This window comes from Methylobacterium sp. Leaf99 (genome assembly GCF_001422375.1).
Classification (GTDB): Bacteria; Pseudomonadota; Alphaproteobacteria; order Rhizobiales; family Beijerinckiaceae; genus Methylobacterium.
Map to the genome: position 1 here is coordinate 1 of NZ_LMMU01000011.1, position 112313 is coordinate 112313.

At 70.8% G+C, this 112313-nt stretch carries 104 protein-coding genes, 2 tRNA genes and 3 pseudogenes (1 of these 109 running past the window's edge); 29 read left to right on the forward strand and 80 right to left on the reverse strand.

Translation table 11 applies throughout. From position 1 onward, the window contains the following. Window positions 1-76: 76 nt before the first annotated feature. The 5 genes and pseudogenes from ASF28_RS22685 to ASF28_RS19075 form a co-directional block, all read right to left on the reverse strand. Entirely contained in the window at window positions 77-169 is a 93-nt protein-coding gene (locus tag ASF28_RS22685; RefSeq protein ID WP_082515272.1) for a hypothetical protein, read from the reverse strand. An 80-nt stretch (window positions 170-249) separates the two neighbouring features. Beyond that, a pseudogene (gene tuf / locus ASF28_RS19065) lies at window positions 250-1275 on the reverse strand (elongation factor Tu); the annotation flags it as partial. Between the two features lie 61 nt (window positions 1276-1336). Continuing rightward, window positions 1337-1690 (reverse strand): annotated as a pseudogene (locus ASF28_RS22030) (GTP-binding protein); the annotation flags it as partial. Window positions 1691-1850: 160 nt separating this feature from the next. Continuing rightward, window positions 1851-2312, reverse strand: a complete 462-nt coding sequence (locus ASF28_RS19070) for a tellurite resistance TerB family protein (protein ID WP_056096487.1) — start codon at window positions 2310-2312, stop codon at window positions 1851-1853. Between the two features lie 100 nt (window positions 2313-2412). Continuing rightward, entirely contained in the window at window positions 2413-2856 is a 444-nt protein-coding gene (locus ASF28_RS19075) for a DMT family transporter (RefSeq protein ID WP_056096489.1), read from the reverse strand. Between the two features lie 77 nt (window positions 2857-2933). Between ASF28_RS19075 and ASF28_RS19080 the strand changes: the two genes are divergently transcribed. Next, a complete protein-coding gene (locus ASF28_RS19080) occupies window positions 2934-3527 on the forward strand; it encodes a biliverdin-producing heme oxygenase (RefSeq protein WP_056096491.1) in 594 nt (197 codons plus the stop codon). On the opposite strand, the gene ASF28_RS19085 is transcribed toward ASF28_RS19080, so the two are convergent. The 6 genes from ASF28_RS19085 to ASF28_RS19105 all read right to left on the reverse strand — a co-directional run bounded on the left by ASF28_RS19085 (window position 3524) and on the right by ASF28_RS19105 (window position 10854). Further along, the gene (locus tag ASF28_RS19085) at window positions 3524-6082 is read right to left on the reverse strand and encodes an HWE histidine kinase domain-containing protein (RefSeq protein ID WP_056096765.1); all 2559 of its coding nucleotides are present in this window, start codon (window positions 6080-6082) and stop codon (window positions 3524-3526) included. The genes ASF28_RS19080 and ASF28_RS19085 overlap by 4 nt on opposite strands. A 389-nt stretch (window positions 6083-6471) precedes the next feature. After that, complete coding sequence (locus tag ASF28_RS22690) at window positions 6472-6636, reverse strand: hypothetical protein (protein WP_157085655.1); 165 nt, start codon at window positions 6634-6636, stop codon at window positions 6472-6474. Between the two features lie 171 nt (window positions 6637-6807). After that, window positions 6808-7005 carry a hypothetical protein gene (locus tag ASF28_RS19090; protein ID WP_056096494.1) on the reverse strand — a complete coding sequence of 66 codons (198 nt, stop codon included), beginning with the start codon at window positions 7003-7005 and terminating at the stop codon, window positions 6808-6810. Between the two features lie 110 nt (window positions 7006-7115). Continuing rightward, entirely contained in the window at window positions 7116-8414 is a 1299-nt protein-coding gene (gene oxlT / locus ASF28_RS19095; RefSeq protein ID WP_056096497.1) for an oxalate/formate MFS antiporter, read from the reverse strand. Between the two features lie 383 nt (window positions 8415-8797). Beyond that, a complete protein-coding gene (locus ASF28_RS19100; RefSeq protein WP_056096768.1) occupies window positions 8798-9532 on the reverse strand; it encodes a glucose 1-dehydrogenase in 735 nt (244 codons plus the stop codon). Between the two features lie 83 nt (window positions 9533-9615). Beyond that, entirely contained in the window at window positions 9616-10854 is a 1239-nt protein-coding gene (locus ASF28_RS19105; RefSeq protein WP_082476674.1) for an MFS transporter, read from the reverse strand. A 127-nt stretch (window positions 10855-10981) separates the two neighbouring features. Here ASF28_RS19105 and ASF28_RS19110 point away from each other — a divergent pair, with 127 nt between their 5' ends. After that, the gene (locus ASF28_RS19110; protein ID WP_056096500.1) at window positions 10982-11881 is read left to right on the forward strand and encodes a LysR substrate-binding domain-containing protein; all 900 of its coding nucleotides are present in this window, start codon (window positions 10982-10984) and stop codon (window positions 11879-11881) included. Window positions 11882-11929: 48 nt separating this feature from the next. Here the strand turns inward: ASF28_RS19110 and ASF28_RS19115 are convergent, their stop codons facing one another. The 13 genes from ASF28_RS19115 to ASF28_RS19180 form a co-directional block, all read right to left on the reverse strand. Continuing rightward, the gene (locus tag ASF28_RS19115) at window positions 11930-12730 is read right to left on the reverse strand and encodes an energy transducer TonB family protein (RefSeq protein WP_056096505.1); all 801 of its coding nucleotides are present in this window, start codon (window positions 12728-12730) and stop codon (window positions 11930-11932) included. Next, window positions 12727-13221: a TonB system transport protein ExbD gene (gene exbD / locus ASF28_RS19120; RefSeq protein ID WP_056096507.1), complete on the reverse strand. Its 495-nt coding sequence runs from the start codon at window positions 13219-13221 to the stop codon at window positions 12727-12729. The genes ASF28_RS19115 and exbD overlap by 4 nt, the downstream gene beginning before the upstream one ends. A 3-nt stretch (window positions 13222-13224) precedes the next feature. After that, window positions 13225-14211: a tonB-system energizer ExbB gene (exbB, locus tag ASF28_RS19125; protein ID WP_157085656.1), complete on the reverse strand. Its 987-nt coding sequence runs from the start codon at window positions 14209-14211 to the stop codon at window positions 13225-13227. Then, entirely contained in the window at window positions 14208-14891 is a 684-nt protein-coding gene (locus ASF28_RS19130; protein WP_056096510.1) for a Fe2+-dependent dioxygenase, read from the reverse strand. Before ASF28_RS19130 ends, exbB begins: the two co-directional genes overlap by 4 nt. Before the next feature lie 3 nt (window positions 14892-14894). Continuing rightward, window positions 14895-17333, reverse strand: coding sequence for a TonB-dependent receptor (locus tag ASF28_RS19135; RefSeq protein WP_056096512.1), 2439 nt, complete (start codon window positions 17331-17333; stop codon window positions 14895-14897). A 382-nt stretch (window positions 17334-17715) separates the two neighbouring features. Further along, window positions 17716-17955, reverse strand: coding sequence for a hypothetical protein (locus ASF28_RS19140; protein ID WP_056096774.1), 240 nt, complete (start codon window positions 17953-17955; stop codon window positions 17716-17718). A 273-nt stretch (window positions 17956-18228) separates the two neighbouring features. Further along, on the reverse strand, window positions 18229-19452 hold the full coding sequence (locus ASF28_RS19145; RefSeq protein ID WP_056096514.1) for an FAD-dependent monooxygenase: 1224 nt from the start codon (window positions 19450-19452) through the stop codon (window positions 18229-18231). Window positions 19453-19996: 544 nt separating this feature from the next. After that, window positions 19997-20818 carry an oxidoreductase gene (locus tag ASF28_RS19150; RefSeq protein WP_056096517.1) on the reverse strand — a complete coding sequence of 274 codons (822 nt, stop codon included), beginning with the start codon at window positions 20816-20818 and terminating at the stop codon, window positions 19997-19999. 259 nt (window positions 20819-21077) lie between these two features. Beyond that, window positions 21078-22484, reverse strand: a complete 1407-nt coding sequence (locus ASF28_RS19155; protein ID WP_056096778.1) for an MATE family efflux transporter — start codon at window positions 22482-22484, stop codon at window positions 21078-21080. 53 nt (window positions 22485-22537) lie between these two features. Then, window positions 22538-22762 carry a hypothetical protein gene (locus tag ASF28_RS19160; protein ID WP_056096520.1) on the reverse strand — a complete coding sequence of 75 codons (225 nt, stop codon included), beginning with the start codon at window positions 22760-22762 and terminating at the stop codon, window positions 22538-22540. 618 nt (window positions 22763-23380) lie between these two features. Next, window positions 23381-23923 (reverse strand): TetR family transcriptional regulator, encoded by a 543-nt coding sequence (locus tag ASF28_RS19170; protein WP_056096524.1) that lies wholly within the window; start codon window positions 23921-23923, stop codon window positions 23381-23383. Between the two features lie 216 nt (window positions 23924-24139). Continuing rightward, the gene (locus ASF28_RS19175; protein ID WP_056096527.1) at window positions 24140-27247 is read right to left on the reverse strand and encodes an efflux RND transporter permease subunit; all 3108 of its coding nucleotides are present in this window, start codon (window positions 27245-27247) and stop codon (window positions 24140-24142) included. Then, window positions 27244-28329: an efflux RND transporter periplasmic adaptor subunit gene (locus ASF28_RS19180; RefSeq protein ID WP_056096530.1), complete on the reverse strand. Its 1086-nt coding sequence runs from the start codon at window positions 28327-28329 to the stop codon at window positions 27244-27246. The genes ASF28_RS19175 and ASF28_RS19180 overlap by 4 nt, the downstream gene beginning before the upstream one ends. A 652-nt stretch (window positions 28330-28981) precedes the next feature. On the opposite strand from ASF28_RS19180, the gene ASF28_RS19185 reads away from it, so the two are divergent. The 3 genes and pseudogenes from ASF28_RS19185 to ASF28_RS19195 form a co-directional block, all read left to right on the forward strand. Continuing rightward, entirely contained in the window at window positions 28982-29989 is a 1008-nt protein-coding gene (locus ASF28_RS19185) for an ABC transporter substrate-binding protein (RefSeq protein ID WP_082476675.1), read from the forward strand. 5 nt (window positions 29990-29994) lie between these two features. Further along, window positions 29995-31035 (forward strand): LLM class flavin-dependent oxidoreductase, encoded by a 1041-nt coding sequence (locus ASF28_RS19190; protein ID WP_056096533.1) that lies wholly within the window; start codon window positions 29995-29997, stop codon window positions 31033-31035. 98 nt (window positions 31036-31133) lie between these two features. Continuing rightward, window positions 31134-31499, forward strand: a pseudogene (locus ASF28_RS19195) (c-type cytochrome); the annotation flags it as partial. Window positions 31500-31512: 13 nt separating this feature from the next. On the opposite strand, the gene ASF28_RS19200 reads toward ASF28_RS19195, so the two are convergent. From ASF28_RS19200 to ASF28_RS19210, 3 genes are all read right to left on the reverse strand, one after another. Next, entirely contained in the window at window positions 31513-33192 is a 1680-nt protein-coding gene (locus ASF28_RS19200) for an FAD-dependent oxidoreductase (RefSeq protein ID WP_056096535.1), read from the reverse strand. Between the two features lie 30 nt (window positions 33193-33222). Continuing rightward, window positions 33223-34206: a helix-turn-helix domain-containing protein gene (locus tag ASF28_RS19205; RefSeq protein ID WP_056096538.1), complete on the reverse strand. Its 984-nt coding sequence runs from the start codon at window positions 34204-34206 to the stop codon at window positions 33223-33225. A 155-nt stretch (window positions 34207-34361) separates the two neighbouring features. Further along, complete coding sequence (locus tag ASF28_RS19210) at window positions 34362-35258, reverse strand: AraC family transcriptional regulator (RefSeq protein ID WP_056096541.1); 897 nt, start codon at window positions 35256-35258, stop codon at window positions 34362-34364. Window positions 35259-35362: 104 nt separating this feature from the next. On the opposite strand from ASF28_RS19210, the gene ASF28_RS19215 reads away from it, so the two are divergent. The 10 genes from ASF28_RS19215 to ASF28_RS19255 all read left to right on the forward strand — a co-directional run bounded on the left by ASF28_RS19215 (window position 35363) and on the right by ASF28_RS19255 (window position 44637). Then, window positions 35363-36847, forward strand: a complete 1485-nt coding sequence (locus tag ASF28_RS19215; protein ID WP_056096543.1) for a sensor histidine kinase — start codon at window positions 35363-35365, stop codon at window positions 36845-36847. Next, on the forward strand, window positions 36840-37229 hold the full coding sequence (locus ASF28_RS19220; protein ID WP_056096546.1) for a response regulator transcription factor: 390 nt from the start codon (window positions 36840-36842) through the stop codon (window positions 37227-37229). Before ASF28_RS19215 ends, ASF28_RS19220 begins: the two co-directional genes overlap by 8 nt. Window positions 37230-37309: 80 nt before the next feature. Continuing rightward, window positions 37310-37936, forward strand: a complete 627-nt coding sequence (locus tag ASF28_RS19225) for a response regulator transcription factor (protein ID WP_056096550.1) — start codon at window positions 37310-37312, stop codon at window positions 37934-37936. A 187-nt stretch (window positions 37937-38123) separates the two neighbouring features. After that, window positions 38124-38960, forward strand: coding sequence for an alpha/beta fold hydrolase (locus ASF28_RS19230; protein WP_056096554.1), 837 nt, complete (start codon window positions 38124-38126; stop codon window positions 38958-38960). A gap of 93 nt (window positions 38961-39053) precedes the next feature. Further along, window positions 39054-39992 (forward strand): pirin family protein, encoded by a 939-nt coding sequence (locus ASF28_RS19235; RefSeq protein ID WP_056096557.1) that lies wholly within the window; start codon window positions 39054-39056, stop codon window positions 39990-39992. Between the two features lie 48 nt (window positions 39993-40040). After that, entirely contained in the window at window positions 40041-41831 is a 1791-nt protein-coding gene (locus ASF28_RS19240; protein WP_056096559.1) for a monovalent cation:proton antiporter-2 (CPA2) family protein, read from the forward strand. A 263-nt stretch (window positions 41832-42094) separates the two neighbouring features. Beyond that, complete coding sequence (locus ASF28_RS19245; protein ID WP_056096563.1) at window positions 42095-42592, forward strand: Hsp20 family protein; 498 nt, start codon at window positions 42095-42097, stop codon at window positions 42590-42592. An 86-nt stretch (window positions 42593-42678) separates the two neighbouring features. Beyond that, window positions 42679-43179 carry a hypothetical protein gene (locus tag ASF28_RS19250; protein ID WP_443189754.1) on the forward strand — a complete coding sequence of 167 codons (501 nt, stop codon included), beginning with the start codon at window positions 42679-42681 and terminating at the stop codon, window positions 43177-43179. 867 nt (window positions 43180-44046) lie between these two features. Then, window positions 44047-44253 (forward strand): hypothetical protein, encoded by a 207-nt coding sequence (locus tag ASF28_RS22695; RefSeq protein ID WP_157085657.1) that lies wholly within the window; start codon window positions 44047-44049, stop codon window positions 44251-44253. Between the two features lie 162 nt (window positions 44254-44415). Continuing rightward, on the forward strand, window positions 44416-44637 hold the full coding sequence (locus ASF28_RS19255) for a hypothetical protein (RefSeq protein WP_056096566.1): 222 nt from the start codon (window positions 44416-44418) through the stop codon (window positions 44635-44637). A 216-nt stretch (window positions 44638-44853) separates the two neighbouring features. On the opposite strand, the gene ASF28_RS22035 is transcribed toward ASF28_RS19255, so the two are convergent. After that, window positions 44854-45444, reverse strand: coding sequence for a PAS domain-containing protein (locus ASF28_RS22035; protein WP_082476678.1), 591 nt, complete (start codon window positions 45442-45444; stop codon window positions 44854-44856). 321 nt (window positions 45445-45765) lie between these two features. On the opposite strand from ASF28_RS22035, the gene ASF28_RS22700 reads away from it, so the two are divergent. Then, window positions 45766-46041, forward strand: a complete 276-nt coding sequence (locus ASF28_RS22700; RefSeq protein ID WP_147709707.1) for a PilZ domain-containing protein — start codon at window positions 45766-45768, stop codon at window positions 46039-46041. Window positions 46042-46057: 16 nt separating this feature from the next. Continuing rightward, window positions 46058-46402 carry a hypothetical protein gene (locus ASF28_RS22705; protein WP_157085658.1) on the forward strand — a complete coding sequence of 115 codons (345 nt, stop codon included), beginning with the start codon at window positions 46058-46060 and terminating at the stop codon, window positions 46400-46402. A gap of 149 nt (window positions 46403-46551) precedes the next feature. On the opposite strand, the gene ASF28_RS19260 is transcribed toward ASF28_RS22705, so the two are convergent. Then, complete coding sequence (locus ASF28_RS19260) at window positions 46552-47208, reverse strand: SOS response-associated peptidase (RefSeq protein WP_056096569.1); 657 nt, start codon at window positions 47206-47208, stop codon at window positions 46552-46554. A 71-nt stretch (window positions 47209-47279) separates the two neighbouring features. Here ASF28_RS19260 and ASF28_RS19265 point away from each other — a divergent pair, with 71 nt between their 5' ends. Beyond that, the gene (locus ASF28_RS19265) at window positions 47280-48158 is read left to right on the forward strand and encodes an SDR family oxidoreductase (protein WP_056096571.1); all 879 of its coding nucleotides are present in this window, start codon (window positions 47280-47282) and stop codon (window positions 48156-48158) included. A gap of 283 nt (window positions 48159-48441) precedes the next feature. Here the strand turns inward: ASF28_RS19265 and ASF28_RS19270 are convergent. From ASF28_RS19270 to ASF28_RS19320, 11 genes are all read right to left on the reverse strand, one after another. Further along, window positions 48442-48515, reverse strand: a tRNA-Gly gene (locus ASF28_RS19270). A gap of 77 nt (window positions 48516-48592) precedes the next feature. Next, window positions 48593-48676, reverse strand: a tRNA-Tyr gene (locus ASF28_RS19275). Window positions 48677-48757: 81 nt separating this feature from the next. Then, entirely contained in the window at window positions 48758-50440 is a 1683-nt protein-coding gene (recJ, locus tag ASF28_RS19280) for a single-stranded-DNA-specific exonuclease RecJ (protein ID WP_244475091.1), read from the reverse strand. Window positions 50441-50664: 224 nt separating this feature from the next. Next, window positions 50665-52065 (reverse strand): NAD(P)(+) transhydrogenase (Re/Si-specific) subunit beta, encoded by a 1401-nt coding sequence (locus ASF28_RS19285; RefSeq protein ID WP_056096578.1) that lies wholly within the window; start codon window positions 52063-52065, stop codon window positions 50665-50667. 4 nt (window positions 52066-52069) lie between these two features. After that, window positions 52070-52519, reverse strand: coding sequence for a proton-translocating transhydrogenase family protein (locus ASF28_RS19290; RefSeq protein WP_056096581.1), 450 nt, complete (start codon window positions 52517-52519; stop codon window positions 52070-52072). 17 nt (window positions 52520-52536) lie between these two features. Next, complete coding sequence (locus tag ASF28_RS19295) at window positions 52537-53676, reverse strand: Re/Si-specific NAD(P)(+) transhydrogenase subunit alpha (protein WP_056096584.1); 1140 nt, start codon at window positions 53674-53676, stop codon at window positions 52537-52539. A 93-nt stretch (window positions 53677-53769) separates the two neighbouring features. Next, window positions 53770-54063: an aa3-type cytochrome c oxidase subunit IV gene (locus ASF28_RS19300; RefSeq protein WP_056096587.1), complete on the reverse strand. Its 294-nt coding sequence runs from the start codon at window positions 54061-54063 to the stop codon at window positions 53770-53772. A gap of 145 nt (window positions 54064-54208) precedes the next feature. Next, window positions 54209-55573: an ABC1 kinase family protein gene (locus tag ASF28_RS19305; protein ID WP_056096589.1), complete on the reverse strand. Its 1365-nt coding sequence runs from the start codon at window positions 55571-55573 to the stop codon at window positions 54209-54211. Window positions 55574-55685: 112 nt separating this feature from the next. Continuing rightward, window positions 55686-56072: a type II toxin-antitoxin system death-on-curing family toxin gene (locus tag ASF28_RS19310; protein ID WP_056096591.1), complete on the reverse strand. Its 387-nt coding sequence runs from the start codon at window positions 56070-56072 to the stop codon at window positions 55686-55688. Beyond that, complete coding sequence (locus ASF28_RS19315; RefSeq protein ID WP_056096593.1) at window positions 56069-56293, reverse strand: AbrB/MazE/SpoVT family DNA-binding domain-containing protein; 225 nt, start codon at window positions 56291-56293, stop codon at window positions 56069-56071. Before ASF28_RS19315 ends, ASF28_RS19310 begins: the two co-directional genes overlap by 4 nt. Window positions 56294-56353: 60 nt before the next feature. Then, entirely contained in the window at window positions 56354-58228 is a 1875-nt protein-coding gene (locus ASF28_RS19320) for a M3 family oligoendopeptidase (RefSeq protein ID WP_056096596.1), read from the reverse strand. 281 nt (window positions 58229-58509) lie between these two features. Between ASF28_RS19320 and ASF28_RS19325 the strand changes: the two genes are divergently transcribed. The 3 genes from ASF28_RS19325 to ASF28_RS19335 all read left to right on the forward strand — a co-directional run bounded on the left by ASF28_RS19325 (window position 58510) and on the right by ASF28_RS19335 (window position 63895). After that, a complete protein-coding gene (locus tag ASF28_RS19325) occupies window positions 58510-60000 on the forward strand; it encodes a sigma-54-dependent transcriptional regulator (RefSeq protein WP_056096599.1) in 1491 nt (496 codons plus the stop codon). Window positions 60001-60148: 148 nt separating this feature from the next. Beyond that, window positions 60149-62194: a L,D-transpeptidase family protein gene (locus tag ASF28_RS19330; RefSeq protein WP_056096601.1), complete on the forward strand. Its 2046-nt coding sequence runs from the start codon at window positions 60149-60151 to the stop codon at window positions 62192-62194. Between the two features lie 216 nt (window positions 62195-62410). Further along, entirely contained in the window at window positions 62411-63895 is a 1485-nt protein-coding gene (locus tag ASF28_RS19335) for a DUF882 domain-containing protein (protein ID WP_443189755.1), read from the forward strand. An 85-nt stretch (window positions 63896-63980) separates the two neighbouring features. Here the strand turns inward: ASF28_RS19335 and ASF28_RS19340 are convergent, their stop codons facing one another. Together ASF28_RS19340 and ASF28_RS19345 are read right to left on the reverse strand one after the other, a co-directional pair. Then, window positions 63981-64247 carry a DUF2312 domain-containing protein gene (locus ASF28_RS19340; RefSeq protein ID WP_056096607.1) on the reverse strand — a complete coding sequence of 89 codons (267 nt, stop codon included), beginning with the start codon at window positions 64245-64247 and terminating at the stop codon, window positions 63981-63983. A 167-nt stretch (window positions 64248-64414) separates the two neighbouring features. Beyond that, window positions 64415-64738, reverse strand: coding sequence for a DUF1244 domain-containing protein (locus tag ASF28_RS19345; protein ID WP_056096786.1), 324 nt, complete (start codon window positions 64736-64738; stop codon window positions 64415-64417). 239 nt (window positions 64739-64977) lie between these two features. On the opposite strand from ASF28_RS19345, the gene ASF28_RS19350 reads away from it, so the two are divergent. Further along, window positions 64978-65247, forward strand: coding sequence for a hypothetical protein (locus tag ASF28_RS19350; protein WP_056096609.1), 270 nt, complete (start codon window positions 64978-64980; stop codon window positions 65245-65247). Between the two features lie 70 nt (window positions 65248-65317). On the opposite strand, the gene ASF28_RS19355 is transcribed toward ASF28_RS19350, so the two are convergent. After that, window positions 65318-66055: an N-formylglutamate amidohydrolase gene (locus ASF28_RS19355; RefSeq protein ID WP_056096612.1), complete on the reverse strand. Its 738-nt coding sequence runs from the start codon at window positions 66053-66055 to the stop codon at window positions 65318-65320. Between the two features lie 219 nt (window positions 66056-66274). Between ASF28_RS19355 and ASF28_RS19360 the strand changes: the two genes are divergently transcribed. Further along, window positions 66275-67579, forward strand: coding sequence for a glycerate kinase type-2 family protein (locus ASF28_RS19360; protein WP_056096615.1), 1305 nt, complete (start codon window positions 66275-66277; stop codon window positions 67577-67579). Between the two features lie 82 nt (window positions 67580-67661). Beyond that, on the forward strand, window positions 67662-68045 hold the full coding sequence (locus ASF28_RS19365; RefSeq protein ID WP_147709692.1) for a DUF1036 domain-containing protein: 384 nt from the start codon (window positions 67662-67664) through the stop codon (window positions 68043-68045). 53 nt (window positions 68046-68098) lie between these two features. Here the strand turns inward: ASF28_RS19365 and ASF28_RS19370 are convergent, their stop codons facing one another. Next, entirely contained in the window at window positions 68099-70351 is a 2253-nt protein-coding gene (locus tag ASF28_RS19370) for a molybdopterin cofactor-binding domain-containing protein (protein ID WP_443189756.1), read from the reverse strand. Window positions 70352-70368: 17 nt separating this feature from the next. Next, window positions 70369-70884, reverse strand: coding sequence for a (2Fe-2S)-binding protein (locus ASF28_RS19375; protein WP_056096619.1), 516 nt, complete (start codon window positions 70882-70884; stop codon window positions 70369-70371). A 269-nt stretch (window positions 70885-71153) separates the two neighbouring features. Here ASF28_RS19375 and pyk point away from each other — a divergent pair, with 269 nt between their 5' ends. Further along, window positions 71154-72590, forward strand: a complete 1437-nt coding sequence (gene pyk / locus ASF28_RS19380) for a pyruvate kinase (protein ID WP_056096622.1) — start codon at window positions 71154-71156, stop codon at window positions 72588-72590. A 107-nt stretch (window positions 72591-72697) separates the two neighbouring features. Here the strand turns inward: pyk and ASF28_RS19385 are convergent, their stop codons facing one another. The 15 genes from ASF28_RS19385 to ASF28_RS23050 form a co-directional block, all read right to left on the reverse strand. Then, window positions 72698-73696 carry an alpha/beta fold hydrolase gene (locus tag ASF28_RS19385; protein WP_056096624.1) on the reverse strand — a complete coding sequence of 333 codons (999 nt, stop codon included), beginning with the start codon at window positions 73694-73696 and terminating at the stop codon, window positions 72698-72700. A gap of 5 nt (window positions 73697-73701) precedes the next feature. Beyond that, on the reverse strand, window positions 73702-74316 hold the full coding sequence (locus tag ASF28_RS19390; RefSeq protein WP_157085659.1) for a tetratricopeptide repeat protein: 615 nt from the start codon (window positions 74314-74316) through the stop codon (window positions 73702-73704). A gap of 78 nt (window positions 74317-74394) precedes the next feature. Further along, complete coding sequence (gene ykgO, locus ASF28_RS19395) at window positions 74395-74520, reverse strand: type B 50S ribosomal protein L36 (RefSeq protein WP_055886195.1); 126 nt, start codon at window positions 74518-74520, stop codon at window positions 74395-74397. A gap of 315 nt (window positions 74521-74835) precedes the next feature. Continuing rightward, entirely contained in the window at window positions 74836-75993 is a 1158-nt protein-coding gene (gene pufC, locus ASF28_RS19400) for a photosynthetic reaction center cytochrome PufC (RefSeq protein ID WP_056096627.1), read from the reverse strand. Then, a complete protein-coding gene (pufM, locus tag ASF28_RS19405; protein ID WP_056096630.1) occupies window positions 75990-76970 on the reverse strand; it encodes a photosynthetic reaction center subunit M in 981 nt (326 codons plus the stop codon). Before pufM ends, pufC begins: the two co-directional genes overlap by 4 nt. A gap of 15 nt (window positions 76971-76985) precedes the next feature. After that, complete coding sequence (gene pufL, locus ASF28_RS19410; protein WP_056096633.1) at window positions 76986-77810, reverse strand: photosynthetic reaction center subunit L; 825 nt, start codon at window positions 77808-77810, stop codon at window positions 76986-76988. A 128-nt stretch (window positions 77811-77938) separates the two neighbouring features. Further along, the gene (gene pufA / locus ASF28_RS19415) at window positions 77939-78127 is read right to left on the reverse strand and encodes a light-harvesting antenna LH1, alpha subunit (RefSeq protein WP_056096635.1); all 189 of its coding nucleotides are present in this window, start codon (window positions 78125-78127) and stop codon (window positions 77939-77941) included. Window positions 78128-78139: 12 nt separating this feature from the next. Next, window positions 78140-78361: a light-harvesting antenna LH1, beta subunit gene (gene pufB / locus ASF28_RS19420; protein WP_056096638.1), complete on the reverse strand. Its 222-nt coding sequence runs from the start codon at window positions 78359-78361 to the stop codon at window positions 78140-78142. Window positions 78362-78523: 162 nt separating this feature from the next. Beyond that, window positions 78524-78739, reverse strand: a complete 216-nt coding sequence (locus ASF28_RS19425) for a hypothetical protein (RefSeq protein ID WP_056096641.1) — start codon at window positions 78737-78739, stop codon at window positions 78524-78526. Between the two features lie 103 nt (window positions 78740-78842). Further along, window positions 78843-80309 carry a chlorophyllide a reductase subunit Z gene (bchZ, locus tag ASF28_RS19430; protein ID WP_056096643.1) on the reverse strand — a complete coding sequence of 489 codons (1467 nt, stop codon included), beginning with the start codon at window positions 80307-80309 and terminating at the stop codon, window positions 78843-78845. Further along, a complete protein-coding gene (bchY, locus tag ASF28_RS19435; RefSeq protein ID WP_056096645.1) occupies window positions 80309-81883 on the reverse strand; it encodes a chlorophyllide a reductase subunit Y in 1575 nt (524 codons plus the stop codon). The genes bchZ and bchY overlap by 1 nt, the downstream gene beginning before the upstream one ends. A gap of 6 nt (window positions 81884-81889) precedes the next feature. Then, window positions 81890-82891, reverse strand: coding sequence for a chlorophyllide a reductase iron protein subunit X (locus ASF28_RS19440; protein ID WP_056096650.1), 1002 nt, complete (start codon window positions 82889-82891; stop codon window positions 81890-81892). Next, complete coding sequence (gene bchC, locus ASF28_RS19445; protein ID WP_056096652.1) at window positions 82888-83820, reverse strand: chlorophyll synthesis pathway protein BchC; 933 nt, start codon at window positions 83818-83820, stop codon at window positions 82888-82890. The genes ASF28_RS19440 and bchC overlap by 4 nt, the downstream gene beginning before the upstream one ends. Before the next feature lie 82 nt (window positions 83821-83902). Continuing rightward, entirely contained in the window at window positions 83903-85099 is a 1197-nt protein-coding gene (locus tag ASF28_RS19450; protein ID WP_082476680.1) for a methyltransferase, read from the reverse strand. 16 nt (window positions 85100-85115) lie between these two features. Beyond that, window positions 85116-85985 (reverse strand): polyprenyl synthetase family protein, encoded by an 870-nt coding sequence (locus tag ASF28_RS23050; RefSeq protein ID WP_056096655.1) that lies wholly within the window; start codon window positions 85983-85985, stop codon window positions 85116-85118. 111 nt (window positions 85986-86096) lie between these two features. On the opposite strand from ASF28_RS23050, the gene crtD reads away from it, so the two are divergent. Then, window positions 86097-87620 carry a 1-hydroxycarotenoid 3,4-desaturase CrtD gene (gene crtD / locus ASF28_RS23055; protein WP_056096657.1) on the forward strand — a complete coding sequence of 508 codons (1524 nt, stop codon included), beginning with the start codon at window positions 86097-86099 and terminating at the stop codon, window positions 87618-87620. Next, window positions 87617-88477: a carotenoid 1,2-hydratase gene (locus tag ASF28_RS19465; protein ID WP_056096795.1), complete on the forward strand. Its 861-nt coding sequence runs from the start codon at window positions 87617-87619 to the stop codon at window positions 88475-88477. Before crtD ends, ASF28_RS19465 begins: the two co-directional genes overlap by 4 nt. 36 nt (window positions 88478-88513) lie before the next feature. On the opposite strand, the gene ASF28_RS23060 is transcribed toward ASF28_RS19465, so the two are convergent. The 20 genes from ASF28_RS23060 to bchF all read right to left on the reverse strand — a co-directional run bounded on the left by ASF28_RS23060 (window position 88514) and on the right by bchF (window position 110830). Next, window positions 88514-88666 carry a hypothetical protein gene (locus tag ASF28_RS23060; RefSeq protein ID WP_200912703.1) on the reverse strand — a complete coding sequence of 51 codons (153 nt, stop codon included), beginning with the start codon at window positions 88664-88666 and terminating at the stop codon, window positions 88514-88516. Beyond that, window positions 88663-89808 (reverse strand): phytoene/squalene synthase family protein, encoded by a 1146-nt coding sequence (locus tag ASF28_RS19470; protein ID WP_056096660.1) that lies wholly within the window; start codon window positions 89806-89808, stop codon window positions 88663-88665. The genes ASF28_RS23060 and ASF28_RS19470 overlap by 4 nt, the downstream gene beginning before the upstream one ends. Continuing rightward, window positions 89789-91315: a phytoene desaturase gene (locus ASF28_RS19475; protein ID WP_056096663.1), complete on the reverse strand. Its 1527-nt coding sequence runs from the start codon at window positions 91313-91315 to the stop codon at window positions 89789-89791. Before ASF28_RS19475 ends, ASF28_RS19470 begins: the two co-directional genes overlap by 20 nt. A gap of 44 nt (window positions 91316-91359) precedes the next feature. Continuing rightward, a complete protein-coding gene (gene bchO / locus ASF28_RS19480; protein WP_056096666.1) occupies window positions 91360-92256 on the reverse strand; it encodes an alpha/beta fold hydrolase BchO in 897 nt (298 codons plus the stop codon). Window positions 92257-92266: 10 nt separating this feature from the next. Then, on the reverse strand, window positions 92267-93964 hold the full coding sequence (locus ASF28_RS19485) for a magnesium chelatase subunit D (RefSeq protein WP_056096669.1): 1698 nt from the start codon (window positions 93962-93964) through the stop codon (window positions 92267-92269). After that, window positions 93961-94935 carry a magnesium chelatase ATPase subunit I gene (gene bchI / locus ASF28_RS19490; protein ID WP_056096798.1) on the reverse strand — a complete coding sequence of 325 codons (975 nt, stop codon included), beginning with the start codon at window positions 94933-94935 and terminating at the stop codon, window positions 93961-93963. The genes ASF28_RS19485 and bchI overlap by 4 nt, the downstream gene beginning before the upstream one ends. A gap of 252 nt (window positions 94936-95187) precedes the next feature. After that, a complete protein-coding gene (gene hemA, locus ASF28_RS19495) occupies window positions 95188-96405 on the reverse strand; it encodes a 5-aminolevulinate synthase (protein WP_056096671.1) in 1218 nt (405 codons plus the stop codon). 46 nt (window positions 96406-96451) lie between these two features. Further along, window positions 96452-97324: a putative photosynthetic complex assembly protein PuhE gene (gene puhE / locus ASF28_RS19500; RefSeq protein WP_082476681.1), complete on the reverse strand. Its 873-nt coding sequence runs from the start codon at window positions 97322-97324 to the stop codon at window positions 96452-96454. A 4-nt stretch (window positions 97325-97328) separates the two neighbouring features. Then, window positions 97329-98366, reverse strand: coding sequence for a magnesium-protoporphyrin IX monomethyl ester (oxidative) cyclase (acsF, locus tag ASF28_RS19505; RefSeq protein ID WP_056096800.1), 1038 nt, complete (start codon window positions 98364-98366; stop codon window positions 97329-97331). 41 nt (window positions 98367-98407) lie between these two features. Continuing rightward, window positions 98408-98710 carry a hypothetical protein gene (locus ASF28_RS19510; RefSeq protein WP_056096674.1) on the reverse strand — a complete coding sequence of 101 codons (303 nt, stop codon included), beginning with the start codon at window positions 98708-98710 and terminating at the stop codon, window positions 98408-98410. Further along, on the reverse strand, window positions 98707-99171 hold the full coding sequence (gene puhC / locus ASF28_RS19515) for a photosynthetic complex assembly protein PuhC (protein ID WP_056096677.1): 465 nt from the start codon (window positions 99169-99171) through the stop codon (window positions 98707-98709). Before puhC ends, ASF28_RS19510 begins: the two co-directional genes overlap by 4 nt. Before the next feature lie 11 nt (window positions 99172-99182). Beyond that, a complete protein-coding gene (puhB, locus tag ASF28_RS19520) occupies window positions 99183-99860 on the reverse strand; it encodes a photosynthetic complex putative assembly protein PuhB (RefSeq protein ID WP_056096682.1) in 678 nt (225 codons plus the stop codon). Further along, window positions 99857-100633 (reverse strand): photosynthetic reaction center subunit H, encoded by a 777-nt coding sequence (gene puhA / locus ASF28_RS19525; protein WP_056096685.1) that lies wholly within the window; start codon window positions 100631-100633, stop codon window positions 99857-99859. Before puhA ends, puhB begins: the two co-directional genes overlap by 4 nt. 17 nt (window positions 100634-100650) lie before the next feature. Continuing rightward, window positions 100651-102081 carry an MFS transporter gene (locus tag ASF28_RS19530; protein WP_157085660.1) on the reverse strand — a complete coding sequence of 477 codons (1431 nt, stop codon included), beginning with the start codon at window positions 102079-102081 and terminating at the stop codon, window positions 100651-100653. Then, window positions 102078-102800: a magnesium protoporphyrin IX methyltransferase gene (bchM, locus tag ASF28_RS19535; RefSeq protein WP_056096688.1), complete on the reverse strand. Its 723-nt coding sequence runs from the start codon at window positions 102798-102800 to the stop codon at window positions 102078-102080. The genes ASF28_RS19530 and bchM overlap by 4 nt, the downstream gene beginning before the upstream one ends. 11 nt (window positions 102801-102811) lie before the next feature. Beyond that, entirely contained in the window at window positions 102812-103723 is a 912-nt protein-coding gene (gene bchL, locus ASF28_RS19540) for a ferredoxin:protochlorophyllide reductase (ATP-dependent) iron-sulfur ATP-binding protein (protein WP_056096691.1), read from the reverse strand. Further along, window positions 103720-107502 carry a magnesium chelatase subunit H gene (locus ASF28_RS19545; protein WP_056096692.1) on the reverse strand — a complete coding sequence of 1261 codons (3783 nt, stop codon included), beginning with the start codon at window positions 107500-107502 and terminating at the stop codon, window positions 103720-103722. The genes bchL and ASF28_RS19545 overlap by 4 nt, the downstream gene beginning before the upstream one ends. Next, the gene (gene bchB / locus ASF28_RS19550; protein WP_056096695.1) at window positions 107477-109039 is read right to left on the reverse strand and encodes a ferredoxin:protochlorophyllide reductase (ATP-dependent) subunit B; all 1563 of its coding nucleotides are present in this window, start codon (window positions 109037-109039) and stop codon (window positions 107477-107479) included. Before bchB ends, ASF28_RS19545 begins: the two co-directional genes overlap by 26 nt. A gap of 4 nt (window positions 109040-109043) precedes the next feature. Further along, window positions 109044-110327: a ferredoxin:protochlorophyllide reductase (ATP-dependent) subunit N gene (locus ASF28_RS19555; RefSeq protein WP_056096698.1), complete on the reverse strand. Its 1284-nt coding sequence runs from the start codon at window positions 110325-110327 to the stop codon at window positions 109044-109046. After that, the gene (gene bchF, locus ASF28_RS19560; protein ID WP_056096701.1) at window positions 110324-110830 is read right to left on the reverse strand and encodes a 2-vinyl bacteriochlorophyllide hydratase; all 507 of its coding nucleotides are present in this window, start codon (window positions 110828-110830) and stop codon (window positions 110324-110326) included. Before bchF ends, ASF28_RS19555 begins: the two co-directional genes overlap by 4 nt. Window positions 110831-110950: 120 nt before the next feature. Here bchF and ASF28_RS19565 point away from each other — a divergent pair, with 120 nt between their 5' ends. Continuing rightward, on the forward strand, window positions 110951-112024 hold the full coding sequence (locus tag ASF28_RS19565; protein WP_244475088.1) for a cobalamin B12-binding domain-containing protein: 1074 nt from the start codon (window positions 110951-110953) through the stop codon (window positions 112022-112024). A 35-nt stretch (window positions 112025-112059) separates the two neighbouring features. Further along, on the forward strand, window positions 112060-112313 hold the 5' portion of the coding sequence (gene ppsR, locus ASF28_RS19570) for a transcriptional regulator PpsR (protein ID WP_082476683.1). 1201 nt of this gene lie beyond the right edge of the window; the window shows 254 of its 1455 coding nt (coding positions 1-254); its start codon is at window positions 112060-112062; the stop codon falls past the right edge of the window.

Consider the following 112313-nt stretch of genomic DNA (forward strand, 5'->3'; position numbering starts at 1 on the left):
TGGCGGGACGAGGATGGGGCGGGCGCGAGGCCCCGCCCCTCTGTCGTTCCCTGCAGACGTGACCGTTGACGGAAGACTACTCGTTGATGGCGGCGACGACGCCGGCGCCGACGGTGCGTCCGCCTTCACGGATGGCGAAGCGCAGCTTCTCTTCCATGGCGACGGGCACGATGTGGCGGGACGAGGATGGGGCGGGCGCGAGGACCCGCCCCTCTGTCGTTCCCTGCAGACGTGACCGTTGACGGAAGACTACTCGTTGATGGCGGCGACGACGCCGGCGCCGACGGTGCGTCCGCCTTCACGGATGGCGAAGCGCAGCTTCTCTTCCATGGCGACGGGCACGATGAGGGTGACGTCCATGGTCACGCTGTCGCCCGGCATCACCATCTCGGTGCCCTCGGGGAGGACGCACACGCCGGTCACGTCCGTGGTGCGGAAGTAGAAYTGCGGGCGGTAGTTGGTGAAGAACGGGGTGTGGCGGCCGCCCTCTTCCTTGGTGAGGATGTAGGCYTCGGCCTTGAACTTGGTGTGGGGCTTGACCGAGCCGGGCTTGCACACGACCTGGCCGCGCTCGACGTCCTCGCGCTTGGTGCCGCGCAGGAGCACGCCGACGTTGTCGCCGGCCTGGCCCTGGTCGAGGAGCTTGCGGAACATCTCGACGCCCGTGACCGTGGTGGTCTGGGTGTCGCGGATGCCGACGATCTCCACGGTCTCGCCGACCTTGACRATGCCGCGCTCGACGCGACCCGTCACCACCGTGCCGCGGCCCGAGATCGAGAACACGTCCTCGATGGGCATCAGGAACGGCTTGTCGATGGGACGCTCCGGCTGCGGGATGTAGTCGTCGACGGTCTTCATCAGGGCGATGACGGCGTCGTGGCCGACCTTGGCATCGCCGTTGTCGAGGGCGACCTTGGCCGAGCCCTTGGTGATCGGGATGTCGTCGCCGGGGAAGTCGTACTTGGAGAGGAGCTCGCGCACCTCCATCTCGACGAGCTCCAGGAGCTCCTCGTCGTCGACGAGGTCGACCTTGTTGAGGAACACCACCAGGGCCGGCACGCCGACCTGGCGGGCGAGCAGGATGTGCTCGCGGGTCTGCGGCATCGGGCCGTCGGCGGCCGACACCACCAGGATCGCGCCATCCATCTGGGCGGCACCCGTGATCATGTTCTTCACGTAGTCGGCGTGGCCGGGGCAGTCGACGTGGGCGTAGTGGCGGTTGGCGGTCTCGTACTCGACGTGGGCCGTCGAGATGGTGATGCCGCGGGCCTTCTCCGACCTTGTTGAGGAACACCACCAGGGCCGGCACGCCGACCTGGCGGGCGAGCAGGATGTGCTCGCGGGTCTGCGGCATCGGGCCGTCGGCGGCCGACACAACCAGGATCGCGCCGTCCATCTGGGCGGCGCCCGTGATCATGTTCTTCACGTAGTCGGCGTGGCCGGGGCAGTCGACGTGGGCGTAGTGGCGGTTGGCGGTCTCGTACTCGACGTGGGCCGTCGAGATGGTGATGCCGCGGGCCTTCTCYTCCGGCGCCTTGTCGATCTGGTCGTAGGCCGTGAACGTCGCCCCGCCCGTCTCGGCCAGGACCTTCGTGATCGCCGCCGTMAGCGACGTCTTGCCGTGGTCCACGTGACCGATCGTGCCGATGTTGCAGTGCGGCTTCGTACGAGCGAATTTCTCTTTGGCCATCGTTTCTTTCCTGCGGCAAGCTCACACGAGCGGGCGCCCGGTCAGTCGCTCGAAAACCGTCGAGCCGGGCGAAAGACGCGGCCCGCTTAGAGGCTTGCCGTCCTTTGATCAAGGGCTTTGTGGTCGGGGGCTTTGCCGACCACCGGCCTCCGGTGCCGTCTCAGGCGAGGGGGCGCCTGACCGGGGAGGCCTCGAGCAGGGCCGCCCTGTCGACGCCGAGGGCCTCGGCGATCTCGTCCAGGGCCGTGGCTTCGAGGGCCGAGATGCCGTCGTGGTCGGCGACATCGGCGGCGATGAGGAAGGCGGCGTTCCGCGCGGTCCCGTCGCGCCCGCGGATGCCGGCGACGCGGCGCAGGTTCTCCGCCCGCCCGGCCCGGGTCCGCGCCCGGGCGATGCCGTCGTAGAGTTCGGTCTCCAGCATCAGGCGGTCGTAGCCCTTCTCCAGGATCGGATTGGCCTGGATGCCGGCCAGCGCCGTGTCGAATTCCTCGCTCGCCACCTCGCCGTCGGCGACGATGACGTTGGCGGCGGCCGAGACCATGGCCTCCATCAGGGCCGTGTCGCCCGCATAGGCGGTCACGGTCTGGCTGAAGCGGGCGACGATGTCCTGGAAGATGTTCATGGGCGGGGGTCACCGGGCGGCTTCATCGAGCGGTTCGGCAGAACGATGCCGGGGACCTCGCCGTTCCGCGCCGGGAAGGCAAGGGGCGGCGGACCGGTTTTCAGAACAGCGCCACCAGGGTGACGCCCGCGACCATGAGAAGCCCCCCGGCGATCCGCCACGGGCTCGCCGCATGGACGGTGAACCCGATCCAGCCGAAATGATCGAGGACGATGGAGGTCGCGACCCCGGCGGTGACGAGGATCGCCAGGAACGGCGCGGCCCCGATCTGTTGCGCGGCGAAGAACTGCGACAGGACGACGAGGGCGCCGAGGCAGCCGCCGAACCAGGCCCAGGCCGGCACCTGGGCGGCCTCGGCGAGGCTCGGCAGGCTGAGGCGGCCGGAGACGAGGCCGACCAGCAGCAGGGTGGTGCCGGTGCCCAGCGCCACCGCGAGCCCGGCGGCGAAGGGCTGGCCGAGGCTCTTGGCGAGGGTGGCGTTGGTGCCGCCCTGGACGGCGTTGGCAATGCCGGCCACAAGCGCGAGACCATAGAGATACCACATCGGGATCACGACTCGGTTCGGACGGTCACCTCCGGACGGGAGCAACCCCCGAGAACATAGGGCAGCGACGGCCGGACATGATCGACGAAACGGGACGCGACGACGCGGCGGGCGCTCAGGCGGTCGATCAGGATCTGCGCGGCCTCCTGCGGCGGTCGACGGCGGACGCCCACCACCGCCTCGATTCGGGCTGGGCCGGTCACGACCTCAAGGACCGCGACGCCTACGGCGCCTTCCTCGTCGCCATGGCGGCGGCCCTGGTGCCCCTGGAAGCGGATCTCGCCCTGGCTGAGCCGGGGGCGCTGCCCCCCGACTGGCCGGCCCGCCGGCGCGGCGCGGCGCTCCTGGCCGACCTCGCGGCCCTGGGCCATCCCGGGCCGCCGGCGCCGGCGACGCCGCGCCCGCCGACCCGGCCGGAGGCGGCGGGACTGCTCTACGTCCTCGAGGGCTCGCGCCTGGGCGGACAGCTGCTCCTGCGCCAGGCCCTGGCGAGTTCCGACGCGGCGGTCCGGGACAACACCCGCTTCCTCCGGCACGGCGAGGGCCAGCGCCTGTGGTCGAGCTTTGCCGCCTGGCTCGCGGAGCGGCCCGCCGGGCACGCGGACGGCGCCGTCACCGGAGCGCTCCGGGCGTTCGCCCTGTTCGAGACGGCCCAGGGGGCACGGCCCTAGGGCCCCCCGTTCCCCGCCAGCACCCGCCGCAGGATGTCGGCGGTGTAGGGCTTCTTGATCATCGGCACGGCGCCGAGTTCGGGGGGAATCCGGAAGCTGTCGCCGTAGCCGCTGGCGAAGACGAACGGGATCTCCAGGGCCGCGAGGCGCCGGGCCACGGCGAGGCTCGTCTCGGACCCGAGGTTGACGTCGAGGAGGGCGAAGGCGGGCGGGCAGAGGTCGATGAGGCGCAGGGCCTCGTGGACCGAGCCCGCCATGTCGACGGACTTCGCCCCCAGGAGGGTGAGGATCTCCTCGGCCTCCAGGGCGATGATCATGTTGTCCTCGACCACGAGGGCCGGGCCGGACAGGCGCAGGGCCTCGGGCGCGGCCGCCCCGGCGCGCCGGGCGGTGGCGGCGGCGCGGGTCGGCGCGGCCTGGACGAAGGCCGCCGGGATGACGAAGCGCCCGGTGACGCCGGTCAGGGCATAGCGGATCTCGGCCTCGCCCTGCAGCTCGTAGGGGATCGAGCGCTCGATGAGGGTGGTGCCGAAGCCCCGCCGCGTCGGCGCGCGCACGGGCGGCCCGCCGGTCTCGCACCACTCCAGCACGAGGCGGCCACCGGCATCGCGGCTCCAGGCGACGGCCACCGCGCCGCCGCTGTCCGACAGGGCGCCGTACTTGGCCGAATTGGTCATGAGCTCGTGGACCACGAGGGCCAGGGTCGAGAACGCCTGCGGCTCGAGGAGCACGTCGGTGCCGTCGAGGCGGACCCGGTCGGCGCGGGCGCCGAGATAGGCCGCCGCCTCCAGGCCGATGAGGTCGCGCAGGGAGCCCGGCCCCCAGTTCGTCGTGGTGATCTGGTCGTGGGCGCGGGCCAGGGCCTGGACCCGGTCGCCGAGGACCCGCGCGAAATCCTCGATGCTCCCCGTCCCCGACCGGCTCTGGGCGACGATGCCGCGGATGAGGTTGAGGATGTTGCGCACGCGGTGGTTCAGCTCGGCGATGAGCAGTTCCTGGCGCTCCTGCGCGGTCTTGCGCTCCTTCTCGGCGGAATCCGTCAGCCGCAGGATCACCTCCAGCAGGGTGATGCGCAGGGCCTCGGCGATGCGCAGCTCCGCGCCGCTCCACGGGGCCGACTGGCCGTGCACCACCTCGCGCCACGCCTCGAAGCTCTTTCGCGGGGTGAGGCGCACGCCGTTGGGGCCGGGATTGGCCGGCTTCTCGGGATTGCCGGCCCAGGTGACCGTGCGGGCGATCTCGGTGCGGAAGAACACGAGGTAGTCGCGCGGGGCCCGCGAGATCGGCACGGCGAGCAGCCCCGCCGCCCGCTCGGTGAAGTCCCGGCCGGGGGCGTGGACCCTGCCGATCTCGTTCGTCGCGAAGGCGCGGCTCGTGGCCGTGCGGTTGAGGAAGCGCACGAGGCCGGTGAACTCCTCCCGTGTCGGGGTCGCGTCCCGCAGGGTGATCTCGCCGTTCACCCACACGCCGATGCCGTCGCAGGGGATGATGCCGGCGATGTCGTCGAGGAAGGCGGTGATGTTCTCGAGGCTCGTGCCCCCCGAGGCCAGGGCGCCCATGAGGCGGTCGTGCAGGGCGCGCGACTGGGCCTCGTAGGCCACCTCCGCCTCGCGCTCGCGGCTCTCCAGGATCAGGGAGAACATCTGGCCGAACAGCTCCGCCCCGGTCCGCCGCTCCAGGGAGATGTGGCGCGGCGACGAATGGTGGCAGGCGAACAGGCCCCACAGCTTGCCGCCGCGCAGGATCGAGACGGAGAGGGAGGCCGCGACCCCCATGTTGCGCAGGTATTCGAGGTGGATCGGCGAGACCGTGCGCAGGGTGCTCATGGACAGGTCGAGGAGCCCGCCCTCCGGGTCGCGCACCGGCAGCACCGGGATGGCGGGGGCATCGACGTCGGCGATGATGCGCAGCCAGTTGCGCTCGTAGAGGGCGCGGGCCTGCTGGGGGATGTCGGAGGCCGGATAGTGCAGGCCGAGATACGGATCGAGGCCCGAGCGCACGGATTCGGCCACCACCACGCCGGACCCGTCGGGGTCGAAGCGGTAGACCATGGTCCGGTCGAAGCCCGTGAGCGCCCGCATCTGCCGCACGGCCTCGCGGCAGAACGCCTCGAAGCCCTGGCTCTGCTGCAGGCGCCCGACCATGCCGCGCACGAGGTTGCCGGCGTTGAGGTGCTCGGACGTGCTCGGCTCGGCCTCCATGACGATGGTCGAGCCCGACTGGTGGAGGGCGACGTCGAAGGCCGGGCCGTCCGTCTGCAGGGCGATCCCGAAGATGCGGTCGATGGCGTTGGGACCGCGCAGGGATTGCAGCTGGCCCCGGATGAGGTGGATCGCCTCGCCGTCGAAGATGTCGGTCAGGGGCAGGCCCAGGAGGTCCTCGGCGGGCCGGCCGAGCCACTGCGCCGCATTCTGCGAGACGCGGACGATGAGCCAGTCGACGGAGACGGCGACGAGGAACCCGAACGGCTGCACCGCCCCCAGGACATGGATGGGTTCACGGTCGCAGGACGACAGATCGACGGAGGGGACCGCCGTTCGCTCGAGGGATTTCATCGCGACCATGAATGACCGAACCGTACCGTCGGCGGACTCCGCCGTCCCCGGTTCAACGCCGGAGACCGAAGGAAGGCTGCGCGGGACGGCAGGGGCGGTGGAGCGGAGGCGGCGGATCGCCCCCTCGGGAGCCCGTCCCATGCCGGTCGGTCGTGTCGCGTGCAAGGGGGCCGGCTGGTGGAAGAGTGCGGGGACGCCCCGGCTCGCGGCCCGGATCGCAGCCGGTGCGCGGAGGTCGGTCCGCCGCGCCGGCAGGCACGGTCCCGGGCGCCTTCGGCCTCGGCCGGTTCGGGCTCGCCGGGTCCGCGGGCCTCCCCCGGACCGGGAAAGCCGCCGCGGTCGAGCCGGGCGGGCCGTGATGTTCCGGGTGCGGGCGTCCGGGCGGTCGATCAGGCCGCGCGGCGGTAGGACGCCTGCGCGTTGTCGTTGATGGCCACGAACATGCCGGCGGCGGTGCCGGATGCGGGGGCATTCGACGCGGGGCGATCGGTGAGGAGGGCCAGGGCCGGACCGACGGCGACGGCGGCAAGACCGAGGAGGAACAGGGCGAGCATGGCGAAGATCCGTCTGGCGGTTGCGAGGACATCAATATCGCAGTGCACAACGGCCCCTGGTATATCAAATACCGCAAGGCGGTCATGCCGCCGATGCGCGGCTCCGGTGCCGGGATTGTCCGTCGCCGCGATCCGGATGCCCCGGTGAGGTGCGTCGCGGCCGTCCGGCGCCTACCGGTGCGCCGGGTCGGCGAAGACCGCGAGGAACGGAAACACCTGATGCCCGCCGGCCAGGAGGATCGCCGAGAAGGTCAGGCCCAGGGCGGTGATGTACAGGATCGTGAAGAGGTCGGTGCCGTGTCCGGGGGTGCTCAGGAAGATCATCGCGAACGGGATGCTCACGAGGGCCAGCAACACGGAGGCGTGCATCGCGCCATCTCCCGGAACCAGAGGCGTGGCCGGTCGCCGCTTCACGGTCGAGGCCCGCGCCGGACGCGTGTGGGTGACTCGCCCCGCGGTGGGGCGGGGCGAGTCGGCGATCAGGCGTGGGCGAGGGCGCCCGCCGGGACGGCCGAGCCGTTGGCGCTGTGGTGGCGCTTGAGCATCGGCCGCAGGACGGCCAGGGCCAGGAAGGCCGCGACGAGGTCCATGATCGCCACCGTGTACAGCACCGTGGCCCAGGTTCCCGTCGCCTGCATCAGCAGGTTGCCCAGGGGCACGAACAGGGCGGCGAAGCCCTTGGCGCAGTAGAGCACGCCGTAGATCTTGCCGATGTGCTTGGAGCCGAAGGTGTCGGCGGCGGTGGCGCTGAACAGCGAGTAGACTTCGCCCCAGGCCAGGAACACGATGCCCGAGAGGATCACGAAGGCCCACGGGTTGGTGCCGAAGTAGCCCAGGGCGACGATGCCGATGCCCTCCATGGAGAAGGCGATGAACATCGTCTTCTCGCGGCCGATCCGGTCGGAGATGTAGCCGAACAGGGGACGCGAGATGCCGTTCATGATGCGGTCGAGCATCAGGGCGAACGGCAGGGCCGCCATGGCGAAGAAGTACAGGTTGACCTGGAATTCCTTCACCCCGAGGTCCTGCGCGATGACGCCGAGCTGGGCCACGGCCATCAGGCCGCCGGTCACCGTGCAGGTGAACATCAGGAGCATCACGTAGAAGACCGGCGTGCGCAGGGCCTCGCGCAGGGTGTAGTCGCGCCGGCTCTGCAGCACCTTGGTCGAGAAGGTGACCTCGTCCTTGACCGGGGCGCGCAGGCCGATGGCCGCCAGCATGATGATGGCGCCCTGGATCAGGCCGAACACGAAGAAGGCCTGGGCGTAGCTGCCCTGGGAGATCATGTTGGCGATGGGAATGATCGTCAGGGCCGAGCCCGCGCCGTAGCCGCCCGCCGTCAGGCCGACGGCGAGGCCGCGCTTGTCAGGAAACCACTTCAGGGCGTTGTTGATGCAGGTGGCGTAGACGCAGCCGACGCCGATCCCGCCCGCCACGGAGCCGAGATAGAAGCCCGAGAGCGAGGTGGCGTAGGAGTTGATCACCCAGGCGAGGCCGGTCATCAGACCGCCGAACATCACCACCCGGCTCGGGCCGTACTTGTCGATGAAGTACCCCTCGATGGGGGTGAGCCAGGTCTGCACCACGACGAAGATCGTGAAGGCGACCTGGATCGCCGCCCGGTCCCAGCCGAAGGTTTTCTGGATCTCCGGGACGAACAGGGTCCAGGCGTACTGGATGTTCGCCGCCGCGACCATGCAGGCGACGCCGAGCACGAGTTGCAGCCAGCGATTGGTGGAGGGTCTTGCCGCAACGGGGGCGACGGCGGGGGTGGCCATGAGCGATCTCCCTTGTCCTGGTTCGGACACCTGACGGTTTGTCGGCCGGGCGTTTCCCGCCTTCTCGGTCACGGCGAATCAACTTGCAGATCCGACAGCGCGCCTATTGGAATGCAGTATTTGGCATACCAACGGGCCTGACAAGCAGAATAACGCTGTTTTCGCGGCTTTCCGGACTGAATGCACGCCCGAACCGCAATCTGCTTCGAAATGGTGTGCACTATCGAGCCGGAGGGAGCCGCGCTTCGCCCGACCGCAGCGATCGTTTCGCGCGAGGCGGCCCCGGATCGGATGGGGCCCATGGCGACGACGGAAGCCGCGGACGATGCCGGCCCGGACGCATCACGCGAGGGGAAGCCGTCGCGCTCAGCAAGCCGTCGCACTCACTTGCCGCCCGTGACGTCGAGGAAGGTGCCGGTGACGAAGGAGGCTTCCGGGCCGGCGAGCCAGAGGATCGCCTGCGCGACCTCCTCGGGCGCGCCACCGCGTCCCATCGGGATGCTGTCCTTCACGCGATCGACGCGCCCGGGTTCGCCGCCGCTGGCGTGCATCTCGGTGTGGATGTGGCCGGGCCGCACGCAGTTCACCCGGATGCCCTCGCGCGCGACCTCCTTGGCGAGGCCGGTCGTCATGGTCTCGACCGCCCCCTTCGAGGACGCGTAATCGACGTACTCGTTCGGACTGCCGAGGCGGGCGGAGGCCGAGGAGACGTTGACCACCGCGCCCCCACGCCCGCCATGGCGATGCGACATGCGCCTCACGGCCTGCTGCGCGCAGAGGATCGGGCCGATCGCATTCACCGCGAAGATGCGGCGCACGCGTTCGTGGTCCAGGTCTTCGAGACGGGATTGTCGTGCGATCATGGCCGCGTTGTTGACGAGGACATCGAGCCGGCCAAACCGACGGTCGACGCGTTCGAACATCCGTGAGACCTCGACGGGATCGGCGCTGTCGGCCCGTACGGCAATCGCGCCTCGGCCGTCCGCCTCGATCGCGGTGACCAGTTCCCGGGCCGCCGCCTCGTTCGACAGGTAGCTGACGGCGACGTCGTAGCCGCGCCGCGCCGCCAGACGCGCGGTCGCCGCGCCGATGCCACGACTGCCGCCGGTGATCAGCATCACGGGCGCACTGCGTCCGGCGTCGGGCGCGGCCGGGGCATCCGGCCGGTCGCCATCCGGGGCATCGGGGTTTCGGACGGAGGTCATGGTTTCCTCGCGAGGTGCGGCGACAGGACGAGCATGATCGGGACGACGGCGAAGGCCGTGGCCGCGGCCGCGACGGCGGCCCAGCGCGGTCCGACGGCATCGCCGAGCGGGCCGTAGAGCAGGGGCGTCGCGACCGCGCTGCCTCCGAGCGTCCAGGTGTAGAAGACCGCGAAGGCGCGCTCGACGCGACCGTGCGGCGCGAGTTCCGGCACGGTGCCGTAGAGCACGGAGGACGTTCCGTTCAGCATCAGGCCAAGGAGGGGCAGCACCGCGAGGGTTGGGGCGAGCGGGAGCGCGATGACCAGCAGGATCGCGGCCGCCGTCCCCGCCTCGGAGAGGATCACGCAGCGCGTCACCCCGAAGCGGTCCCCGAGACGGCCGAAGATCGCCTTGCCCAGCGCCCCGCCGACGGCCGCGAGGCCGAACGCGACGCCCACCGTCGCGAGGGCCGCCCCCTTCTCCCGCAGCAGGAACGGCAGGTAGACGAGAAAGGCCGGGCGCGCGGCATTGTCGAGCATGCCGACGGCCACGAGGAGCCCGAAGCCGGTCCGGTCCGTCGAGTTGCCGCCGGGCACGGCCGCTTGCGGGCGCGCCGGCGCTTCCTCGCGCGGGACGGGCTCGCGGGGCAGCAGGGTGGCGACCCCGAAGGCGACGGCGACCCCGAGGCCGGCGGCGAGCCAGAGCACGAGGCGCCAGTCGGCGTGGGTGAGGAGAAGCCCGGCGAGCGCGGGCAGCGCCGCCTTTCCGAGATCGCCGGCGAAGTTGTAGGTGCCGAGCGGCCCCCTCGCCCCCGTCCCATAGGTCCGGGCGATCACCGCCGAGGCGAGGGGATGCTGGGTGCTGCTGCCCGCGCCGGAGAGCGCCAGGGCGACGCAGAGGCCGGCGAGACCGCCCGAGCCGCCGGCCAGGGCATAGCCGCCGGCACTGAGCAGCGTGCCGAGAACCAGAACCAAGCGCGCCCCGAGCGTCCGGGCCAGGGCCGTGGCGGGCATCTGCAGGCCGGCCAGCGCCCCGACATAGAGCGAGCGCACCAGGGCGAGGGCGACGTAGCCGAGGCCGAACTCCGCCTGCCAGACCGGCAGCAGCACGTAGATCAGGTCGGTGTAGCCGTCGTGCAGGGCGTGGTTGACGCCGATCGTCACGAGGGTGCGCGTCCGCCGAGGCGCGCGGATGTCGCCCGCCCCATCCGTCGCGTCCGTGGCCCGCCCGTCCGGTTCCGCGATGGTCGTTCGCATCGATCACCCTTCCACGGCCGCCGGCCGCCCACGCCGTGACGGCTACACACGTGAGCCTTCGGCGATGAGGGGCGTTCAACTCACGCTACCCGTGCGCTAGACTCACGGATGCGAGCCCGGAGGTCCGATGCGCCGTCTTCCACCCCTCCATGCGCTGCGCGTCTTTGAGGTCGCCGCCCGGGCCGGCAGCCACGTCGCCGCGGCGGCCGAACTCGGGCTGACCCACGGGGCCGTCAGCCGTCAGGTCGCCGTGCTGGAGGCGTGGTTCGGCCAGCGCCTGTTCGTGCGGGTCGGGCGCAGCGTCGTCCCGACGCCCGCGGCCCGGGCCTTCGCGGAAGCGGTGAGCCTCACCTTCGACAGGCTCGACGCGGCGGCCGAGATCTGCGGCCGGCCCCTCGCGCCGCGGACCCTGCGGGTGAGCACGCCCACGACCTTCGCCATGCGCTGGCTGATCCCGCGCCTGGACGGCTTCCACGCGGCCCGGCCGGAGGCCGAGGTGGTCGTCACGACGACCACGACCCTGCACAACGCCCTGCGCGGCGGCTTCGACCTCGCCGTACGGCGCGAGCCGCGCCTCGGAACGGGGGCGCACCATCCCTGGGGCGCCTACCGTGCGGTCCCCTTCCTGCGGGAGGCCAACACGCTGGTGGCGAGCCCATCCCTGCTCGCGGCCCGCCCCCTGTGCACCCCGCACGACCTCGAAGGCGCCACCCTGCTGACGAGCGAGACGCGCCCGGGCGACTGGACCGACTGGCTCGCCGCCGCCGGTCTCCCCCCGGACACGGGCAGCCGCCGGACGTTCGACCATTACTTCGTCGCGCTGCAGGCGACGGCGGACGGGCTCGGCTACGGCCTCGGGCCCCTGCCCGTCCTGTCCGGCGACCTGGCGACCGGACGGCTCGTCGCCCCGTTCCCGGAGATCGTCGTCCCGCGCCCCGGCTACGTGGCCCTCGTCCCGAACGACGCGGACAAGACATCGACCCTCGCGGCATTCGTGGACTGGCTCATGGCCGAAGGTGCACGGTGAGACCGAACGCGCAGGCGCAACGCGACTTTCGCGCTTGGCATCCCGCCTTCATCGGCGCGGCTTGGTTCGGAACACCACCGGCACCGTGAAGGTCAGGCCCTCGTCCGCCACGAGGGGCGGCGGAACCGGGACGGGGTCCGACCGACGCATCATGGTGAGCGCGGCCTGGTCGAGGGCCGGGTCGCCGGACCCCTTGAGCAGGACGGCGCTGACGACCCGTCCGGTTCGGTCGAGGACGAAGGTCAGGGTCGTCTCGCCGGTGGGATGCGTGGCGCCCGGCGGGTAGCGCTTGTGCCGGTCGAGATGGGCCAGGAGCTGCTTCTGCCAGGTGGTGCGGATGCGGCGCGCGCTCTCGCCGGTGCCGAGCACCGGGGCGACCGAGCGCTCCGCCTCTTTCATCACCTCGGAACTCGGCGCGGCGGCGGCCTCCGACGCCACGGATTCGAGGGATGCGGTGGCTTCCACCGCCTTCACTTTGACCTCCTCCTGCTCGGGCTTGCGCACGGAATCGGGGGCGACGACGCGGTCCGGGTCCTCGGTCTCCGTCGGCACCGCCTTCGGCAATTCCGTCGGATCGTCCACGGCCTTCTGCTGGACCACGGCGGGGGACGCCGCCGCATCCTCGGCCTCCGGCCCGGGGGGAAGATCGGTGGCCTCGCGGCGCGGGGCGGTCATCTCCAGGCCGATCTCGAGGGCATTCGCGCCGAGATCGGCGGACTCGTCCTCCCGGAACTGGCCGACCGCGAAGGCGACGCCGCCCGCGTGCAGGGCGAGCACGACGGCCACCGCGCCGAGCCAGACCAAGCGGTTGGCCGGCCTATCGTGCGGGGCGAGGTCTGGACCGCTCAAGGCTTCGCCCCGGCCGCCGGCCGTGGCCCCTCGGAGGCCGGTACGCCCTCCAGGGCCACCAGGGCGACCTTGAGGTAGCCGCCCGCGCGCAGCACCTCCAGCACGTCCATCATCTCGCCGTAGGGAACGGCCCGGTCGGCGCGCAGGAAGATGCGCCGCTCCTTGGAGAGACCGGCCTGGGAGGGGCTGGCCTGGGCGGGATCGGCCTGCGCGTCGAGGGTGCGCACGAGATCGACCCGCTTCACCGGCTCCTCGCCGATGGCCACGGCGAGGTCGGCCTTGATCGTCACGTAGGTCGGCTTGTCCGGCTTCTTCTGCGGTGTCGCCGTGGACGACGGCAGGTCGATGGGCAGATCCACGGTGGAGAGGGGGGCGGCCACCATGAAGATGATCAGGAGCACGAGGATCACGTCGATGAACGGCGTCACGTTGATCTCGTGCGCCTCGCCGAACTCGTCCTCGTCCTCGTCGTTGCCGAGCGCGATGCCCATGGCTCAACCCGCCGCGCGGAGCGGGGCGCCGTGGCGCGCCGGATCACCCGACCGCTCGCCGGCCGGGCGCTCGAGGTCGCGCGACAGCATCCGCAGGGCGGCCCCCGCGCCACGCTGGACGAGGTCGCCGTAGCCGCGCGTGGCCCGCGCGAAGTGGTTGTAGATGATGACCGCGGGAATCGCCGCCACGAGGCCGATGGCGGTCGCCAGGAGGGCCTCGGCGATGCCGGGCGCCACCACGGCGAGGTTGGTGGTCTGCGCCTTCGAGATGCCGATGAAGCTGTTCATGATCCCCCAGACGGTGCCGAACAGCCCGACGAAGGGCGAGATCGAGCCGATGGTGGCGAGCGCCCCCATGCCGCGCCGGGCCGAGCGCCCTTCCGCCTTGACGATCTCGGAGATGCGCGAGGCCGCACGCTCCTTGATGCCGTCCCGGTGCGCGTCCCGGTTCCCCTGCGACAGGCGAACCTCGTCGAGGCAGGCTGCGATGAACCGTTCGACCACGGAGCGGCGTCCGCTCAAGTCCCGCATCGCCTCCGCCAGGGTCCCGGCGCCGGCGATGCGGGCCAGCGCCCGGGACAGGCCGGCCCGGGCGAGGCCGAGTTCGACGGTCTTGGCGAGGAGGATCGTCCAGGTGAGCACGGAGGCGGCGGCCAGGCCGACCATGATCGCCTTCACCAGGATGTCGGCGTTGAGGAACATCGACCACGGCGAGAGGTCGTGCGTCACCGGCGCGGTGGTCTGGATCGCCGGCGCGGTGGTCTGGATAGCCGGCGCGGCCTCGGCCAGGGCCACCGGCCGTGCCGCCGGGGCCGCCGGGACCGCCGGGGCCGGGCTCGGTGCGGTCTGGACCACGGGCGCCACGGCCGGGCCCGGCTGTTGGGCATCCGCGAGCTGAGGCACCACGGCGACCAGCAGGGCGAGGCCCAGCGCCCGGCCGGGGCGGCCTCGCATGAGGGACGTGACGGACAGGGACTGCTTCACGATCATACCTCGGCCCAGGTCCGGATCAGGTTGTGGTAGATGCCCGTCAGCTTGACGATCTCGGCGTGGTCCCGGCCGAGGTCCGGCACCAGGGCCTGGATCGCGGTGTCGAGGTCGTAGATCAGGCTGCGGGCCTCGCCGCTGCGGATCATGCTCTGCAGCCAGAAGAACGAGGCCACCCGCGTGCCCCGCGTGACGGGGGTGACCATGTGGAGGCTGGAGGCCGGATAGAGCACGAGGTGCCCGGCCGGCAGCTTCACCTCCTGCGAGCCGTACTGGCCCTCCACGATGAGCTCGCCGCCGTCGTATTCCTCCGGTTCGGCGAGGAACAGCGTCACCGAGAGGTCGGTGCGGATGCGCAGGCCCGTCGCCGGGTCGCCCCGCACGGCGTTGTCCACGTGAATGCCGAAATGGTGGCCGGCGCCGTACCGGTTGAACAGCGGCGGGAAGATCTGCAGCGGGATCGCGGCCGAGACGAACAGCGGGTTGCCGAGCAGCGTCGAGACGATGCGCGCCCCGAGGCGGCGCGCGAGTTCGCCGTTGGGCGGCAGCTGCTCGTTGCGCTTGACCAGGGCGGACTGGGCGCCGGCCGTCGAGCGGCCGTCCTCCCATGCCGCGGCGTCCATGAGGCCGCGGATCTCCGCGACCTCCGCCTTGTCGAGAACGTCCGGGAGACAGATCAGCATCGCTCAGAACTTCGTCGAGGCGATGAGCGAGACCGTGCGCCCGGGGGCCACGAACACGAACGGTGCGGCGCTGCGGTAGAACGCGTCGTAGTACAGCCGGTCGAACACGTTGGCGACGTAGAGCTTCATCGTCAGGGTCTCGCTGACCTTCGCCTCCAGGAAGGCGTCGAAGCGCCAGTAGGACGGCAGGACGTTGGCATTGGCCGCCAGCGTGCCGCCGTAGATCCGGGAGTTGTTGATCGCCTGACCGCCGATCTCGAGGTACGGGGTCAGCTTGTACTTCGTCAGCAGGCTGAACGAGCGGTTGGCGATGTTGGCGATGCGGGCCCCGACCTGGGACGGGACGGCGGACTTCGTCACCTTGGTGTCCATGAGGACGTAGCCGGCAAAGACACTCCAGTCGTCGGTGATCTTGCCGGCGATCCCGAGGTCGATGCCCTCGACCTGATAGGCGGCGCCCGCCACGATGTTGGCCCCCACGACCTCGCGGGCGTTGTCCTTGGTGGTGCGGAACAGGGCCGCCGTCGCCAGGAGGTGGCGGTCGAACAGTTCGGCCTTGGTGCCGACTTCCGTCGAGGTGTTGAGCTCGGGTCCGAAGATCTGGTTCGTGGTCGCCGTCGGGCTCAGGCCGCCATAGGCCGCACCCGAGGCGTCGAGTTCCGCCCCGACGGGGTTCGACGAGGTGGCGTAGGCGCCGTAGAGGCTCCAGAACGGCAGCGGCTTCACCGTCAGGCCGCCATTGTAGTTCAGGAGCCCGGAATGGGCCTGGACCGAACCGCCCCGGTTCGACGAGGTGATGCTGTAATCGTCGAACCGCACGCCGCCGTTGAGGATCACGAGATCCTCGTAGTTCGCCGTCTCGATGAGGTAGCCGGCCTTGGTATCGACGGGGATCGTGGTCGGGTTTCCGAGGCGGGTCGGCCGGCTGGAGAACGGCAGGAGGTTGGGCGGATACAGGATGTTGACGCCCGAGAGCCGGCCGGTGGTCGCCGCCGAGCCGCCGAACAGCTCGGATTGCAGGCCCGTATAGGCATCGAAGCTGACCACCTCGCGGCTGAACTCGGCGCCCGCCACGGCCGTGTGCCGGATCGGGCCGGTGTCGAAGCGGAGTGTCGCGTCCGAGACGTTGGCGACGACGTCGGCGGTCTGGTAGCGGCTCTGCGGATTGAGGTTGACGGTGGTGCCGAACAGGTTGCCGGAGTTCGGGATCACCGGCCCCTCGGGCAGGGTGCCGACGTAATCGAGCACCGAATGCGCGGCCCGGAAGCGGTTGCTGAGGGTGATGTCCTCCGTCGGGCTCCATTCGGCCGTCAGCGTGCCGGTGTCCTGCTGGGTGCGCTGGAAGTCGCGGTTGACGAACCCGTAATACGTGTTGCGCGGGACGATGGTCTCGGTGAACGGGCGCCGGTTCAGCACGTTGAACGGCACGCCGAAATCGGGCAGCCCGTTCAGGTCGGTGTGGAAGTAGTTCGCCGTGAACTTGAGGGTATCGGTGGGCTTCAGCGTCATGGCCACGGCCGCACCGGCGCGATCGTCGAACACGTAGTTGCGGCCGGCGACGTTGGCTTCCTGGAACAGGCCGTTGACGCGGATGGCGAAGGCCGGGCTGATCACCTGGTTGACGTCGACGGTGACGCGCTTGGTGTTGTCGCTGCCGATTTGGCCGTCGGTCTTGTAGAAGTCCTGGAACCCGGCCTGCTTGGTGACGATGTTGACCGCGCCGCCCGCGGTGCCGCGACCGGCGAAGGACGAGGCCGGCCCGCGCAGGATCTCGACCTGCTCGGTGAAGAAGTTCTCTCGGATGCTCACCGACGGATCGCGGATGCCGTCGACGAAGACGTCGTTGCGCGCATCGAAGCCGCGGATGAAGAACCGGTCGCCGAAGGCGTTGCCGCCCTCGCCCGTGCCGAGGGTGACGCCGGCGGTGCTGCGGGCGATCTCGCGAAAACTCGTGGCGTTCTTGTCGGCCAGGATCTCCTTCGTCAGCACCGTCACGGTCTTCGGCGTGTTGAGCAGCGGCTCGGTGAACCGGTTCGAGGCCAGGCGATCGGCCTTGTAGGGGGCGGCCGGATCTCCGTACGGATTCCCGTCCGCCGCCCGGGCGAAGGTCGGCAGGCCGGTGCCCGCGGCGCTGGCGGCGGCGGGGGCGGCGACGGGCGGGGCGGCGACCCGGCGGGTGCGCACCACCTGGCGCAGGGCGGTGCGAGCCCGGACCTGGGCGACGCTGGGCCTGGGCGCCGGAGGGCGGGGCCGGGCGACCGGTGCATCGACGGTCACGGCCGGGAGAGCCGAGGCCGGAGCCCCTTGAGCCTGGGCGCCCCCGATCGAGCCGGCGGCAATGACACAGGCCAGCGTGACAGTCTTGGCCTGATCCTGACCGACCCCCGACTCCCGGAGCGCTAGATTACGGAGGGATCGAGGGGCTTTGACCTGCGCATGCATCGTCTAGTTCCTGATGCGGAGCTCAAGTCGATGAACTCTGAACGCACCTGGACCCCCAAGCATCCGCGCACCTGCCCGGTCAACGACTATATCTTAGAACCATAATAAGATAATGAAAGTCGAATTCAGCTTGGTGCAACTTGGGCGGGCGCTCCAGATCGGAGCACGAATTTACTCGAATAAGAACAATCCTAAAGATAGCGGAAAACAATGCGCCTGTTGGACCTTAGCGGTTGTGTGGACGTGCCGACGCGGCAGAGCCCGGTCGCTCGGGGAGCCCGCGGGAGGATCGTTGCGCAAATACATCAATCCCCAATGAACCCGGTATGCAGGGGATTAGATCGGCGTTTCCGACGTGCGCGCTCCCTCGACTGACCCAGGCTCAATCGCCGCTCGGCGGCTTCAGCAGGGAGAACAATTCGTCCACCGTGCTGAGGGCGGTGGCACGGACGTCGGCGGCATCGCCTCCCCCCGCAATCCGGACGCCCGCCACCACGGCACGCACCTCGTCGCGGAATCCCGTGAGGAAGCCGACCGGATCACGCTTGTCGCTCGCGACCTGGGCGATCAGGCCGGTGATCAGAATTTGAAGGGCGATCACGCGCCCGTTCAACTCATCCATTGCGATCTTCTTCCCGTTCATCAGGTCTCGATCAGGGTGCCATTACCTGATCCGACAAAGAGCAGCCAACTGCCGAATTGACAGGTTTCGGAGAGAACCGAGATCGCTCCGCCCGCTGATGTGAAAGCGGAATTCTCATGCGTGGACGGTTCGAGACCGATCGGACGGCAATGTCCGCGCATCCGGATTTGTCCTCGCAAGCCGACCGGCGGTCGACGGGACGAACCGGCCTCCAGCTGCGCAGCTCCCCACGGGTTGGACTGAGTCAGACGGTCAGGGGCTGTCGCCCCTATCCTGTCGAGCGACGGCAGGCGCTGGGTACCCGGAGAGGTCCGGCTCCTTGGATCGGCCGGTGGAGAACCGGGAGGCCAGACGGCGGATGCCGGGCCGGCTCGCGATCCGAAGCACGCCGTGGAGGACACCGATACCCAGCCGGCTCCGCGGGTTCATGATCTTCGGCGCAATCTTCGGTACACCCTGCCCATCCTCGACCATCGGACGCATGGCACGCTCGTAGGCAGCGAAGGCCGGGGCGACGTCGTCGTGTCGCGCCAGTTCGGCCGCCAGGACGTAGGCGCCCGTGATGGCCAGCGTCGTGCCGATGCCCGCCAGCGGCGTGGCGCACCAGGCTGCGTCACCGGTCACCGCGACACGCCCGCCGGACCATCGCGTCATCCTCACTTGGCGAAGGGCGTCGAAATAGAAGTCCGTGGTGGTTTCCATGCCGGCGAGGACCCGGTCCGCCTGCCAACCGGCATCGGCGAAGCGCTCCCGCAGGAATCGCTTCTGCCGGACCGCATCCCAGTCCTGCTCGCCGCCGGGGGGCTGCCGTAGGGACAGCATCGCGCGGGTCGTGCCGTGCCTGTCGGGACGCAGGGAGATGCTGCGTCCGCCCGGTGCATTGAACCACCGCCACATCCGGTCGTCGTCGGAGGTCCGGGGGATGGTGAAGTACGCGATGGTCAGATCCATCCAACGCGGATCGTTCGCGCCGGGGAACACCAGCTCGCGGGTCGTCGAGCCCACGCCCTCGGCGATGAGGACGGCATCGTAGCGTTCGACCGTGCCGCCCGCGAAGGTCACCGTCGCGGCGTCGGCCGCCTCGTCGATCCGGATGACATGATCGCCGAAACGGTAGATCGCGTGCTCCCGGGCCGGATCGTAGAGGAGCCGCGCCAGGTCGCCTCTGAGGATCTCCATCTCCGCGGTCGGACCGTCGCCGAGGCTGGCATCCATGGCGAACCGCGCGACCGCCCGGCCGCGCCCGTCGACCCAGGCAGTGCCCTCTTCGCCGGTGCCCTGGTCGAGCGCCGCGCGTTCCAGACCCATGCGGCGCAGCACCTCGCGCCCGACCCCGCGGACGTCGATGTTCTGTCCTCCGTCTCGGAAACCGGATGCGCGCTCGACGACGGTGACGTCGAAGCCGTGGCGTCCAAGCCACCAGGCCAGGGTGTTGCCGGCCACGCTGGCGCCGGTGATCAGGATACGACGGCTCATTGAGAGGGGCTCCGGGCTATGCGACACGCTGGGTCCGGGTGTCCTCGGTCCGGGTGTCCTGGGTCCGGGTGTCCTGGGTCCGGGTGTCCTGGGTCCGGGTCTCATTGTCCCACCGATGCCCGATTCACCGCCCGTGAACGGATGCGGGCTAGATCCGCGATCAAATGCTGCTTTCGAGGAGCGGGACTCCGTGGATCCCCTGCCCTGCGAGCGTTCGGCTGTAGCCCGAAGCGAAGACCACCGGCATGGCGGTGGCAGATCTCCCGCGCCCTGTCGATGCCGTTCATCCCCCCATCCGACGATGCCGGCGACGGCCCTGCGTTGGAACGGCCCCGTGCAGGCGTCGTGCCCTTGGTCGAGGACCCGCCCGCCGGACGGACGCTTCGTTTGACGAACCCGAGGACATCCCATGATCGTCGAACCGGAATCGCACGCCCCGGCCGCCCTGCGCGCGGGCACCGCCCTCCCGTCGGCCGCGCCCGCCTGGGCTCGGCGAACGCCATCGACCGCGCTCCGTCCGCCGCCCGGGGCCGTAGGGTGATCCTCAGGAGAGCCGGGGAAGGCCCATCTGCTTTCGGAAGCTCTTGTCGAAGGCCTTGGCCGGCACGAAACGCCGCAGCAGGCTGACCTGCCGCGCCACCGGTCCGGCGGCGTAGCGGCGCCTGGGGGTCGCCGCGGTCGCGGCCGTCACCACGACCTTCGCCACGACCTCGGGGGTGTCGGCGGTCGTCATGACCTCGCGCAGGAACCGGTCCCGCCCGGCGCGCTCGGTTTCGTAGATGCCCAACGGCGTGTCGGACCGGACCAGGTTCCGGTCGAAGGCCGTGCGGGTGAAGGCGGGTTCGACGAGCACCACCCGGATGCCCTGGCCGCGGATCTCGTGATCCAGCGACTCGGAGTAGCCTTCGACCGCATGCTTGCTCGCGCCGTACAGCGCCATGTAGGGCGCGGGGATCAGCCCCTGAACCGAGCTGATGTTGATGATGCGACCGCCCTTCTGCGACCGCATGATCGGCAGGACGGCGCGGATCGTGCGGACGACGCCGAACAGGTTGACGTCGAACATCGCCTGGGCCTGCTCGACCGAGGATTCCTCGGCGGCGCCGCTGATGCCGAAGCCGGCGTTGTTGACCAGCAGGTCGATGCGCCCCGCCTCGCCGAACACCGTCTCGATCATCCCGGCGACCGAGGCGTCGTCGGTCACGTCGCAGGTCAGCATCCTGAGGTCGGGGCCGGCATCCGGCACGGGTTTCCGGCTCGTGCCGTAGACGCGGTAGCCGGCGACCCGCAGGGCCTGCGCCGTCGCCTTTCCGATGCCGGACGCCGCCCCGGTGACGATGGCGGTCTTGATGGACGTGTGGCTCACGATGCTCTCCTTCGACGCGGCATCCCACCGGCCGGCCCGTGCTTTTAAATTACGATCATCATTTTAAAATGCAAGGCTCGATGGGTGGGACGCGGCACGCAACGCGGTTCCCGGGGGCAAAGCGGTTCCCGGGGAACGAGCGCGGCGTCACCCGTCCCGAAGGAAGAGCCCGCGTCGTCGCACACGGGCAAGGGGGCACACGGGCAAGGGGGCACACGGGCAAGGACGCGGATCGGCGAGAATGCCCGGCGGCGCAGGGTCAGGGGAGCGGGTTTGCGGCGGGCGCGAGGGGGGTGGGGACCGGGGACGAACCACGGGCGGGATCGACCGGGATCAACCGGCCGGTGGCGAAGGCGGCCGCGTTGACGAGGCCCATGGCGACGAACCCGGCCGCGAGGGCGGCGAACATGCCCGAGAGGCCGAACCCGAGCGCCGCCGCGAGCCGGGCGCCGCCCAGCGCCACCCCCATCCGAAGCAGGCTGGCGGCGAGGGGCCAGCCGACGCGGCCGGCGCCCTGGGCGGCGAAGTAGAGGGCCAGCCCGAAGCCGAAGAACCCGTAGAACGGACCGACGACGCGCAGGTAGAGGGAGCCGGTGGCGAGCATCGCCGGGTCGTCCCCGAACAGGCCGAGCCACGCGGCGGGGTGCAAGGCGGCGCCGAGCCCGATGATCTCCGTCAGGACGCCCGCCACGACGGCACCGGTCAGCGCGGCCCGGCGGGCGCGGGCATGGTCGCCGGCGCCCAGGGCCGTGCCGACGAGTGCGGCGATGGGCGATCCGAGGCCGAACACCAGGGGGACCAGGAGGTATTCGAGGCGCGCGCCGGTCCCGTATCCGGCGACGGCCGCCGGTCCCGCCGCCCCGACGAAGCCGGTGGCGGCGATGACCGTGACGTTCGAGGTCATGCTGGCGATGCCCGAGAGGGCACCGATGCGAAGGATCTCCCGTGACGGCGCCCATGTCGGTGGGGGCAGGCTCCGGCTCGGCCGCAGGACGCCGCGTCCGGACCACAGGTACGCGGCGAAGACCGCCGAGCCGACGGCGTAGTAGGCCACGAACGCGACGCCGCCGCCGATGATTCCGAGGGCGGGGAGCGGTCCCCATCCGAAGATCAGCGCGAGCGAGAGCGGAATCAGCACGATGGCCCCGACGCAGGTGACGACAGCCGGAAGCGCCATGTTGCCGGTTCCCCGGATCACCGCCGAGAGCGCGTTGAACAGCCAGACGAGGATCGCCCCGCCGAAGACGACGGTCGCGTAGGCGGTCGCGGCCTTAAGTGATCCGCCGGTCCCGCCCATCGCGGCGTAGAGGGACGGCCCCAGGGTCAGGGCGAGGACGCTGGTAACGGCCCCGAGCCCGACGCCGAGGGCCGCCGCATGCCATGCCAGCAGCCCGGCCTCCGCCTGCCGTCCGGCACCGAGGGTACGCGAGACCGCCGACTGGATGCCGCCGCCGATGCCGCCGGCGGAGAGCATCTGGACGAGCATCACCACCGGGAAGACGAGGGCCATGCCGGCCAGGGCATCGGTGCCGAGTCCGGCGACGAAGTACGTCTCGATCAGGCCGATGGAGGTCTGAACCATCATCACGAGGATGTTCGGTGCCGCCATCCTGGCCAGGGTCGGCATGAGCGGCGCATCGAGAAGGCGGCGCGTGCGGACGTCCATGCCGGGGCGTCCGCCATCCGCACGGTCGGTCGCCATCGTTACGAGCGCCATCGTCACGACCGCCATGACGGCGGTGCCGCGACCGACGCGGGGACCCCGCGCGGCGGCGGCCCGGCATGGACGCGCAACGCCGCGATCTCCGCTTCCAGACGCGCGATGCGCCCGTCGCGGATCTCCCCCCCGGTCACGGAAAGGGCCTCCTCCATCTCCCCGAGCCGATCCCAGAGGCGGCGCCAGCGTGCCGGGGAGAGCAGGTTGCGAACCGTGGATTCGGACATGGTCTTCTTGCCTCTCGGACGTGTTTCCGGATCGCGTGCGCGGGGGGCTCAGGAAGTCCTGAACCAATCGGAGATGTCCCAGGCCAGGCCGACCTTCCTCACGGCGGCCTCCCCGGGGGGGTCGGCCGGAGGGGATGCCGGAGCGGGGGAAGCCGCGGCCCGGGTTCGGTTCGCGTCCGCGGCGACGCCTTCGGCCACCGGCGTCTCGTCATGGTGCTGGTTCGCGCTGATCATCGCGGCCTGACTTTCCTCGTAGACCGGTCGTAGCCGGGCCGGCGGCCGGTGCCATAAAGATTACGATCAACATCTATTACGGCCTGGGGAAGGCGTCAACCCGGCTTGTGCCGGATCGCAGGGGTCAGCCTCCGGACACGGAAAGCATCGCTCTCGCCCTCGGGCATCCGCCCGATGACCATGCCCGCATCGGCCCGGACGAAGCCGTTCGACGGGGGGACCTCGATGGGGGGACGATCGGTCCGACGCGGTTCAGCCCCGCCCCGTCGGAATCGGCGAGGCCGAGAATCGGGGGCAGGACGCCGCTTCGGAGTGCCATCACCGTGAGGGTCGCCTCAAGCGATGACGGCGGCCTGGAAAATGCGCCCCGCGGTGTCCTCGGCGTCAGGACGCGACGGAGGCATGCGCCGCCTGGAGGAGATCGTTCGCCAACGCTTCGTCGTTGACCGCCCGTGCCAGGACGACGGCACCGACGAGGGTCGACAGCGCCGCGAGGGATTTCTGCCGACGGCGCTCCCGCGATGCCTTCGGCGTCAGGTTGGCCAGGATGGAGGCCAGGCGCTCGACACCGTGGGTGAACCGGGTCCGGACGGGGCTGCCCGGCGCTTCCCGCGAGACGTCGTTGGCCAGGGCCGCGAGGGGACACCCCTTGCCGGGTGCCTGGACGTGCCCGAGGGACAGGTAGTTCGCCAGGATGGTGTCCACGTCCCCGCGCCGGTCCTCGCCGAGCGCGGCGTCGAACGCCTCGGCGGCGAGGGCGTCCTTGTTGGCGAACTGCCCGTAGAAGCCGCCATGGGTCAGGCCGGCGGAGGCCATGATGTCGGCGACGCCGACGCCGTGGAGCCCGCGCTCGCGGAACAGGGCCGCCGCGACCTCGACGACGCGCTGACGGTTGAGCCTTGCCTGCTCCTGCGAAACTCGCGGCATTCCCTGATCCTCAAATACGACGTCTCATATAAATGCATCGTGTCATCTAAAGAAGGGCTGCCCCCGGCCTTCCATGTCAGGTGCGCCGTCAACGACAATCGACCGGCCTGCGCGAGGGGGCAGGAGCGCAGACCGGCCGTCGTACCGCGGCCCGGCATCCGGGCGCGCGATCCCCGGATGCCCCGGGGACCGGGGCATGAATGGGTTCGAATCGCCTCAGGACTTGGCCGGAACCGGCATCCGGCCGGCATCCGCCAGGACGGCGTCCGCTTTCGGCGCCCGTGCGACCCGGAACCACAGGGCGTAGAGCGCCGGCAGGAACAGCAGGGTCAGGAGGGTGCCGACGCCGACGCCGCCGATGAGGACGTAGGCCAGAGCCCCCCAGAACACCGAGTGGGTGAGCGGGATGAAGGCCAGCATCGCGGCCGCCGCGGTCAGGATCACGGGTCGGGCCCGCCGCACCGTCGACTCGACGATGGCGTCGTAATCCGACAGGCCGGAGGCGCGGTCGTGATGGATCTGGTCCACCAGGATCAGGGTGTTGCGCATGAGGATGCCCGACAGGGCAATCAGCCCGAGGATCGCGTTGAAACCGAAGGGCTGGTGGAAGAGCAGCAGGGTCGGCGCGGCCCCGACGAGGCCCAGCGGCGCGGTGGCGAACACCATGAACATGGTCGTGAACGAGCGGACCTGGATCATGATGACGGTCAGCGTCACGATCAGCATGATCGGGAACACCGCCACCAGGGACATCATCGCCTTCTCGCTCTCCTCCACGGCACCGGCCGTGTCGATGCGGTAGCCCGGCGGCAGCTTCGCCTTGATCGGGTCGAGCAGGGGGAAGACCTGGGCGTGGACGTCCGGCGGCTGACGGCCGTCGAGGACGTCACCCTGCACCCGGATGTAGGTCTCGCGGTTGTAGCGCTTGAGCACCGCGTCCTCGCTGCGGCTCTCCAGGCGTGCGACCTGGGACACCGGGACCTGGCGCCCGTACTTCGTCGCCAGGGTGAGATCGCCGATCTCGCCCAGGGACCGCCGCTCCGGGCCGGGGCTGCGCAGCAGCACGTCGACGGAGCGCAAAGTCTCGCGGACCTGGGTCGCGGGCGTCCCGTTGAGGTAGCTCTGAAGCTGCTGCCCGGCCTCCTTCGGGGTCAGGCCGATCAGGCGCAGGCGTTCCTGGTCGAGGGCGAGATGGAGGGTCGGGGTCCTGTCGCCCCAGTCGAGGTGGACGAGGCGCATGTTGGCGTTGGCCGCCATGACGTCCCGGACATCCGCCGCGATGCCGCGGATGACGTCGAGATCGGGGCCGACGACGCGGAAGGCGACGGGAAACCGGATCGGCGGGCCGAACACGATCTGGAGCACGCGGACCCGCGCCTCCGGGAAGCGGCCCGCGTCGACGAGTTTCCGCACCTTGCCCCGCAGGGCGTCGCGGGCATGGGCGTCGGCCGTCTGCACCACGATCTGCGCGAAGGCCGGGTCGGGCAGCTCGGGATCGAACGAGAGCACGAAGCGCGGCATGCCCTGGCCGACGTAGCTCGTGATCTCTTGCGCCTCGGGCAGGTCGCGCACGGCGGCCTCGACGCGTCTGACGCTGGCCTCCGTGGTGGCGAAAGCCGAGCCCGCCGGCAGGGTCACCTCGACGATGAGCTCGGCCCGTTCCGAGTTCGGGAAGAACTGCTGCTCGACGCGGCCCATGGCGACCACGGCGCCGGCGAACAGGGCCACGATGATGCCGGCGGCCATCCACTTGTGGTCGACGGACATCCGCACGACGCGGCGCAGGCGCTCGTAGTTCTTCGTGGCGTAGATCGCGTCGTGGCCGCCTTCGACCTTCTTGATGTTCGGCAGCAGCTTGACGCCGAGATACGGCGTGAACGTTACGGCCACGATCCAGGAAATGATCAGCGAGAACGACACCACCCAGAAGATGTTGCCGGCATACTCACCGGCGGTTGAGGCGGCAAAGCCGACGGGGAGGAAGCCCGCGATGGTCACCAGCGTGCCGGTGAGCATGGGCGCGGCCGTGGCGCTCCAGGCATGGGTCGCCGCCTCGATGCGGTCGGCACCCTCCTCCATCCGCACCACCATCATCTCGATGGCGATGATGGCGTCGTCGACGAGCAGCCCGAGGGAGATGATGAGGGCGCCGAGTGTGATGCGGTCGAAGTCGCGGCCGGTGATCATCATCACCACGAACACCGCCGACAGGGTGAGCGGCACGGCGAGGGCCACGACGATGCCGACCCGGAAGCCGAGGGCCACGAGGGACACGAAGATCACGACGCCGAGTGCCGTGAAGAACTTGACCATGAACTCGTGGATGGCGTCGTCGATGACCTTGGCCTGATCGGTGATCTTGGTGAACGAGAGGCCGGCGGGCGTCTCGTGGTGGATCGCCACCTCCTGGGCGTTGAGGGCCTCGCCGAGCTTGAGGCCGTTGAATCCGGGCTTCATCACCAGGCCGAGCATCAGGGCCGGCTCGCCGTCGTTGCGGATCGCGAAGGACTTGGGGTCCTCGTAGCCGCGCTTGATTTCGGCGATGTCGCCGAGCTTGAGGCTGCGGTCGCCGGCCGCCACCGGCAGGTTGCGGATCGCGTCGAGGCCGTCGATGGCGCCATCGAGGCGGAGATAGACGCGGGGTCCCGCCGCCTCGACGAAGCCGGCCGGCGTGACGTCGTTCTGGTTGGCCAGCGACTGCAGCAGTTGCTGGCCGGTGACGCCGAGCGTGGCGAGGCGCTGGTACGAGATCTCGACGAAGATCTTCTGGGCCTGCTCGCCCAGGATGTTGATCTTCTCGACGCCGGCCACGCGGAGCAGGCGCTGCCGAAGGTCTTCGGCCCGCGTCACGAGGTGGCGGTGCGGCAACCCCTTGGCCTGGAGGGCGTAGAGGGCGAAGTAGATGTCCGAGAACTCGTCGTTGAACAGCGGCCCCATCACCCCGCGCGGCAGCCCGGAGGCCTGATCGGACAGTTTCTTGCGCGCCTGGTAGAACTCCGCCTGAAGTTTGGCCGGCGGCATGTTGTCCTTGAAGATGACCTTCATCAGCATGAGGCCGGGCCGGACCGTGGTCTCGACGCGGTCGTAGTAGACGAGCTCCTGCAGGCGCTTCTCCAGGGGGTCGGCGACCTGCCGTTGCATCTCCTCCGCGGTCGCCCCCGGCCACGCGGCCGAGACTGCCATCACCTTCACGGTGAAGGCCGGGTCCTCGGCACGGCCGAGCTTCTGGAAGGCGAAGAACCCGGCGCCGGTGAGGGCGAGGAGCAGGAACAGCGTGACGGCCCGCTCGCGGACCGCCAGGGCGGAGAGGTTGAAGCCGGTCACCGGGCGACTCCCGTCATGCCGGGGGGCGCCTGCCGCACGGTCTGGCCGGCCTTGAGGAGGTGGGCGCCGAGGGCGACGATGCGCTCGCCGGGGCTGAGGCCCGATGCGACCTCCGCGCTTTCCTCGGACAGGCGGGCGATGGCGACGGGCTGTGCCGTGACGGTGCCGGTGGCCGTGTCGAACTTCCAGACCGCGGAGCCGCCCCCTGTGTCGAACAGGGCGGCCAGGGGCACCTCGACCGCCGCGGCGCGGCCGGCGTCGGCGGCCTTGAGCCGAAGCGTCACGGTCGCGCCGAGGGGCGCGTCCTCGCCGCCTCCCGAGAGGATGTAGCGCGCCCGATAGGTCCGGGTCGCCGGATCGGCGGTGGCCGACAACTCGCGCAGGCGCGCCGGATAGGTCGCCTCGCCCTCGGCATAGAGCGTCGCCGAGGCCGCGCCCTGCGCCAGGCGCCGGCTCGCCTCGGGCAGGAAGACTTCCGCCTCGCGCGATCCGTCGCGGGCGAGCTTGACCACGGTCTGTCCGGCGGCGACCACCTGCCCGGGCTCGGACGGCACCTCCATCACCACGCCGTCGGCATCGGCCTGGAGTTCGGAATAGCCGGCCTGGTTCGAGACCTGGCTCGCCTGGGCCTCGGCGTTGGCGAACTGGGCGATGGCCGCGTCCGCCGCGGCCTTGTTCTGGTCGTAGGTCTGCTTCGAGGTCCAGCCGTCGCCGACGAGCTTGCGGCTGCGCTCCTCGTCGGCCTTGGTCCGGATCATCTGCGCGCGGGCGGCCTCGACGGAGGCCCGCGCCCCCGTGAACGCCAGGGTGAAGTCGGTCCGGTCGAGGCGCATCAGCGGCTGGCCGCGCTTCACCCGGTCGCCCGGATCGACCAGGCGCTCGAAGATCTTGCCGCCGACGCGGAAGCCGAGGTTGCTCTCCGTGCGGGCCCGGACGACCCCGGTGTAGCGCGACACCCCGCCCGTCCCGGCGGCGACCGCGACGGTCTGGACCAGCGGCGGCTCCGGGGTCACGGCGGTCTCGGCCGGCGAGCATGCCGCCAAAGCCAATCCCGTGAGGCTGAGCACCCATCTCGCATCCATTGCCCGTCTCCCAACGACTAACCGAAAATTAAAATGTTGAATATCATCTATTAAGAGGCTGGCGCTGCGTCAATGGCCGTGATCCCCTGCCCCTACGGGACCCGTCGAGGCGCCATGCCGCGTCTGGCACGAGGGACGGAGGCAGGGGGCTTGCTCATTATGGGTGTAGATATAAATTGACAGTTAAATCTATTTTTTGGGGCTTTGAGAAGTCGCCGAGGTCCGGCTGCCTGGCTCCGGCGACTCCGCCGGGCGGTGCCGTCCAGGGCGAACGCTGCATGTCCGAATGACGCTTCAAGATCATCCGACCGTCAGGCGTTTTCGCGAACTGGAGCGGGCGGGTGCGATCAGGGAGCGCCGGCCGTTCGGCGCCGAGGGGCTCAGGGCGCTTGCCCTGGCAAGGCATCGGAAGTCCATAAGCCCGAGGCTTTGGAGAAATCCTGATCTTCAGCTGGCGCAGCGATGAAAACATTCGTTTTCAAAGAGACCAAAATACAAAAAACCCTTTCCTTGCGAAATCTTGATCGGCCCCTGTAAACCAGGGGCACGGGATCGTGATCGGGCGGCGGAGCGGCCGGCGATCGGGGCCGTGCCTTTCGTCGGGCGTCCCCCGGCCATGCCCGGCGCGAGGCGACCAATCCGGAGACCATCGATGACCGACGACACGCCGCGCGGGGCAGCCCCCTCGCGCCGGACGATCCTGCGCGCCGGTTTCGGCGCTGCCGCGATCCTGCCCGTGGGCGCGATCCTGCCCCTGGGGATACCCGCGGTCCACGCCGCCGAGCGCACCGTCCGCCTGAGCTACCAGCGCTCCTCGACCCTGCTCACGGTCCTGAAGGCCAAGGGCACCCTCGACGAGCGCCTGAAGCCCCTGGGGTTCGCGCCGTCCTGGCACCTCTTCACCAGCGTGCTCGAGCCGATGAACGCCGGGGCCGTCGACCTCCATGCGGACGTCGCCGATGCGGTCCCGATCTTCACCCAGTCCGCCGAGGCGCCCCTGACGTTCTACGCCCGCGAGGTCGGTGCCCCCTCGGCCGAGGCCATCATCGTCCCGGCGGAGTCGCCGATCCGCACCATCGCCGACCTCCGGGGCCGCACGGTCGGCGTCTCGCGCGGCTCCGGCTGCCACTTCATCCTGGCGGCGGCGCTGAAGAACGCCGGCCTGACCTTCGCCGACATCAAGCCGGCCTACCTCCAGGCGCCGGAGGGGCTCGCTGCCTTCGGCCAGGGCAGCCTCGATGCCTGGGTGATCTGGGACCCGTTCCTCGCCATCGCGCAGGCCAAGCGCCCCGTGCGGGTGCTCGCCGACGCCACCGGCCTGTCGAGCTACCACCGCTACTACCTCGCCAACGACCGCTTCGTGGCCGAGAACCCGCGCGTGGTCGCCGTGGTCTACGACGCCCTGCAGGACGCCGGCCGCTGGGTGAAGGCGGAGCCCGACGCGGCCGTGGCCCTCCTCGCGCCGATCTGGGGCGACCTCGCCCCGGACATCGTCGCCACGGTGAACCGGCGCCGGACCTACGCGGTGACACCGGTGGTTCGCGCCGAACTCGGCGAGCAGCAGGCCATCGCCGATACCTTCCACGAGGCCAAGCTGATCCCGCGCAAGCTCGACGCGACGGCGGTGAAGATCTGGCAGCCCGCCCCCGAGCGAGGTTGAGGTGGATGACGAACGCACCGCGCTTCGGGATCTGGGCCGCCGTCCACGGCGCGCGCGCCGCCCATCACGATCCGGACGAGCCGGACGACGCCAGCTGGGACCGCAACCGCGCCCTCGTGCTGGAGGCCGAGGCCCTCGGCTTCGACGCCGTCCTCGTCGCCCAGCACACGGCCAACCCCTACGACGACGGGCGCGACCAGCTCGAAGCCTGGACGGCGTCGGCGGCGCTTGCGGCGCTCACCCGACGCATCGAGATCATCGCGGCGATCAAGCCGGGGCTCTACCACCCCGTGGTGCTGGCCAAGATGGCCCTGCAGATCGAGCACATCGCGCGCGGGCGCTTCGCCCTCAACCTCGTGAATGCCTGGAACCGGGCCGAGTTCGAGCGGGCCGGCCTGCCGTTTCCGGCCCATGACGCGCGCTACGCCTACGGCGCCGAGTGGATCGGCCTCGTCGACCGGCTGATGCGGGGCGAGCGCGTTACCCATGCGGGCCGGCACTTCCGGGTCGAGGACTATCAGCTGCGCCCGGCCGGGACGTTTCGGACGCGGCCGACCATCTACCTCGGCGGCGAATCCGAGCCGGCCCGGGCGCTGGCGGCGGAGCGGGCCGACGTCTGGTTCATCAACGGGCAGCCGCTGGACGACGTCGCCGCCCTGATCGCCGACGTCGCCGCCCGGCCCGCCCCCGCGCCCCTGCGCTACGGCCTCTCGGCCTTCGTCATCGCGCGGGAGACGGACGCGGCGGCGCAGATCGAGCACGCCCGCCTGCTGGCCCTGGCGGATCGCGACGCGGCGCTGCGGGCGGACACGCGGGCCCGCACGGACACGGCGAGCGTGATGTTCGCCAAGACCGATGCGGCCGCCACCCGCCACGTCGGGACGAATGGCGGGACGGCCGCCGGGCTCGTCGGCAGCTACGACACAGTCGCGGCCCGCATCCGCGACTTCCACGCGGCCGGCATCGACCTGTTCATGCTGCAGTTCCAACCGTTCGAGGCCGAGATGCGGCGCTTCGCCGAGCAGATCCTGCCCCGGGTGCGCTGACGATCAGGGGCGGGCGACGAACCCGGTGGTGGGCGGCCATGCGGGTTAGAGTTTTGCGGCTTCGTCTGTTCAGACCGCTCGCCTGCCTCGCCCTGACCGGCGCGGCCCTGTTCGACGCCCGCTGCGCCGGCTGCCACGGCGCCGGGGGCGAGGGCGCGGCGGCCGACGCCCTCGTGGGCGGGCGGGGCTCGCTGGCGACGCCAAAGCCGGTGCAGACGGTGGGTAGCTACTGGCCCTACGCCACCACCCTGTTCGACTACATCCGCCGCACCATGCCCTACGACGCGCCGCAATCTCTCGGCCCGGACGAGACCTACACCCTCAGCGCCTACATCCTCAGCCGCAACGGCCTCCTGCCCGACGATGCGGTGCTGGATGCCGGCACCCTGGCGGGGGTCCGGATGCCGAACCGGGACGGTTTCACCGCCGACGCCCGCCCGGACGTCCCGGCGGCCGGGCGCTGATCCGGGCTGCGCCTCAGCTCAGGGCGGGATGGAGGAACCGGTGGATCGTCTGCACCACCACCGATCCCTCGCCGACGCCCGATGCGACACGCTTCACCGAGCCCGAGCGGACGTCCCCCACGGCGTAGATGCCGGGCGTCGTCGTCGCGAAGGGCGACGGTAGGGCACGGCCCCCGGCGTCCACCCCGGTCAGGACGAAGCCGTTGGCATCGAGCTGCAGGCAGCCGGACAGCCACTCGGTGTTGGGCGCGGCCCCGATCATCACGAACAGGGCGCCGATGCCCCGCGCCGCGGCGAGGCCGGTTCGCCCGTCGCGCCAGGTCACGGTTCGCAGGAAGGCGTCGCCGTCGAGCCCCGTGACCTCCGTGAACGGATGCACCGTGACCCGGTTCGAGGTCGTGATCCGCCGGACGAGGTAATCCGACATCGTCGCGGCGAGGCCGGGGCCGCGGACCAGGATGTGGACGTGGCTCGCCGTACCGGAGAGGAACATGGCGGCCTGTCCGGCGGAGTTGCCGCCGCCCACGACCACCACCTCCTGATGCTCGCACAGGCGGGCCTCCATGCCCGTCGCGGCGTAGTAGATGCCCTGGCCCTCGAACCGATCGTAGTTGTCGAGGTCGAGCTTGCGGTAGCGGGCGCCGGTGGCGACCACCAGGGCCCGCGCCCGCACGGACCCGCCGTCCTCCAGGGCGATCCGGTAGGGCCGGGCATCGCAGTGAAGCCCGCTCGCCGCCCGCGAGATGGCGAGGCGGGCGCCGAACTTCTGGGCCTGGACCTGGGCCCGTCCGGCGAGGGCTTGGCCGGAGATGCCCGTGGGGAAGCCGAGATAGTTCTCGATCTTCGACGACGTCCCCGCCTGGCCGCCCGGCGCCTCCTGCTCGATGACGATGGTCGAGAGGCCCTCGGACGCCGCATAGACCGCCGCCGCGAGGCCGGCCGGGCCCGCCCCCACCACCGCGAGGTCGAACACCGTCGCGGCATCGATGGGTTCGGTCAGGCCGAGGCGGTCGGCCAGCGCCCAGGTCGTCGGGTTGGAGAGGACGACCCCGCCGGGCGCGATGACGGCGGGAAGGCGATGGGCGTCGAGGGCGTAGCGCCGGAGCAGGCCGGCCGCCTCGGGATCGCGGTCGGTGGCGACAACGCGGAGGGGGTAGCCGTTGCGCGTGAGGAAGCGTTGGAGGCGCAGGGTCTCGGCGCAATGGCTGGAGCCCAGCAGCGTCACCCCGCCATGGCCGTGCCGGATGAACCCGACGCGGCGCAGGATGAAGGCCCGCATCACGATCTCGGCGATGTCGGGTTCGGCGGCCATCATCCGGCGGAACTCGCCCCGGGGCATCCGGATCAGCCGGGTATCGGCGCAGGCCTGACTGCTGACGAGGGATTCGCGCCCGTTAAGGAAGTTGGTCTCCCCGACGAACTGTCCGGCCTGATGGGTGGTCAGGACGTGGCGCTCCCCGTTCGGCCCCTCGTCGAAGGTCTCCACGGCGCCGTCGAGGACGAGGACGAAGTCAGCCGCGCGGTCGCCGCGCCGATACAGGAACGCGCCGGCGGGGATCGTCGCCTCGGTGCCGTAGGCGGCCACGCGCGCGACGAGGTCGGGGCCGAGAACCGGGAACGTCTGCGCCTCGCGCCGGTACGGGTCGGTCGGATCGAGGGCGGACGCGCCGGCGTCCGGTTCGGGCTCACGCATCGCTGGTCCCCCTGTTTCGACGATCCCGCATCAGAACGCGTCTTCCCGGATGGGCATTCGTTGGTCCAGCTCGGCCATCCGGCGCCAGCGGCCCGGGCTGATGTCCGCCTCGCGGGCGAAGACGCGGGTGAAGTGGCTCTGATCGGCAAAGCCGCAGGCCAGGGCGATCTCGGCCAGGGAGCGATCCTGCGCCCGCATCATCACCTTGGCACGGGCCACGCGCTGGCGCACCAGCCAGACATGCGGGGAGGTGCCGACGGATCGGCGGAACGCGCGGGTGAAGTGGCTCACGGACAGGCCGCACTCCGCCGCCACCGCCGGGAGGTTCGGCGCATCGCCGAGTCCGGCGCGGATGCGCTCCTGCGCCCGGCGCAGCTGCCAGGGCGCCAGGCCGCCACGGGTCGGCGCGGCGGCGCATCCCGGATCCGCGTGGACGCCGAGGAGGTGGGCCGCCAGGGCGCGGGCGAGCTGGACGCGGAAGATGGCGGCCCCGCGATCCGGCCGGTCGAGGGTGGCGACGGCGCTGGCCACGAGGTCGTGGATGGTGGGATCGACCAGGATGCTTCCGTGCACGGGTCTCAGGGCCTCCATCGGGTCGAGGTCGGCGAGCCCCATGCTGTCGGCGACCTCGCCCAGGACCGTGCTGGACAGCCAGATCTGGACGGTGCCGGCGCGGTCCCGGGGCACCGACAGGGCGCGGATGTCGAGCAGGGTCACCGCGCTGGTGCAGATGCGTTCGGGTGCCGCGTGGGACACGCCGCCCGGACGGCGTTCCAGGGGGATTTGCAGCACCAGCCCGTCGCGCGGCAGGACGAATTGGGAGCCCCGGTCCATCGAATCCGTCGCCCGCCAATCCACGAAGGCGATCCCGTCGGCCCGCTCGTCCGGCCGCAGTCCCGCGGGTCCGGAGGGCCGGCCGACGGTTCGGGCCGGGGCCGCCCCGGTGCCCCGCGGGCCGGGTGGCCGCCGGATCGGGGGCGTCGGGGCTATGGGCACGATGACGTCGCGCTGCATGGTGGGACTCTCCGCACGAACCTCCGCAGGGATGAACCCTGCGGGTCGGGGCGCCTTCGGTCTTTCGCGGGCCTGCTCGGCCGTGTCGCGATCCTGCGCATCCGCCGAGTCGGACCTCTCCCGCCATGTCGGAGGCGGGCGCCCCGGCGATCCCGTCAGGGCGCGCGGTGCCGGTACGCCCCGGGCGTGCAGCCGACGACCCGCTTGAACGCCGTGCCGAAGGCGGCCTGGCTCGAGAAGCCGGATGTGAGCGCCACCTCGAACAGGGACATCCTGCGTTCGCTCAGAAGCCGACGCGCCCGCTCGAGCCGCGCGCCGCTGACGTAGGTGCAGGGGGTCTTTCCCGTGACCCGCTTGAACAGGCGGGCGAAGTGGAACGGGCTCAGGCAGGCGATGGCGGCGAGCTCGGTCACGCCGAGGTCGCGGTGCAGGTTGTCGTGGATGAAGTCGATGGCCCGCCGGATGCGCTCCGGGCAGTCGCGGTCGCCGCAGAACGGGTCGTCTGCCTCCGGGCGGTCGTGGCCGTAGGCCTGCGCGACCCGCGCCGTGAGCGCCAGGGCGGCGGCTTCCACCATCATCCGCCCCGCCGAGCTCTCGCGGGTCAGCTCGCCCAGGATCGACAGGCCGATCTGCCGGATCAGCGGGTCCTGCACGTCGGCGAGATAGCGCACCGCGTCGGCCCGGATCCGGGCGTCGCCGTAGAGGCTGGCGAGGGCGGAGAAGCGCTCGGCCGGCAGATAGATGTGCAGCACCTCCGCCAGGGGCGCGGAGATGTTGATGTCGTCCTCGCCGACCCCGACGGGACACAGCCAGATGGTTCCGGCCTCGACGGCCGTGCGCTGGCGGATTCCGTCGCCCTTGCGGCTCACATGGGCGCCCGGGATGCTCCTTGTCGCGAGCGTGATCTCCATCTGGGCCGGGACGATGGCGGGCAGATCGCCGGCCGGATGGGCGCGCAGCTCGGCCGCGACGCCCTGCCAGTTGCGTCCGCCCGAGGAGGCGAGGAGTCCGGCCTGGGGGAACTTGTGCGCGCCGTGCCGATGCAGATCCATGCGCGCATCGTGCAAGCCGGGTGCCGGAGACGCCATTATACAGGTGTATCGCAGACCGGCCTTCGCCTGCGCGATACCCTGTCCGGCCGAGGTGGAAGAGCAGCATGCGGCAGGTGTTTTCGCGGTGGCCGAGCCGGGCGACCGCCGCGCCGCGCGGTGGCCCGGTCGACACGGGTGATCTGCCGGCCTGGATGCTGGCCCGGCCGCCGAAGCGGCGGTGGGTCCGCCTCGAACGATCCGGCACGGTGGCTTTGCTGGTGGTCGCCCCCGCGATCCTCGCCGCCGCGGCGGGCTGGGCCGCGGCGACCCCGTCCGGACCGGCGACGCCGCTCATCGCCGGCATCGCGGGCCTCGCCGTGGGCGCGGCGGCCGTCCGGGTCATGCGGTCGGAGCGCGCCCTCGAAACCAGCCGGGCCCGGCTGACGACGCTGTTCGAGCGGGCCGGCATCGCCCTGTGGCGCGAGGACTGGACCGCCGTGGGCGAGGCCGTCATGGCGCTCCGGCGCGCCGGGATCACCGACCTCGAATGCCATTTCGCGAGCCACCCGGACGAGCTCCGCGCCCTGCGCGCGCGAGTCCTCATCACCGACGTCAACGCCTTCACCCTCGAGGAGACCGGCGCCCCCGACAAGGCCGCCTGTCTCGGGCCCCTCGACCGCCTGCTCCCCGACACCGACCAGACCTTCGTCCAGTGGATCGTGGCGTTTGGCCGGGGCGACCGGTTCTTCCGCTCGGAGGCCCACGTGCGGCGCGCCGACGGGAGCGAGGTCGACATGCTGTTCACCGCGATGCTGCCCTCGGACCTCGCGGGCTTCGCCGAGATCGTCGTGACGGCCCTCGACGTGACGGCGTTCAAGCAGGCGCAGCGGCATTTCGCGCTCGCCGACACCGAGCTGGCGCGCGCCTCGCGGATCACCACCATCGGTGCGCTCAGCGCCTCTATCGCGCACGAGGTCAACTCGCCCCTGGCTGTCATCGTCGCCAATGCGCAGGCGGGCCTGCGCTGGCTCCGGCGACCGCAGCCCGATCTCGGCGAGGCGACGGCCGCCCTCGACGACATCGTCGCCGCGGCGACGCGGGCCCGCGACGTCATCGCCCGGACCCGGTCGTATCTCGGCAACGCGCCGCGGGTCTTCGACGCCGTCGATCTGCTCCAGGCGGCCCGCGACGCGAACCTCCTCGTCGAACGGGAGCTGCGGGCCCTCGGGGCGAGCGTCCACCTCGCCGCCAGCGGCGAGGTCCCCCGGATCGCGGCCGACCGCATCGGCCTGCAGCAGGTCTTCGTGAACCTCCTCGTCAACGCCGCGCAGGCGATGGCGGCGGGGGTGGGCCCGCGCGACATCACCGTCGCGATCACCCGGCGGGACGGCCATGTGGCCGTCGCCGTGAGCGATACCGGTCCGGGCATCGGGGCGGAGCGGCGGGCCCGGATCTTCGAGCCGTTCCACTCCACCAAGGTCGGCGGCATGGGCATGGGCCTCGCGATCTGCCGCAACCTCATCGATGCCCATGGCGGCGACATCTGGGTCGATGCGGCGCCCGGCGGCGGGGCCGCCTTCCACTTCACCCTGCCGGTCTCCCATGCCTGACGTCGCCGCGGGGGCCGTGGTCGCCATCGTCGACGACGATCCGGCGATCCGTACCGCCCTCGGCCGGCTGACCCGCGCCCTTGGCTACGTCCCCGCCCTGTTCGACGGCGCCGAGCCCCTGCTCGCCGACCCCTCGGGGCTCCGGATCGCCGCAATCGTCACCGATCTCCAGATGCCGGGCCTCTCCGGCCTCGACCTCCTGCGCATCCTGCGCCAGCGCCGTCCCGCCCTCCCCGTCCTTGTCATGACGGCCTATCCGAGCGAGGCCGGCCGGGCGCGGGCCTTGGCGCTGGGCGCCTTCGCCTACCTCGCCAAGCCGTTCGATGCCGAACAGTTCGAGCACTGCCTCACCGTCGCCCTCGGTTCCGCCGGAAACCCCTAACGGGAGGCGAACAATTCGCGCCGGCGCGAAACGATGGTACGCACGCGTGTACGGTAACGAACGCGTGTGCGGCCGCGAGGATGATGCCCGAGGCAACGGTCCATATCGTCGACGATGATCCGACCCTGCGCGCGGCCTTGATCCGCCTGTGCCGCTCGGCCGGGCTGTCGGCCCTGGGGCACCGGGACGCGTCCGATCTCGCCCTCTGCGATGCCCGGACCGCCCCGCACTGCATCGTCCTCGATGTGCGCCTCGCCGACGCGAACGGCCTCGCCGTCCAGGAGGCCCTGCGGGCGGCGGGCAGCACCGTGCCGATCATCTTCCTGACCGGCTACGGCACGATCCCCATGACCGTCCGGGCCCTCCGGGGCGGTGCCGTCGAGTTCCTGACCAAACCCGTCCTGGCGGACGTGCTCCTCGCGGCCGTGACCCGCGCGCTGGAGGCCGACGCCGCCGCCCTGTCCGCCCGCACGGCCCGGCGCGCCCTCGCCGACCGCCTCGACTCCCTGACCCCACGGGAGCAGGACGTGATGCTGTGCGCCATCGGCGGCCTGATGAACAAGCAGATCGCCGGCGAACTCGGGATCACGGAGATCACCGCCAAGGTCCACAAGCGGCGGGTGATGGAGAAGATGCAGGTCCGGTCCCTGGCCGATCTGGTCCGCGCCGCCGACCGGCTCGGACTGGCGGCGACCCGTCAGCGCTGACGCGGGTTTTTCGCGGTGTCGCAGAATCGGCGGCGGGCTGCGCGAACAATGCCGCTTTCCTTCAAACCGCGGCGGGAATCGGCAAGCCGGGCCGCGCCCGCGCCGCCATAGCTCGGGTCGGCGGTCGCCGGGGGATCGCGGGTGGGTCGGCCCGTGACATCCCCCTCCTTCGAGACAGGACATCCCCATGGCCACCCTCACCACCCAGGACGGCACCGACATCTTCTACAAGGATTGGGGCCCCGAGGGCGCCCAGCCCATCGTATTCCACCACGGCTGGCCGCTGTCGTCGGACGACTGGGACGCGCAGATGCTGTTCTTTCTCCAGCATGGCTACCGCGTCGTCGCCCATGACCGGCGCGGCCATGGCCGCTCGGCGCAGGTCGATGGCGGCCACGACATGGATCATTACGCCGCCGATGCCTTCGCGGTGGTCGAGGCCCTGGACCTGTGGAACGCCGTGCATATCGGGCACTCCACCGGCGGCGGCGAGGTCGCCCGCTACGTGGCCCGGCACGGGGAGCCCGCTGGCCGCGTCGCCAAGGCGGTGCTGGTCTCGGCCGTGCCGCCCCTGATGCTGAAGACGGACGCCAACCCGGACGGCCTGCCGCTGGAGGTGTTCGACGGCTTCCGCACGGCCACCGCCGCCAACCGCGCCCAGTTCTTCCTCGATGTCGCGAGCGGGCCGTTCTACGGCTTCAACCGCGACGGCGCGACCGCCCTGCCCGGCGTGATCCAGAATTGGTGGCGCCAGGGCATGACCGGCAGCGCCCAGGCCCATTACGAGGGCATCAAGGCGTTCTCCGAGACCGACCAGACCGGGGACCTCGCGGCCATCACCGTGCCGACCCTGGTCCTGCACGGGGAGGACGACCAGATCGTCCCCATCGCCGCCGCGGCGCTGAAATCTGTCCGGCTCCTGAAGAACGGTACGCTCAAGACCTATCCGGGCCTGCCCCACGGGATGCTCACCACCCACGCCGACGTGATCAACCCCGACCTGCTGGCCTTCGTGAAGGCCTGAGCGCCGGGCGGGGGGCGCGCCAAGCGCCCCCGACCCCCGGCGCCGGAGCGCGCGGCGTCCGGTCGTGTCGGGCACCAGAGACAGGAGATCCCCATGAGCTGGCACGGTGCCGAAGATCCGATTCCGGGCGATCGTTTCACCTGCGACGCGATCCAGACCCTGATCATCCCGCGCTCGCGCGACCTCGGCTCGTTCGCCGTGCGGCGGGCCCTGCCCTCCACGGAATGCAGGATGGTCGGCCCCTTCATCTTCTTCGACCAGATGGGGCCGTCGGAATTCCTCCTCGGCCAGGGCATGGACGTGCGGCCGCACCCGCATATCGGCCTGTCCACGGTGACCTACCTGTTCGAGGGCGAGATCATGCACCGGGACAGCCTCGGGACCGAACTGTCCATCCGCCCCGGCGAACTGAACTGGATGACGGCCGGCCGGGGCATCACCCATTCGGAGCGCACGGGGAGCGCGCTGCGCGAGACCGGCTCGACCCTGTTCGGCCTCCAGAGCTGGGTCGCCCTCAGCGGCCGGGATGAGGAAGCCGCCCCCGCCTTCGAGCATTACGAAGCCGGGGCGCTGCCGGTCCTGACCGGCGAGGGCAAGACCGTCCGGCTCATCGCCGGCGAGGCCTTCGGTGCGAAATCCCCGGTGCGGACCTCGAGCCCGATGGTCTACGCCGACGTGACCCTGGAGGCCGGCGCGGTCCTGCCCCTCGACCCCGACTACGACGAGCGCGCGATCTACACCGTCTCGGGCGCCATCGAGATCGCCGGCGACGGCTTCGGGCCGGGCCAACTCCTCGTCTTCCGGCCGGGCGACCGCATCAGCGTGCGGGCGACGCAGACCGCCCGCTTCATGGTGCTCGGCGGCGAGCCCATGGACGGGCCGCGCCACCTGTGGTGGAACTTCGTCTCGTCGCGCCCCGAGCGCATCGAGCAGGCCAAGGAGGATTGGCGCCGGGCCCGCTTCGACACGGTTCCGGGCGAGTCCGAGTTCATCCCCCTGCCCGAGGACCCCAAGCCCGTGCGCTATCCTTGAGCGTGCGGCGGCCGGCGGGCATCCCCCCTTCACCGAGGTCGAGACTCCATGGCTGCTGACGCATCGGGCGCCGCCGGCGACCTCGTCCAGGTCGTCGCCCTGCTGGCGGCGGGGGTGATCGCGGTGCCGCTGTTCAAGCGCATCGGCCTCGGCTCGGTCCTCGGCTACCTCGTGGCGGGCCTGTGCATCGGGCCCTTCGGCCTCGGCCTGTTCACGGACGCGCACGCGATCCTGCACGTGGCCGAGCTCGGCGTCGTGATGTTCCTGTTCCTCATCGGCCTCGAAATGGAGCCGTCGCGGCTCTGGGGCATGCGGCGCGAGATCTTCGGCCTCGGGCTCGCGCAGGTCGGGGCCTCCATCGCCGCCCTGACCCTGGTCGGCCTCGCCCTCGGGTTCTCCCTCGCCGTGGCCTTCGTCGCCGGCACCGGCTTCGTGCTGACCTCGACGGCCATCGTCATGCAGCTCCTCGAGGACCGCGGGTCGCTCTCGACCCCGAAGGGCCAGCGCATCGTCGCGATCCTGCTGCTCGAGGATCTCGCCATCGTGCCGCTCCTCGCCGTCGTCGCCTTCCTCGCGCCGGGCGGGGCGGTGACGGGCACGGCGGACCGGGCCTACGCCGTCGGGCTCGCCCTCCTGTCCGTGGCCGCCCTCGTGGCGGCGGGACGCTGGCTGCTCAACCCGATGTTCCGCCTGCTGGCGGCGGCGAAGGCCAGGGAGGTGATGACGGCGGCGGCCCTCCTGGTGGTGCTCGGCGCGGCCCTCGCCATGCAGTTCGGCGGCCTGTCCATGGCCATGGGGGCGTTCCTCGCCGGGGTCCTGCTCTCGGAATCGAGTTTCCGTCACCAGCTCGAAGCCGATGTGGAGCCGTTCCGCGGCATCCTCCTCGGCCTGTTCTTCCTCGGGGTCGGGATGTCCCTCGATCTCACCGTGATCGCGGCGAACTGGGTCCTCATCCTCACGGGCGTCGCCGCCTACATGGTGGTGAAGAGCCTCGTCATCTACGCCGTCGCGCGCCTCCTGCGGGCCGGCCACGCCGAGGCGACGGAGCGCGCGGCCCTGATGGCGCAGGGCGGCGAGTTCGCCTTCGTGCTCTACGCCGCCGCCGCGGGCGCCGGGATCATCGACGGCCCCACCAACGCGATCCTGACGGCGACCGTCATCCTGTCCATGGCCGTCACTCCCCTGATGGTGATCGCCTTCGACCGCCTCGGCCCCAAAGCGACCGCCTCCACGGACGGCGTCGAGGTTCCGGAGAACCTCGTCGGCAGCGCCCTCATCGTCGGGTTCGGCCGCTTCGGCCAGATCGTCAGCCAACCGCTGATCGCGCGCGGATGCTCCCTGTCCATCATCGACACCAACCCGGCCGCCATCCGGGTCGCGGAGGATTTCGGGTTCAAGGTCTATTACGGCGACGGCGCCCGCCTCGACATCCTGCACGCGGCGGGCGCCGCGACGGCCCGGGCGATCCTCATCTGCATCGACGACCGCGACGCCGCCCGGCGCATCGCCGCGATCGCGAAGGCCGAGTTCCCCCTGGTGCCCGTCCTCGCCCGCGCCCGCGACCGCGAGCACGCCATCGCGCTCCTCCAGGCGGGCGTGGCGTATCAGCTCCGGGAAACCCTCGAATCGGCCCTGGCCTTCGGCGAGCAGGCGCTCCGGACCCTCGGCGACGATCCCGACGCCGCCCGGGCGGCCATGGCGGAAATCCGCCGTCGCGATGCCGAACGCCTCGCCCTGGAAACCGTCGGCGGCGTCCATGCCGGCCGCGAGCTGATCCATGGGAACGCGAGCCGCGCCCGGCCCGCCGGGGATGGGCGTTTGGAAGAGCGGCGGCTTTGATGGACGGTGCTCCTCCCCCGGTGTCACGACACCTTCGACCCGCCGTTCGGAGCGGGTTGCGGTCGTTCCCCCGTGAGCATCGACACGGCCCCAGTGGACTCAGCCGCCAAAACCGCAATCTTTTGGGAACGCGATTTTCTTGGGAACCGGGGGCGGGCAACCGCGTTTCGTGTGCGCGAGGCCGGGTTTCGGCTCGCTGAACGGGCGCCGGATCAGGCAGCCGGCGACCCTTGTCATCACGTTGCTCCAAGGAGGATGTGGTCATGAGGACCCTTGATTTTTCCCCTCTCTACCGTTCCACCGTCGGCTTCGACCGCCTGTTCTCGCTGCTGGACCAGGCGACCCAGGCCGAGACGTCCTCGACGTGGCCGCCCTACGACATCGAGCGGGTGGCGGACGACGCGTACCGAATCACGATGGCCGTCGCCGGCTTCGCGCCCGACGAGATCGATCTGACCCAGCACGACACCACCCTCGTGGTCACCGGCCAGAGGAAGTCGTCCGAGGGCGAGCGCCGACTCCTGCACCGCGGCATCGCCGCCCGGGCCTTCCGCCTGACCTTCAGCCTGGACGACCACGTGAAGGTCATCGGCGCGACCCTCGAGAACGGCCTGCTGACCGTGACCCTCGAGCGCGAGGTGCCCGAGACCCTGAAGCCCCGGCGCATCCCCATCGGCGGGACGCAGCCGGCCATCGGCCAGGATGCCTCGGGCCGGGGCAACCCGCAGCCTCGGATCGAGGCCGAGCGCCAAGCGGCCTAAGCCCGTGGTCTGTTCGTCGAATGTCCCCCGCGCACCCGCGCGGGGGACACCGCCCATCCAACCCATGCTTTCAGGAAGGATGATCGATGATGGAGACGTATCTTTCCCGTTCCGGTGCCGTGAACTCCGGCGCCATGAACCCAGCCGGCACGCACCCGGCCGCGTTCGAGGCGTGGCAGGCCCTCGTCGCGCCCGGCGATGTCTTCCGCCACCCGAGGGAGGTGCTGGCCCACCCCGGGCTTTCGCCGGGGGACAAGCGCGCGATCCTCGCCTCCTGGGCGTCGGATGCGAGCGCCCTTGAGCACGCCCCGAACCTGCGCTGCCTCGTCGGGAGCAGGGCCGAACCGGTCTCCGTCGACGCCGTCCTCGCGGCCCTCGGCGAACTCGACCGGATGTCCCGACGCTCGACCGACGCCCGACCGACGCGCCCCTTCCCGCGCCGCCTGCGTCGCCTGGCGGGGCTGCACCGATCTGTTCGCCCGGGACGACGCGACGACGACGACGATCCGCCGCCCTGCCCGGCGGCCGCCATGCCACGTCCGAAGACCCCGCCGAGCGACGCACGGGCCGCCGTGATCCCGGCCTGACAAGAGGTCCCGATGCCGGACCGAACACCGCCAGAGCGACGACGGCCCGATGCAGCCCGGCATCGGGCCGTCGTCCCTAAGTCCATTCAATGGCGATGGGCCGGCGCATCACGTTGGCGCGAAGGAATCGGAAACCATGATCATGATGCCGCTGCACCCCGCAGTGAGCCTGATCCGGTCTCGATAGTTGGTCGAGCAGTTGCGCGATTCGATCGTCAGCAATGAACAGATCACTTCGAGCGAGCGATATGGAACGAGCGGAACGGATTTTTGGACGACGCAAAGGCGGGTATACGGCCGATGAGTTGGCGGCTTACCGGCGATCGCGGATCGAGGCGGACAACGCTCAGCGTAAGCGAGGCATGCCCTCGGCTCCCATTTCGAACGAGATCCAGGGCTTGCGAGGACTGGCTAAAGCCGACCAGGCGCCGGAGCAAAAGAGATCGAGACGGTGGTTCGGTCGCCTAACGCTGTGTGCAGGCTTGGTCGTGCTGCAGTTCGCGACCGCTACGGTCGGCGCTTCGCTCGTGGCCTGCGATCGGTGTGACCGGCCCTTCGATATCTTCGTTGATGACGCCTTCGGAAGCTGCGTCGGTCGCGGCACCAAGCAGCAGCGACATTCCCTCGAGACTGATGCCGCCCGGCCGGCATCCACCCTCGGTCGATGAGTAATTGGTCGTCCACCCTCTGGCTGACCAGCCATTCGCGGGCTTTCACGAGTGTTTTTAGTATGGAAAACCCGCCCCACGTCACGTTCCCTATGGCGGTAGACCGGGCCGACCCGCGATCGAGTCACACGCTTGTGTCCGATCCCTCTGGCTTCCGATGCGTTGCACGTCCCTACCCAGGCACGACCCAACAGGATTCATGACCAGTCGCCCCTTCACCAACGCAAGACGACCCACGACCCATGTCCGCGAAACCCATGCAGAGCGCACGCGATTCGACAAAGGAGCTGCTGAGCCCGAGTTCGACGCCGAAGACAAAGGCGTTCACGCCATCGCCACATTGCTGCTTGGGTTAACGATCATCGGAGCGGTGGCGATGCTCGGCTTCCGTTGGACCATGAGCTAAACAGCTGTCGGTGGTCAGGACAACTCGTGAGGGCCGTGGCAGGGTCGACGGCCACTTTTCAGCCATCGACGGGCAGGGTCGCCTCGCGATCGAGTCGCACCCCTCAGTCACGATATCTGGGGCAAGTCGGGCGTTGCCCCTCCTGATAGACAGGAGAGATCCATGACCGTCAGCACCTACCCCCCCACCGATGCCGGCCGGCCTGCCACCAGCGCCATCAACGCCAGCGCCAACCGCGCAGGGCCCGAGAGCACCTCGATGAAGTCCGAGCACCGAGCCGGGAACACTGTCGACAAGGTCGACCAAGTGAGCAGCGTGACGCTGCTCGGCATGGCCATCGTAGGCGCGGTGGCGATGCTCGCCCTTCATTGGCTGGTTGGCTGAGCGTCCCTGAAGACCGGTCAGGGCAACCGGTTGCGTGGATGGGCTCACGGCCGCTTTGGCCGTAACTCAAGGGGCATGGGAGATGCGCATCCCCGTCTCGGTGCCCTGGCCATTCGCACGGATGCGCGTGGGTGGGGTCGCGGGGGAAAGCGTCTCGCATCACTCGGAGCGACTACGACGGGCCTCGTCGGTTACGGGGCAGGCGCTGCTGCCGGGTCAATGCAGGTGCTGTGAGGCAACGCCATATGTGGGCTTGGATAATTCTTTTCCTAGCTCAAGCAACAACATATCGATCAACATCCTGAGAATGCTCGAATTGTCCTGAATTAAAACATTTCTCAAAGGAATAAGGCTATCGACGAGGCGTTCGATCATAAATATTCGCAGCTCTCCGTCATTGTGGTCAATGTGGGCATTGGTGATATCGACGGCCATGCCAAGGCAACGGACTGCTTGCCCCTCTTCATCTGCCTCGACTTGGCCACGCGCCGAAACCCAATGTACGGCGCCATCGGCACGAATAACCCGAAACTGCGCCGCAAATCGCCCAACCGACCCATGCGCGTCGCGAACGAGGGCTGACACGCGGTCCTGGTCATCGGGATGAATGCCGGCCAGAAATGCGGCCAGTGGCACTCCACACGATGCGTTTTCAGGTGCGATCCCGAGCAGTTCGATCAACGAGCCAGACAGGTAAACTAAATCGGCACGGAGATCATTTTCCCACGTGCCCACAAAACCGGATGCTTCAAGCGCAGACTGGATTTCTGCACTCACAACCCTTTCGCGCTTTCCACGTGCCGGCATGGGGTGGTTCCTGCAAAATAGATTCTAACTGGCTTTCAGTTGCCATGTTCCCTTCGGGCGCCGGGTGACTTCCCGCGCCATTAGGTGATCCGCTTGATGCTCGTCCCGGGTGCCGTCTTTCCGCTGGCGAAACCAGATGCCGTCCCCTCCCCCGTTCTCAAAGATCAACGTCAGGCATGCTGTGATGCCGCCAGGCGCGTGTCGATCCGAATCTCTCTAAGAATTCGCATTTGAGTTGAATTGTTCGCACAATCCCAACAGAATGCTGCCCTAGTACGGGTCAGAAGGCTTGATTCCGCGCCCCATTCTGAAGGACCTCGGATGACTGCAACGGCATGGGATACCCCACTCGAAGGGGGCGAAAACGTATTCGGCTTCATTGGTATCGATGAGCACACTCACAAAGGCTGCGTCATTCAATGCGCAACGGATTTGGGAGTCCGCCTGATTATGCTCGATTCAAGCACGGTTCCGATTGATTTCGTTCTATTTTCATTTGATTTCAATAAATCTTATCCTTGCAAGACCATACGCAGGACAGACGAAGTGATTGACGCTTGGATCGATTCTGACGGCGATGTGATCTGCAACGATTGAGACAGGGGAGCGCCGAATGTCGAAAGGTGTGCTTGATCAGCTTTTTACTGTGCCTGACGACAGCTGGGCAGACCGTTGCCTGTCTGAGATTTCAAGCCTCTCTACTGTGCCGGCCGGATCGCATGAAAAAAGATCCAGTGTTCGGTATGCCGCGTCGGGCGTCGCGATCATTAAACCTGAGTTCGGACTACCCATCACCTGCACTCTCGTGGATCGTTCGGAAGGCGGCGCGAGATTGAAGGTCTTGAGCGTCTTGGGAATACCGGACACTTTTATTTTGATCATCGAAGCTGAGCAGATGAGGGCACAGATAGCGTGGCGAAGCGTCGGCGAAATCGGTGTGGCCCTGACGCACGGATAGAACCGCCGACCGGTACCACCCATCACCAGATCCTCATGGGCCGGCTGGCGGTGATCATCAGAGCGGTGATCACACTGAACCCAAACGCCCTGAACCTCAGCCGGGGAACGTGCGGCGCCGCGTGCGTGAAAGCCTAAGGATTCAGCGGATTACTCCGCCGGATCGCGCCGCGCGCCCTGCGCCACGATCCGCATCCGAGCGTCCGGTAGCGGCCGCTGCAACTCCAGAGCGATCTCCGTGGGGGCTGCGAGCCAGGTGCTCCATTCCTCAGGCGTCGTCAGCAGCACCGGCATGGCCTTGGGGTGGACGGGGCCGACGATGCCGTTGGCCTCGCAGGTCAGGAACGAGAACAGGCGGTGCTCTTCCTCCACGCGGTCGGGGTTCTCGGCCTTCGTGCCGCGCACACCCGTCCACGACCGCCAGATGCCGGCGAAGGCGAACAGCGGACGCTCGTCGTCGAGGGCGAACCACGTCGGGGTCTTCTTCGGCTTGGTGTCGGCGTACTCGCTGAAGGATGAGACCGGCACGAGGCAGCGGAACTCCGGCTTGAGCCAGGGCCGCCAGTGCGGGCTCTTCACGTTGCGCACATTGGTGACGGGGTGCTCGCCGAACTGCTTCGGACCGGGGATGCCCCAGCGGAACATCTCCATCACGCGTTCGCCGTCCGCGCCGACGTGCACGATGGGCGCACGCTGGTCGGGAAAGATCCCCGGCATCGCCGGCAGGTTGCCGGTGCGATCGGACGAGACGCCGAAGGAATCCCGGATCTCGGCCTGCGACGTCACCAGGCTGTAGAGGTTGCACATCCGCGTTCCATTCTGTCGCAGCCACGAACCTGCGTCTGCCACGTTGGCCAAGGCTTCAGGAAAGACAGACGATGACCTCTGACCCTCGCAATTCCGGCCCGCGGCCGCCCTTCCCCGGCGATCAGCAGCAGGAGCGTCCGGGCCTAACCTCGCGGATGACGCCCGCTCCGGATCACGGCGAGGACAGTTACATCGGCAAGGGCCTGCTCAAAGGAAAGGTCGCGCTGATCACGGGCGGCGATAGCGGGATCGGCCGGGCGGTGGCCATCGCCTATGCGCGCGAGGGCGCCGATGTTGCGATTTCGTATCTGCCCGTGGAGCAGTCCGACGCCGAGGCGACCGCCCACTGGGTCGAGAAGGCCGGACGCCGAGCCGTGCTGTTGCCGGGCGATCTGCGGGACGAAGCGCATTGTCGCGATCTGGTCGCGCAGACCGTGAAGGCCCTCGGCGGCATCGATATCCTCGTCAACAACGCCGCCGCGCAGACGGTCAACCAGGACCTCGACGACGTGACGGCAGAGGATCTCGAGGGATCGTTCAGGGCCAACGTGTTCGCCATGTACTACCTCTGTCAGGCGGCGGTTCCGCACATGAAGCCGGGCTCGGCCATCGTCAACTCGACGAGCCAGCAGGCCAAGATCGCCGACAGCACGATGCTGATCTACGCCGCGACGAAGGGGGCCATCGCCAGCCTCACCATCGGGCTGTCGAACCTCCTGGCACCCAAGGGCATCCGCGTGAACTGCGTCGCGCCGGGCCCGATCTGGACCCCGATTCAGCCCATCGTGAAGAGCCCGGAGCAAATCGAGAAACTCGGGGAGGACACGCCGCTGGGGCGTGCCGGGCAGCCGGCGGAACTCGCCCCGGCCTACGTGCTTCTGGTGTCGCGCGAGGGCAGCTACATGACTGGCGCGCTGGTTCCCGTCACCGGTGGTACGCCGATGTATTAGTTGCGCGAGGGCCGGAGTGTGATGGAGCATCATCGGTGCTGACGCGTCAGGCGGAGGAGGCACTGCGGCAGGAGTTCTTCACGGCAGCGCCCGAACGACGCCCTGGGTCCGATTTGCCGGGACGACAAGTGCCGGTCCCATCGGGGTGACAGAGTCAGCGCGCGGCCCAGAACCGATTCGTCGGTGATATCCTTGTGGTATAGACTGCCCAGGCCGTCAGCCGACGGAAACCACCCCCATGCCATATCAGGCTGAAGCTGGAGGGCCTTTCCATAAGGGAAAGTGGAGCGGGTACCGGGAATCGAACCCGGGTATTCAGCTTGGAAGGCTGCTGCTCTACCATTGAGCTACACCCGCATCGGGGACCGTATAGCACGATCACCGAGGGTCGAGACGGGGAGCCGGAACCGTCGCCCGCGATCTCGCTAGAGGTTTGGTGGGGGAAGTAGGACTCGAACCTACGAAGCTTACGCAGCGGATTTACAGTCCGCCCCCTTTGCCGCTCGGGACATTCCCCCAAACCGCCGCCCGTGGGCAGCGCGCGGGTCCTTATGATGAGGCCCCGCGCAGGTGTCAACGGGGATCGCGGGCGGATCGGTTCAATCGATGGGGGCGAGGTCGCAGATCCGGACCTGGGCGCGGTCGGCGCCGCGCCAGGTGTCCACCGCGAGGGTGCCGGCGGCGTGGAACTCGCGGCCGATGCCGGCGAGGATGGCCTGGCCCAGGGGGCCCTGCGCCGCCCGGAAGCAGATGGCGCCCACCGCCTGGCCGTCGCGGCTGCGCAGGCGAGCCCGGACGTGGCCGTTGCCGACGATCCCCGCATCGACGATGCGGTGGCGCGGCAGGGCGAAGACCGGTTCGGGCGCGCCCGAACCGAACGGGCCGGCGCGCTGGAGCAGGCGCACCATCTCGGCCGTGGCACCGCCGGCGCTCACGGTGCCGTCGAGGAGGAGCGCCTCGACGGCGCGGGCCTCGCCGACGGCCTGGGCCAAGTCGGCGGCGAGGTGGGCGGCGAACGCGCCCGTGTCGGGCCCCGCCAGGGTGACGCCGGCCGCCATGGCATGGCCGCCGCCCTTGAGGGCGAGGCCGGCCTCCACGGCGGCGCGCACGGCCCGGCCGAGATCGGCGCCCGGGATGGAACGGCCCGAGCCCGTGGCGGTGCCGTCGGGCCGGAGCGCGAAGGCGAAGGCCGGGCGGCCGAAGCGTTCCTTGAGGCGGGCGGCGATGAGGCCGACGACGCCCGGGTGCCAGTCAGCCGAGGCCGCCACCAGCACCGGGCGCTCGGGGTCGCCGGTGAGGGCATGGTCCATCTCGGCCTCGGCGGCGGCGACGGCCTGGGCCTCGATGACCTGGCGCTCGCGGTTGAGCCGGTCGAGCTCGGCGGCGATGCGGGCCGCCTCCGCCGCGTCGTGGGTGGTCAGCAGGCGGGCGCCGAGGCCGGCGTCGCCGATGCGCCCGCCGGCATTGATGCGCGGGCCGACGAGGTAGCCGAGGTGCCAGGCCTCCGGCGCCTCGCTCAAGGCGGCGGCGTCGAGGAGGGCCGCGAGGCCGGGGCGCCCGCGCCCGCGCATCACCTTGAGGCCCTGGACCACGAAGGCGCGGTTGAGGCCCGTCAGGGGCACCACGTCGGCGACGGTGGCCAGCGCCACGAGGTCGAGGGCGGCGGCGAGGTCGGGCAGGTCCGCGACGCCGTCCCGGCGCAGGCGCCGATTGAGGGCCACCAGGGTGAGGAACACCACGCCCGCCGCGCAGAGATGGCCGAGGCCCGACAGGTCGTCGAGGCGGTTGGGGTTCACCACGGCGCGGGCCGGCGGCAGGGTCTCGGGGGCGCCGTGATGGTCGAGGACGAGGACGTCGAGGCCGAGGGCCCGGGCCGCCTCCAGGGGGGCATGGCCGCTGGTGCCGCAATCGACGCAGACGAGCAAGGTGGCGCCGGCCTCCCACAGGGCGGTGACGGCGGCGACGTTGGGGCCGTAGCCCTCGGTGATGCGGTCGGGGATGTGGATGCGGACATCGAGACCGAAGCCGCGGAGATAGCCGGCCAGGAGCGCGGCGCTGGCGGCCCCGTCGACGTCGTAGTCGCCGAAGATCGCCACGGTCTCCCGGCTCGACACGGCACGGGCGAGGCGGTCGGTCGCCGCCGCCATGTCGACGAGGCAGTCCGGGTCCGGCATCAGGTCGCGCAGGCGCGGATTGAGGTGGGCGTCCGACTCCGCCGGGCGGATGCCGCGCCCCGACAGCACCCGGGCGAGGAGGTCCGGCAGGCCGTGGGCCTGGGTCATGGTGGCGGCGTAGGCCTGGAGCGCCGGATCGGCGCAGCGGTCGCGCCACGGCCGCCCGAGGACCGAGCGGGAGACATCGAGGAAGGCGCGGGGGATCTCGGCTGACACGGGGGGACCCTACTCCAGTCCAGCCGGCCCGGCTCACGCGAAAACGACGACGGGGCCGGCGATGGACGCCGACCCCGTACGCTGTCCTGGCGGCGCGGGCGAGGCCCGCGCCGGGCTCAGAGGTTTTTGACGATGGAGTCGACGACCTTCTTGGCGTCGCCGAACAGCATCATGGTATTGTCGCGGAAGAACACCTCGTTCTCGACGCCGGCGTAGCCCGAGCCCATGCCGCGCTTGATGAACAGAACGGTCTTGGCCTTCTCGACGTCGAGGATCGGCATGCCGTAGATCGGCGAGGCCTTATCCGTCTTGGCGGCCGGGTTGGTGACGTCGTTGGCGCCGATGACGAAGGCGACGTCGGCCTGCGGGAAGTCGCCGTTGATGTCCTCAAGCTCGTGGACCTCGTCGTAGGGCACGTTGGCTTCGGCGAGGAGCACGTTCATGTGGCCCGGCATGCGGCCGGCGACGGGGTGGATGGCGTACTTCACATCGACGCCCTCCTTCTTGAGCATGTCGACCATCTCGCGCAGCGAATGCTGGGCCTGGGCCACCGCCATGCCGTAGCCCGGCACGATGATGACGCGCTCGGCGTTCTTCAGGATGTAGGCTGCGTCGTCGGCCGACCCCTGCTTGACCGGCCGGGTCTCGACGGCGCCGCCGCCCGCGCCCGCCGCGGCGTCACCGCCGAAGCCGCCGAGGATGACCGAGATGAACGATCGATTCATCGCCTTGCACATGATGTAGGACAGGATCGCGCCGGACGAGCCGACGAGGGCGCCGGTCATGATCAGCGCGAGGTTGCCCAGGGTGAAGCCGATGCCGGCCGCCGCCCAGCCCGAGTAGGAGTTCAGCATCGACACGACGACGGGCATGTCGGCGCCGCCGATGGGGATGATGAGCAGGCCGCCGAGGGCGAACGACAGCAGGACGATGACCCAGAACACCAGCTTGCTCTCGGTGCCGATGAACACCGCGATGAGGCCCACGAGGGCGATGGCCAGGGCGATGTTGAGGGCATGGCGCTGGGGCAGCATGATCGGCTTGCCGGACATGCGCCCGTCGAGCTTGGCGAAGGCGATCACCGAGCCCGTGAAGGTGATGGCGCCGATGGCGACGCCGAGCGCCATCTCGAACAGCGACTCCTTGTGGATGTGGCCGTTCTCGAGGATGCCCACGGCCTGCGGCGCGTAGAGGGTGCCGGCCGCGCCCGCCACGGCCGCGAGGCCGACGAGGGAGTGAAAGGCCGCCACGAGCTGGGGCATAGCCGTCATGGGCACGCGCTTGGCGATGACCGCGCCGGCCCCGCCGCCGAGGCCGAGGCCGAGGATCACGAGGATCCAGGCGCCGAAGCCCGCCGGCGGATGGCCGACGAGGGTGGTGAGGACGGCGAGCCCCATGCCGACCATGCCGTACAGGTTGCCCTGCCGCGACGTGGTCGGGTGCGAGAGCCCCCGCAGCGCCATGATGAACAGGACACCGGAGACGATGTAGAGAAGGGCGGAGACGTTCTGGGACATCGTCTCAGGCCTTCTTCTTGTACATGCCGAGCATGCGCTGGGTGACGAGGAAGCCGCCGAAGATGTTCACGCTGGCGAGAACGATGCCGAGGAAGCCGAAGAAGCGGGCCCAGCCGGTGCCGTGCTCGAGTAGCGGCACGCCGGCGGCCAGGATGGCGCCGACGATGATCACCGACGAGATGGCGTTGGTCACCGACATGAGCGGGGTGTGCAGCGCCGGGGTCACCGACCAGACCACGTAGTAGCCGACGAAGATCGCCAGCACGAAGATCGCGAGCTGGAACACCGTGGGATCGACGGCGCCGTGGGTGACGGCCGAGAGGCCGTGTCCGAGGCCGTCGGCGTATTTCTGCGCCTGGAGGGCGTGCTGCTGCGCGATGTCGGCAGCGGTTCGGGCCGCGGCGGCGGCGGCGCGCGCCTGCTCGGCGGCCTGATCGGGGGGAAGCGTGGCCATCGTATCCTCCGGCGGGATCAGGATTTGGTCTGGAAGGCGGGATGCACGACCTGCCCGTCATGGGTCAGGTTCGTCGCCTTGACGAGCTCGTCGTCCCGCTTCACCGCCAGGGACTTCGCCTCCTTGTCGATGAGGGTCTCGACGAAGGCGTAGAGGTTGCGCGCGTAGAGGCTCGACGCCGTGGCGGCGAGGCGGCCGGGCACGTTGAGGTGGCCGACGATCTTCACGCCGTGATCCGTGGTGACGATCTCGCCGGCCTTGGCGCCCTCGACGTTGCCGCCGCGCTCCACCGCGAGATCGATGAGCACCGAGCCGGGCTTCATGGTCGCGACCATGGCGGCGGACACGAGCTGCGGCGCCGGCCGGCCGGGGATCAGGGCCGTGGTGATGACGATGTCCTGCTTGGCGATGTGGGTCGCCACGAGGTCGGCCTGCTTCTTCTTGTACTCGGCCGACATCTCCTTGGCGTAGCCGCCCGAGGTCTCGGCCTGCTTGAACTCGTCGTCCTCGACGGCCACGAACTTGGCGCCCAGGGACTCCACCTGTTCCTTGGTGGCGGGGCGCACGTCCGTGGCGGTGACGACGGCGCCCATGCGGCGGGCCGTGGCGATGGCCTGGAGGCCGGCGACGCCGACGCCCATCACGAAGACGCGGGCGGCGGGCACGGTGCCGGCGGCCGTCATCATCATCGGCATGGCGCGGCCGTACTCGGAGGCGCCGTCGACTACGGCGCGGTAGCCGGCGAGGTTGGCCTGGCTCGAGAGCACGTCCATCACCTGCGCGCGGGTGATGCGGGGCATCAGCTCCATGGCGAAGGTGTCGAGGCCGGCCTGCGCCATCTCGCCCAGGGCGGCCTCGTTGCCGTAGGGGTCCATGATCGCCACCACGGTGGCGCCGCGCTTCAGCAGCCCGATCTCGTCGGCGTTGGGGCGGCGGACCTTGAGGACGAGGTCGGCGTCGTTCGCCGCGTCCTGGGCCGAGGATGCGACCCTGGCCCCCGCGGCCTCGTACTCGGCATCCGGGACGCCGGCCGTCAGTCCGGCACCGGACTGAACGGTCACATCGGCCCCGAGGGCGATGAACTTCTTGACCGTTTCGGGCACCGCCGCGACCCGCGGCTCCGCGGGATCAGACTCTGTCAGGACAGCGATGCGCATTCAGGAAGTCCCCCTCGGCGATCGTTCCGGAACGCCGTAACTCAGCAGAAATATAGAGCCTAAACGCTGGTATACCAGCGCTTCCAGGCTACGTCACGCGAAGAAGAGGTAGAGCAGAAGCAAGACCGCGACCACGACGGGGGCCTTCCAGCCCACGGCCGGCGCGAGGGCGCCCACGGCGCCGGCGGCACCGGACAGGACCACGGCGAGGATGGCCGTCAGCCAGGCCTCGTGGATGCCGCCGATGGCGAGGGCGAGCACCCAGCAGATCACCACTGAGGTGCCGATTTCGACGAAACGAACGAAGCCGCGGTAGGTTTGCTCGTGGGTCTTCTCGTCCATGGCGGGGCTGTAATGTACGCCGGACGCGGTCTTCAAATCGGCCATCTCAGGGTCGTCCCCATGGGTCTATCTTGATTTGTTCCAAGGGGATTTAGCGCATGCCCCGGCCGCTCGCAATCAGCATGCGTGCCATGGAAAGACCACGAACGGATTTTTGTCATGCCGACGGGAATCCCCGTCGGCGCCGCCGTCATGCGGGCAGGGCCAGCCCCGCCCGGGTCAGGGCCTCGCCCTGCCGGGCTTCGAGTTCCGAGAGCGAGAAGCGCTCGATCTCGGCCTCGAACAACCGGTGATAGTTCAGCTCCGAACGCAGGTGCAGGAACACCGCGCCGAGGCCGACGGCGGCGCGGTCCATGAACACGAATTCCTGCGGCACCGTCACGGGACCGCGCGCCTTCAGGGCCTGATGCACTTCGAAGGCCTGACGCCGTCCGTACTCGCCGGGCTTGACCCCGTCGGCCACCGTGCGGGTGCGGTCCTCCAGGATCGGCCCGTAGATGAAGCGCGCCCAGATGTTGAGGATCTCGATGAGCTCCTTGTTCAGGTTCTTGAAGCCCCAGACCTCGTAGGCATGGACGATGCGGGCCTCGTCGTTCTCCAGGAGACCGCGATACAGATCGACCACGCCTCCGACGAAGCGCGGGTGGAAGATGCGCACGCAGCCGTAATCCAGCAGGTTGATGCCCCGCGCTTCGCCGCCCTCGGAGAACACCGTGTAGTTGCCGAGATGCGGGTCGCCGTGGATGACGGCGGCGCGGCTGAACGGGTGCCACCACGCCTTGAACATCGCCTTGGCGAGGCGGTTGCGGATCTCGATGGGCGCGTCGGCAAAATCGAGGATGCGTTCGCCCTCCAGCCAGCCGAGGGTGAGGAGGCGCTTGGTCGAGAGATCGCGGTGGATGTCCGGCACCCGGACCTCGGCCACGTCGCGCAGGACGTCGGCGTAGAGCGCCGCGTGCTTCGCTTCCCGCTCGTAGTCGAGTTCCTCGCGCACCCGGGCGCCGATTTCCTTCGCGATCTCACGGGTATCGAGCCAGGAGCTCATGCGCCGGTGCAGGGCGAAGGCGACCTCGAGCTGCTTCAGGTCGGCCTCCACGGCCGATTGCATGTCGGGATACTGGAGCTTGCAGGCGAGCGCCGTGCCGTCGAGCCCGGTCGCCCGGTGGACCTGGCCCAGGGAGGCGGCCGCCGCCGGCTTGAGATCGAAGGTCTTGAACCGCGCCTGCCAGTCGGGGCCGAGTTCGGCCATCATCCGGCGCTTGACGAAGGCCGCGCCCATGGGCGGTGCGTCGGCCTGGAGCTTCTGCAGCTCGGTCGCGTATTCGGGCGGCAGAAGGTCCGGCACCGTGGCGAGCAACTGGGCGACCTTCATGATCGGCCCCTTGAGGCCGCCCAGGGCCTGGGCCAGGGCGGCGGCATTGGTCGGCGCCTCCTTGCCGCCGAACAGGCGGGCGCCGGCCATGCGGGCCGCGACCCCGCCGACATTGGCGCCGACGCGGGCGTAGCGGCTGGCGCGCGCGGAGAAGCGGTTGGCTTCGCTGTCGTGATCGGCCATCGGGTTCTTCAGATCTCGGAAAGGATGCGTCCGGAAATCCGGAGACCCCGTTGAGATAAGCCCGTTGGCGTCCTGTGCCAGGGCGCTGCGCCGTTGCGGCGCGGTGGGGGTGTCAGGTGGCCGGCCAGTTGTCGCGAATCCAGTGCAACAGACCGGCTTCATCGATTTCGCCGGCGGCGAGGCTGCGGATCACCAACGTCGCCTCAGCCTGCTCCGGCTTGAAGGGAATGCTGTTCAGTCGGAGGAATGTCACCATCGCCACGAAGGCGATCCGTTTGTTGCCATCGATGAAGGCGTGGTTGCGCGCAAGACCGAACGCATAGGCGGCTGCCAGCGAGGCAAGGTCACCGTCTTCATAGCGCCATCTGTTGATCGGTCGTGCGAGAGCCGATTCCAGGGCGTTCTCATCGCGCAAGCCCGGCGGTCCGCCGAAGCGGGCAAGCTGACGCTCGTGCGCGACCATGACCTCGTGGGAGGTCAGCCAGCGGGGCTCGGTCATTGGGCGAGCGCCCGAAGGGTGTCCTTGTACTCGTCCATGATGTCATCGACGATGGCCATGGCCTTGTCGAAATCAGGATCGTAGGGCGTCAGGCGTACGCCACCATCGGGCATCTCCGTGACGTGCAGCCACTGTCCCTGTTGGAGGTTGAGCTTCGCGATCAGGTCCTTCGGCAGAATCAGCCCGGTGGAGTTGCCGATCTTCTTGACTTCGAGCTTCATGACGATTCGCCTTTCGTTGTACGGAATGTACAACGAAAGGCCGGGTCGGCCAAGCCGTCGTCAGCCCTCCATCGCCTCCAGCTCGGCGATCATGCCCTCGATCATGTTGAGGCCGATCTGCCAGAAGCCCGGATCGCGGGCGTCGAGGCCGAAGGGAGCGAGGAGTTCGCCGTAGGGCTTGGCGCCGCCGGCCGAGAGCAGGGCGAAGTAGCGCTCGACGAACCCGTCCTCGGCCTTGGCGTAGACGCCGTAGAGGGAGTTCACGAGGCAGTCGCCGAAGGCGTAGGCGTAGACGTAGAACGGAGAGTGGATGAAGTGCGGGATGTAGGCCCAGAACGGCTCGTAGCCCGCATCGAGGGTGATGGCCGGGCCGAGGCTCTCGGTCTGCACGGACATCCAGAGGGCGTTGATCTGCTCGGCGGTGAGCTCGCCCTCGGCGCGGGCGAGGTGGACCTTGCGCTCGAAGGCGTAGAACGCGATCTGGCGCACCACCGTGTTGATCATGTCCTCGACCTTGGCCGCCAGCATGGCCCGGCGCTGGGTCGTGTTCGTGGTGGCGGCGAGCAGTCGGCGGAAGGTCAGCATCTCGCCGAACACGCTCGCGGTCTCGGCGAGCGTCAGGGGGGTCGGCGCCATCAGGGCGCCGTTGGGGCCGGCCAGCACCTGATGCACCCCGTGGCCGAGCTCGTGCGCCAGGGTCATGACGTCGCGCGGCTTCCCCTGGTAGTTCACCAGCACGTAGGGATGGGCCGAGGGCACCGTCGGGTGGGCGAAGGCGCCGGGCGCCTTGCCGGGCCGCGTCGGTGCGTCGATCCAGTTGCGGTCGAAGAACGTCTTGGCGATGCTGGCCATGCGCGGGGAGAACGCGCCGTAGGCGTCGAGCACCGTGTCGCGGGCCTCCGTCCAGGGGATCGTGCGCTGCTCGACCTTCGGCAGGGGCGCGTTGCGGTCCCAGTACGGCAGGGCCTCGACCCCGAACCACTTCGCCTTCAGGGCGTAATAGCGGTGCGACAGGCGCGGATAGGCCGCCTGCACCGCCTCGACCAGGGCATCGACCACCTCGGGTTCGACCCGGTTCGACAGGTGTCGGGATTCGGCGACATCGGTGAAGCCGCGCCAGCGGTCGTTGATCTCCTTGTCCTTGGCCAAGGTGTTGGTGATGAGCGTGAAGGTGCGGAGATTCGCCCGGAACACCTCGCCGAGCGCGCCGGCGGCCTCCTTGCGCACGGTCCCGTCGGGGTCCTGCAGGCGGTTCAGGGTCGGTTCCAGGGTCAGCTGCTCGCCCTGTACGGAGAAGCGCAGGGACGCGATGGTGCCGTCGAACAGGCGGTTCCAAGCCGAGCGGCCGGTCACCGACTTCTCGAGGAACAGCTTTTCCGTGCGGTCGTCGAGCTGGAACGGTTTTTCGCGGCGCAGGTCCTCGATCCAGGGGGCGTAGGCCGCGAGCGGCCCGTCGGCCATGGCCGCGTCCAGGGTGGCGTCGTCGATGCGGTTGAGTTCGAGGGCGAAGAACAGCAGGTGGCTGGAGGCCGTGGTGAGGCGCTCCTGGGTGTCGCCGTAGAATTTCTCGCGGGCCTCGTCGGTGGTGTCGCCCGAGTAGACGAGGCCGGCGAACGACATCAGCCGCCCGAGGAGATCCTCGATGGCCTCGTAGGCCCGAACCGCCTCGGCGAGGCGGGCGGAAGCGTCCGGGCCGGTGGCGAGGGCTTCCAGGCGGCCGGCATAGAGTTCGGAGACCTCGCGGCAGGCCGCCTCGGCCCGGGCGAGGTCGGCGCGGAAGTCGGGGGCGTCGATGCCGGAATAGAGGTCGCTCAGGTCCCATTCGGGCAGGGCGCCGAGGTCGGCGGCGTGTGCGGCCGCCCGTGCGGCGCTCGCCCCCTCGGGAGTGGCGACGATGCCCGCGCGGACGGCATGGGCGACGGCTCGGCTCGGCATGATGGGCTGCTTCCTGGGGGCTGGGCACCGGCGTGCCGTGGCCGGTGATATCGAGCGGGCGGGCCCCGCGATCAACCGCCTTGCGCGTGAAAGCCAGGGTCCTCGCGCGGGAAAATTCCGGGTGCGGCGTCGGCACCCGGCGATCCCCGGAAAAGTCCGATCGTCGTTAAGCGCGGCTTTACGCTCTTGGGGCACCCTGCGGATCGAAACGAAACAGTCCGGCGCCGCCCTCCGAGCCCGTCTCGCGATGCGGCCGCCCTCCCCGGATCGAGGCGCAGCCCATGACGACAACGGTCCTCATCGTCGACGACGATCCCGTGCAGCGTCGCCTCGCCGAGGCGATGGTGCGCCGGCTCGGCTTCGACGCGAAGGTCGCCGAGAGCGGCAAGGACGGCCTTGGCCTCCTGCGCTCGGGCGAGCCCATCGACGTGATGCTCCTCGACCTCGTCATGCCCGGCGGCCTCGATGGCCTCGGCGTCATGGCCGAGATGCGCAAATCCGGCCTCGACGTGCCGGTCATCGTCCAGACCTCCAACGGCTCCATCGACGCCGTCGTCACCGCCATGCGGGCGGGCGCCGTCGACTTCGTGGTCAAGCCCGCCGGCGCCGAGCGCCTGCAGGTCTCCATCAAGAACGCCCTCAAGGTCGATCAGCTCGAGGAAGAGGTCCGCCGCATGCGCCGGCGCGCCTCCGGCTCCCTCTCGTTCAAGGACCTCACTTCGAAGAGTCCCGACATGGAGCGGGTCATTCGCCTCGCCGAGCGCTCGGCCAAATCCAACATCCCGGTGCTCATCGAGGGCGAATCCGGGGTGGGCAAGGAGGTCCTCGCCCGCGCCATCCAGGGCTCGGGCGACCGGCGCGGCAAGGCATTCGTCACGGTCAATTGCGGGGCGATCCCCGACAACCTCGTGGAATCGACCCTGTTCGGCCACGAGAAGGGGGCGTTCACCGGCGCCACCGAGCGCCACATGGGCAAGTTCGTCGAGGCGTCCGGCGGCACCCTGTTCCTCGACGAGATCGGCGAGCTGCCCCTCGACGCCCAGGTGAAGCTCCTGCGCGCCCTGCAGGAGGGCGAGGTCGATCCCGTCGGCGCCAAGCGCAGCGTGCGCGTCGACATCCGCCTCGTCTCGGCGACGAACCGCTCGCTCCTCGATCTCGTCAAGCAGGGCCGGTTCCGCGAGGATCTCTACTATCGCCTCAACGTCTTCCCCATGACCCTGCCGCCGCTCCGCGCGCGCCGCGAGGACATCCCCGACCTCGTGCGCTCGTTCTGCGCCCGGTTCGCGGCGGAGGAAGGCAAGAAGGTCCGCGCCATCACCCCCGAGGCCATGGCGCTGCTCACCCGCTACGGCTGGCCCGGCAACGTCCGTCAGCTCGAGAACGCCCTGTTCCGCGCCGTGGTGCTGGCCGATGGCGACGAACTCACCGTGGCGGAATTCCCGCAGATCGCCGCCCAGGTCGAGGGCTTCGACGTCCGCATCCCGGCCGCACCCGTGCAGCCCATGGTCCAGGCCGGGGCGCCCGAGCCCGTGCGCGAGATCGTCCGGGTCGAGGTCCGCGATCCCCACGCCATGAGTCTCGTGGCCGAGGAGACCGGCGAGATGAAGACCATGGATGGCCTGGAAGCCGAGATCATCCGCTTCGCCCTGCAATTCTACCGGGGCCGGATGTCCGAGGTGTCCCGCCGCCTCGGAATCGGCCGATCCACCCTCTACCGCAAGCTCAAGGAACTCGGCCTCGACGGCGACGACAAGGCCGAGGAAGCCGCCTGAGCGACCCCACCGGTCGCCCGGAACCGAAATGACACAGGCCCGCCCCTCGAAGGGGCGTGCCATGGGGACGTGCCGTTGCGCACCCGTGCGCGCCGGTCGATATCTTTAACTGAAGCGACCGGCCGTCCGGTCCGCAGGAGTTGCACCCATGGGCGTCACGCGCTCCGCCTCCGTCGCCGTGTCGGCCCTCATCGCGGGCTGCCTCGGCTACGGTGCCCACGCCGAGGTCGCCGCACCGGACCGACCGGACGCGCCCGTCATGCAGAAGGCCTCCGTCGATCCCGCGGTCCCGGAGGCTTCGAAGCCCGTGGCCGCGCCGGCCTCTCCGGTGGCTGCTCCGGCATCTCCCGTGGCTGCGCCGGCTTCCCCCGTGGCTGCGCCGGCCTCGCCCGAAGTCGCCGTTCCGCCGTCCGAATCGTCTCCCGCGCCCACCGCCGAGGTGCCCCCGCCGGTGCCGAGCGATCCGCTCGCCGCCGCCGTGGCGGCCCGCCTCGCGGATTCCGCGCCCCTGCTGCCCCGCCTGACCACGAAGGATCGCGAGGCGATCCAGGCCTTCTACGCCCTGGGCGCCTTCAAGCCCGTCTGGATCGTCGACGGGGCCTACACTGCGGCCGCCAAGGCGGCCGCGGCGCGCCTCGCCACCGCCGGCGAGGACGGCCTCAAGGCCGCCGCCTACCCGGTGCCGGTTCTCGGCACCCAACCCCTCACCGAAGCCCAGGTGGCGGATGCCGAACTCAAGCTCTCGGCGGCGGTCGCCCTCTACGCCCGCGACGCGCGCGGCGGCCGCATCCACCTGCCCAGCCTGTCGCGCCTCATCACACCGACCCTCGAGCTGCCCGCCGCCGACGCGGTGCTGGGCCGGATCGCCCCGGCCGGGGCGCAGGCCGGCGCCCTGCTCCAGGCCTACAACCCGAGCCAGCCCGGCTACCTCGCCCTGAAGGCCCGCCTCGCCGCCGCCCGGGGCGGCCACGCGCCCGGGGCCGAGCCCACCGTGCAGCTGCCGGCCGGGCCGGTGCTGAAGCTCGGCATGCACAACCCCCGCGTGCCGGCCCTGCGCGCCCGCTTCGGTCTCGCGACCCGCACCGCCGGCACCCTCGACGCCGCGCCGGGCGAGCCCGACACCTACGATTCCGCCGTTTCGGCCGCCGTCGCCGGGTTCCAGCGCCGCCGGGGCCTGCCCGTCACTGGCACCCTGACCCCGCAGACGGTGGCGGCCCTCGGCCGGCCCGACGCCGCCCCGCACGCCGATGAGAACGAAGGCGCCCTCCTCGTGAACATGGAGCGCTGGCGCTGGCTGCCGGCCGACCTCGGGCGCGACTACGTGATGGTCAACATCCCCGAGTTCCAGGTCCGGGTGTTCAAGGACGGCCGCAAACGCGACGAGGCTCGGGTCATCGTCGGCAAGACCGAGAGCCCGACGCCGATCTTCTCGGGCCTGATGGAATACGCCGTCGTCAACCCGTCCTGGAACGTGCCGCCCTCGATCCTGAAGAACGAGTTCCTGCCCGGCCTCGCCCGCGACCCGAACTACGCCGCGCGCCGCGGCTACGAGGTGGTCTACCGCAACGGCAACGTCTCGGTCCGCCAGCCGCCGGGCGAGCGCAACGCGCTCGGTTTCATCAAGTTCATGTTCCCCAACAACCATGCGGTCTACCTGCACGACACGCCGAACCGGTCGCTGTTCGCCGGGTCGCGCCGGGCCCTCAGCCACGGCTGCGTGCGGGTGGACGATCCGTTCCGCTTCGCCGATTCGGTGCTGCCCGACGCGTGGTCCGGCGAACGCCTGAAGAAACTCATCGGCAAGGGCGAGCGCACGATCCGCCTCGCCGAGAAGCTGCCGGTGCATCTCGCCTACTTCACCGCGTATATCGACGATGCCGGCTCGTATCGCACCCTGCCGGACCTCTACGGCTACGATGCCCGCATGAAGATCGCGCTGGGCCTCGCCCCCGGCAGCCTGCTGGTGGCGAAGGCCGACAAGCCGGCACCCAAGCTCGCAGCCCCCAGGCTCGGCGCGCCCAGGCCCGCCGCCGCGCCGGCCGCCGAGGTACGGCGCAGGCCCGTGCGCGAGGTCCGCTCCGTCGAGGCCGCACCCGTCCGTCCGGCCCGCACCGCCGCCCGCCCGCCGGCGGATTTCGGCGAGCCCGGCCTGTGGACCCCGGCGCCGTCGAGGCCCTCCACCGGCTGGTGGTAGGCGCCTTCGGGGGGAGACCGCCCGAAACCGGTGGGAAACCGCCCCGCGTGCGTCCGCGCACGCCGGGGCACGATTTCGCCACGGTTGGACCTTAGCCATAAAGTGCATCAACCGGCGAACCGCCGAGGACCCGATAACCCGACGTTCACGGTTTTCGGCAACCTTGCGTTCACCATGATCCCGCCGCGCGGGATCTGGCAGAGGGTGAGGACGAACGTGCGTCAATTCCTGCGACACGGACCGCGGTCCAGCGCGCGTCAACCGCGCCTGCGGCGCGCCGCCATCGCCGCCTCCGGCATCGCCCTCGCCCTCGTCGCCGGCACGCGCGGCACCCAGGATGCGGTGGCCAATGGCGACACCCGCACCCTCTCGATCTTCCACAGCCACACCAAGGAAAGCCTCACCGTCACGTTCAAGCGCGACGGGCGCTACGACCGCGCCGCCCTGGAGCAGCTGAACTGGCTCCTGCGCGACTGGCGCGCCGAAGAGGCGACCAAGATGGACCCGCGCCTGTTCGACACCGTGTGGGAGGCCTACCGCTCCGTCGGCTCGGCCGAGCCCATCACCGTCGTCTCGGCCTACCGCTCGCCCGGCACCAACGCCATGCTGCGGCGCCGCTCCCGCGCGGTCGCCGAGTACAGCCAGCACATGCTCGGCAAGGCGATGGACTTCTACCTGCCGGACGTATCCATCGACCAGATCCGCGCCGTGGGCATGCGGATGCAGCGCGGCGGCGTCGGCTGGTATCCGCGCGCGGGCTCGCCCTTCGTCCACCTCGATGTCGGCTCCGTGCGCTCGTGGCCGCGCATGACCCACGATCAGCTCGCCCGCCTGTTCCCCGACGGCAAGACCGTCCACCTGCCCGCCGACAACCGCCCCCTGCCCGGTTACGAACTCGCCCGCGCCGAGGTCCTGGCCCGCGGCGGCACCGTGCTCGGCATCACCCAGGTGGCCCAGGTGGACGAGGATGACGGCCCGAGCATCCGGGGCTTCTTCGCCAGCCTGTTCGGCGGCGGCTCCAGCAGCGAGACGCCCGCCCCCGCACCGTCCCCCACGGCGCGGCCCCGCGCCAAGCCGACGGCGGTCGTGGTGGCGAGTGCCGACCCCGACGACCAGACCGGCACCCGCGCGGCCCTGGCCTACGCGGCGCCCGCCGCCAGCGACACCCTCAACACGGCGCTCCTGCGCCGCGACGGGCGCGACGCCCAGAGCCTGCTAACCGCCGAGACGAATGCGGAGCCCGCGAGCCCCGACGTCGCGGCCAAACCGACGGCCGCGATTCCCCTGCCCCCGCGCCGTCCGGCCGAGTTCGCCGCCGTGGCCGCGGCGCTGGCCATGCCCCTGCCCCCGGCGCGCCCGCCGGTTCAGGTCGCGGGCCTCGGTGTCGCGGGCATGGCCAATCTCGCCCCCGCGCAGACCCAAACGCCAACCCCGGCCCGCCTCGTGGCCGCCACCGCCGATCCGAAACTCCAGCTGCGCGCCCTGTTCGCCGCCGCCGCGCAGGGGGCCTCCGAGCCCGCGAGCCGCGCCGCGCCCGTGCGCCTCGCCGTCACACGAGCCAAGCTCGACGGCGCGCCGGACGGCAGCCTCGGCCAGCCCGCCGCCGTCGCCACCCGGTTCTCGACCCGCGCCCCCGGCGACGACCTGACGGCCGGCCGTTTTTCCGGCTCGGCCACCCGCGCGGTGCCGGGCGCGCGCTGAGCGTCGCAGCGCGCCGGGAAAACCAGAAGGGCCGCGGCACGAATGCCGCGGCCCTTCTGGTTTCAGCCCTGGGCCGGTCCCGGCCTCACACCATGCCGAGCGCCTGCATGTAGAGTTCGAGGATGGCTTCTTCCTCCTGGCGCTCGGCGTGATCTTTCTTCCGCAGGGAGATGATCTTGCGCAGGGCCTTCACGTCGAAGCCGGTGCCCTTGGCCTCCGCGTAGACGTCCTTGATGTCCGAGGCGAGGCCGGCCTTCTCCTCCTCCAGGCGCTCGATGCGCTCGATGAAGCTCTTGAGCTGGTCGGCGGCGACGGACGAAGCATCGACGGCGGGTGCGGCGGAAGCGGCCATGGCTGTCTCAATCCCTGACTGGCGGGGCGCACGATTCGAAGAATGCGCCGGAACCGCTTCACTAAGCGTTCAAGCTTACCGGGTTGTTACGGCCCCCGGCCGGGACCGGTCCTAAGGGCTAAGCTTTTGTTCCTGAACGGGCTTTCGCCGGCCCCCCGGGCCCGAGTTCAGTGCGGGTCCGCCGCCGCTTTGGCGAAGGCCGCCTGCTGCTCCGGCGTCGCGTCGGGCTGGTGCAGGCGCTTCCAGTCGGCGTAGGGCATGCCGTAGACGGCCTCGCGGCTCGCATCCTTGGTGAGCGGCAGGCCCTTCGCGTCGGCGGCGTCCTTGAGCCAGTTCGACAGGCAGTTGCGGCAGAACCCGGCCATGTTCATCAGGTCGATGTTCTGCACGTCCGCGCGCCCCTGGAGGTGGGCGACGAGGCGGCGGAACACGGCGGCTTCGAGCTCCGTGCGGGTGGCGGCGTCGATTTCGGGCGTGCTGGGCTCGGTCATGGTGATGTCCTCGGTGTCGTGCGGGGCTTCGGTGTGGTGCACGGCTCCCCTGTGACAGGTCGTATCGAGGCCCGCGCCGTCAAGGACGGGGCGGGCAAATCGGATTCGTGGCCTCCGCTTCCAGTCGAGTGCCAAACCGCACGACGTCCGGTCCGGGGCGGGCCTACATCAGCGCTACACAAGAACTCACGGCCCACCGCCTTTCCGACGGAGACCGCGATACTGAAAGGCCCAACGTCATGAACATCCGTCTTGCTTCCGTCGCCGCCGCCGCCATCTTGAGCCTGAGCGCCGTTGCTTCGCCGGTTCTCGCGCAGAGCTACACCGCACCCGCGGGTGTCCTGGCCCATGCGGCGCCTGGCTACGCCACCGACCGCGCCCTCGACGACGAGCTCACCACCGGCTCCATCGCCCCGCGCCGGGACGATGTCTCCGCCAAGGAGGGCAACGCCGAGCAGAACAGCTTCCCGGTCTGGCAGTACGGCCGGACCTCGGGCGGCACGCGCTAAGCCCGAAGCGTCCACCAGGATCGGCCGGACGGCGGGGCGAAAGCCCCGCCGTTTTCGCGTGTGCGTCGGGTCAAGGCAGGAGCGGGCGCAGGAGCTTGGCGAAGCGCGTCGCCCATTCGACTTGGCCGGGCTCGTCGGCGATGAGGTCCTGGCGGATCTCCACCAGGGCGTTGCGCAGGCCGCGGGCCAGGGCGTGCCGGTCGATGGTGTCGCCGGGTAGGCCGCCGCCATAGGGCTCGTTGTCGCCCACCGTGAGGCCGGCGGGGTCGGCGCGCAGGCCCGCGATGAGGGGCGCGCTCAGGCGGTCGTCGCCGTCCCACAGGATGCCGACGTGCCAGGGGCGCGGCACCGTGCGCCAGTACGGCGTGAAGCTGTGCAGGGTGAGGATCGCCGGCGGCACGCCCGTGGCTTCCGCCGTCGCCACGTGTGCGTCGATGGCGGCGTCGAACGGTTGGTAGAACCGGCGGATGCGGTCCTGCTTGCCGGCCTCGTCGATGCGGGCGTTGCCCGGCACGATGGCGCCGTCGGAGAGGCGCATCACCAGGGTCGGGTCGGCCCGGCCCCGGTTGGGGTCGATGATGAGGCGTGAGAACCGGGTCAGGATCGCGGGCACGCCCAACTGCGCGGCGAGGTGCCGGGTCACGGCCGCCGCGCCGATGTCGTAGGCGATGTGGCGGGCGTATTCGTGATCCGGCACCCCGAGGCGGTCGAGGTCGTTGGGCACGTGGTTCGAGGCGTGGTCGCAGATCAGCAGCAGGCCCCGGGCCGGATCGCCCGGGATGGTCTCGACGGGATGGGGTGGCAGCATGGGCGGCGGGGTCCTGAAGGCTCGGGCAGGCGGGTGCAAACATCCGGCCGCGCGGTCGCACAGCTTGCCGCGACGGCGGGCGTCGGGCACAGCACGTATCGCGGACAAGCGCGGGCACGGCAACAATCCGGCCCGCACGAATCCGTCCCGCGAAACAACGATCCGGCGGGGCAACGCCGGGCGGCCTTCCTCGACCTTACCGCGATACACGGACACGCCATGACCGCGCCCTCCTCCGACCACGACGCCGCCCGCACCCTCCTCCTCGGCATCCTCGACGAGGCCATCGCCGCCGCCCATCCGGCGCGCTGCCTCGTGCCGCACCTGCCGGCCCCCGGCCCCGGCCGGCTCATCATCCTGGGCGCGGGCAAGGCCGGCGGCTCCATGGCGGCGGTGGCGAGCCGGTTCTACCGGGAAGAGCACGGCGTCGATGCGAGCCGCATCGTCGGCCTGGCGGTAGCCCGCCACGGCTACGGCGAGGAAGCGCCGATGATCCGCATGGTCGAGGCCGGGCATCCGGTGCCGGATCAGGCCGGCATCGACGCGACCGCCGACGCCCTGAAGATCGCCGCCGACGCCGGCCCCGACGACGACGTGCTGGTGCTGCTCTCCGGCGGCGGCTCGGCCAACTGGATCGCGCCCGCCGGCGACCTGACGCTCACGGAGAAGCAGTCCATCACCAAGGCGCTCCTGCGCTCGGGCGCGCCCATCAACGAGATCAACTGCGTGCGCAAGCACCTGTCGCGGATCAAGGGCGGGCGCCTCGCCATGATGGCGCGCAACGCCCGCTCGATCCTGACGCTCGCGATTTCCGACGTGCCCTTCGACGATCCGGCGGTGATCGCCTCCGGCCCCACCGTGCCCGACCCCTCGACGCTCGCCGAGGCCCGCGCCATCTGCGAGCGGCGCGGCATCCCCCTGCCGGAGACGGCCAAAGCCCTGCTGAACGATCCCGTCAACGAGACCCCGAAGTCGGGCGACGTGGCCTTCGCCCGGGCCGAGTACCGCATCATCGCCCGGCCCATCGACGCCTTGGAAGCCGCCGCCGAGGCCGCCCGCCGCGCCGGCTACGAGCCGGTGATGCTCGGCCCCGACGTCGAGGGCGAGGCCCGGGCGGTCGCGGCCGAGCACGCCAAACTCGCCCTCGAGCACCACGCGGCCGGCGCGAAGGTCGCGATCATCTCGGGCGGCGAGCTCACCGTCACCATCGTGGGCGAGGGCCATGGCGGTCCGAACCAGGAATACGCCCTGGCGCTCGCCATCGCGCTGGATGGCGCGCCCGGCATCCTCGGCATCGCCGCCGACACCGACGGCACCGATGGCGGGCGCGGCGAGGCTACGGACCCCGCCGGCGGCCTCGTCGATCCCACCACCCTGACGCGCGCCCGCGCCGCCGGCCTCGACCCGGCGGCGATGCTCGCCGACAACGATTCGACCCGGTTCTTCGACACCCTCGGCGACCTCGTCCAGCCGGGCCCGACCCGCACCAACGTCAACGATTGCCGAGTCATCCTTGTTGGGTAAGGGGATGCTTCACCGCTGCTGCGCGAACCCTCTCCCCCGCAGGGGGGGGAGGGTCTTGGCGGCCGTGCTCGGCGTTCTCTGCATGACCGCCGCCCCCGCCCATGCCGACCTGCGCATGTGCAACCTCACCACCAGCAAGGTCGGTATCGCCCTCGGCTACCGCGACACGCAGGGCTGGGTGACGGAGGGGTGGTGGGACGTGGCGCCGAAGGGCTGCGAGACCCTGCTGAAGGGGACGCTGGCGGCGCGGTTCTACTACGTGTTCGCCGTGGACTACACGCGCGGCGGCGAGTGGTCCGGGCGCTCGCTCATGTGCACCAGGGACCGGGAATTCACCATCCGGGGCGTCGAGGACTGCCTCGCCCGCGGCTACGACCGCAACGGCTTCTACGAGGTCGACACCGGCGAGCAGAAGAGCTGGACGATCCAGCTCACCGATCCGAACCAGCCGGCGGGCGTGCCGTAGGTCTGGCGATGGCGGGATGGTGCACATGTCGCCATCCCGCCCTGCCCAGTGCCTCAGGTGGCGCTCAAGGACGCCTGCACCTTCGCGGGCGTGAACGGCACCGAGCGCAGGCGCGCGCCCGTGGCGTCGAACACCGCGTTGGAGATGGCGCTCGACACGATGGCCGCCGAGGGCTCGCCCGCGCCCCAGGGTTTTTCGCCGGGCCGGTCGATGAGCTCCATGACGATCTCGGGCGCCTCGGGGAAGGTGAGGATCGGGTAGGTCGCCCAGTCGAGGCTCGTCACCTGCGCCCGGTCGAAGGTCACCTCCTCCTTCAGGGTCCGGCTCACGGTCTGGAGGATGTTGCCCTCGAGCTGGTTGCGCACCCCGTCCGGGTTGATGATCTGGCCGCAATCCTGGACCACGAAGAATCGCGCCACCCGGATCGCGCCGGACCTGCGGTCCACCTCGACTTCGGCGACGCCCGCCACGTAGGTCCGGTAGAGCTCGTAGCGGACGTAGGAGATGCCGCGCCCGCGCACCACGTCGCCCTGGCTGTCGGCCTTCGGCGAGGGACGCGCCTCCCATTTGGCCAGGGTCATCACCCGGCGCAGAACCTCGGCGCCGCGCGGGTCGTCGAGGACGGCGAGGCGCGCCTCGGCCGGGTCCCGGCCGGCGGCGGCGGCGCATTCGTCGAAGAACGCCTCGTTGGCGAAGGTGTTCTGCATCCGGCCCGGCGTCCGGATCCAGGACGGGCGGAACGGCGTGTCGGCGAGCCGCCGGCACACCGTGCGGACGTTGGGGAGCGTGTAGGGGATCGCCGAGTTGTGGATGATGTTGCCCGGCGACATCGTGGTCTCGTGCGGCAGGCCGGCGAGGTCGGCCGCCACCAGGGGGACGTTGCCGGCCGACCCCTCGGGGATGAGGAACTGCGAGGTCCAGGCGAGGACCTTGCCGTCGGCGTCGAGGCCGGCCTTGAGGTCGATGAGGGTGGGCGGCCCCTTGGGGTCCCAGCCGTGCTCGTCGGCCCGCGACCATTGCACCCGCACGGGGCGGCCGACGGCGCGGGCCAGCAGGGTGGCGTCGGCGGCGGCGTCCTCGTGGCCGTTGCGGCCGTAGCAGCCGGAGCCCTCGACGTAGAGGCAGCGCACCTTGTCCGTCGGGATCGCCGTCATGGCGGCGAGCTGCCGGCGCAGGGCGTGGGTCATCTGCGAGGCGGTCCAGCAGGTGAGCGCCCCGTCCTTGATCTCCGCGATGGCGCAGGACGGCCCGATGGAGCCGTGGGTGTGGATGGCGAAATCGTAGGTCGCCGACAGGGTGCGGGCGGTCTTCGCCAGGGTCGCGTCCGCCGCCCCGACGTTGCTGGTGACATCCTCCTTGGTCACCCGCGTGGCGCGGACGTGATCCCAGAGCTTGGCCTGCTCGGGCAGGCCGGTGCCCGCCGACCAGCGCGCCTCGAGGGCGTCGGCGGCGCGGATGGCGCCCCATTCGGTCTTGGCGATGACGCCGAGGAAGTTGCCCTCGCGGACCACCCGGATCACCCCCGGCAGGGCCAGGGCCCGGCTGTCGTCCACGGATTCCAGGGTGGCGCCGAGGGCCGGCGGGCGCACCACCCGGCCGTGGACCATGCCGGGCACCCGCACGTCCTGCATGTAGGTGAAGGTGCCGAAGATCTTGGCGGGAATGTCGAGGCGCGCCACCGAGCGGCCGACCAGGGTGTAGAGCGCCGGGTCCTTCGGCTTGGCCGCCTTGTCGACCTTGAGGTCGAAAAGCCGGTCGCCGATGAGCTCGGCGAAGGCGATCTTTTGATCGTTGTCCGCGCCGACCACGGACCCGTCCGCGAGGCGCAGGGTCTCGGGCGCGACGCCGAAGCGCTCGGCAGCCATGCCGAGCAGGGCCTTGCGGGCCGTGGCCGCCGCCTGCCGGATCTGCGCGCCGCCGTTCTGGATCGACAGGCTGCCGTAGGTCGGCCCCTGGTCGGGGGTGAGGCCGGTGTCGCCCTGGATCAGCGTCACGGCGGCGAGCGGCAGATCGAGTTCCTCCGCCGCCATCTGGGTCAGGGCCGTGCGCACGCCGGTGCCGAGATCGACCTTGCCGGAATAGACGGTGACGCGGCCGTCCGCCCCGATGGTGAGGTAGGCATCGACTTCGTCGACGTTGACGGGTTTCGTCAGGCCCGCCGTCGGCAGGCCGGCGGGCGTGGCGGCGGGGGCCGCCGGGGCCTGGGCGGCCGCCGGACGGAGGGAGAACCCCACCACCAGGGCGCCGGCGCCGCCGAGCAGGGCGCGGCGCGAGAGGGCGGGTGTGTCGGAGATCATGCTGGACATGGCCAAAACCTCCCGGATCACAGGGCGGACGCGGCGCGCTGCACGGCGCGCACGATCCGGGCATGGGTGCCGCAGCGGCACAGGTTGTTCGCGAGGGCCTGGCGGATCGCGGCCTCGTCGGGCTTGGGGCTCTCGGTGAGGAAGGCGGCCGACTGCATGATCATGCCGTTGATGCAGTAGCCGCACTGGGCCGCCTGCTCGGCGATGAAGGCGGTCTGCAGGGGATGGGGTGCCTCTTCCGTGCCGAGGCCCTCGAGGGTGACGATCTTCTGCCCCGCCTTCAGGCTGGAGACCGGCGTGATGCAGGAGCGCACGGCGGCGCCGTCGATGTGGACGGTGCAGGAGCCGCACTGCCCCAGGCCGCAGCCGAAGCGCGGCCCGTGCAGGCCGAGATCGTCGCGCAGGACGTAGAGCAGGGGCGTGTCGGGATCGTCGAGGCCGACGCGCACGGCGCGCCCGTTGACGTCGAGGGACACCGGCCGGGCCTTGGAGGCTTCGGCCTTGGACGCTTCGACCTTGGATACTTCGGTCATGGGCGCTTCCTGAATGCTGTATTCTTGAATCGTTCCTAAGAAGGTGCGGGATCGCCGCATGGGGGTCAAGCAGCCCTATGGGGCATCCGCCGCGGCCCTTTCGCAGCCGTCTTCGCACCCCCGCGCCATGCGCCCGTCACGGGGCCGATTTATCCAGGCCGGGCGCGCTCCTTGACGGGGCCGCCATAGGGGTGCTTGTGGCCGCTCGCTTAACGTCCGGCCATCCGCGAGCCGGCGGGGCGCCGAAGTGCTTGGGATGGAGGCCGGTTTTGAAACGCTCACGCCGTACGAAGATCATCGCGACCCTGGGGCCCGCCTCCGATACCCCGGAGATGATCGAGAAGCTGTTTCGCGCCGGCGCCGACGTGTTCCGCCTGAACATGAGCCACCTCCCCCGCGAAAAGCTGCCCGAGAAGATCGAGGTCATCCGCACCATCGAGCGCGAGCTGCGCCGGCCCATCGCCGTGCTGGTCGATCTCCAGGGGCCGAAGCTCCGGGTCGCCGCCTTCGCCGAGGGGGCCGCGATCCTGGAGAACGGCGCCGCCTTCGTCCTCGACAGCGATCCGACGCCCGGTGACGTGACCCGCGTGTTCCTGCCCCACCCCGAGATCCTCTCGGCCCTCGAGCCCGGCCACGTCGTCATCATCGACGACGGCAAGCTGCGCCTCGTCGTGACGGAGGTGTCCGAGGGCCGCGCCGTGACGCGCGTCGTCATCGGCGGCCGCATTTCCAACCGCAAGGGCGTCTCGCTCCCCGACACTGTGATTCCCGTCGCCGCCATGACGGAGAAGGACCGGGGCGACCTCGAGGCCGGGCTCAACGCCGGCGCCGACTGGATCGCCGTCTCCTTCGTGCAGCGGCCCGAGGATGTCGCCGAGGTCAAGAAGGTGGCCGCCGGCCGCGCCCTGGTCATGGCCAAGATCGAGAAGCCGCAGGCCCTGACCCGCCTCGACGAGATCATCGAGATCTCCGACGGCATCATGGTGGCGCGCGGCGACCTCGGCGTCGAGATGCCCCTGGAGCAGGTGCCCGGCGTGCAGAAGCGCATCACCCGCAGCTCGCGCCGCATGGGCAAGCCCGTGGTGGTGGCGACCCAGATGCTCGAATCGATGATCACCGCGCCGGTGCCGACCCGCGCCGAGGTCTCGGACGTCGCCACCGCCGTCTACGAGGGAGCCGACGCCGTGATGCTCTCGGCCGAGAGCGCGTCGGGCGCCTTCCCCATCGAGGCCATCACCATGATGAGCCGCATCGCCGAGCAGGTCGAGCGCGACGCCCTGTACTGGACCATCCTCACGGCCCAGCGCTCCGAGCCCGACGCCACGGCGTCCGACGCCATCGCGGCGGCGGCTCACCAGATGGTGGATGCCCTGAAGCTCACGGCGATCATGGCCTGGACCCATTCGGGCTCCACCGCCCTGCGCCTCGCCCGCTCGCGGCCCAACGCCACGATCATCGCGCTGACCCCTAAGCGCGAGACCGCCCGGCGCCTGGCCCTGTGCTGGGGCACCCACCCCATCGTCACCAACGACGCCAGCGACGTCGACGACATGGCGTTCCGGGCGGCGAAGTTCGCCGTGCGCGAGCGCTTCGCCGAGATCGGCGACCGGGTGATCGTGGTCGCCGGCGTGCCGTTCGGGACGCCGGGCGCCACGAACCTCGTCCGCATCGCCTTCGTCACCCGCGAGCACGCCGCCAAGGCGTGAGAGCGGTTCTCACGAATCCCAGCCCCTGGCCGGGCTTCGTCAGGTTCGGCGGATAATTGCCGCCGTGCGGTTGCGCGGCCAGACCTCATCGGGGTCTGGCCCGAGACTCAAGGCGCGACCGGGCCCCGTTCCGCGGCGATCCGGTCGGCCAGGCGCGCGACTTCGTCCGCCAGGGCGTCGACGGCGACGTACTGGAGCATGTGGCCGATGCCCGGCAGCAGGACGAGGCGGGCGTTTGGGATCGCGGCGGCCAGCGGCACCGCCTGCCGGCCGGCGGGCACGGCTCCGTCGGCGTCGCCGGAGATCACCACCGTCGGCACCCTGAGGGTGGCGTAGCGCGGCGCCTGGACGGCGAGGGCGCCGGGCAGGCCGGCGAGGTCGTGGAGGTTCGCCCGGATCGAGCCGGGGCGCAGCACCAGGGCGGCGCGGCTGCGGTCGAGGTAGTCCGCCGGCGCCTCCTGCGGGCGGAACACCGCGCCGCCGACCCGCGGCAGGTAGTACAGCCCCACGGGGGTCGCGAGGGTCTGGCTGAGGAGCCAGGTCGCCGGCGGCCACAGGGCCAAGCGATAGGTCCACGGTACCGTTCCGGCCTGCGGATACGGCATCGCCACGGGGGCGGCGAGGACGAGGCCGGCGACCCGCTCGGGGTGGTCGAGGGCGATGGCCGTGGCGAGCGCCCCCGACCAGGAATGGCCGAGCACGATGGCCGGGCCGACCTTCATCCGTTCCAGGGCCTGCGCGATGGCATGCCCTTGCGCGGCCGGCGGGGCCATGTCGCGGCCGCCGAGGCGGTCGCTCCAGCCCGAACCGGGCCGGTCGAAGGCGATCACCCGAAAGCCGTCCGCCGCGAGGCGCCGGCCGATGCCCTCCATGGGGTCGGAGGCGTTGGCCGAAGCGCCGTGCAGGAGCACCACCGTGCCGCGCGCGGAGGGATTCGGACCCGCCTCGAGGCTGGCGAGGCGCCCGCCCGGCACCGGCACGAACGGCCCCTGCGGCGGGTGGCGCGCCTCGATCCGCAGGGTGATGAGCAGGGTCGCCAGGGCGCCGGCACCCAGCACCACCGCGACGAGGCCGAGCAGCCCCGCGAACACCTTGAGAAGCAGCATGGGGCCTACAGGTCCCGCCCGTCGACGTCGGGGGCGAGGCGGTCGATGGCACCCTGCAGCTTGTCCATGCGCGGATACAGGGCGGCGGCCCGCCGGAAGGCTTCCAGGGCCCGGACCTTCTCGTCCATGGACAGGTAGATCCGCCCCAGCGCCGCCCAGGCCTCGTAGTGCCGGGGCTCAATCACCAGGGTGCGCTTGAGATCGGTGATAGCGCCGGCGTGGTCCTTGAGCAGCCAGAACACCGTGGCCCGGCGGTTCCAGCCCTCGGACCAGCCCGGCTCCAGGGTGGTGGCCCGGTCGAGCAGCTCGATGGCGAGGGGAAAATCCTGGCCGCTCATGGCCTGGCGCGCCCGCTCCGTGAGCAGGTCCGCCGTGGCGCTGCCCGAGCGCCCGAGGCGCTGCTCGATGAGGCGGGCGACGCCCTTGGCCTCGGCATCGTCCTCCGCCGCCTTCAGGCGGGCGTAGAGGTCGTCCAGGCTGACGGCGGTCCGGGGCTTTTCGGGTTGCCTCGCGGTCGATTCGGGAGCCGGTTGGGCGAGGCACAGGGGGGCGCCGCCCACGCAAAAAGCCGCGACGAGCGCGGCTTTGAGAAACGTCCGAGGCGGGATCTGGCTGGGCATGGGGGGAGCTTCCTCGCCCCGCCCGGTGCCGTCAACCTGCCGGCTTGCCGCGCCCGCCTGGAGGCGGGCGGACGGGCCTCAGCCCTGGCGCGCCTTGAAGCGCTTCTGGGTCTTGTTGATGATGTAGACCCGGCCCTTGCGGCGCACGATCTGGTTGTCGCGGTGACGGCCACGCAGCGACTTGAGGGAGTTGCGAATCTTCATCGGTCTCACGTCGGCCGGACTTTGAAGCCCGCCGCCTGTCCATGGGGTCTCGGGAACGAGGCACCTCGAACGGCAGCCTCGGCGATGTGTGCGGACGCATCGCGGAAAGGCGGTTGCCTTATCAGGATTCGTACCGCCAAGGCAAGGCGGCGCGACGCGAATCCCGCCGTGCGGCCATGGCGGCGGCATCGGGGGACCGCAGGCCCGTAGCACGGATCGCCCCGGCGCCCTCCCCCCGAAACGAAACGGCCGCCGGGCGGGTGCCGGCGGCCGTGGTTGGTGCGGATGGCGGGCCGGGCACCCCGCCGGGGCTTCTCAGGGCCGGGGCGCGGCCGGCGCCTCGACGGGAGTCTCGGACGGGGCCGCGGGCGGCGTCGCGGGGGCGGCAGGCGTCCCGGCCGGCGGTGCGTCGGGGGCCGGAGCCTTCGTCACCTCGGCCACCGTGGTCTTGGTCAGCTCCGGATAGGCGTCGACCACGTGGGCGCCGTTGAGCGGCTTGCTCTGGCCGTTGTGACAGGTGGTGCAGTTCACCTTTGGCACGTCGCCGAGGACGCCGAGGCGGTTCTTCGGGAACGTCGAGGTCAGGGGCTCCATGAAGGTGCCGTTGATGTCCCGCACCATGCGGATGCCGTGCCAGGCGGTGGTGCGCTGGGGCGTGCTCTGCTGCCAGTTCGAGATGGCCCGGGTGTTGTGGCAGAAGGTGCAGTTGACCCCGAGCCCTTCCGACATGTGGATCATCAGGCCGTAGGTCTTCTCCGCATCCTGGATCGGCTTGCCCTTGGTGGTGGGCAGCGCCGTGGTGGCGTTCACCCGGATGGCGTTGTTGTCGATGGACTTGTCGGCGAGGTATTCCGTCAGGGTGTCGTAGGGCAGCGAGGCGAGGCCGACGGAGGGCGCCGCCATGTTCTGTCCGTTGTTGCGGGACACGAATCCCGAGGTGTGGTTCGGGCCGGGATTGGTGAACCAGATGTTGGCCGGCACGGGCTGGCCGCGGTGGCAGGTGTAGCAGGTGACGCCGGCGCCGCCCGTGTGGTTGGCCTTCCAATCGCTGTTGAGATGCTGGGTCATCTGCAGCATCCGGCGGGCGACCTTCTTCTGGTAGAGGCTGTCGTCCGCCATGTTCTCGGTGTTGTGGCAGTAGGTGCAGCCCTGCTCCGGGCTGACCCACTCGGTCATCGAGACCATCAGGCGGTTGAACTCGTTCACGCTGACGTTCTTGAGGACCTGGACGTTCTCGTAGGTGGTGCCGGCCAGTTCCTCGCCGGGCTCGGCCGGGTCGGCGGGCGCCGGCGCCACGTTGGCGTCCTTCTTCTCCGCGACGCCGTCACGGGTGTGGATCTGCGCCATCGCGGTACCGCGAAAGCCGTTCTGGGTGGTGCTGAGCGGCGGCCGGTCCCAATCGGTCAACCCGACCATCGCCACCGTGAGGAAGAAGGCGATGGAGGCCCCGAGGACGACGAAGAAGGTCTTCATGGGGTCCCTCCGGGCTGGCTCAGGGGATCGACGATGGGCGCGTAGACCTGCGGGTAGGCCGGGGCGACGCCGTGCTTGACCGCCCAGAGGTACCAGTTGTCGACCACCGTGCCGGTGAGCAGGATGCCGATGCCGCCGGTCAGGGTGGTGAGCACCGCGAACCACCAGGCCCAGCGGTGGACCGATTCCATGGTGGCGTTGAAGCCCATGGTCCAGCGCCAGAACAGGGCGGCGCGCTCAGTCGCCGTGCCGCGATCGACGATCTGGTCGATCTCACGCTCGCCGCCGAAGCGGCTCACCGCCAGGATGGTGCCGCCGTGCATGGCGAACAGCAGCGTCGATCCGTAGAGGAACACGATCGAGAGCATGTGGAACGGGTTGTAGAACAGGTTGCCGTAGCGCAGCGAGAACGCGGCGGTCCAATCGAGGTGCGGGAAGATGCCGAACGGCACCGCCTCGCTCCACGAGCCCATCAGCACCGGCCGGATGAAGCCGAGCACGAGGAACAGCCAGATGGCGGAGGCGAACGCCCAGGGCACGTGGTAGCCGAGGCCGAGCGCCTTGGCCCGGCGGAACAGGCGCAGCCACCACAGCAGCACCGAGGCCGTGAGGAAGAAGCCGGCGATGAGCCACCATCCCCCCTCGGCCAGCGGCGGCAGGACCCTGAGCCCGTATTGCGGGCGCGGCGGCTCCAGGGCGAGCCAGGGGAGCTGGCGCACGAACTGCACCGGGTCCCAGTTCACGCTCGCCCACATGTTGAGTCCGATGATCTCGAAGGCGATGAGACCGCAGGCGAAGGAGAGCGCGCCGAGGTAGCCGATGTAGATCGGGCCGACCTGGGCGTTGCCGATGAGGCCGATCAGGTAGGAGTTGAACGGCTTGCCCCAACGATGACTGCCGGAGGGCAGCGGGATGCCGAGTTCCGGCGTCACCGGGCGAACTTGCACTTCCGAGAAGATGTTCTGGTAGTAGGCCATTGTTCGGTTCCTCCCTCAGCGCCAGACCGGGAGATTGAGCCACCAGCCCCACCATTCCGGCCAGCCACGGGTCCAGAACGGGCCGCTGATGACGATGCAGACGGCGCTCCAGAAGCCCGCCGACAGGGCGAGGAACAGGCCGAGCCGATGGATGCCGAGCGTTCCGATGGAGTAGCCGATGGTGTCGCGGAAGAAGGTGTCCTCGTGCTCGGGCGTCTTGACCACCTCGCCCTTGCCCGGATTGGTCGAGGACAGGATCAGGGAGCCGTGGAGGGAAAGGGCCAGCGTCGTCGTGAAGAAGAACGACACGGCCAGCATGTGCGCCGGATTGTAGTGGAAGTGCAGGTACTGGTAGCCGGTGTTCGACACCCAATCGAGGTGGGAGAGGATGCCGTAGGGGAAGCCGTGGCCCCAGGCGCCCATGAGGAGCGGCCGGACCACCACGAGGGAGACGTAGGCGAGGATCGCCACCGAGAAGGCGAAGGGCACGTGGTAGCCGATGCCGAGCTTGCGGCAGATCTCGACCTCGCGCAGGGCCCAGGACGAGAACGCCCCGACGGCGCAGAAGGTGATGATCTGCCAGAGGCCGCCCTCCTTGAGGGGGGCGAGCGCCAGGCCGTATTTCAGGTCGGGCGGCGCGATGTTGATCTGCCAGATGTTCCAGGTCGGGCCGAGGGCGGCGCCGTAGAGGATCAGCGCCGTGCCGAGCACGGAGAAGAACAGCGTCGTCACGCCGAAGAAGCCGACGTAGAACGGCCCCACCCAGAAATCGAACAGGTCTCCGCCGATCAGCGTGCCGCCGCGGACGCGGTATTTTCGTTCAAAACTCAGCATCGCCATCGCGAGACCCTCCCGGCGTCACGGTTCGTGTCGGGTGCTCTTGTCGTGTCGGATTCGTTCGGGGCGTGGCGCGGGCGGGGGCCGATAAGGATCGGCCGCCCGCCCGCTGACCTTGGCTCGGGCGCCCGTCAGGCGGGCATCGTCGGCAGGACGAAGCTCTGGGCGTTGGCCGCGCGCGGGGCTTTGGGGCCTTCCAGCCAGTTGAACCGGTCGGTGCTGAGCAGGATGAAGTGGATCAGCAGGGCCAGGACGAACAGGAAGGTGAACAGCGCCACCAGGGTGCGGCGCGGATCGAACAGGAGCCAAACCTTGTGCATGGTGCGTCCTCCTCAGGAGATGAGCGAGGCGACGGTCTGGGCCGCCGTCTCCAGGGCCGCGTAGCCCTTGGGTCCCGGCAGCCACGGACGCCACATCCACACGAGGATGTGGGCGACCACGGCGATGGCCGTGAAGATGATGAAGCTCGTCAGGAAGATCGCGTGGAACTCCTTGGCTTCGGGTTCCGTCAGCCCGGACAGGCTGCTGGGTTTCTCGACTATGCCGTTGGCCATCGGTTGAACCTCCGTGGGTTTGGCCGCGCGGGAGCGCGGCGGCTGTCACCGGGGCCTCGACGGACTCCGGCGGTCCTTCCCTCCGTGCGACGGATGGGAGGTCGGTGGCGGGCTGGCGGAAGGGCCGCGCCCGAGAGGCAATTCACCCCATGAAGACGCGAATCATCCCATGAAGACGAAAGGGATGGCCGAGACGGCCATGCTGCGCGCCTCGGCGAAGACCGAGCGCCGCTGCGGCGCGATCCCGACCGGATGGGCCGGCATCACGCGCTGCATGCAGGCGGCGGCGAGGAAGAACGGGTAGGTCGCCGCCAGGATGAGGCGGAACTGGACCGCGTCCTGATGCAGGCGGGAGACCGGGTTCAGCGAGCGTTGCATGGGGCACGTTTCCTGTGGGCGGATCGTTGCGGCGCGGGCGTCGGCAGGAACCGGTTGGACGGCGCCGCGCCGTTCCAGCCGGGAAGGGAGTGGGCCCGCGCGTTCATGCGGCGGCCCCGAGGGCCGTGTCGGCGCGGGCGCGCGCGACGTGATCGGGGGTGACGCGGGGGGCGTCCTCGCGGCGCGCGGCCCGTTCGGCGGCATCGCGCAGGCGCTTGGCCGCCGAAATCCGCACCAGCACCGGGTGGGACTCCACCAGGGCGTCGAGGTCGGCCCGTGCCGCTTCGTCCCAGGGCAGCTCGCGGTGGAGCCGCGCCGGCGTCGCCTCGACGGCGTCCATGTCGCGGGCGAGGGGCAGGATGTGGAAGAGCATGTCGAACAGGGCGTTGCAGACCTCCTGGACGAGGTAGGTCGCGCCCGAGAACCCCATGAACGGCGTGCCGGTGTGGCGCCGGATGATGGCGCCGGGGAACGAGGCCGGGACGAAGATCGCCCGCGCGCCGGCTTCCGCCGCGTACATCCGCTCGTTGAACGAGCCGAATAGCACCAGGGGCGGATTTTTCGCGATCAGGTCGCGGATCGTTCCGTTGTCGGTCTTCTCACCGGCTTTGCGGGACACCGAAAAATGGCAGGGCAGGCCCATCTCGTCTTCGAGGAAGTGGCGCACGCCGCGGGCGTAGGTGTCGCTCGCCACGATGCCGAAGCTCGCCGTCCCGAAGAAGTCCTGGGTCACCGAGCGCCACAAGTCCCAGACCGGCTTGATGGTGGTGTGCTTCTCGCGGTCGATGAACGGCTCGGGGTCGAGGCCGAGGATTTCGCCCAGCGAGCGCAGGAACTGGGTGGTCGAGTGGATGCCGATGGGCGCCTGCAGGTAGGGCCGCTCCAGGGCCTCGCAGAGCAGGCGCCCGAACTCGCGGTAGAGGCAGATGTTGGCGTCCGCGTTCACGAGCTTCGGAACGTCGGCGAGGTGCGAGCCGAGGGGGAACGCAAGGTTGACCTCGGCGCCGATGCCCTCGACGAGGCGGCGGATCTCGGCGAGGTCGGACGGCATGTTGAAGGTGCCGTAGGCCGGACCGATGAGGTTGACGCGGGGGCGCTCGCCGGCCTTGCGCTCGGGCCGAGCCGGGATACCCTTCTTGGCGAAGCGCTTGGCGCCGTATTCCTGCCAGAGCCAGGCCATGGCCCGGTCGGCGGCCTGCCACTGGTCCTCGTCGATGGTGCGCGGCAGGAAGCGCTGGAGGTTGGTGCCCTCCGGGGTGACGCCGCCGCCGATCATCTCGGCGATGGAGCCGGTGACGACCACGCTGGGCTGGCCCGGATCGAGGGTCGAATGCGCCCGCTTCATCGCGGCTTCCGTGCCGTGGCGGCCGAGCTCCTCTTCCGCCAGCCCGGTGACGACGATGGGCAGCTCGTGCGGCGGCAGGGCGTCGGTGTAGTGCAGCACCGAGGTGACGGGCAGGTTCTCGCAGCCCACGGGCCCGTCGATGACGACCTGCAGGCCCTTGATGGCGGTGAAGACGTAGACGGCGCCCCAGTAGCCGCCGGCCCGGTCGTGATCGAGGACGAGCATCAGGCCATCTCCCCGATCGGATCGTGGGCGGGCTTGCCCCGGGGCGCGGCGGCGACGGCCTTGCGCAGCTGCGGCACGTCTTCCCAGATGCCGGCGGCGTGGCCCTCGCCGACGCCCTCGAAGAAGGCCCGCATGGCGTCGAAGCGGGGCCGGTTGCCGATGGCGGCGTTGATGACCTTGGCCAGCGACCCGGCGCCCGCGACGCCCATGAGCGGGCGGGCCGAGATGAGGTTGGTGAAGTACAGGGCCGGGATCGCCAGGGCCTTGGCCTTCTGCACCACCGGTGTGGTGCCGATGGCGAGATCCGGCCGGTACTCCATCATGGCGGCGAGATCGTCTTCGAGGGAGGCGCGGAACCGCACGGTGACGCCGCGCGCCTCGAGCCAGTCGCGGTCGGCCTCGGCATAGGGCGTGCGTGGGCAGGCGGTGCCGACGTAGCGCAGATCCGCGCCGCTCTCGACGAGGAGGCGCCCGACAAGGAGCTCGGAGCCCTCGTAGCCCGACAGGGTGATGCGGCCCCGGATCGGGGTCGCGGCGAGCGCCCCCCGGATCATCGGCAGCAGCCGGTTCTTGGCCGCCTCCACGGTGGCGCGGGGTACGGCGCAAGCCTCGCCGATGCGGTCGAGCCAGTCAGCGGTGCCGTCGTGGCCGACCGGCGCCGAGCCGACGATGGGGCGGCCCGCCATTTGGAACTCGCGGATGGAGGCGGTGTAGAACGGGTGGATCGCCGCCACGGCCGTGCAATCGAGGGCCGCGTAGAGCTCGCGCCATTCGCGGGTGGGGACGACGGGACCGGCGGCGAGGCCCAAGGGTTCGAGGAGGCCGCCGATCACCACGGGGTCGGCGGGGAACATCTCGCCGAGGAGCGCCACCGTGGGCCGCTCGGCCCGGCCCGTGCGGGGCGCCTGCACGGGGCCCTGCTCCGCTTCCGTGCGGGCGAATTTCAGCATGGCGCCGGCGAGCACGTCCTTCGCCTCGGCGTGGGTCGGCACCCCGAAGCCCGGCACGTCGATGCCGATGATGCGGACGCCGTCGATCTGCTTCGGCAGGAGCCGCAGGGGCACGCCCGAGGCGGTGGGCACGCACAGGTTGATCACCACGACGGCGTCGTAATCGGCGGGTTTCGCCACGTCGAACACCGCCTCGCGGATGTCCTCGAACAGCTTGCCGGTGACCAGGGTCTCGGAATTGAACGGCACGTAGCCGACGCTCCGCTTCGCCCCGTAGAAGTGCGAGGTGAAGGTCAGGCCGTAGACGCAGCAGGCCGAGCCCGAGAGGATCGTCGCCGTGCGGCGCATGCGCAGGCCGACGCGCAAGCTCCCGAAGGCCGGGCACATGCTCTGGGGCTGGTCGTGCGGCCCCTGCGGATAGTCTTTTCGCAATTGATCGAGGGTGTCGGACATGCCGGCGGCCTCCGCCGCCGCCCGCATCGTCGCCTTGCCGGAATGGCACCCGAGGCCGTCGCCCTTCGCGGCGGCGAGATTCACCTCGGCCGGAGCCACGATGGGGGCCAGGGTCGAGGCCGGACGATCCTTACGGGCGCGCAGATCGGCGATGTCGAGGGTGACGGCCATGATGCGTCAGACCTCGTCGTAGACGACTTCGAGGGACGGCTTCACCACGTGCGCCCTGCCGCACATGTCCTCGAAGGTGGCGGGCACCAGGGTGACGCCGCGGCCCACGGCCTCGCCCTTGAACAGGCCGAGCAGACCGTCCTGGGACAGCGGGGTCGGGTGGTTGGGGGCCGCGTCGTGGACGTTCTGGGCCAGATCCGCGAACAGCGAGCCCCACGGGCTCTCGGGCCTGCCGATGATCTCGTAGTTCGCGCTCTTCTTGCGGATGTCGTCGTCGGCCGGGATCGAGGCCAGGACCGGGATGCCGACGGCGGCCGCGAACGCCTGGGCCTCGCCGGTGCCGTCGTCCTTGTTGATGACGAGGCCGCCGACGCCGACGTTGCCGCCGAGCTTGCGGAAGTATTCCACCGCCGAGCAGACGTTGTTGGCGACGTAGAGCGACTGCAGGTCGTTGGAGCCGACGACGATGACCTTCTGGCACATGTCGCGGGCGATGGGCAGGCCGAAGCCGCCGCAGACCACGTCGCCGAGGAAGTCGAGCAGCACGTAGTCGAAACCCCATTCGTGGAAGCCGAGTTTTTCGAGGAGTTCGAAGCCGTGGATGATGCCGCGGCCGCCGCAGCCGCGCCCGACCTCCGGCCCGCCGAGCTCCATGGCGTAGACGCCGTCGCGCTTGAAGCAGACGTCGCCGATGGCGACCTGCTCGCCGGCGAGCTTCTTTTTGGTGGACGTCTCGATGATGGTCGGGCAGGCGCGGCCGCCGAACAGCAGAGAGGTGGTGTCGCTCTTAGGGTCGCATCCGATGAGCAGGACCTTCTTGCCCTGCTGGGCCATCATGTAGCTGAGGTTGGCCAGCGTGAACGATTTGCCGATGCCGCCCTTGCCGTAGATCGCGATGATCTGCGTCTCCTTGGTGGCTTTTACCGGCACGGGGTCCGGCTCGATGCCGGCCTCGGCGCGAAGCGCTTCCGATGCCTTCAGGGCGGCGCCGTTCAGCTGCATGTTCATGCGGCACTCCAATCCAGGATCATCTTCAGGCAGGCGGGCTCGCCGAAGGCCGTGCGGTAGGCCTCGGCCGCGTTGGCGGCCGGCTGGCGATGGGTGACGAGACCGTCGAGGGACAGGCGCCCCGACGCAGTGAGCGCCGCGACGGTGGCGAGGTCTTCGGGCTTCCACTGCGCCGCGACCCGGATGCGGGCCTCGCGCAGGAAGGCGGGCGGGAAGGTGAAGGCGAGGGGCGCCTCGTAGAAGCCGGCGAGCACGATCTCGCCGCCGAACCCCAAGCGCCCCATCAGGGTGTCGAGGAGGCTGGCATCGCCGCTGGCGTCGGTGATCGTGGCGTAGTCGCGCCGGGCGTCGGCGTTCGGGTGGAGCACGGCGTAGCCGTCGGCCCCCTCGGCCCGGATGGGATTGGTCTCCCACACCACCGGCGTGCCGCCGGCCGCGACGGTGAGGCGGGCGAGCAGGCGCCCGAGCACGCCGTGCCCGACGATGAGGGAGGGGCCGGACTGGGCGGCGCCCAGCGCGTGCTGCGCCGTCGCCGCCAGGGCGAAGAGGATGCCGCGCTCGCTCAAGGAGGGGTCGAGGGGCACGAGGCGGGCGCCGGCGCTGACGAGGTGCGAGGCGGCGCCCCCGAACAGGCCACGCACGGGCCCGAAGCAGCGCGCGCCCGGCACGAACACGGTCTGTCCGACCGCGACGCCCGATTCCGCACCGGCTTCGATGACCGTGCCGACGGATTCGTAGCCGGGCACCAGGGGGTAGCCCATGCCGGGGAACATCGGCATCCGGCCGGACCAGAGCAGGCGTTCCGTGCCGGTGCTGATGCCGCTCCACCGCACGGCGACCACGGCATCGGCCGGACCGGGAGCGTCGAGGGCGAGGGTGTCGAGGGCGATCCGTTCCGGCTCGTGGAGGACGATGGCACGCGCTTGCATGGTTCTGGCCCTCCCCGTCCCGGGACCGTCGAAGCGCGGCCCGCATGTGTCATCCTAGATAGACACTTTTATTCGTCAAGCATTACTTACACTCTCGGGTGTCTAATCGGGTGGACACGAGGAGCCGGGTCAGGAGGGGACGGCGGGTCTGGATCTCGCGGACCCCGCCGAAGCCGGCCTCGGTGAGAAGCTCCGTCAGCTCGGCGGCCGTGCGGCAGCGGCCGGTGCCCATGGCGAGGAGGTAGAAGCCGAAATAGGCGTCGGCCATGGCCTCGGCCCCGGGCGTGCCGGCCATGGGTTCGGCGATGAGGAGGGTCCCGCCCGTGGGCAGGGCCGCGTGGGCCGCGCGCAGGAGGGCGCGGACCTTGGCGTCGTCGTGGTCGTGGACCACGCGCACGAGGGTGACGAGGTCGGCCCCGCGCGGCAGCGGATCGTCCGGGAACGCGCCGCCGAAGGTTTTTGCACGCGCGCTGAGATCGGCTTCGGCGAACCGCGTGGCCGCCCGCGCCGCCACGGCGGGCAGATCGAACAGCATCAGGCCGAGGCCGGGGGTGTGGCGCGCGGCTTCGCGCAAGAAAGCGCCCTCCCCGCCGCCGACATCGAGGATGCGGCGATGGCCCCGCAGGGGATAGGCGTCGAGGATGTCCCCCGCGATCAGGGCCTGGGACGCGCCCATGAGTTCGCCGTAGGCCGCCACCGACTCCGCGCTCGCGGGATCGCCGCGTGCGGCCTCCGCGTAGGCCCAGTAGCCGGACAGGTTGGTGGGGCCCTCCCCCCGCAGGAGGGCGACGGGGTCGGCGAGATCCGCGTAGAGAAGCGCGTGATGCTCGATCATCGCCGACACCGACGGGTTGCCGATGAGGGCCGCGCCGAGGTCGGCGAGGGTGAAGCGGCCGTCGGGCAGCCGGGCGAGGAGGTCGAGGGCGGCCGCCGCCTTGAGCAGGCGCAGGGCCCGGTCCGGCGCGAGGCCGACGCGCGCGGCCAGGGCCTCGGGCGCAAGGGGGCCGTCGGCGAGGAGGCGGAACAGGTCGAGGCGCACGCAGGCGAACAGGGTCTGCGAGTAGACGAAGCCGGCGCAGAGATCGAACAGCGCCCTCGTGTTCGCCCGGGCGATTTTTCGCGTGAGGGGAAAGCCGGCGGCCCAGCGCTGGAAGCCGGGCCGGGCGATGGTGCGGGTGCGGAAGGCCCGCCACCGCGCCCGCCACGAATCCTTCGACGGCGCGACGTCGCCGGGGAGCTTGTCCACGCCCGCCGCCGCCGTCACCGATGGGGTGGCCATGGTGGGCACCCGCCCGTCAGGCCAGTTCCCGCACGAGACTGGCCGGCAGGAACAGCCGGGTCTGCGCCTCGATCTCGGCCCGGAGCGCGTCGGCGCCCGGGCAGGCCGGAATGACCTCCACGGCCTCGCGGGCGAGGCGTTTGAGGCGGGCGAGGGCCCCGCCCATGCCGAGAAGCGCGGCGGCGTTGGGCCGGCCGAGGGTGGCGTCGCGGCCGACCGGCTTGCCGACTTCCTCCTGGCGGCAGGCGACGTCGCGCAGGTCGTCGGCGACCTGATAGGCCTCGCCGAGGCATTCCCCCAGCAGGCGCCACGGCAGGGCCGGTGCGCCGGCGGCGGCGGCGCCCGTCACCGTCGCGGCGGCGAACAGGGCGCCGGTCTTGGCCTGCTGATACTCGGCCAGCGCCACGTGGGGCTCGGATTCCCAGGCCTGGCCCGCGACGATGCCGTTGGGCGAGCCTACCGCGCGGGCGACGAGGCCGACGAGGGCGGCCAGCCGCCCCGGCGAGCGCGCCGCGCCCCGCGCCAGGGTCTCGAAGGCGGAGACGATGAGGGCGTCGCCGGTCAGGACGGCCAGGGGCTCGCCGAAGGCGGCGTGGACGGAGGGCTGGCCCCGGCGCAGGGGCGCGTCGTCGAAGCACGGCAGGTCGTCGTGGACGAGGGAGGCGCAGTGCAGGAGTTCGATGGCCGCCGCCGCCGCGTCGGAGGCCGCCGGGTCGTCGTCGCCGCAGGCCCGCGCCACGGACAGGCACAGGCGCGGCCGGATGCGGTGGCCGCCGGGGAACACCGCGTAGCGGATCGCCTCAGCGAGGCGCGGTGGGGCGCCGGGGGCCTCCGCGTGGGCGACGGCGGCGTCGAGGGTGCGCTCGATACGACGGTTGGCATCCATCTGACGTCTCTCCCCACCGGTATTGCGAATGTCTCTTCCGCTTGTCGGTTGAAAGTGTCAGATAATATTGACACTCGTCAAGGTGTGGTTTGGGTAACGGAGGGGCGGCGCGTGCGGGTCGTGGTGATCGGGGCGGGGATCGGGGGTTTGGTGGCGGCCCTGCGGCTCGCCCATGCGGGCCTCGACGTCACCGTGCTGGAGCGCGCCGCGCATCCGGGCGGCAAGATGCGCAGCGTGCCCGTCGACGGGCGCGCCGTGGAGGCCGGTCCCACGGTCTTCACCATGCGCTGGGTCCTCGACGAGATCTTTTCGGAGTGCGGCGCGAGCCTCGACGACCGCGTGACCCTCGCCCCGGCGGCGATTCTCGCCCGGCACGCCTGGGGGCCGGACGGCCACCTCGACCTGTTCGCCGATCCGCGCGCCTCCCGCGACGCCATCGCGGCCTTCGCCGGGCCACGCGAAGCCGAGGGCTACGACCGGTTCCGCGCCCGGGCCGCGGCGGTCTACCGAACCCTGGAGGGGCCGTTCATCCGGGGGCAGCGCCCGAGCCCGGTCGCCCTCACCCGCCGAGCCGGCCTGTCGGGCCTGGGCGACCTCTGGCGCATCCAGCCCTTCACCACCCTGTGGTCGGCGCTCGGCGAATACTTCTCCGATCCGCGCCTGCGCCAGCTGTTCGGGCGCTACAGCACCTATTGCGGCGCCTCGCCGTACCGGGCGCCCGCGACCCTGATGCTCGTCGCCCATGTCGAGTCGCAGGGGGTCTGGCACGTGGCGGGCGGCCTGAGCGCCCTGGCCCGGGCGGTGGCGGATCTCGCCGCCGAGTGCGGCGCGCACCTGCGCACCGAGGCTCACGTGGCCCGCATCCTCACCGATCGCACCGGCGTCACCGGCGTGGAACTCGCCGACGGCGAGCGCCTTCCGGCGGACGCTGTGGTCTGCAACGCCGATGCGGCGGCCCTGGCCGACGGGCTCCTCGGCGCAGCGGCGGCCCGGGGTGCCGATCGGGTTCCGCCGGCAGAACGGTCGCTCTCGGCCGTGACCCTGTGCATGAATGCCGAGGCCCAGGGCTTCCCGCTCCTGCGCCACACGGTGTTCTTCTCGGGCGACTACGCCGCCGAGTTCGACGCCATCGCCCGGGGGCGTCTGCCCGCCGACCCCACGGTCTATGTCTGCGCCCAGGACCGGGGCGACGTCGCCCCCGAGGCGCCCGGGTCCGAGCGCCTGCTCTGCCTCATCAACGCGCCGGCGGGCGGCGCCACCCCTTCGGAGATCGCCACATGCACGACCGCCCTGCATCGCCGCCTGGGGGCCTGCGGGCTGAGGCTGACGGACACGCCCGCCACGGTGACGACGGGGCCGGCGGGGTTCGGGAAGCTGTTTCCGGGGACGGGGGGCGCCCTCTATGGCCGGGCCTCGCACGGGTGGATGGCGTCGTTCCGCCGCCCGGGGGCGCGGACGGTGATTCCGGGCCTGTATCTAGCGGGGGGGAGCGTGCATCCGGGGCCGGGGGTGCCGATGGCGGCCCAGTCGGGGCGGCTCGCGGCGGACAGCCTGCTGGCGGAACGGGCCACCGCCCGCGCTTCGACACGCCCGTCGGCCGTGGCGGCTATGTCTGGTGGTACGTCGATGCCCTGAGCGCCGACGGCCGCCAGGGGCTGACCATCATCGCCTTCATCGGCTCCGTGTTCTCGCCCTACTACGCCTGGGACCCGAGCCGCGACCCGTTCCGGCACTGCGCCGTCAACGTCGTCCTCTACGGGGAGCGGTCGAACCGGTTCTGCATGACCGAGCGCGGGCGCCGCGCCGTGTCGCGGGACGCGACGCACCTCGCCATCGGCCCGAGCGATCTCGCCTGGGACGGCACCACCCTCACCATCACCCTCGACGAGGTGACGGCACCGATCCCCTCGCGGGTGCGCGGCACCGTGCGGGTGCGCCCCACGGGCCTCACCCCCGGCCCGTTCACCCTCGACGCCGGGGGCCAGCACCGCTGGTGGCCGATGGCGCCGTCCTCGCCCGTGGAGGTCGCGCTCACCGAGCCGGCGCTGGCCTGGACCGGCACGGCCTATTTCGACACCAATCACGGCGACACGCCCCTGGAGGACGCCTTTTCGGACTGGACCTGGTGCCGGGCCGACCTCACGGACGGAGCCGCGATCCTCTACGACGTGCGGCGGCGCGACGGCACCGTCCAGAACCTGTCCCTGCGCTTCGACGGCACGGGGGCGCCTCGCGACATGGACCCGCCCCGCCCCGCCGCCCTGCCGCCGACCCGCCTGTGGCGCATCCCGCGCGCGACCCGCAGCGACGACGGCGCGGCCCGGGTGGCGCGGACCTTCGAGGACACGCCGTTCTATGCCCGCTCCCTGCTGGAGACGCGGCTGTGCGGGCAGGCCGTGCGCCCGGTCCACGAGAGCCTGTCGCTGGACCGGTTCAGGAACCCCCTGGTGCGCTGGATGCTGCCGTTCCGGATGCCGCGCCCGCTCGGGTGACGCGGGCGTCGACACCTGGCGACGCAGGGGGCTGGCTCACGAATCGCCGGCCTCGGCCTTCGCGCGGGACGCCGCCTCGCGGTCGCGGCGGATACCGCGCTTGAGTGCCACCAGCTGCCAGATCGCCAACCCGAGGGCCACAGCGAAGACGAGGCCGATGTCGAGGGCGGCGAAGAGCGAATCGCTCACGTGACCGCGTGCGGGGCGTCCTCGGGGGCGAAGCCGGACCCCGAAAACGACTCGCGCTCGCGCAGAGTCTCGACGAGGTCGAGGACGCGGGCGATCTGGCCGGGCACGTCCCACCAGGCCGGCCCGGCCGGGACCGGCTCGGCGGCCACGGCTTCCACGAGGAACGCGACCTCGGCCAGGGGCGGCGCGTCGCGTTCCGCCGGGGGCGCGGAGGACGGCGTCAGAGTGGCGCGGGCCAGAAGCACCGCTTTCCGCCGCCCGTCGACGCGGGCGCGGGCGCTCACGGGATCGAGGCCCCGGCGCTCCAGTTCGCGGCCAATCTCGGCGTAGATGAGCCGGGCCGCCCGGATCGCCGGGCGGCAGGTCCGCGGCAGGCCGGAGAGGCCCGCCTCCGACCGGGCATAGAGGAGGTCCGCCGCCGCAAGCAGCCGGGCGACGACCCCCGCCAGGGCCGGGCTCGGGCGCGGGTCGGCCAGGAACCCATCCGGGTCGATCCCGGCTTGTCTCAGCCAGTCGACGGGCAGGTAGAGCCGGCCGGCGCGGGCATCCTCGCCGACATCGCGGGCGATGTTGGTGAACTGCATGGCGACTCCGAGGTCGCAGGCCCGGGCGAGGGTGGCGGGGTCGCGTGACCCCATGATCAGGGTCATCATCGCGCCGACGCTGGCAGCGACCCTGGCCGCGTAGGCGGTGAGCTCGGAGAGCGTCGCGTAGCGCCGGCCCTCTCCGTCCCAGGCCAGCCCCTCGATGAGCGCCATCGGCAGGGCCTGCGGGATGGCGTGGGCGACGACGAGGTCGGCCAGCGCCCGGTCGGCCGGTGCGTCGGCCGGGCGTCCGTCATAGGCGCGGGACAGGCGCGCGGACAGGCGCGCCACGGCTGCATTCCGGGCCGCCGGCGCCACGTCGTCGACGGCGTCGTCGGACAGGCGGCAGAAGGCGTAGAGCCCGTAGGCCGGGCGCCGGACATGGGCCGGCAGGAGGGCGGAGGCGGCAAAGAAGCTGCGCGAGCCCGCCCGGATCGCGGTCCGGCAAGCGGCCCGGTCGGCCGCGTCGGCGTGGGGCGTCGCCCACAGGGGCGGTCGGTCGGGGTCCGGTACGGCCCAGAAGGACGGCCTGACGGCCTCAGGCGAAGACGCGCGCATCCGGCACCACGGAATCGAGGACTCGGGCAGACGACAGGACGCCGGGCAGCCCGGCACCCGGATGGGTGCCGGCCCCGACGAGGAAGAGGTTGCGCACGTTCTCGGACGCGTTGTGCGGCCGGAACCACGCCGATTGCGTCAGCACCGGTTCGAGGCCGAAGCCCGACCCACGAAAACTCAGAAAATCGCTGGCGAAGTCGGCCGGGGTCGTCACTTTCGACGTGACGAGGGAATCCGAGAGTCCCGGCATCACGGTGGCCTCCAGATGCCGGGCGATGGCCTGCCGGTAGGGCTCGGCCAGCGCCGCCCAGTCCTGGCCGCCGTCGAGGTTCGGCACCGGCGACAGCACGTAGAAGGCGTCGTGCCCCGGGGGCGCCAGCAGCGGGTCGGTGGCGGTGGGCCGGTGCAGGTAGAGGCTGAAATCCTGCGCCAGACGCTTCTTCGTGAAGATGTCGTCGATGAGGCCGCGATAGCGCGGACCCATCAGGATGGTGTGGTGGGCGACATCCGGAAATTTCTTGCGCGTACCGAAGTACCAGACGAACAGGCCCATGGAGGAATGGGCGCGCCTGAGCCGCCGGGTATTCCAGCGCTTGGCGGTACCGCCGAGCAAAGTCCCGTAGGTGAAGGCCGAATCGGCATTCGACACGACGATGGCGGCCGGAATCGTTTCGCCGTCCGCCAGGGTGACCCCCGTGGCCTTGCCGCCGGTTACGGCAATCCGGGCGACGTCGGCGCCGTAGCGCAGCGTTCCGCCCTGCCCCCGGATGAGGTCGCACAGGCCGTCGACGAGGCGGCCGGTGCCGCCCATGGCGAAGTGGACGCCCCAGCGCCGTTCCAGGTGGGCGATGAGGCAGTAGATCGCGCTCGCCCGGAACGGGCTGCCGCCGATGAGGAGCGGGTGGAAGGAGAAGATCGTCCGCAGGCGCTCGTCGCGGATGTAGCGCGCCACGAGGTCGTAGACCGAGCGGTGGCCGCCGAGCCGCAGCAGGCTCGGCATGATCCGCAGCATGTCGGTGACCGATGAGAACGGCACGTGGCCGAGTTCCTCGAACCCGACCCGGCAGATCGCCTCGGAGCGGGCCATGAAGGCCTCGTAGCCGGCGACATCCTGGGGCGAGAACCTCTCCACCTCCGCCCGCATGGCGGCGACGTCGCCCCCGTAGTCGAAGGTGGCGCCGTCGTCGAAGCGGATGCGGTAGAACGGCCGCATGGGAGCGAGGGTCACATCCGCGTCCATCCGGCGGCCGCACAGGCGCCACAGCTCCTCGAACAGGAACGGCGCCGTGACGATGGTGGGGCCGGCGTCGAAGGTGAAGCCGTCCTGGCGGTGGACGCGGGCGCGGCCGCCGGGCTGCTCCAGGCGCTCCAGCACCGTCACGCGGTAGCCCCGGGCGCCGAGGCGGATCGCCGCCGCCAGACCGCCGAAGCCGGAGCCGATCACCACCGCGTGCGGGCGCGGATCGGGGCTCGTCACGGGGGTCGGCATGTCGGCGAGTGTCAACATAAAATGACACTAATCCGCGTCCGCGGGGGGGCGCAAGCGCTGTTTTAGGCCTCTGCCGCGGCGCGGGCCGGACTGAGCTGGCGGATGATCCCGGCGACGGCCTCCGGCGCCTCCTCGTGGGCGAGGTGGCCGAGGTTGCGCAGCAATTCGACCCGCGCGTGGGGCAGGCGCTTTTGCAGGGCGAAGGCGGTGTCGGGCGAGATCGCCCGGTCGGCGCCGCCCACCACCAGGGTCGTCGGCACGGTGAGCCGGGAGATGGCGCGGTCCAGGGCCGCCAGATCCCAGTTCGCCATCATGCCGAGCGCCCCGGCGACGTGGCCGGGGCAGCGGAACAGGCGCCGGTAGAGGTCGAGTCCCTGGGCGTCGAGGCGCGAGCCGGTGCCACGGATGAGGCGCTCCACCGCCGGGCGGTCGGCGGTCCAGGCGAAGATTCGCGGCGTCACCGAATTGAGGAACAGCATCCGGGCGAGACTCGGGAACAGCACGGATGCGAGGCCGGGAAACGGCGTCAACGCCCCGTTGAGGGCGACGAGGTGGCGGGGGGCGAGGCCGTCGAGGCAGAGCCGGACGAGGAGCGCGGCCCCGGCCGAGTGGCCGACCACCACCTCCGGCGCCAGTTCGAGGGTGGAGAGGAGATCGCCGACCGCCGCCGCCATGCCGGGCAGGGACAGGCGGTTCGATGGCAGCGGATCGGTGAAGCCGTGGCCGGGCAGATCCGGCGCCACCACGAAGAAATCCTGCGCCAGCAGGGGCGCGAGGCCGCGCCAGGAATGGGTCGCCGCGCCGGTGCCGTGCAGGAGCAGGAGCGCGGGGGCGTCCCGGTTCCCGAAGGTCTGGACGTGCCAGGTCAGGCCGGAGGCTTCGACGAAGCGGCTGGCGTCGCGGTGGGGCCAGTCCGCGCCTTCACGCTCGAAGGCGGGTCGGTCGCTCGGCGCGGGCATGGTCGCTCCCTCAGGTGGCCGCCCGGATGGCGGCGCTCATCGCCCCCGCATCGGCGTAGGGCAAGGGGAGGTAGCGCGCGCCCATGGCCTCGGCGAGGCGGCGGGCGGTGTCCTGCGGCCGGGCGGCGGTGTCGATGAGGATGGTGCGGATGCCACCCGTGCGTAAGGCCGTGGCGGCGCAGAGCGCATCCGCCCCCGCCTGCGCCCGGCCGGCGACGCCCGAGCGGGCGACGTTGGCGCGCCCGTCGGTGAGCACCACCACCACCGGCGTGCCCCCGCCCCGGTGCACGGTGCGGGCGAGCTCCGCCGCCGCGTCGAGGCCGGCGGCCAGCGGCGTGCCCCCGCCGCCCGGAAGGGCGTTGAGTCCGCGCCGGGCCCGGGCCAGTGCGCGGGTGGGCGGCAGGATGAGGTCGGCGCGCGTCCCGCGAAACGCCAGGACGGCGACGCGGTCGCGGCGGGTGTAGGCCTCGGCGAGCAGCAGCTCGACGGCGCCCTTGGCCTCGGCGAGGCGCTCCAGGGCGGCCGAGCCCGAGGCGTCGACGGCGAAGATCGTCGTGGTCTGCGTGCGCTGGACGAAGCGGGCGATGCGCAGGTCCTCCGGCCGGATCCGGATGCGCCGGGGCTCGCCCTCCCTCTGGCGCAGGCGCTGCCAGGGGACGGCGGCGCGCAGGGTCTCGACGAGGGCGAGGCGCCCGTGGCGCGGATCGCCGGCGCGCGCGCTCAGGGGCCGACCGGCGTGGCGCGCGGCGGCGGCGACGCCCGCCTTGCCGGCGCGGGGCAGGCGCGGGCGGGCCCCGGCCGCGAGGAGCCCGGCGAGGAGGCCGGGCGGCAGGGCGCTGCGCGCGGCCTCGACCATGCGCTCGTCGAGGGGGGCGGGATCGTGCGCGTCCTGTCCGGCACTGGAGTCCGGTTCGGGGGCCGTCTCCGTCTCCGGCTCGGGCGTCTCTTCTTCGGGGGCCTGCGCGGGCATCCGCGTCGCCCGCGGGCCGAGGACGAGGCGGGCGGCCAGGACGGTGTCGCCCTCGCCCGGAGCATCGCGCCCGGCGAGACGGGCCAGCAGCCGCGCGACCCGGGCGGCCAGGAGCGGCCCGCGCAGCGAGACCACGCCGAGCGCGTCGGCGGCCTGGCACAGGGCGGCGAGGGCGTCCTCGGCCGGCGGGCCGGTCTCCGCGACGGGGGACGGTTCCTCCGGCGTGACCGCGTCGCGCCAGGGGATGTCCGTGAGGTCGATGTGGAAGGCAAGGCGGTCGGCGAGGGCGTCGGGTACGCGCTCGTCCTCGCCCTGGCCCTCGTCGAGGAGGATCACCCCGAGGCGGGCCGGGCGGCATTGGCCGACGCCGTCGCGCTCCACCCGCACGGTGCCGTCGTCGAGGACGGCGGCGAGGCGGGCCGCGAGGCCGGGCGACAGGCGCTCAGCCATGGGCACCACGAGCAGCCCGCCATCGGTCTCGGCCAACAGCCCGGTCTCGGCGACGGGACGTCCCGCCGCGAGGGTGGCGGGCAGGTCGAGGCCGCCGAGCAGGCGCGCATCGGTGATGCTGCCCGGCATCCGCCGGATCGGCCGCCCCGCCGGCCGGGCGTTCTGCAGGACCGCGAGCCAGGCGTCGCGCACCGGCCCCGCCCCGGCGCGCACGACCACACCGCCGATCCCGTGCGGATCGGCCGCCGCGAGGCGCGCCACCAGCACCGCGTCGGCCCAGGTGGTCACGCGGCGAAGACCTCCGCCACGGCCCGCGCCACCCGTGCGGTGGAGCCGGATTCGTCGAGCGGGTTGCGGCGCAGGCGATGGCGCAGGCAGGCGGGTGCGATGCGGGCGAGGTGGTCGATGCCGACGGTGTCGGCGGCCTCGAGGGCCGCGAGCGCCCGGCCCGTGCGCATGAGGGTGAGTTCGCCGCGCAGGCCGTCGGTGCCGAGGGCGAGGCACAGGCGCGCAGCCGCCTCCAGGGTGGCGTCCGGCACGGTGAGCGAGGGCAGGTACGCGCGGGCGCGGTTGAGGGTCTGGCGGATCGTGGCGTCGGCCTCGGCATAGGCGGCGCAGAACGCCTCCGGGTCGCGCTCGTAGGCGTCGCGCCGGCGCACCACGTCGATGCGGGTGGGGAGATCCGTCGGCGTCGTCACCTCGACGGCGAGGCCGAAGCGGTCGAGGAGCTGGGGCCGCAACTCGCCCTCCTCCGGGTTGCCGCTGCCCACCAGCACGAAGCGGGCGGGATGGCGGATGCTGAGGCCCTCGCGCTCGACGGTGTTCACGCCCGACGCCGCCACATCGAGGAGGAGGTCGACGAGGTGGTCGTCGAGGAGGTTGACCTCGTCGATGTAGAGGAAGCCCCGGTTGGCCCGGGCCAGCAGCCCCGGCTCGAACGCCTTCTGCCCGTGGGCGAGCGCCCGTTCGAGGTCGAGGGCGCCGACCACCCGGTCCTCGGTGGCGCCGAGGGGCAGGTCCACCACCGGCACCGGGACGCTGTGAGCCTCGAGGCCGCCGGCGTGGTCGCGGCAGCGGTGGCAGAGATCGCCCGGCCGGGCGGGATCGCAGGCATAGGGGCAGCCGACCACCGCCCGCATGGGCGGCAGCAGGGCGGCGAGGCCCCGGATCGCCGTGGACTTGCCCGTGCCGCGATCGCCGAAGACGAGGACGCCGCCGACGGACGGGTCCACGGCCGCGATGAGCAGCGCCTGGCGCATCTCGTCCTGGCCGACGATGGCCGAGAACGGGAAGGTCGGGGCCGCCGCGCGCGGAGTCGTGGGCGCGTGGGCGGCGCCGTTCGGCTTCGGCCGCGGGGGGCGTCCTTCCGTCCGAATCGCGTCGGGCTTCGCGTTGAGGGGCGAGACGGAGGCCGGTTCACGGGACATCGCGTGGGTCGATCCGTTGACGATCATAGGGCTGCCCCTTTGTCTCGACGCGTCGTGCGCCTCCTCCCCGCGAGGGCGGAGACCCTACTCCGCCGCCGCGCGCTCGACGCCCATCCGACCCCAGATGGCGCTGAGCGCGTCCACCAGATGGTCGATGTCGGCATCCGTGTGGAGCGGCGACGGGGTGATGCGCAGGCGCTCGGTGCCGCGCGGGACCGTGGGGTAGTTGATCGGCTGGACGTAGATGCCGAACTCGTCGAGAAGGGTGTCGCTGATCGCCTTGCACAGCACGGGGTCGCAGACCATGACCGGCACGATGTGGCTGTCGTTGGTCAGGTACGGGATGCCGGCCGCATCCAGGCGCGCGCGGACGGCGGCGACGCGCTCCTGGTGCCGGGCCCGCTCGGTGCCGCTGGCCTTGAGGTGGCGGATGCTGGCGGCCGCGCCCGCCGCCACGGCGGGGGGCAGCGAGGTCGTGAAGATGAAGCCCGAGGCGAAGCTGCGGACGAAGTCGCAGAGCTTGGCCGAGGCGGTGATGTAGCCGCCATGCACCGCGAACGCCTTGCCGAGCGTCCCCTCAATGACGTCGAGGCGGTGGGCGAGGCCGTCGCGCTCGGAGATGCCGCCGCCGCGCTGCCCGTAGAGGCCGACGGCGTGGACCTCGTCGAGGTAGGTGAGCGCGCCGTGGGCTTCCGCCACGTCGCAGATCTCCGCGATGGGGGCGATGTCGCCGTCCATGGAGTAGACCGATTCGAAGGCCACGAGCTTCGGGCGCGACGGATCGACGAGGCGCAGCTTGCGGTCGAGGTCCTCCGGATCGTTGTGACGGAAGATGTGGCGCTCGGCCCGGCTCGCCTTGATGCCCTCGATCATCGAGGCGTGGTTCTCCGCGTCCGAGAACACGGCGCAGTTCGGCAGCTTGCCCGCGAGGGTGCCGAGCGCCGCCCAGTTCGAGACGTAGCCGGAGGTGAACAGGAGCGCGGCCTCCTTGCCGTGGAGGTCGGCCAGCTCCTGCTCCAGCAGCACGTGGTAGTGGTTGGTGCCGGAAATGTTGCGGGTGCCGCCGGCCCCGGCGCCGCAGCGGTCGAGGGCCTCGTGCATGGCGCCGAGCACCGCCGGGTGCTGACCCATGCCGAGATAGTCGTTGGAACACCACACGGTCACCGGCCGGGTGCCGCCGGGGCTGTGATGGGTGGCGTGGGGGAAGCGGCCGTTGTGGCGCTCCAGGTCGGTGAACACGCGGTAGCGGCCCTCGCGGTGGAGGCCGTTGAGCTCGGCGGCGAAGAAGTCTTCGTAGTTCATGCCTGTCCCCTTCCCGTTTTTATGGTGGTCTTTGCGATCGTGACGTTCAGCCTACGGTTTCGCGCGCCTCCCGCCCCCTTGCGGGCAGGGGCGGTGCCGGGGCGGTCGCGCCATACTCGGCCCCACCTGCTCCGCGGGAGGGCGAAGCGAGCACGTCGGTCCCCTTCCCCGGCAGGCTCCAGGCCCACAGGGCGGCCGAAGGCAGCGGCAGCATGAGGAAGCCGTGCTCCAGGGTGGCGAGGGCCATCAGGGTGGTGACGATGGTGAAGCCGACGCGTTCGTGGGCGTCGAGTCCCTCCCCGAGGGCGGCCCCGGCCAGCCACGCGGTGCCGAGGCCGGCCAGGACGACGGAGACGGGGAACAGCGGGTTCATCGCCCGGTTGCGCAGGAAGCCGGCGAGGTAGGCGAGGTGTGCCGGCAGGAACTCGGCGTTGAGGTTGCGCACGCCGAGGAACATGTTGAGCCGGGCCGAGAGATTCATGGCGGCCAGGATGAGGTAGGTCCACAGGGCGAAGCGGTTGGGGCCGCCCCAGGTCAGCCACAGGATCGCCAGGCCGCCGGCGATGATGGCCGCCTCGTGCCACAGGCTGGTGGCGAGCGCCGCCCGGAAGCGGGCGAAGCCCCGGGCGCCCGGCGGACACGCCTGCGTGCGCGGCCCGGAGACGAAGCCCATGTAGTAGCTCATCTCCTGCCAGCCCCAGACCAAGAGCGCGCCGGTGAAGGCGGTGTAGGCCCCCGCCTCGCTGGTGTCCGCGGCGCTGGCGCCGATGGCCCACAGGGCCCCGGCCAGCACCAGGGTGCCGCCCGCCATGCTCCAGGGATGGGTGGCACGCGGGCGGTGATCGAGCAGGATGATGAGCCCGGTGGAGAACCACCAGATCACCACCGCGTAGAGGGCGGGGACGGCGTGGGCGGCCATCGCCCTACCAGACCGGCTCGAGGCGGATTTCGGCGGGCATCGGGTTGTCGAGGGTCGGCAGCGCGTAGAGCCTGGCGAAGTTCACCGCCGAGGCCGCGATCCAGGCGCCGTGCTTGAGCCTGCCCATCAGCCCGCCCTGCGCCTTGGCGTCGGCGATGCCGTTGGAGCAGGCGAGCAGCCGGTCGAGGGCCCGCTTGAATTTCGGGTTCTCGAGGTCGAGGGTCAGCGGGAAGGTCTGCTTCGAAATCTCCGAGGTGATGCGGAAGACCTTGAAGTCGTAGTCGGTCGGATCGACGCCGAGGGCCTTGTGGAAGGCCGGTCGGCAATGGTCGCGGACATACATGGTCGCGAACACGGCGAGCAGGAAGAACTTGATCCAGTAGCGGTTCAGGCCCGAGGTGAGCTTCGGGTTGGCGCGCATGAGCAGGGCGAAGGCCTCGCCGTGGCGGAACTCGTCGTTGCACCACTTCTCGAACCATTTGAAGATCGGGTGGAAGCGCCGCTCCGGATGGCGCTCAAGCTCGCGAAAGATGGTGATGTAGCGGGCGTAGCCGATCTTCTCCGAGAGGTAGGTGGCGTAGAAGATGAACTTCGGCCGGAAGAAGGTGTACTTCTTCGACTTCGTCAGGAAGCCTAAGTCCACGCCGATGCCGAAATCCTTCAGCACGTCGTTGATGAACCCGGCATGGCGGGCCTCGTCGCGGCTCATGAAGCCGAACAGCTCGCGGATGTCGGGGTTTTTGGCGCGCTTTCGCATCTCGGCGTAGAGCACGCAGCCCGAGAATTCGGCGGTGATGGACGAGACCAGAAAGTCCATGAACTCCTTGCGCAGCTCCGGGTCGAGGCCGGACATGTCGGCGTCGAAATCGGAATTGCGGGTGAAGTGGCGCTTGTTCGGGTCGTCGCGCAGCTCGGCGATGAGCTTGTCCCAGTCCTGGCGCACGGGCTCGACGTCGGTGCGGTCGAGCTCCGCGAAATCGGTGGTGTAGAAGCGCGGCGACAGGAAGGTGGTCTCGTGCGCGGCCTTGGTGCCCTCGTTCATCGGGAGTTTGGGCTTCACGGTCTGATGCTGGATCGAGACGGTCACAGGCGCCTCCTCTCGGAAAAGCTGACTTCGTAGAGTTCAGTGAGTTCGAGGTGGCCGGCGAGCTTGGTCCAGAGCCGCTCCAGGCGCCCGGCCCGGATCACCGTGGCGGTGCGGCGCACCATGAGCCGCTCGCCGTATGGGACGCTCACGGGGGAATCGTGGACCAGGACCTCGTCGCCGGGCTCGATGTCGAAATCGGCGTCGAGGGTGACGTGGGCGTGGAGGCTCTCGGGCGTCTGCTCGATCTCCACGGTGCAGGGCACCTCGACGGTGGTGCGGCCGTTCAGCCAGGCGATCATCGGGCGGCTCCGGGCTCAGGCAGGAGTCGCGCGAATGCGACGAAGTTCGAGGGGCCGAAGGCACCGAGATTGACCGCGCGGCCGGTGAGCTCGTCGTCGAGCTGCAGGCTGCCATCGTCGAAATGGGTGAGGCGGAACGGCGCCTCCCGGCCGAGGCCGGCCCGTAGGCGGGCTTGGCCGAAGCCCCGCAGGGTGGCGCGCATGAAGTTGTCCTGGCCCGGCTCGACGGTGGCGACGAGGGTGCCCCGCGCCGCGTCGCGCAGGAGGATCGCGCCGTCCGGCCGGTCCTCGGCGGTGAGGCGCAGGGTGCGGACGGGTTGGGCCGGGGGCATCCGCGTGAGGCCGACGCCCTCGTGCCGGGCGAGGCCGACGGTGCCGAGGGCGAAGGCGATGAGGAGGCCGGCGCCGACGGGAAACCAGGTCTCCTTGCCGAAGGGGGCGTTCAGCGTGCGTCCGCTCATGGGACTCTCCTTCAGCTGGCGGTGGCGAGGCGCGGACCGCGCGCGCGGGGCCGGATCACCGGGTTTGCGGCCTCTTCGTCGACCTCGCGGGCGGCCGAGAGGGCGCGGGCGAGGATCGCCGCGACGGAGGCCGCGTCGGGCACCGAGCGCATCATCGGTTCGGGGCGCGTCACGTGCCAGGGCCGGGCATGGGGCCAGAGGTGGAGATAGGCGACGCGGTTCCCGGGCTTCACCGCGAGGGCGAGGTCGCCGCTGCCGTCGGAGAAATGCCGGCAGCCGGCCCCGTCAACGAGGCCGAAGGGCAGGTTCAGGGTCATCGGCAGGGCGATGCCGACCCGCATCACCACCCGGCGGTTGGTGATGGTGTAGGTGGTCGAGCGCGCCGAGAGCCAGCCGAGGAGGCAGAGCAGGCCGACGGCGCCGGCGCCGATGGCGAGGGTCGGGCCGGCGGCGAGGGCGGCCTCGACGGGGCGGCCTTCGGCGGCGAGGGGCACGGCCGCCCAGAGGGCCAGTCCGGCGAACCACAGGCCGACGAGGCGGACGTGGAGAGCGCGGAGCGCGATGGCGAAGCCGCCTGGGCGGCCCTGCCAGAGGATGTGCTCGCCGGCGGGCAGGGGGGCCGGCAGGCCGGGCGGTGCGTCGAATCGGTTGGCGGGGACGCCGTGGGGCGGTTTGCGGGCTCGGGTCACAGGAACGCCTCCTGACGGGCGGGGGTGGCGTAGAGGGTGCCGGCCCCGAAGAAGGCCATGATCCGCTCCTCCTCGTAGAGGGTCACGGAATCCGGGTCCTTGTGGGCGGGGATGTCGGCGAACTGGTGGGCCAGCAGGGCCTCGGTCTTCACGGTCCGCGAGAAGCGGCCCGTGCGGCAGAAGGTGTTGGGCATCAGCACCCGCCGGCCGCCGGCGCCGAGCTCGACCTCGTAGTAGCGCACCATGGACTCGCCGCGGTCGACCCACAGGTCGGAGACGGTGCCGGCCGGCTGGCGGTCGGCGCCGAACACGGTCATGCCGATGGGGTTGGGGCCGTCCTCGTGGACGACGAAGTGCTCGGCCACCCGCAGGGGGACGATGCGCTTGTCGCCGTCCCAGGTGCGGTCGTGGGAATCGTCGCGGTCGGCGAACGAACCGGGGCCGATCTGGTCGTGCAGCCCGTCGGTGTCGGGCTCCAGGGGGGCGCCCGGCCAGACCTCGTGCTTGTGGCCGCGGTAGTTCCAGGTGTTGGGACCCTCGTGCGGCGGCGCGCTCTTCACCTCGCCGTTGGAGAGGTGGAAGAACTTCGGCGTCGGGATCAGGATCGGATCGGGCATGGCGCGCCGGCCGGTCAGGCCCTCGGCCTCCAGGGGGTAGCCCTCGCGGCGGTCCTCGCGGCGCAGGTAGAAGATCAGGCCGGCGAAGAAGATCCAGAAAGCGTAGAGCACCACCTGCGCGACATCGACGTAACCCGTGATTTCACCTCTCGACATGGCGTGTCTCCCGGTTCTCAGACGGATGGGTTGGGCAGGGTGTGGATCGGCGCGGCGCGGCGCCGGCCGGCGGGGTCGCGCACCAGGGGGCCGATGGCGACGAGGGTCGCGAACAGCAGGGCGATCTCGAGGTGGTAGACCATGAGATAGCCGGTGGAGGGCTGGTTCATCCCCTCCCCCAGGGCGCCGGAGGTGGCGAGGTACGAGCCGAGGTCGCGCAGGATGCCGCTCGCCGCGATGGCGACGCCGGCGGCACTCGCCTGCACCGCGCCCCAGGCGCCGAGGGCCAGGCCCGTCTCCTCCGGGCCGGCCTTGGCCATGGAGGCCGTGAGGGTGCCGTGGGCGAACAGGCCGCCGCCGAGGCCGATGAGGGTGACGCCGAGGGCGAAGAGCGGGATGGAATCGAGGGGCGCGGCGAAGATCACCGCCGAGAAGGCGAGGATGCCGGTGCCGGTGCCGGCCGCCGCCACCCGGAAGGCGTCGCCGCCCCGGCCGAGCCAGCGCGCGGCCAGGAGCAGGCCGAGTCCGCCGCCGGCCGCCAGCATGGCGGTGAGCGCCGTGGTGGCCGCCACGGGCAGGTGCAGGATCTGCCCGCCATAGGGTTCGAGCAGGATGTCCTGCATGGAGAAGGCGGCGGTGCCGAGCCCGGTGGCGACGAGGCGCCGGCGGGCGAGGCCGCTGTTGGCGTAGGCGGCCCAGGATTGCGAGAAGGTCTGGCGTGGGGCGTGCCGGTCGGTGCGCGACGGATCGCGCGCCTCCTGCTTCCACAGGGCGATGCCGTTGAGCACGACGGTGACCACGGCCGCGCCCTGGATCACCTTGATGAGGCGCAGCGCCGAGAAGTCGGCGAGCAGCAGGCCGAACACCACGGCGCTGACCAGCATGCCGGCGAGCAGCATCACGCAGAGCAGCGCCACCACCTTCGGCCGGACATGGGCGGGCGCGAGGTCGGTCGCCAGCGCCAGGCCCACGGTCTGGGTGGTGTGGAGGCCGGCGCCGACGAGGACGAAGGCCAGGGCCGCCGCGACATGGCCCGGCCAGGTCGGCCCGGTGGTGTCGCCCGAGAGGATCAGGAGGGCGAACGGCATGATCGCGAGCCCGCCGAACTGCAGCAGGGTGCCGAACCAGATGTAGGGCACCCGGCGCCAGCCCAGCACCGAGCGGTGGGTGTCGGAGCGGAAGCCCACGAGCGCCCGGAACGGCGCGAAGATCAGGGGCAGGGACAGCATCACGGCGACGATCCAGGCCGGCACTTCGAGCTCGACGATCATCACCCGGTTGAGGGTGCCGATGAGGAGCACGGCGGCCATGCCGACGGTGACCTGGAACAGGGCGAGGCGCAGCAGGCGCCCCAGGGGCAGCTCGGCGGTGGCGGCATCCGCGAAGGGCAGGATGCCGGGTCCGAGCCGCATGAGGCCCCGGGCCACGGTGTCGCCGAGGCGGATCATGGCGCCCCCCTCCCCGGCGCCGTGCGGACGAGTTCGAAGGCCTGGGACAGGTAGAAGCCGCTGTTGACCCGGTGCGTTCGGGCGAGGGCGAATCCGGAGAGCACCGGTTCGGCGGCCACCCGGCGGCGCAGGGTCGCGTCCGCCACCGGCACGATGGCCGGGGCCCGGTCGGCCCGGGGGAAGGCGCGGCCGGCCCAGTGCATGAGGGTCAGGAGCGGCGTGCGCGGCGCCACGGTGAACACCAGGGAGCCGTCGGTGCGCAGGGAGAGTTCGGCGAGCGCCCGGACGATGTCGGGGGTGGCGTAGTGGATCAGGGAATCCATCGCCACCACGTGGTCGAAGCGGCCGAGCCAGGGATCGAGCATGTCGCCGACGCGAAAGTCGATGCGGGCGGCTTCGGGACGCTCGGCGAGGCGCTCGCGGGCGAGGCCGACGAGGGTCGGCGAGACGTCGATGGCCACCACCTCGGCGCCGCGGCGGGCCGCCTCGATGCTGAGCGCCCCGGTGCCGCAGCCGGCGTCGAGGACGCGCTTGCCGGTGAGATCGCCGGGCAGCCACGACAGGAGGTTGTCCCGCATGGCGTCGCGCCCGGCCCGCACGGTGGCGCGGATTTTCGACACCGGCGCGTCGGAGGTCAAGCGCGCCCAGGCGTCGACCGCCGTGCGGTCGAAGTAGTGGGTCAGTTGTCCGCGGCGCTCGGCGTAGGTGGTGCTCGTCATGGCGCTCACCCTCAATCGAATCCCAAAAATTCGAACAGGTCGCGGTCCTTCATCGGGAGCGCAGCCAGCGGCTTGCCGCCGGCCCAGAGATGGGCGGCGAGGCGCATGTACTCGTCGGTGACGGCGACGAGTTCGGGCGTCGGTTCCATCTCGAACAGGGTCGACTTCTTGAGGCGGGAGCGGCGCACCACGTCGAGGTCGGGGAAGTGCGCGATGCGCTCCAGGCCGACGGCGGCGTTGAAGCGGTCGATCTCGTCGGTCTTGGCCGAGCGGTTGGCGATGACGCCGCCCAGCCGCACGTTGTAGTTCTTGGACTTCGCGTGGATTGCCGCGACGATGCGGTTCATGGCGAAGATCGAGTCGAAGTCGTTGGCCGTGACGATGAGCGCCTGGTCGGCGTGCTGGAGCGGCGAGGCGAAGCCGCCGCAGACCACGTCGCCGAGCACGTCGAAGATGACGACGTCGGTGTCCTCGAGGAGGTGATGCTCTTTCAGGAGCTTGACGGTTTGGCCGACGACGTAGCCGCCGCAGCCCGTCCCGGCGGGCGGGCCGCCGGCCTCGACGCACATGACGCCGTTGTAGCCCTCCGCCACGAAGTCCTCGATGCGCAGTTCCTCGGAGTGGAATTGCACCGCCTCCAGGGCATCGATCACCGTGGGGGCGAGGCGCTTCGTCAGGGTGAAGGTCGAATCGTGCTTCGGGTCGCAGCCGATCTGCAGGACGCGTTTTCCCAGCTTCGAGAATGCCACCGACAGGTTCGACGAGGTGGTGGACTTGCCGATGCCGCCCTTGCCGTAGACGGCGAACACCTTGGCGGTGCCGATCTTGAGGGTCGGGTCGAGTTCGACCTGGACGCTCCCTTCGGGCTGCCGCGGCGCTTGGGGCTGCCGCGACGCGACCGGGTTCCGGATGGCGATGTTCATGCTGCGACCCCTGCGGTGATGCCTTCGAGGCGGTCTTCGAGCTCGTCGCCGGCCTCGCGGAGGGCGTCGAGCATGGCGGCGTCGGGCTGCCAGAAGCCGCGTTCGTGTGCCTCGATCAGGCGGTTGGCGACCTTTGCCGAGGCGGTCGGGTTGAGGGCCGCCATGCGCTCGCGCATGGCCGGATCGAGGACGAAGGTGGCGGTGATCTCGCGGTAGACCCACGGATCGACCTGCGCCGTGGTGGCCGACCAGCCCATGGTGTTGGTGACGTGGGTCTCGATCTGGCGCACGCCCTCGTAGCCGTGGGCGAGCATGCCCTCGTACCATTTCGGGTTGAGGATGCGGGTGCGGGTCTCGAGGGCGACCTGCTCGGTGAGGGAGCGGACGCAACCCTCGCCCCGGGTCTGGTCGCCGATGTAGACCGGGGCCTCGATCCCGCCCTTGGCCCGCTTCACCGCCCGGCTGATGCCGCCCAGCGTGTCGAAGTAATGGTCCACGGTGGTGACGCCGAGTTCCACGGAATCGAGGTTCTGGTAGGCGAGGTCGACGTCGGCGAGGACGCTCTTCAGGAGCGCGGAACGCTGCACCGGGCGCCCGTCGCGGCCGTAGGCGAAGCCCTTGCGGCGGGAATAGGTCTCGGCGAGTTCGTCCTCGGCGTCCCAGCGGCCGTTCTCCACGAGGTGGTTGACGTTGGAGCCGTAGGCGCCCTCGGCGTTGCCGAAGACCCGGAGGGCCGCCGTCTCGAAGTCGCCGCCGTGGACGCGTTGGTATTCGAGGGTGTGGAGGCGGACGAAGTTCTGCTCCACCGGCTCGTCGGCCGAGGCCGCGAGCAGGCAGGCCTCGGCCAGCAGCTTGATCTGCAGGGGCAGCAGATCGCGAAAGATGCCCGAGAGGGTGACCACCACGTCGATGCGCGGCCGGCCGAGGTCTTCGAGGGCGATGAGTTCGGCACCGGCGAGGCGGCCGTAGCCGTCGAAGCGGGGCCGGGTGCCCAGCAGCGCCAGGACCTGGGCGATGGGGCCGCCCTCGTTCTTGAGGTTGTCGGTGCCCCACAGCACGATGGCGACGGAGCGCGGCAGGGGCAGGCCGTCGGCCCGGTGGCGATCGAGGAGGCGCTGGGCCTGGGCGGCGCCGTCCTGAACCGCGAAGGCGCTGGGGATGCGGAAGGGGTCGAAGCCGTGGAGGTTGCGCCCCGTCGGCAGGATCGCCGGGGTCCGCAGGAGGTCGCCGCCGGGGGCGGGGCGGATGAAGCGGGCATCGAGCGCCCGCAGGAGGGCGGGGATCTCGTGGTCCTGTCCGAGCAGGGCGTCGGTGGCCCCGAGCTCGCGCAGGATGGCGAGGTCGGCGGCCCTCGGCACCGGGCCGCCGGCCTTGAGGGCGGCTTCCGGGCTCGCCCCCGCCACCAGGGCGGCGACGCTGTCGCGCGCCAGCCGGACCCCGTGGGCGGAATCGGCCATGCTGAGCAGCATGTCGATCCGCGCTTCGGACGAGAGCGGCGCGCCGACCACGTGGAGCCCGTGCGGGATCAGGGTGTATTCGAGTTCCAGGACCGCGCGGCCGATGCGGGCGATCTCGGCCCCGGCCTCGTCCCAGGCGGGTTCGGCCGGGGCGAGTTCGACCAGGGCGGCCTGAGCCTGGACCAGGGTGGCGAGGTCGGCCCGCTCGCGGTGCGCGTCTGGGTCCAGGCCGCGCCAGCGCTCGATGGAGGCCTTGAGGTCGACGAGGCCGCGATAGAGCCCCGCATGGGCAATGGGCGGGGTGAGATAGCTGACGAGGGTCGCGGCCGAGCGGCGCTTGGCGAGCGCCCCCTCGGAGGGGTTGTTGGCGGCGTAGAGGTAGATGTTCGGCACGTCGCCGATGAGCCGGTCGGGCCAGTCCGCCGCCGAGAGGCCGGTCTGGCGGCCGGGCATGAATTCGAGGGCCCCGTGCGTGCCGAAATGGATCAGCGCGTGGGCTTTGAAGTCTTCCCGCAGCCAGCGGTAGAAGGCGCAGAAGGCGTGGGTCGGGGCGAACCCCTTCTCGAACAGGAGCCGCATCGGGTCGCCCTCGTAGCCGAAGGCGGGCTGGATGCCGACGAAGACGTTGCCGAACTGGGCGCCGAGCACGAAGATCGACGCGCCGTCCGATTGCTGGCGGCCCGGGGCCGGGCCCCACTGTGCCTCGATCTCGGCGAGGTAGCGCTCGCGCCGCACGTGGGTGTCGGTGGGGATGCGGGTGTGGACGTTGGCGGTGGCCCCGAACCGGGCGGCGTTGCCGGTGACCACGGCCTCGCGGAGCGCCGCGACGCTGTCCGGCACCGTCACGGCGTAGCCCGCGTCCCGCATGGCCGCGAGGGTGTGGTGGAGGGATTCGAACACCGACAGGTAGGCGGCGGTGCCGGTGTTGCCGGCGTTGGGCGGAAAGTTGAACAGGACGAGGCCGACCTTGCGCTCGGCCCGGTCCGAGCGGCGCAGGCGCACCAGGCGCTCGACGCGGGCGGCGAGCATGCCGGCGCGCTCGACACAGGCATGCATGTCGCGGTCGTCCGCGCCCGCCGGGAAGACGCAGGCGACGTGGCAGCCCCGGCAGGGCGCCCCCGACTTGTCGGACCGGCCACCGAACACCATCGGGCCGGTGGCGCCGTCGAGTTCGGGGATCGCCACCATGATGGTGGATTCCACCGGCAGCAGGCCGCGGTCGGAGGCGCCCCACTGCTCCAGGGTCTGCAGCTCGGCCGGGTGGGCGGCGATGTAGGGCACGTCGAGCCGGGCCAGGATGTCCTGGGCGGCGGCCGCGTCGTTGTAGGCCGGGCCGCCGACGAGGGAGAATCCGGTGAGGGAGACTAGGGCGTCGATGGCCGGCACGCCGTCCTTCAGGAAGTAGCGCTCGATGGCCGGGCGGGCGTCGAGGCCGCTGGCGAAGGCGGGGATCACCCGCAGGCCGCGCGCCTCGAGGGCGGCGATGACGCCGTCGTAGTGGGCGGCGTTGTCCGACAGCATGTAGGAGCGCAGGCCGAGTACCCCGACTGTGCCGCGGTTGCCGGTGCCACGGTCGCCGGTTCCGCGGTCGCCATGGCCGGGCAGCGCGCGGGCATCCTCGCCCATCCGTCCGGGCAGGCGCGGATGGTAGACGCCGACCTCCGGGTATTCGACGGGCGGGGCGGCCTTGAGCGTGCCGCGATAGGCCCGGCGCGGGCCGTCGGCGTAGCGGTCCACCAGGGCGCGGACCATGTTGAGCACGTTCTCGTCCGAGCCCGCGAGCCAGTATTGCAGGGTGAGGAAGTAGGCCCGCACGTCCTGGGCGGTGCCGGGGATGAAGCGCAGGATCTTGGGCAGGCGCTTCAGCATCTTCATCTGCTCGGCGCCGGTGCTGGCGGCGCGCGTCTTCGGCGAGCCCCGCAGGCGCTTGAGCAGCGCCATCGGCCCGGTCTGGCTGCCGTCCATGCTGAAGGCGCCGATGCGGGTGAGCCGGGTGGCCGGCGTCGCGCTCATCATGCAGACGAGGGCGTCGCAATCGGCGCGCCGGGCGGCGAGATCGGCCAGGACCGGCTGGAAATGGTCCTCCATGAACAGCATCGCGCAGAGCAGGATGTCGGCGGTGGCGATGTCGGCCCGGCAGCGCGCGAGCTTGTCGGGGTTGGTGCTGAACTCGGTCGCCGCGTGCAGGACGATGGAGAGACCCGGAGCCTCGCGGCGCAGGATGCGGCCCGCCCGCTCGACGGAACTGGCGAGATGCGTGTCCATCGTCACGATGACGACGCGCATGGGGATGAGCTCAGCGGCCGAAATGCGCTTTTGCATCGTACAACGTCTCGACGGTGATGCGGGACAGGGCACGCTCGCGGGCGAACCGCTCGGTGTTGGCGCGGGCCTTGCCGCGCACGAAGAACGGGATCTTCTTCAGCTCCTTCTCGGCCGAGGCCTCCCAGGCGGCCGGGATGGCGTCGGGGGGTGGTGCGGTCGGCGGGATCTCGATGGCGGGAGCGGCCGGTTCCCCTTCCGCCGTCCCGTGCCGGGTCAGGTGCGACGGCGCGGCGCCGTCGTGGAACTCGGCATCCTCGCGGAACATGCCGAGCAGGTGCTCTTCCAGACCCATCATCAGGGGGTGGACGAAGGTGTCGAACAGGACGTTGGCGCCCTCGAACCCCATCTGCGGCGAGTGCCGCGCCGGGAAATCCTGCACGTGCATCGGGGCCGAGATCACCGCGCAGGGCACCCCGAGGCGCTTGGCGACGTGGCGCTCCATCTGGGTGCCCAGCACCAGTTCGGCCTGGGCGGACTGGATCGCCGCCTCGACGTCGAGGTAGTCGTCGGTGATCGTCGCCTCGATGCCGTGCAACGCCGCTTCCGCCCGCACCTCCCGGGCGAATTCGCGGGTGTAGGTGCCGAGCCCCACGACCTTGAAGCCGAGCTCGGCGGCGGCGACCCGGGCGATGGCCAGCGCATGGGTGGCGTCGCCGAAGACGAAGACGCGCTTGCCCGTCAGGTAGGTCGAATCGACGGAGCGCGAGTACCACGGCAGCCGGGAGGGCGCGCCGGCGAGCACCGGGGCCGGATCGACGTCGGCGAGCGCCGCCACCTCCTCGACGAAGCGGGTCGTGGCGCCGACACCGATGGGCACGGTCTCGACCATGGGCTGGCCGAAGGTCTTCTGGAGATGCTGGGCCGCCGCGCGGGCGATCTCGGGATAGAGCACCACGTTGAAGTCGGCCGCGCCCAGGCGCCCGAGATCGGCGGGGCTCGCCCCCCAGGGAGCGACGACATTCACGTCGATGCCGAGCGCCGCCATCAGCTTCTCGATCTCGACGAGGTCGTCGCGGTGGCGGAAGCCCAGGGCCGTCGGGCCGAGGATGTTGCAGCGCGGGCGGCGGCCTTCGCGGGGGGCGGGTTCGACCTTCGGTCCGGCGAGCGCCCGCACCAGCCGATAGAAGGTCTCCGAGGCGCCCCAGTTCTCCTTCTTCTGATAGGCCGGCAGCTCCAGGGGGATCACCGGGATCGGCAGGTCGAGGGCGCGGGCGAGGCCGCCCGGATCGTCCTGGATCAGTTCGGCCGTGCACGAGGCGCCGACGATCATCGCCTCGGGCCGGAACCGGGCATAGGCCTCCGACACGGCGTTCTGGAAGATCGCGGCGGTGTCGGCGCCGAGGTCGCGCGCCTGGAAGGTGGTGTAGGTCACCGGCGGGCGGGCGTCGCGCCGCTCGATCATGGTGAACAGCAGGTCGGCATAGGTGTCGCCCTGGGGGGCGTGCAGCACGTAGTGCAGGCCGCGCATGGCGGTGGCGACCCGCATGGCGCCGATATGCGGCGGTCCCTCGTAGGTCCAGAGCGTCAGCTGCATCGCCTCAGACCTCCAGCCGGGTGCGGCGAACAAGCGGGCGGGCGAACAGCTCGGCGAGATCGCCGGCCTGGTCGTAGCCCTGGATCGGGGTGAACAGCAGTTCGATGGACCACTTGGTGGCGAGCCCCTCCGCCTCGAGGGGATTGGCGAGGCCAAGGCCGCAGACCGTGAGGTCGGGGCGCGCCGCGCGGCAGCGGTCCATCTGCGCGTCGAGGCTCTGGCCCTCCACCACCTCGGTGCCCGCTGGCAGCAGGGCGAGTTCCGGGGCCATGTGGCCGCGATGGAGGTAGGGCGTGCCGACCTCGATGAGCGCGGCGCCCATCTCGCGGGACAGGAAGCGGGCGAGCGGCAGTTCGAGCTGGGAATCGGGGAAGAAGAACACCCGGCGGCCCCCGAGCAGCGCCCGGTAGGGGGCGAGCGCCTGCTCGGCCCGGCGCAGGCCGGGGGCGGTGATGTCGGCAAAACGGCGGGGCGCGACGCCGAACGCGTCGGCGGCCGCCCGCAGCCACGCGGTGGTGCCCTCGGCGCCGAGGGGAAACGGTGCGGGAATCCGGGTCGCGCCGCGCGCTTCGAGGGCCCGCGCCGTATCGGCGAGGAAGGGCTGGGCCAGCAGGATGCGGGTGTTCGGCCCGATGGCCGGCATCGCACCCGCCCGCCGCGCCGGCAGGAAGGCGACGTGCTCCAGGCCCATGCCGGCGAACAACCGCGAAAACTGGTCCTCGACCACGTCGGCCAGGGCGCCGACCACGAGGAGGGAGGGGGCGGCCTCGGCGTCGGCCTGCGGCAGCGCGGGCACGAGGGCGGCGAGGCAGGCATCCTCGCCCTGCGTGAACGTCGTCTCGATGCCGCTGCCGGAATAGCTCAGCACCCGCACGTCCGGACCGAGGCTCTGCGACAGGCGCTGGGCGGCGCGGGGCAGGTCGAGCTTGATCACCTCCGACGGGCACGAGCCGACGAGGAACAGCAGCCGGATGTCGGGCCGGCGCTCGATGAGCCGGCGGGTGACCCGGTCGAGCTCCTCGTTCATGTCGGCGAGGCCGGCGAGATCGCGCTCGTCGATGATGGCGGTGGCGAAGCGCGGCTCGGCGAAGATCATGACGCCGGCGGCCGACTGGATGAGATGGGCGCAGGTCCGCGAGCCGACCACGAGGAAGAACGCGTCCTGGATCTTGCGGTGCAGCCAGACGATGCCGGTGAGGCCGCAGAACACCGCCCGCTGTCCGCGCTCCTGGCGGATGGTGACCCCGCAGGTGGGATCGGTGGCGGAGAGCGGAACGTGGGCGTTCATCGCGCCCCCTCCGGGGAGAGGTGCAGGGCGGGGCCGGCTTGGAGGCGCGCAGCCCTCAGCTTCAGGAGGAACTGCGTCGCGTTGATCGCGTAGGAGGCGTAGGCGGCGAGCGCCAGGAGCATCAGGCCGGTGGTGTCGAGCCAGCCGGTGGCCAGGGCGACGAGATAGAGGCTGTGCAGGGCCAGCACGAGCATGCTGACCATGTCCTCCCAGTAGAAGGCCGGGGCGAACAGGTAACGTCCGAAGACCACCTTCTCCCAGATCGAGCCCGTGACCATGATGGCGTAGAGCAGGCCGGTCTTGGCGACGATGGAGACGTTCGCCGCGAAGGCCCCTTCCCCCGACGCCAGGGTGCGCAGGACGAGGGCGAGGCTCACCAGGAACACGAGAAATTGAAGCGGGGCCAGAACGCCCTGGACCAGGGTCCAGGCGGTGGCGTCGCGGCGCGCCCGCTGCTGGGCGTCGTAAAGAGGCTGTCTCGTCCGGCTCCCCCTTTGGCTCATCGCCCGCGCCCTCGCTCCGCCCCGACGCGAACCCCTCTTCGGAGGTTCGTTGGAGGGAGGTTAGGAACCCCATCCGCGAGTGTCAAGCTGGCTTTACGTCAAAGGATGATTACAGATTGAATGCAGAATAGTTACAGGCTCGGCCTTGTCAAAATGGTTCCGAAGCGTATCGTCGCGCCCTATCCGGTCACCTTACGAGTCGATTGGAACAAGCGGGCACGCGAGAAAGACGTGCCGCTAAGGTTGTGGAAGCTCGACGCACAAGATCGTAGCGAAGCAAAAATGCCGTCAGCGACATTGGAGGCTCCAATGGATGAGATGAGGCAGTCCGTAGAGGGCTTCACTTACGAAGGGTCCGGCGGCGACGTCTCCGACCTGTGCCGAGCCGGTCTCGAAGCGAGGCTCAGTCTCGTTCCGCGCGGCGACCATTGGGGCGGCGATCTCGCCCGCCTCGTCGAGGCCGAGATCATTCCCCGCCTGATGATCGTCCACCGGCCCGAATCGCACGCCGCAATCGGCATTATTTTGCCGAGCCCCGAGCAGATCGAGACCTTCAGCACGCTGATGCTCGCCCCCGCCGAGGATGAGGTGGAAGCCCGCATCGCCGCCCTGATCGACAAGGGCCTCACCCCCGAGAGCCTGCTCCTCGATCTCCTCGCGCCCACCGCGCGCCACCTCGGAGTCCTCTGGGAGGAGGACCTGTGCGATTTCACCGAGGTCACCGTGGCCATGGGCCGGCTGCAGCGGATCATGCACGAGGTCACCCGGCGCTTCGGCGGGGAGACGCCGCAGCACCGGCACGGGCGCAGCATCCTGTTGCTGCCCTGTCCCGGCGAACAGCACAGCTTCGGCTTGGCCGTGGTCGAACAATTCTTCCGCGATGCCGGATGGGACGTCACCAGCACGGTGCGTGACCCCGGCGGCGACCCCCTCGCGCGCGTCCGGACCACGTGGTTCGACGTCATCGGCCTGTCGCTCGCCTGTGAGGCGCTGCTGCCGACTCTCGTGAATGTCGTCGCCGGCCTGCGGCGCCATTCGCAGAATCGCGCCGTTCGTGTCATGGTCGGCGGCCCGGTCTTCACGGCCGATCCGGATTCTTGCAAATGCGTCGGTGCGGATGCGACCGCAGGTGACGCCCGCCACGCGATCAGCACCGCCGAAAGCCTGCTTGATCTCCCGGCCAGACCCTGCTGAAAGACCCGCCCGACCACATCACGACGTGGTGATCCTTGACCAGCCTGGCGCTTCCTGCCGCGAGCCACGCGTTCGCGGCGCTTCACAAAACCCTCGGTCCCCTCGATGCGCAGGCAGCCGGGCTCCTCGTCGCTGCGGCGACGGACCTGTCCCTCGTCATCGATGGCGCGGGTGTGATCCGAGACGCGGCCTTCAGCGGCACGGACCTCGCCGGCGAGGGGTGTGAGACCTGGCTCGGCCGTCCCTGGGTCGAGACCGTCACCATCGAGAGCCGTCCGAAGATCGCCGC

Bases quoted from the DNA above. Each gene is read 5' to 3' on its own strand.
- ASF28_RS19070 (WP_056096487.1), bottom strand. From the start codon at position 2,312: ATGAACATCTTCCAGGACATCGTCGCCCGCTTCAGCCAGACCGTGACC.
- ASF28_RS19075 (WP_056096489.1), bottom strand. From the start codon at position 2,856: ATGTGGTATCTCTATGGTCTCGCGCTTGTGGCCGGCATTGCCAACGCC.
- ASF28_RS19080 (WP_056096491.1), top strand. From the start codon at position 2,934: ATGATCGACGAAACGGGACGCGACGACGCGGCGGGCGCTCAGGCGGTC.
- ASF28_RS19085 (WP_056096765.1), bottom strand. From the start codon at position 6,082: ATGAAATCCCTCGAGCGAACGGCGGTCCCCTCCGTCGATCTGTCGTCC.
- ASF28_RS22690 (WP_157085655.1), bottom strand. From the start codon at position 6,636: ATGCTCGCCCTGTTCCTCCTCGGTCTTGCCGCCGTCGCCGTCGGTCCG.
- ASF28_RS19090 (WP_056096494.1), bottom strand. From the start codon at position 7,005: ATGCACGCCTCCGTGTTGCTGGCCCTCGTGAGCATCCCGTTCGCGATG.
- oxlT (WP_056096497.1), bottom strand. From the start codon at position 8,414: ATGGCCACCCCCGCCGTCGCCCCCGTTGCGGCAAGACCCTCCACCAAT.
- ASF28_RS19100 (WP_056096768.1), bottom strand. From the start codon at position 9,532: ATGCTGATCACCGGCGGCAGTCGTGGCATCGGCGCGGCGACCGCGCGT.
- ASF28_RS19105 (WP_082476674.1), bottom strand. From the start codon at position 10,854: ATGCGAACGACCATCGCGGAACCGGACGGGCGGGCCACGGACGCGACG.
- ASF28_RS19110 (WP_056096500.1), top strand. From the start codon at position 10,982: ATGCGCCGTCTTCCACCCCTCCATGCGCTGCGCGTCTTTGAGGTCGCC.
- exbD (WP_056096507.1), bottom strand. From the start codon at position 13,221: ATGGGCATCGCGCTCGGCAACGACGAGGACGAGGACGAGTTCGGCGAG.
- exbB (WP_157085656.1), bottom strand. From the start codon at position 14,211: ATGATCGTGAAGCAGTCCCTGTCCGTCACGTCCCTCATGCGAGGCCGC.
- ASF28_RS19130 (WP_056096510.1), bottom strand. From the start codon at position 14,891: ATGCTGATCTGTCTCCCGGACGTTCTCGACAAGGCGGAGGTCGCGGAG.
- ASF28_RS19135 (WP_056096512.1), bottom strand. From the start codon at position 17,333: ATGCATGCGCAGGTCAAAGCCCCTCGATCCCTCCGTAATCTAGCGCTC.
- ASF28_RS19140 (WP_056096774.1), bottom strand. From the start codon at position 17,955: ATGGATGAGTTGAACGGGCGCGTGATCGCCCTTCAAATTCTGATCACC.
- ASF28_RS19145 (WP_056096514.1), bottom strand. From the start codon at position 19,452: ATGAGCCGTCGTATCCTGATCACCGGCGCCAGCGTGGCCGGCAACACC.
- ASF28_RS19155 (WP_056096778.1), bottom strand. From the start codon at position 22,484: ATGGACGTCCGCACGCGCCGCCTTCTCGATGCGCCGCTCATGCCGACC.
- ASF28_RS19160 (WP_056096520.1), bottom strand. From the start codon at position 22,762: ATGTCCGAATCCACGGTTCGCAACCTGCTCTCCCCGGCACGCTGGCGC.
- ASF28_RS19170 (WP_056096524.1), bottom strand. From the start codon at position 23,923: ATGCCGCGAGTTTCGCAGGAGCAGGCAAGGCTCAACCGTCAGCGCGTC.
- ASF28_RS19180 (WP_056096530.1), bottom strand. From the start codon at position 28,329: ATGGATGCGAGATGGGTGCTCAGCCTCACGGGATTGGCTTTGGCGGCA.
- ASF28_RS19185 (WP_082476675.1), top strand. From the start codon at position 28,982: ATGACCGACGACACGCCGCGCGGGGCAGCCCCCTCGCGCCGGACGATC.
- ASF28_RS19190 (WP_056096533.1), top strand. From the start codon at position 29,995: ATGACGAACGCACCGCGCTTCGGGATCTGGGCCGCCGTCCACGGCGCG.
- ASF28_RS19200 (WP_056096535.1), bottom strand. From the start codon at position 33,192: ATGCGTGAGCCCGAACCGGACGCCGGCGCGTCCGCCCTCGATCCGACC.
- ASF28_RS19205 (WP_056096538.1), bottom strand. From the start codon at position 34,206: ATGCAGCGCGACGTCATCGTGCCCATAGCCCCGACGCCCCCGATCCGG.
- ASF28_RS19210 (WP_056096541.1), bottom strand. From the start codon at position 35,258: ATGGATCTGCATCGGCACGGCGCGCACAAGTTCCCCCAGGCCGGACTC.
- ASF28_RS19215 (WP_056096543.1), top strand. From the start codon at position 35,363: ATGCGGCAGGTGTTTTCGCGGTGGCCGAGCCGGGCGACCGCCGCGCCG.
- ASF28_RS19220 (WP_056096546.1), top strand. From the start codon at position 36,840: ATGCCTGACGTCGCCGCGGGGGCCGTGGTCGCCATCGTCGACGACGAT.
- ASF28_RS19225 (WP_056096550.1), top strand. From the start codon at position 37,310: ATGATGCCCGAGGCAACGGTCCATATCGTCGACGATGATCCGACCCTG.
- ASF28_RS19230 (WP_056096554.1), top strand. From the start codon at position 38,124: ATGGCCACCCTCACCACCCAGGACGGCACCGACATCTTCTACAAGGAT.
- ASF28_RS19235 (WP_056096557.1), top strand. From the start codon at position 39,054: ATGAGCTGGCACGGTGCCGAAGATCCGATTCCGGGCGATCGTTTCACC.
- ASF28_RS19240 (WP_056096559.1), top strand. From the start codon at position 40,041: ATGGCTGCTGACGCATCGGGCGCCGCCGGCGACCTCGTCCAGGTCGTC.
- ASF28_RS19245 (WP_056096563.1), top strand. From the start codon at position 42,095: ATGAGGACCCTTGATTTTTCCCCTCTCTACCGTTCCACCGTCGGCTTC.
- ASF28_RS19250 (WP_443189754.1), top strand. From the start codon at position 42,679: ATGATGGAGACGTATCTTTCCCGTTCCGGTGCCGTGAACTCCGGCGCC.
- ASF28_RS22695 (WP_157085657.1), top strand. From the start codon at position 44,047: ATGACCAGTCGCCCCTTCACCAACGCAAGACGACCCACGACCCATGTC.
- ASF28_RS19255 (WP_056096566.1), top strand. From the start codon at position 44,416: ATGACCGTCAGCACCTACCCCCCCACCGATGCCGGCCGGCCTGCCACC.
- ASF28_RS22035 (WP_082476678.1), bottom strand. From the start codon at position 45,444: ATGCCGGCACGTGGAAAGCGCGAAAGGGTTGTGAGTGCAGAAATCCAG.
- ASF28_RS22700 (WP_147709707.1), top strand. From the start codon at position 45,766: ATGACTGCAACGGCATGGGATACCCCACTCGAAGGGGGCGAAAACGTA.
- ASF28_RS22705 (WP_157085658.1), top strand. From the start codon at position 46,058: ATGTCGAAAGGTGTGCTTGATCAGCTTTTTACTGTGCCTGACGACAGC.
- ASF28_RS19260 (WP_056096569.1), bottom strand. From the start codon at position 47,208: ATGTGCAACCTCTACAGCCTGGTGACGTCGCAGGCCGAGATCCGGGAT.
- ASF28_RS19265 (WP_056096571.1), top strand. From the start codon at position 47,280: ATGACCTCTGACCCTCGCAATTCCGGCCCGCGGCCGCCCTTCCCCGGC.
- recJ (WP_244475091.1), bottom strand. From the start codon at position 50,440: ATGACCCAGGCCCACGGCCTGCCGGACCTCCTCGCCCGGGTGCTGTCG.
- ASF28_RS19285 (WP_056096578.1), bottom strand. From the start codon at position 52,065: ATGTCCCAGAACGTCTCCGCCCTTCTCTACATCGTCTCCGGTGTCCTG.
- ASF28_RS19290 (WP_056096581.1), bottom strand. From the start codon at position 52,519: ATGGCCACGCTTCCCCCCGATCAGGCCGCCGAGCAGGCGCGCGCCGCC.
- ASF28_RS19295 (WP_056096584.1), bottom strand. From the start codon at position 53,676: ATGCGCATCGCTGTCCTGACAGAGTCTGATCCCGCGGAGCCGCGGGTC.
- ASF28_RS19300 (WP_056096587.1), bottom strand. From the start codon at position 54,063: ATGGCCGATTTGAAGACCGCGTCCGGCGTACATTACAGCCCCGCCATG.
- ASF28_RS19305 (WP_056096589.1), bottom strand. From the start codon at position 55,573: ATGGCCGATCACGACAGCGAAGCCAACCGCTTCTCCGCGCGCGCCAGC.
- ASF28_RS19310 (WP_056096591.1), bottom strand. From the start codon at position 56,072: ATGACCGAGCCCCGCTGGCTGACCTCCCACGAGGTCATGGTCGCGCAC.
- ASF28_RS19315 (WP_056096593.1), bottom strand. From the start codon at position 56,293: ATGAAGCTCGAAGTCAAGAAGATCGGCAACTCCACCGGGCTGATTCTG.
- ASF28_RS19320 (WP_056096596.1), bottom strand. From the start codon at position 58,228: ATGCCGAGCCGAGCCGTCGCCCATGCCGTCCGCGCGGGCATCGTCGCC.
- ASF28_RS19325 (WP_056096599.1), top strand. From the start codon at position 58,510: ATGACGACAACGGTCCTCATCGTCGACGACGATCCCGTGCAGCGTCGC.
- ASF28_RS19330 (WP_056096601.1), top strand. From the start codon at position 60,149: ATGGGCGTCACGCGCTCCGCCTCCGTCGCCGTGTCGGCCCTCATCGCG.
- ASF28_RS19340 (WP_056096607.1), bottom strand. From the start codon at position 64,247: ATGGCCGCTTCCGCCGCACCCGCCGTCGATGCTTCGTCCGTCGCCGCC.
- ASF28_RS19345 (WP_056096786.1), bottom strand. From the start codon at position 64,738: ATGACCGAGCCCAGCACGCCCGAAATCGACGCCGCCACCCGCACGGAG.
- ASF28_RS19350 (WP_056096609.1), top strand. From the start codon at position 64,978: ATGAACATCCGTCTTGCTTCCGTCGCCGCCGCCGCCATCTTGAGCCTG.
- ASF28_RS19355 (WP_056096612.1), bottom strand. From the start codon at position 66,055: ATGCTGCCACCCCATCCCGTCGAGACCATCCCGGGCGATCCGGCCCGG.
- ASF28_RS19360 (WP_056096615.1), top strand. From the start codon at position 66,275: ATGACCGCGCCCTCCTCCGACCACGACGCCGCCCGCACCCTCCTCCTC.
- ASF28_RS19365 (WP_147709692.1), top strand. From the start codon at position 67,662: ATGACCGCCGCCCCCGCCCATGCCGACCTGCGCATGTGCAACCTCACC.
- ASF28_RS19370 (WP_443189756.1), bottom strand. From the start codon at position 70,351: ATGTCCAGCATGATCTCCGACACACCCGCCCTCTCGCGCCGCGCCCTG.
- ASF28_RS19375 (WP_056096619.1), bottom strand. From the start codon at position 70,884: ATGACCGAAGTATCCAAGGTCGAAGCGTCCAAGGCCGAAGCCTCCAAG.
- ASF28_RS19385 (WP_056096624.1), bottom strand. From the start codon at position 73,696: ATGCTGCTTCTCAAGGTGTTCGCGGGGCTGCTCGGCCTCGTCGCGGTG.
- ASF28_RS19390 (WP_157085659.1), bottom strand. From the start codon at position 74,316: ATGCCCAGCCAGATCCCGCCTCGGACGTTTCTCAAAGCCGCGCTCGTC.
- ykgO (WP_055886195.1), bottom strand. From the start codon at position 74,520: ATGAAGATTCGCAACTCCCTCAAGTCGCTGCGTGGCCGTCACCGCGAC.
- pufC (WP_056096627.1), bottom strand. From the start codon at position 75,993: ATGAAGACCTTCTTCGTCGTCCTCGGGGCCTCCATCGCCTTCTTCCTC.
- pufM (WP_056096630.1), bottom strand. From the start codon at position 76,970: ATGGCCTACTACCAGAACATCTTCTCGGAAGTGCAAGTTCGCCCGGTG.
- pufL (WP_056096633.1), bottom strand. From the start codon at position 77,810: ATGGCGATGCTGAGTTTTGAACGAAAATACCGCGTCCGCGGCGGCACG.
- pufA (WP_056096635.1), bottom strand. From the start codon at position 78,127: ATGCACAAGGTTTGGCTCCTGTTCGATCCGCGCCGCACCCTGGTGGCG.
- pufB (WP_056096638.1), bottom strand. From the start codon at position 78,361: ATGGCCAACGGCATAGTCGAGAAACCCAGCAGCCTGTCCGGGCTGACG.
- ASF28_RS19425 (WP_056096641.1), bottom strand. From the start codon at position 78,739: ATGCAACGCTCGCTGAACCCGGTCTCCCGCCTGCATCAGGACGCGGTC.
- bchZ (WP_056096643.1), bottom strand. From the start codon at position 80,309: ATGCTCGTCCTCGATCACGACCGGGCCGGCGGCTACTGGGGCGCCGTC.
- bchY (WP_056096645.1), bottom strand. From the start codon at position 81,883: ATGGCCGTCACCCTCGACATCGCCGATCTGCGCGCCCGTAAGGATCGT.
- ASF28_RS19440 (WP_056096650.1), bottom strand. From the start codon at position 82,891: ATGAACATGCAGCTGAACGGCGCCGCCCTGAAGGCATCGGAAGCGCTT.
- bchC (WP_056096652.1), bottom strand. From the start codon at position 83,820: ATGCAAGCGCGTGCCATCGTCCTCCACGAGCCGGAACGGATCGCCCTC.
- ASF28_RS19450 (WP_082476680.1), bottom strand. From the start codon at position 85,099: ATGGCCACCCCATCGGTGACGGCGGCGGCGGGCGTGGACAAGCTCCCC.
- ASF28_RS23050 (WP_056096655.1), bottom strand. From the start codon at position 85,985: ATGGATGCCAACCGTCGTATCGAGCGCACCCTCGACGCCGCCGTCGCC.
- ASF28_RS19470 (WP_056096660.1), bottom strand. From the start codon at position 89,808: ATGCGCGCGTCTTCGCCTGAGGCCGTCAGGCCGTCCTTCTGGGCCGTA.
- ASF28_RS19475 (WP_056096663.1), bottom strand. From the start codon at position 91,315: ATGTTGACACTCGCCGACATGCCGACCCCCGTGACGAGCCCCGATCCG.
- bchO (WP_056096666.1), bottom strand. From the start codon at position 92,256: ATGCCCGCGCCGAGCGACCGACCCGCCTTCGAGCGTGAAGGCGCGGAC.
- bchI (WP_056096798.1), bottom strand. From the start codon at position 94,935: ATGCGCCAGGCGCTGCTCATCGCGGCCGTGGACCCGTCCGTCGGCGGC.
- hemA (WP_056096671.1), bottom strand. From the start codon at position 96,405: ATGAACTACGAAGACTTCTTCGCCGCCGAGCTCAACGGCCTCCACCGC.
- puhE (WP_082476681.1), bottom strand. From the start codon at position 97,324: ATGGCCGCCCACGCCGTCCCCGCCCTCTACGCGGTGGTGATCTGGTGG.
- acsF (WP_056096800.1), bottom strand. From the start codon at position 98,366: ATGAACGAGGGCACCAAGGCCGCGCACGAGACCACCTTCCTGTCGCCG.
- ASF28_RS19510 (WP_056096674.1), bottom strand. From the start codon at position 98,710: ATGATCGCCTGGCTGAACGGCCGCACCACCGTCGAGGTGCCCTGCACC.
- puhC (WP_056096677.1), bottom strand. From the start codon at position 99,171: ATGAGCGGACGCACGCTGAACGCCCCCTTCGGCAAGGAGACCTGGTTT.
- puhA (WP_056096685.1), bottom strand. From the start codon at position 100,633: ATGTCGAGAGGTGAAATCACGGGTTACGTCGATGTCGCGCAGGTGGTG.
- ASF28_RS19530 (WP_157085660.1), bottom strand. From the start codon at position 102,081: ATGATCCGCCTCGGCGACACCGTGGCCCGGGGCCTCATGCGGCTCGGA.
- bchM (WP_056096688.1), bottom strand. From the start codon at position 102,800: ATGACGAGCACCACCTACGCCGAGCGCCGCGGACAACTGACCCACTAC.
- bchL (WP_056096691.1), bottom strand. From the start codon at position 103,723: ATGAACATCGCCATCCGGAACCCGGTCGCGTCGCGGCAGCCCCAAGCG.
- ASF28_RS19545 (WP_056096692.1), bottom strand. From the start codon at position 107,502: ATGCAAAAGCGCATTTCGGCCGCTGAGCTCATCCCCATGCGCGTCGTC.
- bchB (WP_056096695.1), bottom strand. From the start codon at position 109,039: ATGCAGCTGACGCTCTGGACCTACGAGGGACCGCCGCATATCGGCGCC.
- ASF28_RS19555 (WP_056096698.1), bottom strand. From the start codon at position 110,327: ATGAACGCCCACGTTCCGCTCTCCGCCACCGATCCCACCTGCGGGGTC.
- bchF (WP_056096701.1), bottom strand. From the start codon at position 110,830: ATGAGCCAAAGGGGGAGCCGGACGAGACAGCCTCTTTACGACGCCCAG.
- ASF28_RS19565 (WP_244475088.1), top strand. From the start codon at position 110,951: ATGCAGAATAGTTACAGGCTCGGCCTTGTCAAAATGGTTCCGAAGCGT.